We start from the raw sequence: 115343 nt of genomic DNA on the forward strand, positions 1-115343 counted from the left end.
CCCCGCCGGGTCATTTTGGTTCTCACAAGCTTCTTAGAACTTACGGTCAAACCGCAGGAAGCCGTGCCACTGGTCGAGGTCACCCGCCGGAGTGTCGAACGTGCTGTAATTCACGGCCAGCTTGGCGTTGAAGTTCTGCACGATCTCGTAGTCAACCGTCACGCCAGAGCGAAGCGCATCAACGTCACCAAGAACGTCATGCCCGACCTGGCTGAAGTATTGGGTTCCGATCGACGCCTTCAGGCGCGGATTGAACTGGTAGCCTTCCCCTTTCGCGGGGTGCGGGGAGGCACCTTTCCTTTGATCTCCAACACTCGTTCGGCCGCAATCTGCCGCTTCACGGGTGCAACGAACCACTCATGTATCGCGCCTTCCAAGATATCCATTAATGCACCGAGATCTTGGAATGTGGACTTCCAGCCGCGATGCGCAGACGCGCTGCCAGCATCAATCAGCAGCGCAAGGTGACCGCGCTCAGCGTCTCGGATATGGCCATTTTCCACTAGCGTGGTGAGCTTTTCTTCAAAAGTCTTCTCACTGGAGACGCCGATCAATTCGGCTGCAATGTCAAACGACGTCCGCACACCTATAGCGGCCAGTGTATTTAGGCCCGCATCGAGCGCCCCATAGACTTCCTTAATAGCCTCTTCCAGACGGTGACCTTCCTCGGTCGGGAGGGAAAGGCCACCAAGTGGATACAACCACTCTGGGCGGTTCCGCTTCGATATTGGCGGCCAGGTCTCGATCGTTTCGAAGTATTCGGCATTGCCTTCGTAATCTTGCGTGTACTCCTCAGAATTCGTGCTGACCGTCTGAACGAATACGTGTTCACACCCCCTGCATACCAAGAGGTACCAGTCAGTCCGCCATTGATAGTACTCTGAGTCGCCTCGGGCAACGTAATGGCCGGTGACATCGCAGTTTCGATCGCCCCCGCAGTTGGCACAATGGGCTTTTCTGATAGAACCGACATCAGAGCTCATTGCTTCTCGATCTCGGCTAAGATTGCACGGAGTTGGTCTACGGTGACGATCATGCTGCAGAGTTTCCGGTCAGCGCCGGTTGAATTGCTGTAGGCGGCCATTACGTCGAATTCTATCGGCGTTCCGAGATCAGCAGCCTCTCGCGCCGGCTTTCCGACTCTTATCCAGCGATCGGAAACAATGCAGCTTAAGCTCAATTTTCCTCGCCGGTTAAGCTCTCGTTGGGCATGCGAGAGTGGAAATTTCTTGACGTTTGGCATGTTGCATCCTTGTCGCGTGGATTTGCCGAGTGTTGACTATATTCACGGGCCACACCGAAACGGAAGTGCCATGGAACAGCACACGGAAGAAGAGCCGCCTCTTGATCTAATCTGGGGCGTAGAGAGGATCGCAGCCTTCATCAACCGCACCCCGCAGCAAACTTACCACATGCTGAGCAAGGGCTATATGCCGGGTCGGAGGGTTGGGGAGCGATGGGTGGTGAATCGGCGCGATCTGATCCGGTTCTTCAGGCAGGATTGATGTAGCGCGAAACGGCGGGGAATTTCGACCACTGCTGTGACGGCTATGTGCCGTCTATTCAATTTCGCAGAGTGTAAGTCGTTGAAATTGCTTGTCACATATTTTCGCCATTTGGCACATGAAGATGGCGGAAAAATTAAGCAATTATCGTCTAAGTTATTGATTTTTAGGTGGTAGCGGAGGAGCGCTACCGCCTTTCCCCACACGCGATGAAACTGAGCTATCTTCTGCTCTGTTCAGCGTAACGATCCAATGGTGGGCCCGGAGGAACTCGCGGCTTCAGTTCACGCTTGCTCGCGCTTTTCCAAGCCACTCATCAACCTTTACCCGATTGGCTTCTATCCATTCGGCGGCCTGACGTTCCAAATCCGACGCGCTGTTGGCACCGTTCTTCATCGCAGCATTCTGCGAGAAAATGAATTCCAGCGGAATGGAGGCTTCCTTGAGGAGGGTCTCCACGGCAGGGTTGGCCTTCAGAAACTCGGTGTTGGCCACCGGGCGAATGTCATTCACTGGCCAGCCAAGGCGGCACGGGTCCTCCACACAGCCTTCGACGCCGCTGACAATTGCGGTCTCCGCAAGTTCCTGCTGTTCTTCAGGCAGGTCGATGCCGGGCGTCTGGATCCATACGACGTCTTCCCCCGGTTTGAGTTCATATACGGTCCAGTTCGGCGTCCAGGTATAGAACAGGATCGGGTTGCCCTGCTCGTGAGCGGCAATAGCGTCTGCCATCGACGCGGAGTAGGTCGCCTTGATCGGATTGATGAACTCGCGGAGGTCGAAGGCATCCAGGTGGTGCTGGATCGTCAATTCGCAGCCCCAGCCCGGAGGGCAGGCAACCAGATCTGCCTTGCCGTCTCCATCCCGGTCGAAGGCTTCGCGCACTTCAGCGCGTTTGAAATCATCAAGCGTCTTGATGCCGTACTTCTCGGCAGCCGCCCTGTCGACCAGATAGCCCTGCAATGCGCCCTGCTTCACCACATAGCCAACGCGTTCCGCGCCGAAATCCGGAGTATCTACATAGGTGTTGTGAAGCGGAAACCAGCCGTCTGGATAAAGATCGGCGCTGCCCTGGGAGACTGCCTGATAGGCAACCGGCACGTCCAGCGTGATCGGCATCCCCACTTCGTATCCGAGCTCCTTCAAAAGCTGGGCATAGACCTCACTCATTATCCAGCCGGTATCGTCATTGGGCTGAGCGATCGTCACGCTTTTACCCTCACCGGGGTTCTTGTCCTGGGCGTAAGATGTACCAAGCGGAACGACGGTTGCAAGAGCGAGAAAGTGAACGAAACTAAGGCTCTTCAGATGATTTCCGAGTATCAAAAATTGTCTCCGTTTCAATGGTTGCGCATTGGTTATTATAAACGGGTGCCCTTGAGTCAAGGGAAACGCAGAATTATTCAGTTAATCTATTGGTCGTCTGACATTGTTGCGTGTTGATCGGAGAAATCATTGAAGAGAAATGGGTGTGTTCGATCATTTTACGTGGTTGACTCTATCGATGATGCCCGCGGGGCGAGGTGGTCCCGCAACTTTGAGGGCGGGCGGGATAGGCACGGATGCGTTGAACGGCGGTGGCACCAGCGGACCGCCGACTTCGGCTCACGGGTCTTTGCGGGTATGATGTGCCCATGACCCGCGCCGCTCGGTGGATACAACGCGCCTTCATCTTGCTGATCGCCTCGGCGACGTTGTGGTTTATCGTCACCCAGATCTTCGACCGGATCGAGCAGCGTGTCCCGGTCTTCGCCGCATTGCTGCTTACCTACGTCATCGCGGCCTATGTGATCTTGCCGCCGATCGTTCGTGCGAGCGTGGCGGTTCTCCGCCGCAAACGTATTCCAAGGGTGACGCGGGCGGCGGACGGTCTACCGGCGGATCCGGTCAATGTCGTCCTGATCGGATCGCAAGAGCAGCTGCGCTCGGCATTCGCCGTGGCAGGCTGGCACGCTGCTGATCCGCTGACGCTTAATTCCGCCGCGAAGATGGCGGTCAGCTTCGTTCTCAATCGGTCCTATCCCACGGCCCCCTTCAGTGCGCTGTATCTGTTCGGCCGCAGGCAGGACATCGGCTTTCAGGAAGATGTTGGCGACAGTCCGAGAAAGCGCCACCACATCCGTTTCTGGGCGGCAAACATCGACCCGGAATCGGATATTGGCAATCTTTCATACTGGACGCGGAGATGGCGCATCGATCCATCGCGATCCGATATCTGGGTCGGCGCTGGCACCACCGATACCGGCTTTGGCCTGCAATCCGTCACGTGGCAGATTTCGCACCGAGTGGATCGCCACGCCGATTCCGAGCGAGATTATATCGTTACCGCGCTTCGCAACGCCGGGTGCATTGCGGAAGAACGTTATATCGAAGCGGGCGAGCCGGTGGGAACGCGTTTCATAACGGACGGCCGGATCTTCCACGCCTGGCTTGTCGCTAGCCAATTCGCCGATCGGCCAGATAGTCCCGCCGGCACCGGCCGATGAGTCTCAAAGCTTATGATTTGATCGTCGTTAGCATGTGAGCGGCCTTCGCGCCCGCTCGGATTTAAAAACTGTCGAACATGCCTTGTATGGCGGCAATGTCGGCGGTTTGCGTCATCGCCAGCTGTAACAATATCCTCGCCTTCCAAGGGGTAAGTTCGTTCGCCGCTATCATGCCGCGTTCGGTCAAGCCTGGATAAGCGATCACCCGGCCATGTCCTCGTGCCGCAAGCGCGACCGGAATGCCATTGCGAGCCGCCTTGTCGAAGGCTTCATTGTAGCCGGGACCCGGCCTGCCCGCGCCAAAGGAGGCGCTGACAAGACCGCGCGCGCCGAGCTGGACCGCGGCGTCCACCAAGCTCCCGTCGCCGCCGTAATAGGAGAGGATGATATCAACGCGAGGCCAATCGCCGGCGCTCATTTCACCCAGCCGGAACGGAGTTTTGTGGGAATGCCGCTTCAAACCACGGCGATAATAGATGACCTTGCCATTGGGCAGCACCTCTCCGAGCGGTCCCGTATGGGGACTTTCGAATGCTTCGAGGGCATGCGTATGGCCTTTTACGACCTCGCGTGCGGCATGGATCTGGGTGTTGATGACGACGGTCACGCCGTGCTCCTGGCTGGCCGGATTGCTTGCGACACGAACCGCATCCACAAGATTCATGAAGCCGTCGCTGCCCATGCCGGACGCGGGGCGCATTGCAGCCGTAAGTACGACAGGCACATCCTGCTTGAGCGCCAAGGAGAGGAAATAGGCATTCTCCTCGACGTAATTCGTCCCTTGGGTGACGACGACACCGTCAGCACCTTCTCGCGCCGCTTCGGTTATCGCGTCGTGCAGCGCGAGCCAGTCGCTGACGGAAAAGGAGGCGACGCCAAAGCGCGGCATCTCCACAACGGTGGTATCAGCAATTTCCGCCAGCTCGGGTATCGAAGCCACCAATCCCTCTGGCGTCAACCAGCGCTGGTGGCGCGCATATTCGAACAGATCAAGCCGGCCTTCCCCCAGCGTATCGATGGTCCCGCCGGTGACAATGATGGCGATCTTCGGCTTTCCCATCTGGCCGTCTTTCTCCTACAGCGAACGCACCGAATTGATGGCCATTCGCACGCGGTCGATCGAGATGTCGGTGGGCAATGTGCAATCGGCTCCGAGGATAAAGCCGGTTCTCCCTGCCTCGGTCACGATCCTATTCACTGCTTGGGCGATATCCTCAACGTCACCCTCCACCAGCGCTCCGCTGCGATCGTCCAAGCCGCCGAGCACCGGCTTTCCGAACAGGGCTCGCCCGGCGGCGAGGCCGTGGTCGCTCTCGTGCACGGCCCAGTTCACGGCGTCGCAGGGATAATCGACGTAGCTCGAAAGGCGCGTGTCGGATTTGCAGATGTGCAATATGACCGGAACCCGTGCCTGATTGATCGCCTTGAGAATGCGGAGCTCGAACGGTTTGACGTGTGTCTCGAAGGTTTCGGCGTCGAAGCGAAATTTTTCCCCGCCTATAGAGCTGTAGTAGATGCCCGTTGCACCGGCTTCGATGGAGGCAAGCGACAGCTCGATCAACGTGTCAGTCACGGCATCGAGCGCTGGTGCGACGGCCTTGGGGTTGACGCGAATATGCTCAGTCAGCAGGTGCGGATCGTCGAAGGTGCACTCCGGACGCCTGCTGCCATGGAATGCGCAGATATAGACCCCATGAATGGTCGCGAACAACGGAACGGTCGTGCCGAGACGGTCGCTCAGCGCCTTGATGAGGTCGAGCTGGCCCTGGTAATAGCCGTTCCGCACGCCGAGCGGTTTCCACTTGGCCCAATCACTGAACGAGGTAACCGGCTCGGGCATCCGATAACGGTACTCGTTCATGATCTTCAGGATATCGACGTCGGTCTGATCGTAAAACTCGACGTGAGCGTCGATCGCCGACTTCCCGAACCATCGATCTTCTTCGAAGTGCAGCCAGAAGCCGGAGGGAATGTGGTCCACTTCCTCTCCGGCCAAGGCCGCTGACAGTCGCTCGAACTTGTTCATTCGCGTCCTTGAATCCCATCGGTGCTTACGATCAGCGGGCGGTATCCGCCTGAGTGATGAACCGTTCCAAGACCCGCTTTGCCGTTGCCAGCTCTTCGGGCGCTATGTGCCGCAGCATCTCGGTTTCGCGGGACAGGCTTCGCTCTCGAATGGTAGCGCGCAACTCTCTCCCCTTGTCGGTGAGGCAGAAGGTCCCGTCAGCATTGCGTTTCACGCCACCTGTCGCAGTGAGGTCGGTAAGGCCATCCTCAATGGTTTGTGAGGGAAAGTTCGACAGGCTTACCAGTTCTTCGAACGGAAGCGATGGATGTTCGGAGAGGACATACAGGATCCTGGCCTGGCCAATCGAGAAACCCAGCGCAGCCCGGTCCGCATCGAAACTGCGCGACGACTTCAGATGTGCCTTGAAAACCAGAGATCCAAGACTGGCCTCGCCCGCGGTCAGGGGCGCACCGGCGCTGCTCGTTTCCGAGCGCAGGACCGGATGGTCGAGGCCAATGCTGTAACGTCCCTGAGAAAAGATGAGCCCTTTGCGCTCCTCACGCTCGAAATGCGTCACCCGACCGATGATAAGAAGATGATCCCCGCCGTCGAGAACGGAATGCCTCGTGCATTCCAGGCGTCCTGCGGAGCCCTTGATGACCGGCGCTCCGTTCTGGCCTGGACACCAGTCTATCGAGGCGAACTTGTCCTCTTCCTTGCTTGCAAAGCGCTGGGACACAGGAATCTGGTCTTCTGCGAGAATGCTGACAGCGAAATGCGTTGCCTCGGAGAAGATGGGGAAAGCGCGGGAGGTGCGGCTTATGGACCAGAGTATCAGCGGGGGATCGAGCGAGAGCGAAGAAAACGAATTTGCCGTCACCCCCGCTCTTCGCCCGTCATGTTCCGTCGCTATGATCGTAACACCGGTGCTGAACTGGCCGAGGCACTGGCGGAAGCCGCGCGAATCCACGGCCGGATCGCCCCTATAAACAGTAACAGAGATACTCATGAAGGCTTTGTCCTGACTGAGTTCAGATGCCCATCCGACCGGCGAAGCTCACCAGGGGACGGGCGGCGATGCCATCGAGTGAAAACCCGACGAGGCGGCCCAACGCGATCACCGAGCCGTGACGCTCGATGGTCTCTTCCAAGTGGCAGTCCAAAGAGCCGATCGCCCCTTTGAGGATCGGCGCACCCGAGGACAGGGTGGTCCATCGCTCTTCATCGAAACGGTCGGCGCCTTTGCGCGGGCTCTTGCCGCCGAAGATATCGGCCAGTTCCGCATCGTGGTCCGCGAGGTAATTGATGGAGAAGTGGCGGCTGTTGAGGATGGTGGCCAGTGCCGAGGTCTGGAGCCCGATGGATACCATCAGGATCGGCGGCGAGGCGCTCAAATGCGTAGCCGACAGGGCCAGGAAACCAGCCGGCCCGGCTTCATCCCGAGCAGCAACGACGGCGGCTCCGACCGCCCGTGCGCCCATGGCTTTCCAGAAGCGGCCGATGTCGATTTGCGGATGGCTGGCTTGATCGGTCACGCGTCATTCCTTCCGGCTGGGAGAATGGACAGCTCAGGCACTGGCCTGTGTGGCTGCTGACTTGAGGAGGGCGTTGTAGCGGCGACCGCCGAGATGCTTTTTCAGAAGCTGGCGCGCCTTTGCCGGCAGGCCGCCACGGATCGCATCTGCTATGCCGAGATGCTCCTTCTGCACCACCGTGCGATAGAAATCGACGTAGGAATCCCTATCGCTGTCATAGCGCAGGAGTGCCCGGGCGGTCGTAGCCGTGCGGATCGTGGCCATCAGGCGGAGGAAATACTCGTTCTGTGTCGCCTGCGCGATCGCCACGTGGAAATCGATATCGGCTGCGATGGCGGAATCGAAAGTGTCCAGGTGGTTGCCGCGCTCCAAAGCCTCATAGATGCGCTGGATGTCTTCGTCCGTACGCTTTTGCGCGGCAAGCCCCGCGGCCTCGGTCTCGATCAGGGAACGAAAATGATAGAGCTGCAATAACCGGTCAGCCGAGTCCAACTCTTCGGATGTGATCTTGAAGCCGGGCGAGGCAGTATAGGCGATCACGATCGAGCCTCGCCCCCGCTGGGTCGAGATGAGCCCGGCCTCCCGCAACGACGAGACGGCTTCCCTCACCACCGTCCGGCTTACGCCGAACGCCTTCGCCAATTCTGCATCCGTAGGAAAGGACGTGCCGAGGGGAAACCGTCGCTGTTCGATTTCTTCGCGCAGTCTCTTGGCAACCATCGATGCGAGACTGGGTGGCGGGTCGAGCAGCTCTCCGATGAACGGCCGATTCATTCTTGTTCTTCCCTCTTCCCCCGCACTCCGGGTGCCGCGTTGAAAACCGCGCCGCTCTGCTGCGGGACCTTTTGCAATATATTACTATTGACATGAATGAATATCGTATGTCTAGTTATCATACAAATATCTTTTCAGATGGGAAGGGCAGGCTGCCATGGCAGAGCGCAAGCGCAAAATGATCCTGGGCCTGATGCTGAACGGGGTCGGGATGCACCAAGCCTCCTGGCGCAAGCCCGATAGCCGTGTGGAGGAGGCTTACTCCCTCAGTCTTTACCGGGACGCGGTACGACTGGCGGAGAAAGCGAAGATCCACCTCATCTTCCTCGCCGACAGTCCCTTGCATAGCCAGAAGCTTTTCCCGGTCCGTCCTCTGCGCTTTCTTGAATCGGTGACGCTTGGCTCGGCGCTGGCCGCGATCAGCGAGAACATCGGTGTTGTCTGCACTCTTTCAACCACCTTCACCGAGCCTTTCAACGTCGCACGTCAGCTCAGTTCGCTGGACCACCTTTCAAAGGGGCGGGCCGGCTGGAACATCGTCACCTCCTACGACGGGGCGCATCATTACTCCGACAAGCCCATGCTTGATCATAGCGCGCGTCACAAACGGGCCGCGGAATATGTCGAAGTCATCAGCAGGCTGTTCAACAGCGTCGACAAGGCGGCTCTCGTCATGGATCGCGAGCGTGGCATTTTCGGCGATCCATCGCATGTCCACATCGAGAAGTACGAAGGAGAGATATTCCGCATTACCGGTCCGTTGAACTTGCCGCGCAGCCCGCAGGGGCGGCCGGTCTACGTCCAGGCCGGTACCTCGGAAAGCGGAAAAAATCTCGCGGCCGCCTATGCCGATATGGTCTACGCGCTTTCGCCAACGCTGAAAGAGGCGCAGGAATACTACGCGGATCTGAAGGCACGGACGGCGAAGGCCGGTCGGGACCCGGATCATATCAAGGTCCTGCCCGGGTGCTCTCCTGTAATCGGTGAGACCGAGGCCGAGGCGCTGTCGATGCACCGGCAGCTCAACGATCTCATCAATTTCGAGGTTGGTGTGGCGCAGCTCCAGGATCTGTTGCCGGGCGTCGATCTGTCGGCCTACGATCTCGATGAAGCAATCCCGGCCGAAGCTTTCCCGGAAACATCCTCCATTCAGGTGATGCAATCGCGCTACGAGCTCTATCGCTATATGAGCGTCGAGCGTCGTTTCACCATCCGCCAGCTCGTGGAGCACAATTGCACTGCGGGCGGACATTGGTCGCCCGTGGGCGCTGCGGAGCAGATCGCGGCGGAGATGGAGGAGCGCTTCGATCTGGGCGGCGCAGACGGCTTCAACATGTCCGCGCTCTATCAGCCAGGTGGCGTTGCACGCATTACCAACCTGCTGGTTCCTGCCTTGCAGGCGCGAGGCTGCTTCCGCACGGAATACGAACCCGGAACCCTGCGCGACAACCTCGGACTACCCTATCCGGAGGAAATCGGCCGCGGGTGATCTGCAGGGAACTCTTCCACCAAAAAACAAGAATGAGGGGAATATCATGCGAAACAAGCTTCTGGTCGCCGCGGTTGCGGGCCTGATAGCAGTGGCTATTCCAGGCGGTGGGGCTCCGGCCCTTGCTGCCGAGGATACCGTAACGGTTGCATCGCTGCCGCTGCTGACCTTCGATCCAGCATTCGCGCGCACAGTCCAGGACCTGTCCATCATGAGCCAGGTCTATTCGTCGCTGACAACGGCATCCTTCGTGGACGGCAATCTGACGGGCAATCTCGCCCGGGAATGGAGTGATGTTGACGGCAAGGAGTTCACGTTCAAGCTGGTACCGGGTGCAAAATTCGCCAACGGGGAGCCGCTCGACGCCCATGCCGTGGTGTGGAATTTCAAGCGGCTCATGGATCCCGCGACCCAGGCGACCGTGATAACGGACTTCAACCTGATAACCAGCGTTGAGGCGCCGGATGCCGAGACGGTCATCATCAAGACATCCACGCCCTGGCTCGAACTGCCGCGCCGCCTGAGCGCGATATCCTTCATCGCTCCGGAATGGGCCAAAACGCACAATCCTAAGGTCGAGGTCAATCCGTCAGGCCCCTACACCGTCGTCGATTATGACTTTGCGTCACATGTCACGCTCAAGCGCAACGAGAACTATTTCGGCGAGAAGCCTGCGTTCGAAAACGCGATCTACCGCGTGATCGGAAACAACCAGACGCGAGTGACCTCCTTGCGCAGCGGCGAACTGAACTTCGCCAACGGTATTTCTCCGCTGGATGTCGAGCAGCTGTCCTCGCTCGAGGACCTTAAAGTAGGCGCCATTCCGGGGCGCCGCGTCCATGTCCTGCGTTTCAATATGCTGCGGGATAATGTGAAGGACGTGCGTGTGAGGCAGGCGCTGAACTACGCCATCAACAAGGAGCTGATCACGAAGACGATCTATCGCGGTCAGACCTCGCCCGCTTCCACGCAGGCGCTCATTCCGGGCCAGGTCGGGTTTGACGAGACCATGACACCATGGCCTTACGATCCGGATAAAGCGCGCCAGCTTCTTGCCGAGGAGCGGATTTCCGTGCTTTGGCGGAGAGCCAGCTTGCGGCTCACCTCACCGACAACGTGAATCGCGTGCGCCTTGAGGGACCGCCTGTCACTCTGAAAGCCGATCTGGCGACGCCGTTTGGACTGGTGCTTCATGAACTGGCCACGAACGCAGCCAAGTACGGTTCTCTTTCCGTATCAGGCGGGCGTGTGAGCGTGAGCTGGAAGGTGGATCATGACAGCAAGCCCACTTTCAGAATGTTGTGGGAGGAACAGAACGGTCCGCAGGTGATACCCCCCGCGAAGACAAGCTTCGGAACCTCTCTTGTCGAACGCGGCATTCCCGACGCGACGATCAAGCGCGAGTTTCGTACGACCGGCTTTGTTTGTTCCATAGAAGTGCCGCTGGACCAGCTATCCGGTGACGGAGGAGGCAGCAATAGGGGACAACCGAACCTTTGAGCTGAAGGGTGCTCGCATCCTTGTCGTCGAGGACGAGCCGTTGCTTTTGATGGAGCTCGAGACGATCCTTCTCGAAGCGGGCGCGGATGTCGTTGGCCTTTGTCGCTCGGTAGGGGAGGCACTGCCGCTGGTGGATCGCGGCGGCTTTGACGTGGCGGTGCTGGACTTCGGTCTTGGCAGCGAGACGGCGGCGCCGATAGCGGAGCGATTGAGGGCCAATGCCACGCCGTTCTGCTTCTATACCGGACAGGTCTCCACGGACCCGCGGCTTGCAACCTGGCGGGACTGCGTCATCCTGCAAAAGCCAGCCCACCCGCATGCAATCGTTGCCGCGTTGGCGGCGTTGATCGCGGGTTGACCTGAGGTCCTCCCGGACCGCACGCGGCATGTTGGAGTCGTTCAAACGCGGGATCCGCTGAGCCCGAAAAGGGATGGCCGAGCATCAATCACTGAAGGTTTCCATTCCCTCCCGGATTGGCTAGAAGGGCGCAACTTCTGATCAGCCGTTCCGCGTGCCACGCGCACCGGGACGATTTCTCGCGAGTCCTGTCCATGTCCCGTATTCACTGTGGCGTCGATTTCGGCACCACCAATTCCACCGTCGGCCTATGTGAGCCGGGCAGCGATCCCTTCCTGATTCCGGTCGAGGGCGGCGAGGTGACGATTCCATCGGCTCTCTTCTTCAGCCTGGAGGATGGCAATGTCCATTTCGGCCGTTCTGCCGTTCACCAGTATATGGAGGGCGTCGAGGGCCGGTTCATGCGCGCTCTCAAATCCATCCTCGGCACCAGCCTGATGAAGGAGACGACGCAGGTCGGTCGCGATCGCATGACCTTTCAGGGGCTGATCGGCCGGTTCCTGCGCCATCTGCGCAGCAGGCTGGAAGCGCAGTATGGCGACGTGCCGGAGCATGTCGTCCTGGGCCGCCCGGTGTTCTTCATCGATGGCGACGAGCAGGCGGACAGGACGGCGCAGGACCAACTTGAGGAAGCGGCGCGCGCGGAAGGCTTCAAGCATGTCGAGTTCCAGTTCGAGCCAGTCGCGGCAGCCCTCCATTTCGAGCGGACGCTAAACGCGGAAGCGCTGGCTCTGGTGGTTGACATCGGTGGCGGCACGTCGGACTTCTCGGTGTTGCGCCTGTCTCCAGCAAGAAGCCGCGCCAGCGATCGGCGAAACGACATTCTCAGTACGTCGGGCGTGCATGTGGGCGGCACGGATTTCGATCGGCAGCTGAACATCGCCAAGGTGATGCCGCAGATGGGACTGGGCAGCAGCACGAAGGATGGCAAGCGCCGGCTTCCCGTCTGGTACTTCAACGACATGGCGACATGGCACAAGATCAACCAACTCTACACGCCCAAGACGATGCGCGACATACAGGCCTTGCAGCGCGAGGCGGCGGAACCGGAGAAGCTGGAGCGCTACAAGCATCTTCTTGAGCATAGGTCCGGCCACAGGCTGGCTGCACAGGTCGAGAAGGCCAAGATCGAATTGACCGACGCCGGCGCCGCTCACATACGGCTGAAGGAACCTGGCCTGTCGCTGGAAATTCCCGTGACGCGCGACGAGTTCGAGACGGCAAGCGCGGACCTGGTAAGGAAAATCGGTGTAGCGATCGACGATGCGCTTCTTGGTGCGGGTGTCGGTGCGGAAGCCATAGAAACCGTCATTCTGACCGGGGGCGGAGCACAGGTCCCGCAACTGCGAAAGGCCGCGACTTCTCGCTTTCCCGATGCACGCATCGCCCAGTCCGACCAGTTCGGTTCAGTCGGCCTCGGCCTTGCCGTGGATGCCGCGCGGCGCTTCGCATAAACTCTCAAGGGTGCCGCAGATCGCATCACGCCGCAATGCGCGCCGAAATTGCCTTGCGGGCGCGGCGCTGACACTCAAATCAGGCGATGGCCGCGACCAGCTGAATTTCCACGGGGGCGCTGCCCGGCAGGGTTGCGACACCCACCGCGACGCGTGCGCCGATCCCCGCCGGGCCGAGCTCCGCGTACAGAAATTGCGAGGCAAAATCCGCAAGGGCCGAATGAGCCGCGAAGCCGCTCTCAGCGGCGAAATAGACGGTCAGGCTGAGGATGGCCGTGATGTTCTCGCCTTTCGCCATGACATCGCGCACCGCGTTCAGTGCATTGCCGCAGGCAAGCACGACCGCATCGCGATAGGCTTCGAGCGGTGTTTCCAGCCGCACGGGACCGGTCATCGTCAGCACCCCGTCTCTTCGCGGGGTCATGCCGGCTGTGAAGACCAGGTCGCCATGCCTTCGCGCGGCGACGTATTGTCCTTGCGGGACCGGCCCCCGATGCCTCGCTTCGTCCGTCATGAGCGATAGCGCTCGACGAGCGTCACGAGGCGCCTTACGGCGTCCACGGCTCCTTCGTGGTCTTGGGAGAAGTTCAGCCGGACGCTGTTGCCGGTATGCGGGCTGAACTCGGTGCCCGGCGTGACCGTAACGCCTGCCTGTAGCCGCAAGATGCGGACGAAATCGGCATGGGAGACGGCGAGTTCGGGAAGGCGAGGGAAGAGATAGCTACCGGCGTCCGGCGTGCGCGCTGCAATGCCGGGCGTGGCGCGCAAAAACGCAAGCAGGTCGTCGCGGATGGCCTGATGCTGCCTGATGCGCTCTTCCATCCAGCCGGCCGGCTCGTCGAACCAGGTGCGCAGCACGGCCTGGCTGTAGCCGCCGGCGCGGAGCGATACGATCGCCTGCAGCTTCTCCATGCGGTTGATGACGGTTTTCGATCCGAACGCAACGCCGACGCGGTAACCGCTGAGCGACTCGGTCTTGGAGGGCCCCAGAATGGTGACCACGTTTTCGGCGTCAATATCCCGTGCGCGCAAATGCGTATAGGTGACACCCGAATAGAGCAGCCGCGAATAAAGCTGGTCGACGATCACCGTGACGCCGTAGCGGCTGGCAAGCTTCGCGATCGCATCAATTTCCTGCTGTGAATAGACCACACCGGCCGGATTGTTCGGGTTGGAGAACAGGAAGACTTTTGCGCCCGCCTTGAACGCAGATTCCAGCTCTTCGAGATCGATGCCCGCACGCCCCTCGACATCGGCATAGCCCAGCCGCACCGGAACCATCTCACCTTCGAAGAACTCGACCAGCTTGCGGTTGGCGAAGTAATCCGGCTGTATGATCGCGACCTTGTCTCCCCGCATCATCGTGCCTGCGACCGCGAGGAAGAGCGCCCCCTGTGTGCCCGGCGTGATGATCATGCCGTCACGCGCGTCGACGGGTGCGCCGGTGAAAGCCGCGAGCCGGGGCGCGAGGAGTTCGCGAATGCCTATGTCGCCGCGATATTCAGTATAAGCCTGCCGGCCGCCGGCTGCGACGCCTGCTGAGAAGATCTCAAACGAACCCGGCGTTGGTTGATGAGCATCAACGTCGCCATGCGAGAAGTCGACAGGCACCCCAGGCAGGACATCACCGCGCATCAGCCCTTCGATTTGCGATGTCTGCTGGCGAACTTCCTGACCCGGAGCGTTGTCGGTCCCAAGTCTATCGAACTTTTCCTGAATCGACATTTGATCTCCATTCGTCTTGAGCCGCCAGCGTCTGCCCGGCTCTGTACGCGTTTTTGGCAAGATGCGGAATGTTATACGATTCCCGGAAAGGTTTCCCGCCGCGGAATAAGGCTGGATTGAAGAGCCGCGACGTTGCGCCCAGCCAGGACCTATTGACCGCGCACCTTCTGTAGGATGCGGAAAACGTAATGCCCGCAACCCAGCAGCTCTCGCACTGCCGCACGGGGACGCGCGCCGGTACAGTCTCAGGCCAGGCAGGCCTCAATGAGATATGGACCTCGCCGGGAAAGACCGGCGTCGAGAAGCTTTGTGAATTCCTCGGCGGTCTCTGCACGGGCGGCTTCCACACCCATGCCCTTGGCGAGAGAGCACCAATCGAGCGTGGGATCCTCGATCTCGAGCATGCGCCGGGCGTTGTGGCCGAAATCGTTGACGCCCACATTGCGCATCTCGCCCTTGAGAATCGAATAGCCGCGGTTGGAAAACACGATCGTGAGGACGTCGAGGTTTTCGCGGGCCTGCGTCCAGAGACCCTGGACGGTGTACATGCCGCTTCCATCGGCCTGCAGCGCCACGACCTTGCGATCGGGACAGGCCACCGCTGCACCGGCAGCCAAGGGTATGCCGATGCCGATCGAGCCGCCGGTGAGCGGGAGATGGTCGTGTGGTGCCATATGGGGCGCAAGTTCCAGGAACCTGCCGGCGGAAGTGATGGATTCATCGGCGATAATAGCGCCTTCAGGAAGGGCGCGGGCCACAGCGACGGAAATCGCCGCCGGCGTCAGCTCGCCTGTCGGCGCTGCGAGCTCGCGTGCCGTGAAGGCGCCCGTCTGCGCGGCCCCGAGGTGCCGAGTTCCCAACTCGTCCGCCAGCATGTCCAAGACGTGTTGAAGATCGTGCTCTATGCCGGCAAGCTCGATCACTTCGCAGCCCTCGGGCAGCAATCGGCCCGGCTTGCCCGGATAGGCGAAGAAGCTTACGGGCGCCCGGCCACCGATCAGGATGGCGGTCTCGAATTCCTTTAGTGCCGCAACCGCAAGTTCGATATTGTAGGGCACCGGCTTCGGGAAAACGCGTCCGGCGCCTCGCTGCCATCTGGGGGCACGCTCGGTGAAAAGGGCAGCTCCCGTCCCGGCGGCAATCTTGCCGGCGATTTCCAGCGTATCGGCGCGGGTGGCACGCCCGCCAAGGAAGATTGCGGTTTTGCGGCCGCTACGCAAGGCGGCCACCGCAGCACGCAATGCCTCAGGCGCGACCTCTGGGCGGCTCGGCAATGTAACCCGCTGCAAGGGCTCTTCCTCGACCTCCCCCCATGCGGCGTCAGCAGGCAAGATCAGGGTTGATATGCCAGGTTTCGTGGCAGCGGCGATATAGGCTTCTTCCGCCTTCGCGCGGATATTGGCAGCGCTCGTCGCGCGACCGACCCAATGCGACATCGGCCGCGCGAGGCTTTCGATATCGCTCGTCAGCGGAGCATCATAACCAAGATGATAGGTCGCATGATCGCCCACCACGTTCACCATGGGCGTGCGGGCACGCCGGGCGTTGTGGAGATTGGCGAGCCCATTGGCCAGTCCCGGCCCGAGGTGAAGCAGGGTGGCAGCGGGCTTGTCCGCCATGCGCGCATAGCCGTCTGCAGCCGCCGTCACGACGCCTTCGAAAAGGCCGAGCACGCAGCGCATTTCGGGTTTTCGATCCAGCGCCGCCACGAAATGCATCTCTGACGTGCCGGGATTGGCGAAGCAAACATTGACATCGTTTGCGAGCAGCACGTCGCACAGGCGGTCAGCCCCGTTCATCTATTTCCCCTGATTTGATGGCTTCGGTCAGGCGCCTCAGGCGGCGGACTGCGAAACGAACTTGGTGACGAGATAGGCTTCGATCGCCTCAGACCCGCCCTCGGTGCCATGGCCCGAATCCTTGATGCCGCCGAAGGGCACTTCGGGAAGGGCGAGCCCATTGTGATTGATCGTCGTCATGCCCGCCTCGATTCTGAGGCCCAGCTGCTGCGCCGTCTCCGCGGAACCGGTAAAAGCGTAGGATGCGAGACCGAAGGGCAGACGGTTCGACTCCTCCACAACTTCATCGAGCGTTGAGAAGGGGTTGAAGACGGCGACCGGGCCGAACGGCTCCTCATTCATGATCCGTGCGTCCTTCGGCACGTTCGAGAGCACCGTCGGCTCGAAGAAGTTGCCCTTGTTGCCGATGCGCCGCCCGCCGGTCTTGAGTTCGGCGCCATGGTCCAGGGCATCCTGAATGAGCGATTCCAGGGCCGGAATGCGCCGCTCATTGGCGAGCGGGCCCATTTGCGTGCCTTCCTCCAGGCCGTTGCCGACCTTGATGGCCTTGGCAGCAGCGGTAAAGTCGCTCACCACCCGTTCATAGACGCCCTCCTGCACTAAAAAGCGGGTGGGGGAAACACAGACCTGGCCGGCATTACGGAACTTCGACGCGGCGAGCACCTTGACGGCCTTGTCGAGATTGGCGTCCTCGAAGATGATCGCCGGCGCATGGCCGCCGAGTTCCATGGTCGCCCGCTTCATATGCGCGCCGGCAAGTGCGGCCAGATGCTTGCCGACCGGCGTCGAGCCCGTAAACGAGATTTTGCGGATGACGGGGTGCGGGATGAGGTATTCGGAAATCTCTGCGGGGACGCCGTAGACGAGATTGACCACGCCGGCAGGCACGCCCGCGTCGGCGAAGACGCGGATGAGTTCAGCCGGCGAGGCGGGCGTTTCCTCGGGCGCCTTGACGATGATCGAGCAGCCGGCGGCAAGAGCCGCCGAGAGCTTGCGCACGATCTGGTTGATCGGAAAATTCCACGGCGTGAAGGCTGCGACCGGCCCGACCGGCAGCTTCACGGTCATCTGCATGACGCCGGGCGCCCGGGCAGGAATGATCTGGCCGTAGGTGCGCCGGGCTTCCTCGGCGAACCAGTCGATCACGTCGGCGGCGGCCATAACCTCCACCTTGGCTTCGGCAAGCGGCTTGCCCTGCTCGCGTGTCATAATCCCGGCAATACCGTCCACTCGCTCGCGCAGGAGGGAGGCGGCCTTTCGCATAAGCTTAGACCGTTCGAAGGCCGAGACTTCGCTCCAAATCCGGAAGCCGCGATCCACTGCGGCAAGCGCGGCGTCGAGATCGGGTTTGGTAGCATGCGCTACGTGGCCGATAACTTCACCGGTGGCCGGATCCGTCACCGGGATGGACTTGCCTTCCGCGCCGCTGCGCCATTCGCCATCGATGAAGAGCTTCGTATCGGGATAGTTGCTCTGCGCCATGATCTACCTCTTCCTTCGGATGCTCAGGCTGGTCGGCGGTGCCGGCAAGGAACCGCGCGACGCGCTGCTGTTTCATGCCTGCCGGGCTCAGACCTCGACGGCGGAGAAAGCCGCCTCGATCGAAGCTTCCAGGATATCGAGTGCCTCACCCAATGTCTGCTCTTCGATGGTGAGCGGCGGCAACAGCCGTACTACATTCGCCCGCGTGCCGCAGGCAAGCAAGATCAGCCCGCGCTCCTCCGCTTCCGCCACGATCCGGTTCGTGAGCTGCGGAGCCGCGTTCTTGGATGCACGATCCGTGACGAGTTCAAAGGCGATCATCGCGCCAAGCCCGCGCACATCGCCCAGACGCTCCATTCCCTGGCGTTGGGCAATCGCACGAAGGCGCGATGTGACGCGCTCGCCGATCATGGCCGCCCGGGCGCAGAGATTCTCCTCCTCGATGACATCCAGAACGGCGTTGGCGGCCGCCGTTGCGAGCGGATTGCCGGCGTAAGTGCCGCCGAGGCCGCCCGTGTGCGCCGCATTCATCACCTCGGCGCGGCCGGTCACGGCCGAAAGCGGGAACCCGCCCGCGATGCCCTTGGCCATCGTGACGAGATCCGGGCGAACGCCGGAGTGCTCGATGCCGAACATCTTTCCCGTACGCGCCATGCCAGACTGGATCTCGTCGCAGATCAGAAGGATGCCGTGCTGGTCCGCAATCTCCCTGAGGCGTATGAGGAACTCGGCCGGCGCGACGTTGAAGCCACCTTCGCCCTGTACCGGCTCGACGATGAAGGCGGCGATCCTCTGCGGGTCGATATCGGATGCAAACAGGCTCTCAAGCCCGGCTATGGCGTCATCGACAGAGATGCCGAGGAAGGGGTTCGGGAAGGGGGCATGGAAGATTTCAGACGGGAACGGTCCGAAATTCTTTTTGTATGGGTTTACTTTGCCTGTCAGGGCCATGCCGAGCATCGTGCGTCCATGGAAGGCGCCGGAAAAGGCAATGATGCCCGGCCTCTGCGTGTAGGCGCGCGCGATCTTCACCGAATTCTCCACCGCCTCCGCGCCGGTCGTCACCAGCATCGTGCGGTTTTCCGCGCCTGTCGGAACGATCGCGTTGAGCCGCTCGGCCAAGCGAACATAGCTTTCATAGGGCGCGACGTGGAAACAGGTATGGGTGAACTGCTCGGCCTGCTGTCGTACGGCTTCCATCACCTTCGGGTGACGATGGCCTGTATTGTTGACGGCGATGCCGGCCGCGAAGTCGATATAGCGCTTGCCGTTCACATCCCAAAGCTCGGCATTCTCGGCACGCTCGGCATAGATTCCCCGCGTGCCTATCCCCGCCGCCACGGCCGCCTTCTGGCGTGCCTGCAATTCTGTTGAAAGCATTTGCTCACCCCTGATCTGAACAGGTCTCGGCTTTATCACTGCTCATTATTTTGAGCAATAGATGGTCGAGATATTGGCCACTACAGATAGGGCGGTGTGCAGGCCGAGATGACGACGGTCCGGGCGGACGAGATGTTGCGGAACCGATGCGGGATCCGGCTGTCGAAAAGATATGCCTCTCCCGCTTTCAGGATCCGCACTTCCTCTCCCACCGTCAGCTCCAGCTCGCCTTCGACCACATAGCCTCCTTCGCTGGAGGAATGCTGCAGGAAGGAGGCGCCGGTGTCGGCACCCGGTTCATACACTTCATGCAGAATCTGCAGGTTATATTCCCGCGCATTGCCGATCTGGCGAAACACCATGCGCCCGCCGCCCTCGCCGATGGCGCTCATGGCGGCCTTCGACGTCAGGTCGACCAGCTCTTCCACGCCGAAGAACGGCCCGGTCGGGAACTGGCGCTCGGGCTCGAAGAAATCCGCCATACTGACGCCAAGCCCGCTCAGGATCTTGCGCAACGTGGCGATGGATGGGCTGATCTTGTTCTTTTCCACATTTGAGATCTGTGCGTGCGGAACGCCGGCACGCATCGCAAGCTGCCGCTGGGACAGCCCGGCTGCCGCGCGCATCGCTCTCATGCGGGCGCCGATGTCGAAATGTGCCTCCAGCTCATCCGGCTCCGCTTGTTGCTCTGCTTTGGACATGCTCGATCACTGGATATTTTTTTGGCCACAGGACTGAGAGATAGCATGTTCCCGCGCATGGTACAGCCTCCCGGCAGCCTCCGAACTCCTTTCGAAGACGGCTATCCACCGTCTTCGCCGGCCAATCTTCCCCCGATATTCCGCCGGATGTGGGACCTCTTGCCAGGGCTGTAGAAGATTTTGAGCACCCGCCATTGACTCGCGCAGAAAATCAGGAATTATATATCTGAAATGGATACGGTATATTCAGATAGAATACAGCCCGAAGGTGGCGTCCGGCCGCTCTCGACGGCGTTGAAGACGTTGGCCGTGCTGGACGTGTTTGCCGGCAGCGCTCGCGGCATGCGGCTTCCGGAGATCGCGCGGGCGATGGGCCTCTCGCGACCCACGGCCTATCAGCGTCTCCTGACGCTCGTGGAAGCGGGCTGGATCGAGCAGGACGAGGAGGGGCGCTATCGCCTCTCCATGCATGTTTGCCGGTTGGCTGCCGCGGCTCTCGAGCAGGCGGATCTCGGCTCGCGCGTACAGCCGATCCTCGAAGCGCTCGTGCATGAAGTAAAGGAAACGGCATCGCTTGCGGTGCTTGACCGGGGCGTTCCCTGCATCGTCTCCCGCGTGGAATCGGACAGCCTGCTGCGCGCCGAGCAGAAGGTCGGCACGACCATGTCTCTCGAAGGGTCGGCATCGGGCCGCATCCTCACCGCCTTTGCCGACGAGGGCACCTTGCGGCGGCTGCAGGAAAGCGGAAGGCCGCTCGCCTCCGAAGAGGTGCTGGCTGCGGCACGCGCCGACGGCTACGCGCTTTCGAGCGGGTACACTCATACAGGCGTGCGCGGCATCGCCGCCCCCGTCTTCGACATACAGGGCAGATGCACCGCGACGCTGTCGCTGGTGATGCCGGAAACCCGCTTCAAACTTGAAGCAATCCGCGAGCCGCTTTTGCGGGCAGCGGAGAAGATCACGAAAATGCAGCAAGGAGCGCGATAACCCGCATGTCCGTAGTGCGCGAGACATTGATGGAAGAAGCCCCGCGTCCGAGATCCGGCCAGGAGCTGATGCGGCCGGAAAAGCTCGCCGCCTTCCAGCCCAGCCGGGTGAGCATCACCCGGGCGCTCATGAACAAGCTCATTCGCGAGCGCTGGGAAATCTCCGTCGAGCGCTTCGACGTGGATGAGACCTCCACCGGCACGGCCGTCTATTCCATCAAGGCGCCACGGCAGGAATTCAGTTTCATCGCCTTCTCCCGGCCTCCGAGCCGCAAGGCCCGCACCGGCCGGATCATCGGCCAGGCCTGGGACATGATGGGCACGCTGAACGAGGGTCCTGCAACCGAGGCCGACATCCGATCGGCTCGCGAAGAATTGCCGAAGCTCTATCGCGGCCGTGCAACGCCAAACGCCCTGGTGTGGTGCCGCTCCAACCGTTCCATGCGGGTCTTCGACCAAACGCTCGCCGCGCTTGCCGAAGGCAGGCAGCCCTCGATCGATGACCTGTCGCAGGTCTGCTATCTGATGCGTAATACCGGGCTCGACGGCAACGGCACGTTCGGCACGCGCCCCTTTCCGTCGCTCGGTCGCGATCACGCGCTTGGGCGCCCGCTCGAAGCGCAGCTCCTCACCGCCTATCTGATGCGGGAATATTCCTGCGACCTGGTGGAGCATCTCGCCCGGCTTGCATCGCCAAAGGCCGTTGGGCTCGATCCGGCGATCCGGCGCTACCTCGGTGTTGGCAACGGCTCTGCCCTCGGCCTCATCTTCTTCATACACAAGCACCCGCAACTGATCAGCAGCTTCATCGCAGCGCGCGAGCAGGCGATCGCGATCGCGCGTGGGCTCAGGCTGGCAAAGGGCGACAAGCGGATCGATGAGCTCCTGGGGCTGGTCCGCCGCGCGATCACATTCCGCCGCGAGGACCGGATGATGTACGAAGCCTTCGCCTCCAGTGCCGAAGTGGCCGAGGATCTGGAGAAGGTGACAGTAGCCCTCAAGGAGCTGCGTGAAACCGGCATGGTCGGCGGTGCGCACCGGACCTATCCGCTGGACGTGCTCGCGCAGCGCTTCGAGGCGGAACTCAAGCCCGAATCCTTCGAGACATATCTGTCTCTGCTTATCGAGCTCGTGCCGGAGGAAGCAGATGCGCTGCTGCCTTCGATCGGCGGTCCGGACGAGGTGAATGTGTCTCCTGCCGAGACGGTAGAAAGCCTCAGCGATCTGATCCGGCAGCAGTATCAGTGGGCGCTGGACATCGATATGTCGACGCCCGATGCCTACAAATATGTCTGGTACAAGTCCGAAACGGCCGAAGAGCCGCGCCGTGGCGCTCGCGAGGAGGTGCCGGAGGCTCTCGATCTCGGCCTCGATATCTGCGGCGGCGTGCAGTCGCTCATGGCCGATCTGAGCCGGGAGGCTCCGGACCTTTCGGTGGCGCGCTTCCTCATGAAGCACCCCGGCCACCGTCATCTCGTGGCGCGCATACAGACGCTGCGGGATCTGCCCTACCACACACCGATGGCGAACATTAACGCGGAGGATTTCATCCCGATCGATCTCGTGCGGCTGATGAATGTCGGCATCCATGGCATCGATAAGACGCGCGACTTCCTGCGCCGCAATTTGCGCGGCGTGCTTTATCACGGCGCACCGACACCGGCCGAAATTCGTGCCGGCCGTGCGGAGTTCTGGGCCTATCCGGCGGAGCCTCACTGATGCAGAATTCGCAGACCACAGAGATGCTGCGCATAATGCCGCGCGAGATGCGGATGATGACCGAGCGCATCTTTTCCCTCACCGGTCTTCCCAAAGGCTTCTTTCTCGCTGCGCAAGACGTGGTGATGTACTCGCAAAAGCTTGGCTTGGGGGGCTTTGCACTCCTGGAGGAGCGTTTCGAGCAGCTGAAAAACGCAGATCCGGCGCGGATTTCGATCCTGTCGCAGGATGGCGCGGCGTTGCGGCTTGATGCCGGCGGCCAGCATGCCTGGTTCGTCATCCCCGGCGTCATCGATCTTCTGGGTGAGCTCGTGCATCATTTCGGCGCAGCGCGCCTGTCGGTCGTGAATGCGATCGACCCCGCCGAGCTTCAGCTTGCTGCGCCCCTGGCTGCCCGCAGCGGTATCGCCGTCATATTCACCGGCGGCGACGAACCTCTCCTGTCCGCTTCAGCAGCACCGCTTGGCGGCGATTTTGGCCATGACGAGCCGCTGCTGTGGGAATTGCTCCAGCAAGGTACGCAGATCGAGGCAGGGCTTTGGTGGCGCATCTACCACCTGGCGCAGAAGGCACTCACGCCTGACAGCGTCGTCTCGCGCCGCCATGCGGGACCCCTGATCGTCAACGACGACGGCACCGTCATTGGCCGCAAGGACAATGACGACGAGACAGACATCAGTTTCCTCACCTCGCCCAAGATCGGCGGCTACGAGACGGAAGGGGCTCAATCATGATCATCGACGGGCTGCAATGCGGCCACTTCGACCGGCAGGCCTTCACCTCGCTCAAGACAGCGGGCGTGGGTGGCGTGGTGGTCACCTGCGGCTTCTGGGAAGGCGCGGTGGAATCGCTGGATTCCCTCGGTAAATGGCGTGATCTCGTTCGGGAGAATGCAGATGTGGCGGAGATTGCCACCACCGCCGCCGCCGTGCAGCGTATAGGTGCCGCAGGCAAGGTAGCCGTCATCCTCGGTTTCCAGAACGCCAATCTTTTCGAAGGCCGCATCCGCTTTGTGGAGCTTTTCGCGGAGCTGGGCGTTCGCGTCGTCCAGCTGACCTACAACAACCAGAACGAGCTCGGGGGAAGCTGCTACGAGGCCGAGGACTCCGGCCTTGCCCGATTCGGCAAGGAAGTGGTGCGCGAGATGAACAGGGCGGGCATCCTGGTGGATTGCAGCCATGTCGGCGATCGCACAACCCTCGATGCGATCGAGGTCTCCGAAAAGCCCATCGCCGTCACACACGCCAATGCGCGCTCCCTGTTTGACCACAAGCGCAACAAGTCCGACGACGTGCTGAGAGCCCTTAAGGAAACCGGCGGTGTCATCGGTTGCGCCGCCTACCGGAACATCACCGGCGATGAATACTGCAAGTCGATCGAGGCCTGGTGCGGCATGGTCGCGCGCACTGTGGAGATCGCCGGCATCGATTCCGTCGCCATCGGCACCGACCGCAGCCACAACTTCACCGCCCCCGATTACGCCTGGATGCGCCAGGGCCGCTGGACGCGCGGCGTGGACTATGGCGCGGGTTCTGCGGCCCGACCCGGCAAGGCGCCCCCGCCGGATTGGTTCCAGACCGTCGAAGATGTGCAGGTGATCCCAAACGGCCTCCGCACCGTGGGCTTCTCGGAAGAAGAGGTCGCAAAAATAACCCACGGGAATTGGCTGCGCCTCTACGAGGCGACCTTCAGGAACACGAGAGAGGAGAATTGATATGACCGCAACCGGCAAAGGGTTCTCGACCCTGCTCGCGCCGAACCGTCGGACGTTTCTCAAGGCTTCCGGCGCCGCGCTGACGACGACGCTCGCAATGCCCTATATCACGCGTGCGCAGGAAAACGTGCTTTACATCAATACCTGGGGCGGCCCCTGGGAGGAAGCGGCGAAGGCTCATCTGTTCGATCCCTTCACCGCAGAGACGGGCATTCAGATCCGCACGGTTTCGCCCGTTTCCTTCGCCAAGCTTGCTCAACAGGTGCAGACCGGCACCTATGAATTCGACATCACCACGCTCGGCGGCGGCGAGCTGATCCGGGCCGACCAGGCCGGTATCATCGAAGACATCGCCGAGGCGCCGTATGAGGGCGGCCTGTTCCACAACGGCGTGGCCTCGCATGCCTTTGCGACCGTCATTGCCTACCGCACCGACAAGTTCCCGAATGGCGGTCCGCAGAACTGGGCCGAGTTTTGGGACGTGGAGCGCTTCCCTGGCTCGCGCTGCCTCCAGCGCTATCCCGCCCGCGTCCTGCCGCTCGCGCTCCTGGCCGACGGCGTTGCCGTGGAAGACCTTTACCCGCTCGATATCGACCGGGCTTTCGCTTCGCTCGACAAGATCAAGGATCACATCCTCGTCTGGTGGACCGCCGGAGCCCAGTCGACGCAGATCCTGCGCGACGGCGAGGTCGACCTGATCGGCATCTGGCACGGCCGCTACTTCGAAGCGCTGGATGCTGGCGCGCCGGTCGGCATGACCTGGAACCAGGGCCAGATCGACCGCGCCTATTGGGTGGTGGCCAAGGACACGCCGAACGCGGAAAACGCGAAGAAGTTCATCGAATTCGCTACCAGCGCCAAGCCGCTGGCAGGCTTCGTGACGCAGGCGGACTATGGCCCGCTGAACCCGGCGGCGAACGAGTTCATCTCCGCCGAAGACGCCAAGCGTATGCCCACCTCGCCGGAGAATTATCCGCTCACCTTCGAGCAGGATATCGAGAATTTCGGCGCGGATATCGAGGAAGTGGCGCAGCGCTTCGAGGAATGGATCGCAAGCTGATGCGATGATTGCGGGACCTCGGGAAGGGTGATGCCGCTCCTGGCCGACCCTTCTTGAGCCCGCTCCGTCACGCCCGAGCGAGCGGGTGTCTTTTCACCCGAGCAACAAAAAGGGGAGCGGCATGGGAGCCACGATTTCCAGACTTTCTGAAAAGCCAAATCTCTGGCCGTGGCTGCTGCTTGCACCGCTTGCCATCTATCTGGCGATCTTCTTCCTGGTGCCGCTCATCGACGTCGCGATCATGAGCTTTACGGAGCCGCGCCTCTCCATCGCGAATTACCAGAAGGTCCTCACCGGCGCGCTGTATCAGAAGGTCTTTCTCAACACCTTCATGACAGCCGCCCTGGTGACGCTCGCCTGTCTCTGCGTCGGCTACCCGCTCGCCTATCTGATGAACGCCTCCAAGCCGCGCACGGCGATGCTCATCCTGCTGCTCGTCACCATGAGCTTCTGGACCAGTTTCCTTGTGCGGACCTACGCGTGGATGGTGCTCCTGGGCAATAACGGGCCGATCGTCGCCTTCCTGAGAGCAGTCGGCTTTGAAACCCCGCCGCAGCTTCTCTTTACGCGTTTCTCCTCCACGCTCGCGATGGTGCACATCCTGGCACCCTACATGATCATGAACATCTATTCCGTGATGCGGAAGATCGACCCGGTGCTTATCCGCTCGGCCGAAAGTCTCGGCGCGCGCGGCTTCTCCCTCTTCCGTCATGTCTATCTTCCGCTGACCGCCCCCGGCATCGCCAATGGCTGCGTGCTAGTCTTCGTCATCTGCCTCGGCTTCTATGTGACGCCGGTGCTGCTCGGCAGCCCGCGCGAGCAGATGATCGCCGGTCTCATCGGGCATCAGATCGAGGAATTTCTGGCCTTCGGCATGGGTTCCGCCATGGCGATGGTTCTGCTCGCAATCACGCTTGCGATCCTCGCGATCTATCACCGCCGTTTCGGCCTCGACAAATTGTGGGGCTGACATGGACCGCTTCATGCGCCTCATCGGCATTCTCGTCATCGTCTTCATCGCCGCGCCGCTTGTCATCGTCGTGCCGATGTCCTTCTCCGATGCCCGTTCACTCCAGTTCCCGCCGCCAGGCTACTGGCTCGGCTATTACCGGGCTTATTTCTCCGACATGAACTGGCTGCTGCCGACCTGGAACAGCATCCTGATCGCCACCGCCACGACTGTGCTCACGATGGCGCTCGTGGTGCCCGCCACCTTTGCCCTGGTGCGCCATCGTTTCGCCGGAAAGAGCTTTGCCGATCTTATGATGCTGATGCCGCTGGCGGTACCGCATATCGTCATGGCCGTGGGGTACTATTCCTTCCTGGGCGACCTGCGGCTGGTGCACACTCATTTCGGCGTCGTGCTCGCGCATACCTGTCTTTCGGTGCCGATCGCCTTCCTGGTGCTCTCGGCCAACCTGAAGGGCTTCGACCGCAATCTGGAGCGTGCGGCCCAGAGCCTCGGCGCCAGCCCGGTGCAGACCTTCATCCATGTGACGCTGCCCATTCTCCGGCCGGGCCTCCTGATCAGCGCACTGTTCGCCTTCATCCAGTCCTTCGACGAGACGGTGGTGGCAATCTTCATCTCCGGCCGCAATGCCGAGACGCTGCCGCGCAAGATGTTCGACAGCATCCGGCAGGAGGCTGATCCGGTGATCGCCGTGATCTCCACCCTTCTCTTCCTTGCCGTGCTCGTGGCCCTGGTCGCGCCCTTCGCCTGGCGCGGCCTTCGCAGCCGCCTTGCGGAGAGTGCCCCGCGCTCCGCGTCACCCGCCGGCCAGTAACGCCAGGATCCAAGATGCATCAATATCTTCAGCTCAACGGAATTACGAAGACCTACGGGGATTTCACCGCCCTCAAGAAAGTGGATCTCACGATCGAGAAGGGCGAGTTCGTCACCTTTCTTGGTCCGAGCGGATCCGGCAAGACCACGACGCTGATGATCATTGCCGGGTTCGAGAAGGCGACGGCCGGCGACGTTCTGGTGGAAGGCAAGTCCCTTTCAGGACTGGCGCCGCACGAGCGCAATATCGGCATCGTCTTCCAGAACTACGCGCTGTTTCCCCATAAGACGGCGGTGGAGAATGTCTATTTCCCGCTGCAGATGCGTGGCGTTCGCCGAGGCGAGGGCCTGAAGAAGGCCGACGAGATGTTGGCGCTGGTCGGCCTTGGAGGTTTCGGCAAGCGATATCCCAAGGAGCTTTCGGGAGGACAGCAGCAACGTGTGGCGTTGGCCCGCGCACTCGTTTTCGAACCCTCGCTGCTCCTCCTCGACGAGCCGCTCGGCGCCCTCGACAAGAACCTGCGCGAGCAGATGCAGATCGAGATCAAGCGTATCCAGCGCGCGCTCGGCGTGACCACAATCTTCGTCACCCATGATCAATCGGAAGCCATGTCCATGTCCGACCGGATCGTGGTTTTCGAGAAGGGCGAGATCCAGCAGGCGGCGACCCCGCTCGAGATTTATCACAAGCCGCAGACCCGCTTCGTGGCGGGCTTCATCGGCGAAAGCAATCTCGTCCCCGCAAGGATTGGCGACGCCGCGGCCAACCAGGCGGAGAGCACGGCGCTCGGCATCTGCGATTACGCGCCGACTGAATCCGCCGTAACCGACGGACAGGACGTGACCCTGCTGATCCGCCCGGAGCATATCCGTCTTTCGCGCAACCCGATCGAGGGGCGCAAGAATGTACGCATGCAGGTCGAGACCATCGTCAATTATGGAGACAACGCGCTCGTCATCGGCAAGGTCGGCGATCTTCAAATGCGTGTCCGAGTGCTCGGCGCCGACGTGGTCATCATCAAGGAAGGCGAGGAATGCTGCATAAGCTGGCAGCCTGAAGCCGTCTTCGTCGTGCCTCGCTAGGCATCTGAAGTCGTGGATCACCCGACAAGCGGCAGGCAGGCGAGAGCTTGCCCGGCCAACATCTGATCAGGAGGAAACCCATGAACGAAAACGCTACCGGGCCTGCGGAACTCATCACACGCTTCGGCGTCGGCCAGCGCATGAGCCTAGCAACGGTTTTGAACGGCACCGGCTATTTTGCCGTCACACCCGAGGCGCCTTATGACGGAAAGTTGAGCACGGCTGAGCAGACTCGACAATTGCTCGCCAAGGCAGAGGCGCGCCTTGCTCAAATCGGCAGCGGCAAGGATCGGCTTGCATTCGTTGCGATCGTCCTCGCCGATATGGCCGATTATCAGGCCATGAACGCGGTATGGGACGAGTGGGTGGCGGATATCGAGCCGCCTTCCCGCGCCTGTTTCGAGGGTCGCCTCGCCAGTCCCGACCTCAAGGTCGAGATGATCATGGTTTCTGCGGTGTCGTAGCGGAAAGAGCGCTCTGGCGGACGCTGCCCGCGTCCGCTCCTGATCGTAAGCCGGTTTTCCGATCCGTCTGGAGGGAGCGTGACTGCCGCTTCCTTATGCTCCGAACTTGACCGAGGGATGCGTCAGCGCAGTCATGATGCCGCGCAGTTCGGCAAGGCCCTTGAGACGGCCGATCGTGGGATAGCCAGGCTGGCCCTTGCGCCCCAGATCGTCGATGATGTCCTGGCCATGATCCGGTCGCATGGGGATCTGGTGGTCGGCGCGTCCTTCGGCTTTGCGGCGGTCCTCCTCTTTCACGATCTCGCCGATCAATGCGACCATGTCTGTATCGCCGCCCAGATGTTCTGCCTCATGAAAGGAGGCAGGGGTGCCGGGGGTCTCTATCGTTACGTTGCGCAGGTGCAGGAAATGCACGCGCGGCGCGAATTCGCGCATGATCGCGGGTAGGTCGTTGTCAGGGCGGGCACCGAGGGAGCCGGAGCAAAGCGTCATGCCACTTGCTGGGCTTTCGACGGCGTCCAGTATGCGGCGATAGTCATCCGCCGTCGACATGATCCGCGGCAGGCCGAGAAGCGGGAAGGGCGGATCGTCCGGATGGCAGCAAAGCCGCATGCCCAGCTTTTCAGCGAGGGGTGTCACTTCCTCCAGAAAGGCGATGAAATTGGCGCGCAGCCGCTCGGCATCGATCGCGTCATATTCGGCCAGGTGACGGCGGACATCGTCTATGGACATGCTCTCGGTCGAGCCGGGCAGGCCTGCCGTCACATTGGCCGCGAGTTGTCTCTTTCGCTCTTCGTCCATGTTGGCGTGGCGCCTCGCGGCAGCCTCCACGACCTCCTCCGTGAAATCGGCAGTAGCCTGCTTGCGCTGCAGGATATGAATGTCGAACGCGGCGAAATCGATCAGATCGAAGCGCATGCAGGTGCCGCCATGGGCTACGCGCCAGGCGAGGTCGGTGCGCGTCCAGTCGAGCACCGGCATGAAATTGTAACAGATCGTTTCGATCCCTCGCGCGGAAAGGTTCCCCAGGCTTTGCTTGTAGTTGGCGATGTGCTCACGCCAGGCGCCCTTCTGCTTCTTGATGTCCTCCGAAACGGGCAGGCTTTCGACCACCTCCCATTTAAGCCCGGACGAGGAGCCGTCCTTCATACGGCCGATTTCCTCCTGGCGCTTCGCGATCTCGGCATCGTTCCAGACGGCGCCGGTGGGGACGTGATGCAGGGCGCTCACCACCCTCTCCACTCCAGCCTGCTTCATATCGTCGACCGATGTGAGATCGTGAGGACCAAACCAGCGCCAAGTCTGCCGCATCATTCCTGCCTTTTCTCAATGGGATCGCGTGTCAGGCGATGATGTCGCCCCGCGTTCCGGAGAATCATACACGGGTGTTGACTAGTATGGAAGTATGGTGGATATCTCAAGAAGGAGGAACGCCGTGGCCGATACTGCAATCAGCTCCAACCGCATCGACGCTCGGGCCGCTATCGCGCCGCAGCTCTATCAGCTGTTGCGCAACCGCATCGTGCGAACGGAGCTATTGCCGGGCGAGACCATCTCGGAGACCGAGATTGCCCGCGCCTATGATGTGTCGCGCCAGCCAGTGCGCGAAGCCTTCATCAAACTTGCCGAGGCGGGGCTTGTGGAGATCCGCCCGCAGCGCGGCACTATGGTCACGCGGATTTCAGCCGATGCGGTGATGGATGCCCGTTTTGTGCGCGAGGCGATCGAAGCCGATGTCGTAAAAATAGTGGCGGAGCGCTCCGACAGGGCCATAGCCGCCGAACTGACAGACCAGATCGCAGGACAGAAGCGCGTTGCGGAGGACGACAGCGAGGGCTTCGTCAAGCTCGATGAGCTCTTCCATCGAACATTGGCGGAGATGGCCGGCAAAGCTTATGCCTGGCGCGTGGTCGAGGAAGTAAAGGCGCAGATGGACCGCGTGCGCTATCTCAGCGTCGAAAAGCTGCATGTGCGCCTCCTCATCAGCCAGCACGAAGCAATCGTGAAGGCCATCGTCGAAGGCGATGTGGCGGCTGCCGAGGCCGCCATGCGCGCCCATTTGCGCGAAATCCTCAAATCGCTCCCGGAAGTCGCCAAGACGCATCCGGAGCTGTTCAATGCCGCTCGATAGCGGCGCAGGCTCAAACAATCATCAAGCCAGGGAGGCATTTATGACTTCGAGATTTAAATCGCTGATGACCGGGATCGTGCTCGCGGCAAGTCTTTCGACGGGCGCGATCGCGCAGGAACTGACGCTGAAGCTCGGTCATCTCGCGAATGAGCAGAACTCCTGGCACAAGGCTTCGCTGAAATTCGGCGAGGAACTGTCGGCGCTCACAAACGGTCGCATTGCCGTCGAGGTCTATCCGAACGATTCCCTCGGCCGCGAGATTGACCTCATCAACGGCATGCAGCTCGGCACGGTCGAAATGACCATCACCGGCGAAAGCCTGCAGAACTGGGCGCCCATGGCCGCCCTTCTGGCGCTGCCATATGCCTATACCTCACTGGAGGATATGGACGCGGTGGCCAGCGGAGAGCTCGGCAAGCAGATCGAGGAGCAGATCATCGAACGCGCGCAGGTGCGCCCAATCGCCTATTTCGCGCGCGGGCCTCGCAACCTGACGGCCAACCGCCCCATCACCACACCCGCCGAGCTCAACCGCATGCGCATGCGCGTGCCCAATGTTCCGCTCTTTGTCGACGTCTGGACCGCGCTCGGCGCGCAGCCGACTCCGATGGCCTTCTCAGAGGTCTTCACCTCGTTGCAGAACGGCACGATCGAGGGGCAGGAAAACCCGCTGGCGCTGATCCAGTCGGCCTCGTTCAACGAAGTCCAGAGCCATGTGAACATGACCGAGCATGTGCGCTCGTGGATTTACCTGACCATTGCCGAGCAGGTCTGGGACCGGCTCTCGGAAGAGGATCAGGGACATGTAATGGAGGCTGCCCGCCGCGCGCAGGAATTCGAGCGCGAGCAGTTCCTGAAGGATGAAGATGCCATCCGCGCCGATCTCGAAGCCAAGGGCATGACCTTCGTTGAGGTCGATCAGGAAGCTTTCGCCGAGGCTGCCCGCGAGCCCGTCATCAATAGCGTGGACGAGGAACTGCGTCCGATCGTCGAGGATCTTTTCAATCGCTGATTCGATAGGGCTGGGTGTTACGGCGCGGCTTAGGCCGCGTCGTCTTCGTAGCGGGAAAGGTTGGAAGATATGCCTTCATTGGCTTTGTTAACCCGGCTGCTGACTGTCATAAGCCGGACGGCGGTGGGCATCGCGTTCTTCGTTCTCATCGTGGTCGTGACCATCCAGATCGTCACACGGAGCTTCGGCCTTTACTCTCCCGTCTGGACCGAGGAGGCGTCCCGCTACCTGCTGCTTTATATGACGGCCTTCGGTGTGGGTTTGTCGCTGCTCACCGGAGAGCTCGTTAACGTCGATCTCCTCCAAGAGGCAGTATCGGAACGTGTCTCTTGGTGGATGCGGCTCTTCGCGGCAGCCTTTACCGCCGTCATCGGCGCGGTGATGATCTTCCCTGCCTGGAGGTTCACCCAGATCGGTGCCTTCCAGCGTGCCCCCAGCCTGCGATGGTCGATGGATTACATCCATGCCAGCGTGCTCGTCCTTTCGGTCCTTCTCTTCCTGTTCGCTCTTTTCCGGGTGATCGGAATGCTTGCCGGCACGGATGACGGACGTCCTCGCCCCTCCGAGGAAAGCTAACCCGATGGAACTTTTCCTGCTTCTCGCCACGTTCTTCGGAACGCTCGCCATCGGCGTGCCGGTCGCGGTCTGTCTTGGCCTCGCTTCGCTGGCCTATATCCTTGCGGCAGGCCTTCCGGTCGTCATTATTCCGCAGCGCATGTATGCCGGCATGGACGTCTTCGTCCTTCTGTGCATTCCCGGTTTCATTCTCGCCGGCAACCTGATGAATTACGGTGGCGTCACCGAACGCATCATCCGCCTTGCCAATGCCCTTGTGGGCTGGATGCGCGGGGGCCTCGCAATGGCGAACGTGGCCGATTCAATGATGTTCGGCGGTATTTCGGGAACCGCTGTCGCCGACGTTGCAGCCACCGGCGGCGTGATGATCCCCGGCATGAAGAAGTCGGGCTATCCGGCCGATTTCTCGGCTGCGATTACCGCGGCCTCCTCGACGGTCGGACCGATGATTCCGCCCAGCGTTCCCATGATCATCGTTGGTGCGCTTTCCGGCATATCGGTAGGCAAGTTGTTTCTTGCCGGTGCGGTCCCGGGCATCCTGATGGGCGTTGCCATGGGGATCACCTGCTACGTCCTCGCAGTTCGCCGCAATTACCCGCGCCAGCCATGGAAAGGCTTTCGCGAGCTCTTTGCCGCATTCTTTTCGGCTTTCTGGGCGCTCGCCATGATCGCCCTCGTCATCGGCGGGCTCATGTCCGGTATCGCGACGCCGACCGAGACGGCAATCGTGGCCAGCATCTACGCGTTTGTCGTCGGCGCATTCATTTATCGCGAACTGCCGATGAGCCGGGTGCCGAAAATCCTCGTCGACAGCGCGATCTCATCGGCAGGCATCTTGGCGCTTGTGGGCTTTGCGAATGTGTTCGGCTCGATCCTCGCCTCCGAACGCATTCCGCAGATGATCGTGAGCAGCGTGCTCTCGATCACCGACAACAAGCTCCTGGTCATCCTGCTCATCAACTGCCTGCTCCTCATCATCGGCATGTTCATGGAGACGATTGCGGCCCTGATCATTCTGTTCGTTCCGCTGCTCGCGCTCGCCACGAGCGTTGGCATCGACCCGTTGCACTTTGCGACGTTCGCGGTTCTGAACCTAATGATCGGCCTGACGACCCCGCCTATCGGCGTCTGCCTTTTCGTCGCCTGCAACATCGCACGCATACCGTTATTGCCGGTGATCAAGGCGATCGTCCCGTTCCTGATCTCCAACATCATCGTTCTGCTGCTGGTGTCTTATTACCCGCCTTTCGCCACATGGCTGCCGAATACGCTGATGGGCAATTAGGAAACCACCATGAAAACGCGCGTCTGCAGGCTCTACGGCAAGGGGGACATCCGCATCGAGGAGATGGAGGTGGCCGAGCCCGGACCGGGCGAGGTGCTGGTGGCGATGGGCGCGGGCGGCATTTGCGGCTCGGATCTCCATTACTACCAGGACGGAGGCTTTGGTCCCATCCGGGTGAGGGAGCCGATCATCCTCGGACACGAGGTGGCGGGTACGGTGAAGGCGGTAGGTGAAGGCGTGGATACCCTTTCGCCCGGCGACCGCGTGGCCGTCAATCCGAGCCGGCCCTGCCATCGCTGCCGCTACTGCTTGGAAGGCTTGCAGCAGCATTGCCTGACGATGCGCTTCTTCGGCTCCGCATTGCGCTTTCCGCACGAGCAAGGAGGCTTTCGCGACCTCATGGTGGTCGACGCCTATCAGTGCGTGCCGGTTACCAATGAGGAGGTGAGCCTGGCCGAGGCAGCCTGCGCGGAGCCGCTGGCCGTCTGCCTTCATGCACTGAACCGCGCCGGCGCAATGGCCGGCAATCTCGCGGGCAAATCGGTGCTGGTCACGGGCGCCGGGCCGATCGGCGCGCTCATTGTAGCTGCGCTCCGGCACGCTGGAGCGGGGCACATCGTTGTCACCGACCTTCAGGACAGACCGCTCGACATTGCCCGGCAGATGGGAGCGGACGAGACTGTCAACGTGCTGTCGGAAGGGGAGAGGCTTGAGGCTTATGCGGCGGACAAGGGCACATTCGACATTGCCTTCGAGTGCTCGGCGGCCGCGCCGGCAATCAAGTCTGCCGTGGCGGCGACGCGCCCGCAGGGCGCGCTGGTTGCCGTGGGCGTGGCTGGCGACGTGCCGGTTCCGCTCAACATGATCGTCGGCAAGGAGATTGCCTTCGTGGGTACCCACCGCTTCACGAGCGAATATACGCAGGCAGTCGGGCTGATCGATGCCCGACGCATCGATGTGCGGCCTATCATCTCGGCCACATCGGATCTGGATGACGTGACCACCGCTTTTGCGCTCGCGGGCGACCGTTCCAAGGCGGTCAAGGTGCAACTTTCCTTCGCTGCCTCAGCGAGGTGATGGCTGCAAGCCTGGAAGACATCCGAGTAGGCCCGCGGTTGCAGCCGCCAGCACGAGATAGCGGCCGAGCGAACTGTCCAGCCGGCGGCGCGAAACGCTATTCAGCGCGATGATGCCCCGTTTTGTAGCCGCTTGAGACTGTACCGTCCGGAAAGCACGCTGCATGAATGGTGGAGATCTTGTTCTCGATCGTTCCGCACCGTTCAGTGCGTTCTATCTTTTCGGTCTGACGTAGGACATCGGCGGTCAGGCGGACGTCTCGTATAGGCTGGGCTTTTATGCCCGGCTCGTGCAGGGCCGGGCGGCGTAGATCTGGATTCATTCCCCAGAGGCGACCTTCGGATCGGGGATGAAGCCGACTCAATGCCAATGCTGTTGCCTCTCCAGATGAAGAAGATCTTTGAGCTAGCTCCTTTGAAGCCGCGTCGAGGTGGGGAGGGACAGCGAATGCCGTCTGGTGTTGAGCCAAACCGGGTTTCTCTGATGCGGCGCCAGGGGACATAATGGCTTTTTTCCAGCTTGTTTTGCTTTGCCCTCGTACACCGGAATTCTACGTCCACTGTTGTTTTTATAAGCTTATATGATAAGCATATGCCTTCTTCGGTGGCGCTCGGCCGCCGTTGTTTTTTCGGCATGTATCCTGAAGGAGTTCTCATGAAGCCTCGCATTGTCCTCACCCGCCCAATGACCGATGCCGTGATGGAGCGTGCGCGCAATGAGTTCGACGCCGTCCTCCCGCCGCCGGGAGGTCTTGACCTTGAATCGACGCTGAATGCCCTAGAAGAACACAAGGCAGAGGGGCTCTTCTTTACCTCCGGCACGAAGCTCGATGCGGCGACGATCGCCCGCATCCCGGCTCACGTGAAAATCGCGGGAACCTGCAGCGTCGGCTACGATCACATCGATGTCGAGGCTGCCAAGGCGCGCGGGCTGATCATCACCAACACGCCGGATGTGCTCAACAATGCAACGGCGGACATGGCATTCCTGCTGATTCTCGGCGCGTGCCGCCGCGCCGCCGAGTATGATCAGATCATGCGCAAAGGCTGGGGCCGCTTCTTCGGCATGCACGAGATGCTGGGTCTCGATGTGAGCGGTAAAACCCTGGGCATCGTCGGCATGGGCCGTATTGGCCGTGCGGTGGCACGGCGGGCCCGCGGATTCGATATGAAGGTTGTCTACCACAACCGCACGCGCCTTGATGCGGATCTGGAGGAGGGCGCGGAATATTATGCCGATCTGAAAGAGATGCTGCCGCGCTGCGATGTCCTTACGCTCCATGCGCCGGGCGGTGTGGGCACCGCAGGCTTGATGAATCGCGAGACCTTTTCCCTGCTCCCGAAGGCGGCCGTCTTCGTGAACACCGCGCGCGGGAGCCTTGTCGATGAGGAGGCACTGCTCGAGGCGCTCGATTCCGGGCAGCTTTTCGCTGCTGGCCTCGACGTTTTCGCCAAGGAGCCGACGGTGGATCCGCGCATCGCCGCTCATCCAAAGGTTTTTCTTGCGCCACATATGGGCAGCGCCACCGTGGAGACGCGGACCGCGATGGGATTCCGTGTGCTCGACAACATCGCCGCGGTGGCTGCGGGTAAACCTCCGATCGATCCGGTCTGAAGCTGAAAGCAGAGTTGAAAAAGGATACGGGGCCGAAAGGCCCCGTTCTCATTTTTGCGGTGTGACGCCGCTCGTTTCGGGCGCGACCAGGAAATCAAAGTCGCACCCTCGATCCGCCTGCTCCACGCGTTCGAGATAGAGCTTCAGGTAGCCTCGTTCGGCTCCTTCATGCGCCGGCGGCGACCAAGCCGCGCGGCGCCGCTCAAGCTCGGCGTCCTCGACATCCAGCGTCAGGGTGCCGTTTTCTACATCGAGCGAGATGATGTCACCATCGCGCACAAGCCCGATCGGGCCGCCGATGGCTGCCTCCGGACTGGCGTGCAGCACGATCGTGCCGTAGGCGGTGCCGCTCATGCGGGCGTCGGAAATGCGCACCATGTCGCTCACGCCCTGGCGGGCAAGCTTCGCCGGGATCGGGATGTATCCAGCTTCTGGCATGCCTGGGCCGCCCTTGGGCCCGGCATTCTGCAGGACCAGTATGTCGTCCGCCTTTACGTCGAGTTCCTCGGAATCGATGCGGCGGTCCATGTCGGCGAGCGAGGTGAAAACCACAGCCCGGCCTGTGTGCTTCATGAGGGCCGGAGAGGCGGCGGACTGTTTGATGATAGCGCCGTCGGGCGCCAGATTGCCGCGCAGCACACGCATGCCGCCGCGAGGATAAATCGGGTTCGAGAAGGGCCGGACGACGTCCTGCTCCCATATATCGGCGGCGTCGATGATCTCTCCGAGCCGCTTTCCGGTGATGGTGATGCAGTCCTCGTCGAGGAGGTGGCGGATCTCGCGCAGGATCGGCATGAGCCCGCCCGCCTTGTGCAGGTCTTCCATATAGTGCTGGCCGGATGGTTTGAGGTCCACCAGCACTGGCGTTTCCTGCCCGATGCGATCGAACGCGTCATAATCGATGCGGATGCCCAGCCGGCCTGCTACGGCAGCGAGGTGGACAAGCCCGTTGGTGGATCCGCCGATCGCGTGCAGCACCCTCAGCGCGTTGCCGAACGCGGCCGGCGTAAGAATATCCGCCAAAACGCGCCCTGATTTGGCAAGAGCCACCGCTTCCACGCCCGTCGCCTCGGCATGGCGGAGGCGGTCGGCATGAACGGCGGGGATTGCGGCGCCGCCGGGAAGCATGACACCCAGCGCCTCAGAAACGAGCGCCATGGTGCTTGCCGTGCCCATCACCATACAGGTGCCCGCAGTAGGAGCGAGCTTGCCGTTGATCTCCTCGATCTCGGCGGCGTCGATCTCGCCGGCCCGGTGCTTGCCCCAGAGGCGCCGGCAATCGGTGCAGGCGCCGAGCCGCTCCCCGCGATGCGAGCCCGTGGACATGGGGCCGGTCACCGTCAGGATAGCTGGAATATTAACGCTTGCTGCCCCCATCAGCAGTGCCGGCACCGTCTTGTCGCAGCCGCCAATCAACACGACCGACTGCATGGGCTGCGCACGAATCATTTCCTCCGTGTCCATGGACATGAGATTGCGCAGGAACATGCTGGTGGGAGCTGAAAACGATTCATGCATCGACAGCACGGGGAAGTCGACCGGCAGGCCGCCGGAAAGCATGACTCCGCGCTTTATGGCGTCGATGAGGTCGGGAACGTTGCGATGGCAGGCATTATAGCCGCTGTAAGTATTGACGATCCCAACGATCGGTCGGTCCAGGGCGCTATCGGAATAGCCCATCGCCTTGATGAATGCCTTGCGCAGGAAGAGCGAGAATCCGGCGTCGCCATACTGGGTCAGGCCGACGCGCATCCCTGTTCTGTCTTTTTCCATTGCCTTCCTCGGCGTTGATTGAAGCCCCGCCCGGGGGCGGCAAAAATGACGCGTCCGGATGAAAGGCTAGTGACAATTGTATGATAACCGCATAATATGCCAATTCAAGATGCCAATCTGCTGAAAACAACGCGAAATTGCGACGCGCCAAATGGGAAGAGGGATGTTGCAGTCGGTGGTGATCGTCGGTGCGGGCCAGGCCGGGGCAGAGGCCGCGATGGCGTTGCGCCAGTTCAAGTTCGCGGGTGAGATCCGACTGATAGGCCGCGAAGCAAGCGTGCCCTACGAACGGCCGCCGCTCTCCAAAGGTTTTCTGACAGGGGATGTGGCTGCCGAGCGCCTCTGCTTCCGCACGGCGGATGCCTATGCCAGGGCCAATATCGAACTGATCCTGGGCCGGGAAGTGCGTGCGCTCGATCCGGCCGAACGTCGTGTGCTTCTCGATAATGGGTACGCGGTCACGTTCGACGCCTGCATTCTTGCGACTGGTTCGGCTGCACGGAGGCTCGATCTTCCTGGCGCTGAACTGGCCAATATCTTCGTTTTGCGCACGATCGAGGATGCGCAACAGCTTCGCCGCGGTCTGGTCCCGGGGTGCCGGCTCGCCGTGATCGGCGGCGGCTACCTCGGTTTGGAGGCTGCTGCGAGCGCGAGGAAGCTTGGTGCGAGCGTTACGGTCATTGAAGCGCTGCCTTCTCTTCTCTCGCGCAGTGCTTCTCCGCTCACCGCCGATGCCTTGTGTCGGCTGCATCGCCGTTCGGGTATCGAGATTTTGCTTGGCGAGGCGGTGAAAGGTTTTTCGGGGGAGCTTTCAGTCGAGTCGGTGATGCTTGCCTCGGGCAGGGCGGTCGCAGCGGATCTGGTGCTTGTCGCCGCCGGCGGCGTAGCCGAGACAGCGCTCGCGCAGGACGCGGGGATCGATTGCGCCAACGGCATTCTTACCGATTCGGACGGGCGGACGAACATTGATGGCATTTATGCAGTTGGTGATTGCGCGAATGCTGCCCAGTATACAGGCGGACCGCATCGGCGCCTTGAGTCGGTGCAGTGTGCTGTGCAGCAGGCGCGCCGGGCTGCGGCAGCGGTTTTGGGATTGCCGCGGCCCGCTCCAAAAGTGCCTTATTTCTGGTCGGAGCAGTTTGGCCTGAAGCTGCAGATCGCCGGCCTCGTGGAGCCGGGTGTTTCGACGCGGGATGAGGTGGTGGGCGATCTCGATGGCGATTTCGCCGTCTATCGTTTTTCCGAAGATGTTCTTCTGGCGGTGGAGGCCTTCAATCGCCCCCGCGATTTCATCCAGGCGCAGCAGCGCATCGGTATGCGTGACGCGGCTTTGCCGGCAGCGTGATTACGGAGCATGATGTGGTAAACGTGCATTTCATTCAGCCTGACAGCACCCGACAGAGCGTTGAGGGAAGTGAGGGCATGACGCTGATGGAAACGGCTCGCGAGGCCGGCATTCCGGGCATCCTGGCCGAGTGCGGGGGAGGGGCGATCTGTTCGACCTGTCACGTCCATATCGCGCCGGAATGGATCGAGAAGGTGGGCACCGCGCCGGAAATGGAGCAGATGCTGCTCGAGCTTGCGCCGGGCAAGGATGAGAGCAGCCGCTTGAGCTGTCAGATCGTCCTCACGCCGGAGCTCGATGGCCTGACCGTCACCGTGCCGGAAGAGCAGTCCGATTACTGATCCTTTCGAATGCTCAGGGGAGGTGTTTGATGGATAGCGAAAACCTCAACCTTCTATCGCTCCAGCCGGGCGACAAGGTCGTGCTCACCGATGGTGCGGTGGTGGAAATAACCGACAATCCGGGCGATGGTGTCTGGGTGTTTGGCCGCTACCTCGCGCATCCCGATGCCGCCAAGGTCGAAGCCGCCGAGGAGCAGCCGATCTTTGCCCAGGATATTCAAGGTGTTCAGCGGTAAAACGGGGACAACCGATGTATCGATGCTTGCCCAACTTGTATGATAAGCCTATTATCCTTCTCCTCTGGTCCTAAAGAGGAGTGTGAGCCCGCTATGAAGGTAATTCAGCCCGCACAAAGCCTGAGCGACAAGGTAGCGCAAGCCTTGCGGGACGAGATCCTAGGTGGACGCTATGTCGTAGGCGAGGCACTGCCTTCCGAATCCGTCATGGCGGGGCTGTTCGGCGTGAGTCGGACCGTTATGCGCGAGGCGGTCTCGCGCCTCAAGGCGGATGGGCTTGTCTCCACGAGGCAGGGGCTCGGTGTTTTCGTCACCTCGGTCAGGCAGGCACAGGCCTTCAAGATCGATCACGATCCGAACGCGGCGGTGGAAGCGATCCTGCCCATCGTCGAACTGCGTCAGGGTTTCGAGGTCGAGGCGGCGGGGCTTGCCGCGAAGCGGCGTACGGACGCGGATCTTGCCGCCATGCGCGCCGCTCTGGACGAGATGGCGGAAGCGATGGCGGAGGGCAACATCCGTGTAGGCGTCGAGGCGGATGTGCGCTTTCATTCCAGCATCTGCGCCGCCAGCCACAACATCTACTATCCAAAGCTTTTTGATACGTTCCGGGACTTCCTGCTGGAGAACATCACCGTTTCGCGAGAGCGCTCCTCCAGGGTCACCGGGCGAGGCAGCGCGGCCCAAGCCGAACACGAGGCGCTCTATCTGGCGATCGAGCAGGGCGATCCGGAAATGGCTCGAATCTGCGCGCGGCGGCACATCGAAAACACCCGGCTGCGTCTGATGGAGAATTCTCAAAAGGCAAATGTCGCGGCGTCTGGCCGTCTGAAGGCGGCAAAGCCTGCTCGTCGCAGCAAGGCGGCACCAAAGGCCGTTGCAACTGCAAAGAAGAAGCAGAAGTAGCGTTGCGTAACTCCAAGGGGCAAGAATGACCAATCTCAGTTCACTGGTCGACCTGAAGAACGGAACAATCAGCCGGGAAATCTTCGTCAACGACGAGATCTTCAAGCAGGAGCTGGGGCAGATCTTCTCACGCGCCTGGCTGTTCATCGGGCATGAGGATCTCGTCCCAAATCCGGACGATTATTTCGTCTCCCGCATGGGCACGGATTCGGTGATTCTGACGCGCGACCGGCAGAACAAGATCAATGTCCTGCTCAACAGCTGCATGCATCGCGGCATGAAGGTGTGCCGCTACGATCAAGGCAACACGCGAGCCTTCACCTGTCCGTACCACGGCTGGAGCTATTCTACGGATGGCCGGCTGGTCGAGGTCCCGGGCGAGCTGGTGGGCGTCCCGGGTTTCGGTCCCTATTATCACGAGAAGCTCGACAAGAAGAATTGGGGCCTCATCTACTGCCCCAAGGTGGTGAATTACAAAGGCACGATCTGGGCCACCTGGGACGCCAACGCGCCCGACTTCCTCGATTATCTCGGTGACATGAAGGTTTATCTGGACGCCGCGCTCGACCATCGCGATGGCAGCCCAGGCGGATCGGAGATGATCGGCGGCGTTCAGAAGTGGCGCGTGAAGTGCAATTGGAAATTCGCGCCGGAAAATTTCATTGGCGATATGTACCACGACATCAGCCACCGCTCGGTGGATCTGGTCGGTATCGGCCCGAGCGGTGGCAAGGGCCGGCGCGACAAGACGATCGGCCGAACCACCGTCTCATTCGACGATCTCGGCCATGGCATCATCGGCACGCTGCCATATCGCGAAGAGTTTCCCTACCAGGAGACGTTCAAGAACCATCCGGAAATCGAGGACTATTTGAAAGAGGTCTACGACCGCCGGCTGAAGAACCTAGGCGACAGGCTGCGTGTGAATACCAGCGTCGGCACGATCTTCCCCAACATGTCCTTCCACGGCCGCCAGCCGCGCACCATCGCCGTCTTCCACCCGATCAGCCCCACCGAGATGGAGATGTGGCGCATTTTCCTCGTCGATCGGGACTCGCCCCAGGCGCTCAAGGATGCGGCGCGCCACTATTACATGCGTTATTCCGGCCCGGGCGGCATGACCGAATCCGACGATCTGGAGAACTGGCAGTATGCCACCGAGGCAAGCGCCGGCCATGTCGCGCGCCGCTATCATTACAATTACCAGATGGGCATGGGCTATGCCGAACCGGTGCCGGAGCTGCGCGGCGCCTGGAACAACGGCGAGTATTCGGAAGGCAACGCCCGCGCCTACTACAAGCGCTATCTCGAATTCATGGAAGGCCGCGATTGGGATGGCCTGATGGCCGCCAGCCGGGCCCATGGGGAGGCGCGCAGCGATGCTTGAGAGCCAGGATGCAAAGCTTCAGGAACTGCTGCTTCAGCGTGAGATCGAGCAGTTCCTGTTCGAGGAAGCTTCTCTCATCGACGAACGCCGCTTCAAGGAGTGGCTTGAACTCCTGACCGAGGACATCCGCGTCTATGTCCCGATCGTGCGCAATGTGCGCTATGACCAGGCGGAGCTTGAGCGGACGAAGGAGTTCAAGGACACCTGCTGGGTGGACGAAGGCAAGGAGACGCTGACCCAGCGGGTACAGCAGATCGCGACTGGCCTCCACTGGGCTGAGGAGCCGCGCTCGCGCACCACGCACCTTCTGACCAATATTCGCCTGGCGGAGATATCGCCGGACCTCTCCGATCCGCGGGAAGTCCAGGTCCGGCTCAATTTCATGCTCTACCGCAATCGCGGACAAGTCGAGACCGACTTCCTTGTCGGGAAGCGCTTCGATCGCGTGCGCAAGGTGGATGGCGCGTGGAAAGTCGCGCGCCGGGAAGTCCATCTCGATCAATCCGTCCTGCTCGCAAAAAACCTGACCACCTTCTTCTGAAGTCCAATAACAAACCCGAGCAGGCCAACTCTGGAGTGGAACGATGAAGCTTTCGAAATTCCTCGCGGGATTGGCCTTGGCCCTCTCGCTTCCCTTTGCCGCCCAGGCGGCAGACGATTATCCGTCAAGACCCATCCGCATCGTCGTGGCCTTCCCGGCGGGCGGGGTCACGGATCTCGCGTCCCGCATTGTCGCCGAAGCGCTGGGTAAGGAGCTGAACCAGTCGGTGATCGTCGAGAACAAGGCAGGCGGCGACGGCACCGTCGGTCTGCTCGAGGTCGTCAAGGCCGAGCCCGATGGGTACACGCTTCTCGCGGGAGGCTTCGGCGGTCAGCTCATTCCGCCGCTCATCAAGTCCAACTTCCCGGTAGACATTCAGGAAAGCCTCACCCTTGTGGCGCGGCCTACCGAGTTTGCCAATGTGCTGGTGGTCAACAAGGACCTGCCGGTCAACTCCGTCAAGGAGTTCATGGATTATGTGAAGGAGCGTCCGGGCGAGCTGAATTTCGGTTCCAGCGGCAGCGCGACGTCGGACCGGCTCACGACGGAGATGTTCATGCAGCACACGGGCCTGAAGCTCACGCATGTGCCCTATAAGGGCGGTGCCGCAGCGCTCAATGATCTGGCGGCGGGCGTGATCCAGGTGATGTTCGGCAACATGCCGCCGGCGCTGGGCCTGATCCAGGGCGGGAGCCTTAAGCCGCTCGCGGTCACCAGTCCTTACCGCGTACCGCAACTCCCGGACGTGCCCACGATGGAAGAGGCGGGCGTCGAGGGGTTCACGATGACGAGCTGGAACGCGATCTTCGCCCCGAAGGGCCTGCCCGAGGACATCCAGAACAAGCTGAGCGACGCTATCGCCAAGGCTGTCCAGCGGCCCGAAACTCAGGAACAGCTGCGCAAGGTCGGATTCGAGCCGGTGGGCGAGGGGTCGAAGGAGTTCCAGGCGTTCTTCGCCAAGGAGCGTGATCGGTGGAAGCAGGTCATCGATACGGCCGGCCTGCAAAACTGATCGGTTGGGGCCGCCTGTAGAAGGCGGGGAGGAGCTGGGCGGAATCCGCCCGAACTGCGGGCGCGGGGCTGTTCGATGGATATGCCCTGCAGCCGCTACATTCGAGGTTTTTTCCATGGCAAGATTTACAGATCTTCTCGTGGCCGCCGCGGTGGCATTGGGGCTCTCCGTGGCCGCCACGTCGGTTCGGGCAGAGGACTATCCGTCCCGCCCTGTTCGCATCGTCGTCGCCTATCCGGCCGGCGGAGTGATCGATCTCCTGTCGCGCATCTACGCGGAAGCGCTCGGCAAGGAGCTTGGCCAGACCATCGTGGTCGAGAACCGCTTCGGCGGCGATGGCACGATCGGTCTTATGGAGGTCGTCCGGTCGGAGCCGGACGGCTACACCATCCTGTCCGACGGGTTCGGCGGTGAGCTCATTCCGCCGCTCATGAAATCCAATTTCCCCGTAGACGTGCAGAAGGATTTGACCTTCATCGCAAGGCCTGCGGAATTTGCCAATGTGGTGGTGATCAACAAGGATCTGCCGGTCAATTCGGTAGAGGAACTGATCGCCTATGCGAAGGAGCGTCCCGGCGAGCTCAACGTCGCTTCCAGCGGTACGGCGACCTCGGATCGCCTGACCGCCGAAATGTTCATGCAGGCGACGGGCACCAAGTTCACGCTCGTTCCGTATAAGGGCGCCGCCGCGGCGCTTCAGGACATGACGGCCGGCGTTGTCCAGGTGATGTTCGCCAACATGCCGCCTGCAATGGGATTGATCCAGGCCGGCAGCATCAAGGCGCTGGCCGTCACCAGCAATTATCGCATGTCGCAATTGCCTGACGTGCCGACCCTCGACGAGGCCGGCGTCGAGGGTTTTTCCATGACGAGCTGGAACGGCATCTTCGGTCCGAAGGACCTGCCGCAGGAGATCATCGACCGCCTCAACGCAGCCTACGTGAAGACCTCGCAATCGCCGGAGGTGCGGGAGAAGCTGAGCAAGATCGGCTACGAGCCCGTGTCGCAGACGGCCACCGAATTCCGAGCCTTCTACGACGAGGAGCGTGAGCGCTGGAAGAAGGTGATCGACACGGCGGGTCTGCGTCAGTAGCGGCCGCAGCGCCACGCAGCCGGACGCACATGCCCGGCCGCAATCAACACAATCCACACCGGGGTCAATGGGAGCGAGCAAATCATGGATGATCGGTTGCCCGCCGCGCAGGAAAGAACTGGGGAGAGCTGGCGCGATCTCCGCGATTGGCTTGCCCTCGTGGAACGGCAGCGAGAACTGCGCAGGATTTCGGCCGAAGTCGACCCAAAGGAGGAGCTTTCGGCGATCACGCTCCTTTCGACCCGCCAGGTTGGCGCACCCGCACTGCTGTTCGAAACGCTCGCGAACAACCGTAGCGATGCACGGGTGCTCATCAACATGCTTGCCGCCAGCAAGGAGCGCTACGCGCTCACCGTGGGGCTCGATCCCAAGCTGCCGGTTCGCGATCTGGTTGCTGCCACCCGCAAGATCATGAAGCGGCGGCTGCCGCCCGCAACGATCGCGCGCGATGAGGCGCCGGTGAACGAAATCGTGCTTTCGGGCGACGAGATCGACATGACCCGCTATCCCTCGCCCACCTTCTGGCCGGGGGATGGCGGTCCCTACACCGGTACGGGAAACGTCACGCTCATCCGCAATCCGGATACGGGCGTCATCAATGTCGGCGTCTATCGCCAGATGCTGCACGGGCCGCGCAAGCTCGGCATCAACATGGTGCCGGGCCGGCATGGCGCCCAGAATTGCGAAGCTTGGTGGGCGCGTGGAAAACCCTGCCCAGTGGTCGTGGCATACGGCATCGATCCGGCGCTCTTCATCGCCGCCACGCAGGTCTTCGGCCATGACGAGTCCGAGCTCGACGTCGCCGGCGGGCTGATGGGCGCGCCTGTGGAGATGACCGCCGCCGATCTCGTGGACATGCCGATCCCCGCGCGCGCGGAATTCGTGATCGAAGGCCATATCCATCAAGGAGAGCTGGAGCAGGAGGGACCGCTTGGCGAGTTCCACGGCTATTACAGCGGCAAGACCGAGCGCCGGCCGGTGATCACCGTCGATCGCATCCACCATCGCCGCTCGCCCATCATGACAGCGGCGCTGATGGCCACCTATCCCTCCTGCGAGATTGGCGAATACCACGCCATCATGCGGTCGGCGCGTGTCTGGGACAATCTGGAAAGCATGGGCGTTCCCGGAGTGACCGGCGTCTACGTCTATCCGGCCTCGGCTTCCGCCGCGGGCCTCATGGTGGTTTCGCTGAAGCAGCTCTATCCGGGGCATGTAGCGCAGGTGCTGGCGCTTGCAGCGCAAAGCCCCGCCGCAGCCTATTGCATCCGCTGGATCATCGCCGTGGATGACGACGTCGATCCGACCGACATCAACCAGGTCATGTGGGCGATGAGTGTCCGGAGCAATCCGAGCGACGACATCGATATACTGCGCAAGACCTGGTCCTATCGCACGGATCCCAGCCTTGCGCCCGATGTTCGCCCCTACGGCTCGAAGGCCTTGATCGATGCCTGCGAGCCGCACCGCTTCCGCGCCACCATGGCCAAGCGCGCCTATTTGCGCAAGTCGGTCTATGAGCGCGTGGTGAGCCGCTGGAGCGAGCTCGGCCTTCCCGGCACCCCGCCGGCCGAAACCCATTTTCACAAAGAGTAACGACGGAGGCCGAAATGCCCTTTGCCAATCTGATTGCCGGCGCATGGGTCGAAGGCGATGGCAGCGAGAACATCAATCCATCCGACACAGGCGATGTGATCGGCCTCTATTCCCGTGCCTCGGCCGGCCAGGTGGGCGATGCCATAGATGCGGCGGAGACTGCTCTGCACGCCTGGGCGCGTACGACGCCGCAGTTCCGGGCCGAGATTCTGGAGAAGGTGGGGCTGGAGATCGCCGCGCGCAAGGAAGAGCTTGCAGACCTTCTTGCCCGCGAGGAAGGAAAGACGCTGGCCGAAGCTACCGGCGAGGTGATGCGTGCAAGCCAGATCTTCCGTTTCTTCGCGGGCGAAGCGGTGCGCATTCCCGGCGAGAAGCTGGACTCCGCACGGCCGGGCGTCCAAATCGAGATCACGCGAGAGCCCGTCGGCGTGGTGGGTCTCATCACCCCGTGGAATTTCCCGATCGCGATACCCGCCTGGAAGATCGCGCCGGCACTTGCTTACGGGAACACAGTCGTTTTCAAGCCTGCCGACCTCGTGCCGGGCTCGGCCTGGGCGCTGGCAGAGATCATCAAACGTGCAGGCATTCCCGAAGGGGTCTTCAACCTCGTCATGGGCCGGGGCTCCGTGGTGGGCGAGGAGATCATCAAGAGCCCCAAGGTCGATGCTGTGAGCTTCACCGGCTCTGTCTCGACTGGCCAGCATATCCTGCAGACGGTGGCCGCACGCGGCGGCAAGGTGCAGATGGAAATGGGCGGCAAGAACCCACTCGTCGTCCTCAACGATGCGGATCTGGACGTGGCCGCGCGCGTCGCCCTCGACGGCGCCTTCTTCAGCACCGGTCAGCGCTGCACCGCATCTTCCCGCCTCATCGTTGAAGAGGGCATCCACGATCGATTTGTCAGCCGGCTTGCCGAAATGCTGCGCGATCAGGTGGTGGATGATGCACGCAAGCCCGGTACCACGATCGGTCCCGTGGTGGACCAGCGCCAGCTCGACCAGGATCTGCGATATATCGAGATTGGCCGCAAGGAAGGTGCGAAGCTGCTTCACGGCGGCGAGCGCCTCAATCGGGAGAAGCAGGGCTTTTATCTTGCGCCAGCGCTTTTCACCGAAGCGGACAACCAGATGCAGATTTGCCGCGAGGAGATTTTCGGGCCCGTGGCCACGGTGATCCGCGCGCGTGACTATGAGGAAGCGCTGCATATCGCCAATGACACGCCCTTCGGCCTGAGCAGCGGTATCTGCACCACGTCGCTTTCGAAAGCCGCCGATTTCCGGCGCAACAGCGAAGCAGGAATGGTGATGGTCAACCTGCCGACCGCGGGTGTCGACTATTTCGTGCCGTTCGGCGGCCGTAAGGCGTCGAGCTACGGCTCGCGCGAGCAGGGACGCTATGCGGTCGAATTCTACACCTCGGTGAAGACGTCCTACGTCGCGCCATGACGCATCGCCGCTTGATACGGCCGCTCCTACGCTCCCGCTATAAGCGGATGACGGAAGAGCGGCCCTCCGGCAGCGAGGGAGAGCTTTGAGGAGGAAACCATGGACGGGATCGTGACGGCAGCGTTGAGGGACGACCATGATATCCGATAAGAAAAGCCTCTATTCCGGGCTGATATTCTGCCTGTTCGGCGCGTTTCTGTTTATCGATGCCTGGGAGACGCTTGAGATCGGCACCGCATTGCGGATGGGCCCCGGCTATTTCCCGATCATGATCGGCGGCGGCCTTGTTCTGCTGGGCGTGGCGGTGATGTTCAGCGGCCGCGAGCGCACCACCTTCGATTTCCGCGCCCTGCCATGGCGCGCGATCGTGCTCCTTTCCGTCGCTATCCTGATCTTTACCTACGGCCTTCGCCCGTTGGGCTTCGTTCCGGCCACGGCGCTCCTCGTCTTTATCGCCGCCAAGGCACGCCGCGAGACATCTCTGCAGGGTGCGCTCCTGATCTCGCTTGCGCTTACTGCGTTCTGCACGCTCGTCTTCATCTACGGCCTGAGCTTGCCGATTCCGCTCTTTGGTTCTCTTCTCGGCGTCTGAGGGGCATTTCATGGATATCTTTTCGCATCTCCTGCTCGGCGTCGAGGTCGCGTTCACGCCCGTCAATATCTTTTACTGCTTCCTGGGCGCCCTGCTTGGCACCCTGGTCGGGGTTCTGCCGGGCTTGGGTCCGACGGCGACGATCGCGATGCTCTTGCCGCTGACCTTTTCCATCGAGCCGTCTTCCGCGCTCATCATGCTTGCCGGCATTTATTACGGCGCACAGTATGGCGGCTCGACCACAGCCATTCTCGTCAATTTGCCAGGCGAGGCATCGGCGGCAGTGACGGCCATCGACGGCTACCGCATGGCGCAGCAGGGCAGGGCGGGCCCGGCCCTCGCCATCGCGGCAATCGGCTCCTTCTTCGCCGGCAGTGTTGCTACGCTGCTCGTTGCGCTCTTCGGGCCGCTCCTCATCCTGATCGCGCAGCAATTCAGCCCGGCCGAATATTTTTCGCTGATCGTGCTCGGCCTGATTTCCTCTATCGCGCTCGCACACGGACAGTGCTGAAGGCGCTTGCGATGATCTTCATGGGTCTGGGCCTCGGCCTGGTCGGCACCGATCTTTACACAGGCGAGCCCCGCTTCAACTGGGGCATTATCGAGCTCGCCGACGGCATCAATATCGTGGCAATCGCCGTCGGAATCTTCGGCATTGCGGAGGTCTTCCGCAATCTCGAGCGAAAAGGCAACGAGGGTGAGGCCAAAGTCGCAAAAGTCGGCAAGCTGCTGCCGACGCGGGCGGAGCTGCGGGCCTCGGCTGCCCCGATATTGCGCGGCACCGCGATCGGCTCCCTCCTCGGCGTTCTTCCCGGTGGAGGCGCGCTGCTCTCCTCTTTCGCATCCTACACGATGGAAAAGAAGCTCTCGAAGGACCCGAGCCGTTTCGGCAACGGCGCGATCGAGGGCGTGGCAGCTCCCGAATCGGCCAACAATGCCGGTGCTCAGACCTCCTTCATTCCCATGCTTACCCTCGGCATTCCATCCAACGCCGTGATGGCGCTTATGATCGGCGCGATGGTCATCCAGGGCATCGTGCCGGGACCGAAGGTGATGACGGACTATCCCGAACTCTTCTGGGGCATCATCGTCTCCATGTGGGTCGGAAACGCGATGCTCGTGATCCTGAACCTTCCGCTCGTCGGCCTGTGGGTGCGGCTGCTCAGCATTCCCTATGCCATTCTGTTCCCGGCCATCATCGCGTTTTCAGTCATCGGCACCTATACGGTGAACAACAGCACATTCGACCTCCTGCTCGTCATCGGCTTCGCCGTACTCGGCTATATCCTCGTGAAGCTTGAATGCGAGCCGGCGCCGCTTCTCCTCGGCTTCGTCCTCGGGCCGCTGCTCGAAGAGCATCTCAGGCGTTCGATGATCCTCTCGCGGGGCGATCCGATGATCTTTTTTGAGCGCCCGATCAGCGCCGCGCTCCTGGTGCTCGCCTTCATCGTTCTCCTCGTGCTCGTGCTGCCGACCGTGCGCAGAAAGCGCGAGGAAGTCTTCGTGGCGGACGATTGACCCGCCACGCTCCCACCTTCCACCAAAAGGGTTCATCATGTCCCATCTGCTTTTGCCCTTTTCCCTCGACGGGGTCACGCCGCGCGAGGATGTGCCGGGCGAACGCACTCTCGCCGGCGATCCGCGCTTCACCATCTGGAACCTGGAGCGCGCCGTGGACGGCAAGCTCGTCTCCGGCGTCTGGGAAGCCACCCCGGGGAAGTGGCGGGTGGACTATGAAGGCAAGTGGGAGTTCTGCACCATCGTTTCCGGCGCCCTCACAATCACTGAGGAGGGCGGCAAGCCCGTCACATACAGGCCGGGTGATAGTTTCATCGTCCGCCCGGGCTTCAAGGGTGTCTGGGAAACGAACGAGGTCACACGCAAGCACTATGTTGTCTATCGGTGATGTGCGGCAGAGCCTCAGCGCAAAGCGGGTTTGGCAGCTGTCGATTATGAAGGAGCGTGAGAGAGCAAATCCCCGCAATTTTTGATGCGCTCCGGATGCCAGCATGAAAGGCTGCTTCAACGCGGAAGCGCTTGCGTATTCCAAGGTCGTCATTTCGATCGCTTGACGGCCTGTGTTCGACACACCCCGACTTCAAACGAATGCATACAGTTATGCATTTTGCATAATAAACTAGCCTCCATTGCAATCAGGTTCTCGCAGCGTTAGGCAAAGCTTCTCAATGTCGAGGAGCCATCGGGTGAACGAAACAGCGATCGCGAGGCACCGTAGGCCAGGGCGCCCCAAAGAGGATACCTCGCTGAAGGAGACGATCCTCAATCATGCAGAGATTGCCTTTGCGGAGAACGGATACGAAGGCACGACGGTGCGCGATGTTGCAGCGCGCGCGGGCGTGAACCAAGCGTTGATCCGGTACTATTTTGGCTCGAAGTCGGATCTTTTCGACGAAGTCTTCCGTCGGCGCGGCGGGATCCTTTCGGGGCATCGCCATGTGAACCTCGATCGGCTCCTGGATAGGCCCGAGCCGCCCACGGTGGAAGAGATTGTCCACGCATATCTCAAACCCCAGTGGGACATGAAATATTCCGGTGAAAGCGGGGCTGCCTTCGTGCGAATGCAGGCGCGGCTGCATGCCGAGCCCGAAGAACACGCCTTGCGTCTCCGGCGCGAGGTATATGATGCCTCCGTTAAGCGATATATCGCTGCGCTTGGCTCCATCCTCCCGGAAATTCCAAAGGAAGTCATAAGCACGCGATGGGCGTTTCTCGTCGGCGCCTATCTTTTCATGCTGAACGACCTTGCGCGGCTCAGCGATTTGACAGAGGGGCGTCTCGCGGAGATCGGCAAGGAAGAATTGCTCGACCATCTTGTCCGGTTTTTGTCAGCGGGCCTGCGTACTCCGGTAAGCTAACGCGTAATCACTGAAGAAGCCGCGCGCAATTTTTTGCGCCTTGACATTTTCCGATATAATTATACGCATGAATAATTAATGCGGTGGCCTGGCGTCAGGAGGAGAGTATGAAACAATTCCGGATCGGGCAGATCGTGCCCAGTTCCAACGTGACGATGGAAACGGAAATCCCCGCTTTGCTGCGATCGCGTGAAGCCGTGGCGCCTGAACGGTTCACCTTCCACTCTTCGCGCATGCGCATGAAGCATGTCACCAAGGAGGAGCTGTCGGCCATGGATGGCGATAGCGACCGGTGCGCACTCGAGCTCAGCGACGCTAAGGTGGACGTTATGGGCTATGCCTGCCTAGTCGCGATTATGTCTATGGGACACGGCTATCACCGGGCTTCGCAGGAACGGCTGCACAAAGTAACTGTCGATAACGGCGCCGCCGCCCCGGTGGTGACATCCGCCGGCGCGCTGGTCGAGGGCATCAAGGCGATCGGCGCGAAGAAAATTGCCGTGGTCGCGCCATACATGAAGCCGCTGACTGAGATGGTGGTGGATTATATCCGCAATGAGGGCATCGAGGTCAGCGCCTGGCGTGCGCTGGAGATCCAGGACAACCTTGCCGTCGCGGCGCACGACCCGATGAACCTGCCCGGCATCCTCAAGGGAATGCCCACAGAAGATGTCGATGCGGTGGTCCTTTCGGCCTGCGTGCAGATGCCTTCGCTTGCCGCTGTTCCCATGGCCGAGGCGATGACCGGAAAGCCGGTGTTAAGCGCGGCGATTGCCACCACTTGGTCGATGCTGAAGGCCCTTGACCTGCCCACGCGCGTGCCAGGGGGCGGCACGCTGCTTTCTGGCGCATACTGAGGGAGGCAGTCTTGGGCAGGGGATATAATGTTCACGCCAATGGCATTCGCCAGCATCTAATCCATCATGCCGGACCGGGGCCGCAGATGCTGCTCGTTCCGGGGATTACCTCGCCCGCGATCACCTGGGGCTTCGTCGCCGAACGGCTGGCGGAACGCTTCGACGTGCACGTTCTGGACGTGCGGGGCAGAGGGCTCAGCCAAGCAGGTGATCTGGACTATTCCCTGGATGCCATGGCTGACGACGCGATCGCTGTGGCTGGAGCTGCGGAGCTCGAAAAACCAATACTGCTCGGCCACTCCATGGGCGCACGCGCCGCGATCCGCGCGGCGCGAAAAAATCCACAGTCCTTCGCCGGCTTGATTCTTGTCGACCCGCCGGTCAGCGGGCCTGGACGGCGACCCTATCCCTCGGCTTGGGACTGGTATGAGGACTCGATCCGAATGGCCCTGATGGGCTGCTCTGCCGAGGATATGCGCGGATTCTGCCCTACCTGGACCGACGAGCAACTGCAATTGCGCGCGGAGTGGCTGCACACTTGCCAACTCGACGCGATCGAGACCGCTTATAGTGGGTTCCACACCGACGATATTCACGCCGATTTGCCGCATCTGGCATTGCCAATGCGTCTCGTTGTGGCCGGCGGCGCGCCGGTTATCCAGGCTGAGGACATAGCGGAAATCCGGGCGCTCGCGCCTGGCATCGAGGTGAGAACGGTCAGGGGTGCGGGGCATATGATCCCCTGGGACGACTTAGACGGCTTCCTAAAGGCGGTCGTGGATTTCAATCCCGCCATTGCCTGAAACGGAGCACAAACCACAAAAGCGAGGGTGAACGGAAATGGATCAAGCGTCATTTACGGAAATCTGTCTTCACCAACTCAAGATGTCGGGTGTACATGAGGGCGAGCGGCTCGTTGTCCTGACTCAGGGCAATGAGCGGCTCAACTATGCCGACGCCTTTATGGCTGCGGGCCAGCGGCTCGGCGCGAGAATGTATCACATGCGCCTCCCAGCTCCACTGCCGACCGGCGGCTGGAATGTCGGCGTGACCGGGCTGGCAGCACTACCGGACGCGGTCGAGGCCCTGAAGAATTGTGACATGCTGATCGATTGCGTGTTCCTGCTGTTCTCGCCCGAGCAATTCGCCATTCAGAATGCGGGCACCCGCATTCTGACCGCGGTGGAGCCGCCGGAACTCTTGGCACGCATGCTCCCTTCGAAGGAGCTGCGCGAGAAAGTTGAGATTGGTGGCAAATACTTAGCCGAAGCCAATGTCATGCGGATCACCTCCCCGCATGGTACGGACGTGACCTACAAGCTCAACAAGTATCCTACCGTCACCGAATACGCCTGCACGGATGAGCCTGGTCGCTGGGATCACTGGCCGTCTGGCTTCGTCTTCACGGGCGGGGACGATGATGGCGTTGACGGGCAGATCGTCGTCGCACCCGGTGACATTCTCCTGCCGCAGAATATGTATGTGCGTGAGCCGATCATCTATACCGTTGAGAAGGGTTGGATCCAGGACATCCGTGGCGGGCTCGATGCCGAACTCGTCAAATCCTACATGGCCGGATTCAATGACGAGCGCGGCAAGGGCATGAGCCATGTCGGCTGGGGCATGAACCCGAATGCAAAATGGCACGGCATGGTACCTGGGGAGTTTCCTGGCGGAATGGGCATGGAGCCGCGGAGCTTTTACGGGAACGTCATGTTCTCGACCGGCCCCAATAACGAGTTGGGAGGCCCGAACGACACACCCTGCCATCTCGACATCCCCATGCGGAATTGTTCGCTCTTCCTCGATGACGAACCCATCGTGATCGATGGAGACATCGTCGTGAAGGAAATGCAGATGGCGCGCGCGTAACGCGTTGACCCAATCTTTCCTGCGCGCCGGATCTCCGGCGTGAGGGAACTTCTGGAGTGAGGAAGCTAGATGTCCCAGGAAGCGGTCTACGCTAAGGCGGGATTTGGTCAGTCGGTACCGCGCGGAAGGCGCCCAGCGGTCGTGGTGGTCGACTTTTCCTACGGGTTTACCGATCCGCAATATCCCACCGCCGCTGATATGTCGGCGCAAATCGCGGCCACCCGCCAGCTGACCGATGCGGCGCGAGCCAGGCGTTTTCCCGTGATCTACACGACGATTTCCTATCAGCCGGGCGAGGTTGAGATGCTGTCGTGGCTAAAAAAGGCAGCCGGCATGCGGGCGCTGCTGAAGGGCAGCCGCCTGGTGGAGATTGACGCCGCCACAGGCATTCAAGCCAGCGATCCGATCATCGTAAAGAAGGGCGCGTCGGCATTTTTTGGCACCACGCTTAACGCGTTGCTGACGGGCGCCGGCGTGGATACGTTGGTCGTGACCGGGGCGACGACGTCTGGTTGCGTACGCGCGACGGTCGTGGATGCGGTGCAGTCAGGCTTCAATGTGCTTGTGCCTGCGGATTGCTGTGCCGACCGGGCAGAGGCGCCCCACCTAGCCAACCTCTATGATATGCAGCAGAAATATGCGGATGTTGTTGACGCGCGCGATGTTTATCGATGGCTGGTGGAGCTGTAAACCGTCCTTTTGGTAGTCAGAGTTGCCTGCCGCTGCCAGGGAGAACATGGTGGTGCGATTCGGGTGGACTGGTTGGGCGCCGCACAAATCGTAAGGCCTGCCGCCGGTGGCTCGATTTTACGAGTGACCTAGCTCAGTCTTCCCGATCCTGCCATGCGGGATGAGCCAAGCCAAGAGCATTCCGCAAAGGGCAAAGCACGCATCGAGTAGAAAAAGCCATGAGAAGCCGGCGTCTATTGCCGCAGAGGACCCGATCACCAATCCGCTGGCAGCAGCTCCGATGGAAGCTCCGAGCGAGCGGGCCAGAAGGACACTTGCGGAAGCAATGCCGAGCATACCATCGCCGGTCTCGATCTGTACGATGAGCTGCACCACGCCCATTACCGTGCCAAGCGCCAGCGCTACGAGAGAAAAAAGGCCCGCAAGAGCCGCGACAGAAAATTGGGCGGTAAAAAGGCCGATGACGATCAGGATCATCGATGCGATCGCAAGACCCGCGGCGGGAAACAGATTCATTTGGCCGGTACGGCTGACCAGATAGCCTGTCAAAAGCGACCCCATTCCGACGCCGAGGGTTACCGGCAGAAGCAGAAGCCCGGATTCAGCCGCGGAGAATTCGCGGGCCGCACCGAAATAGACAGGAATGAAGGTAAAGAGAGAAACGTAGAGCGCCCCGTGAAACAGAGCGAGCGCGCAGCTCATCCGGATCGACTTGTTCCGGAGGAACACGATTGGAAACAACGGGTACTTGGTCCGGCCTTCATGCCGAAAAAACAGAAGAGTTGCGATGCCGGCGCCGACAAGAAGGGTGCCGGCGGTCCAGCGTGTCTGGAGCGCTCCGATCCCCGGGGCGGTCAACGCAAGAAGGAGGAGCATCGAAGCGGCAAGAAGCGCCACGCTCAGGCCGTTGATACGTAGCTCGTCGCGGGGACGCTTCCTGGGTGGAAGCCGCAATACGAGAATCAGCCCCAGTAGCCCGAGCGGCAGATTGAGCGCGAAGATCGCGCGCCAGCCGAATGCTTCCGTAAGAATGCCGCCGAGCACCGGCCCCATCGTGCTGGCGCTCATGCCGACCGTCGCCAGATATCCTTGGAAGCGCGCGCGCAGTCGCGGCTCAAAAGCCTGACTGACGAGCGCCTGAGCAAGCGCGATCAACCCGCCGCCGCCGAGTCCCTGGACTGCCCGCGCGATAACAAGCCACGCGAAGCTTGGCGCAAGCACGCAGCCGGCGCTCCCTGCCATGGAGATCGCTAACGAGATGCACATCATCCTGCGGCGGCCGATTGCATCGCCTAGCCTGCCATAGAGCGGTGCCGAAATCGCGTTTGCCGCCAGATAGGCGATCACCACCCAACTGACCAGTTCGAACGAAGCGAACGAGCGCGATATGTCGTATAGCGCGGTCGAGACGATCGTCTGGTCCATCATCCCAAGGAGCAGCGGAACAGCGACTCCGAGAAACAGGACAACAACGGACGGTTCCTGAGCGGGTTCTTCCGGTTCGCCGTTCTTCAACGATAATATCCGAGTGGCGTGCAACTAGGCTGGCTGGCCAACCGCTTCCGTACGCAGCTGCTTCTCGGCGTCGTATTCGTAGACCCAGTTGGCACCGAGACCGCTCGACTGCGGATTGACCAGGTTGCGCCACCGATAGCCGAGATCCCGTTTAAGGCGAGCAAAACGGGAGGTCAGGTGATAGGTCCGCCCGCGCTCACGGGACTCAAGCTGTACCCGGGTGGTGCGCGGCCGGCGCAGCGCTTCGTAGCGACGTAGTGCTTCGGCAGGAGATGCCGTGTCTGCAAGTGATCCGGCAAGCACAAAGCCGTCTTCAATGGCCATGGCTGCTCCCTGCGAAAGGAACGGCAGCATCGGATGAGCCGCATCGCCCAGAAGCGTCACGTGCCCGACGGTCCAAGCTGGCATTGGGTCGCGGTCGAACAGACCCCATTTGAAGACCTCATCCGTGCGCGAGAAAAGTTTCTGGAGATTTTCATGCCAGCCGCGGAACGCCGTGAGAAGCTCTTCGCGAGTGGATGGAACGTTCCAGGATTCGGCAACCCAGTCCTTGCTCTCCATAACAGCGACAATGTTCACCGCTTTGCCGGCGGAGACATAGTAGGTAACCACATGCCCCTTGGGGCCAAGCCAGAAGGAGCTGTCCGGACTGACGAAGTCGAAGGGCGGGGTGTCGAACGGAACGACCGCACGCCAGCACATATTGCCGGTGAAACGGGGCGGCTCATCGCCGAAAAGCGATTTCCGGATGGTGGAGTGAATGCCGTCCGCCCCGACAATCACATCTGCCTCGAACTCGTTTCCATCGGCGAAGGAAGCGATGGCTGTGTTGCGCTCCTGCCTGGCGCCGGTACACTGGATGCCAAGCTGCGTTTTCGAAAGATCGACCTTTTCTAGAAGGATCCGGTGCAGATCGGCCCGGTGAACATGGAAGAACGGCGCGCCATAAAGGCGCGGACAGTCACGAGCCAGCGGCGTGCGCCACATCTCGCGAGCCGTTCTCCAGTCGCGGCCGATGATGTTCTGCGGCAGGAAGCTCACCCTTTCGAGAGCATCGAATATCCCGAGTGCCCTCAGAATCTTCACCGCATTCGGCGTCATCTGAATGCCTGCACCCACCTCGCCGAAGGCGGGCGCACGTTCGAAAACATGCGCCTCTAAGCCATGAGCGCGCAGTGCGGCGGCCAAGGCAACCCCACCGATGCCGCCGCCGATAATTCCTACTTTCAATTTCCGCATTCTACACATCCAAAGTTCGCTCGCAGCGGAGCATCTCCGCATAACGAATCTTTAATATTGTATACTATCTCTCCACGGGGCGGATTAGCTGCACGCCGGTTCTAGCCCCCAGCTCCTCGCAGTCGCGGATTGAGAACATCCGTCAAATGGTCGCCAAAGACATTCAATGCGGCGACGGTGACCAGGATGCCGAGGCCTGGAAAAACGGCCATCCACCACGCTGTTGTCAGAAACTGCTGTGCTTCATTCAGCATCAGTCCCCAACTCGGGTTTGAGGCATCCCCCAGGCCGAGGAAGCTCAGGCCCGCCTCCAGCAGGATTGCTGAGGATACCTGCATCGTCATGGCCACGATCAGGGGTGGCATGGCGTTCGGCAGGATCTCGGAAAAGATGATCGCCCGTGTCGATTGCCCGCCAGCCCGTGCCGCCAAGACATATTCGCGCTCTCGCAGGCTGAGGAACTCCCCGCGCGTGATGCGTGCCACTTCTGGCCAGCCGAGGAGGCCGATGGTGAGGATGATGAACACCACATTGGCGCCGAACAACGCGATCACGAGGAGCGCGAGGAAGAAGCGCGGAATGACTTGGAACAGCTCGGCGATGCGCATAAGCACCACGTCGACCGCTCCTTTCATATAGCCGGCGATCGCTCCCAGCACGATACCAATGATGCAGGCGGTCAGAGCCGCCAGCACGCCAACCGAAAGCGACATGCGCGCGCCGTGGGCAAAGCGGCTGAAGACATCCCGTCCCAAATCGTCCGTCCCCATCAGATGGCTAAGGCTCGGCGGGGCGAAGGAATCCGCGCCCATCGAGTTCACGTCCCCAAGAAAGGGAGGTACGACCAGGGCAAAAACGGCGATCGCCACGAGCGTGAGAAGCGCCATTAACGAAGGGCCATCGAGCCGTAGGGAAGCCAAGCCTGATGAGAGGGCGGAAAAGGGAGTTTTCCCAAGGCCAGTAACGGTGTCGGTATTCTTGACGCTCATCCTACTTAAGCCCCACACGCGGATCGAAGATGCTATAGACGATGTCGATGACTAGATTGGTGATGATGATGCCGATCGATACGAAGACGAACATGCCCATCAGCAGCGGGTAATCACGCGAATACATGGCGTCGTACATGAGGCGGCCGAGACCTGGCCATCCGAAGACGATCTCGGTCAGGACGGCGCCGGCCAGGATATCCGTGACGTTAAGGCCGAACACGGTGATGATCGGAAGGACGCCGTTGCGGAATGCGTGGAGAAGAATCCGGCCCTCGCTCAACCCTTTCGCACGCGCGGTCGTGATGTAATCCTGTGAAAGCGCATCGCGCATGGAGGCGCGTGCATAACGAAAGTTGATCGCCAAATAGCGCATTCCGAGAACGCAGGCGGGTAGGAAAAGGTGAAGCAGCACATCACCTACATAGGCCAATCCTTCATAAGCATGGCGACTGCTGGTCATGCCGCTCGTCGGAAACCAGCGAAGGTTCAGCGCGAAAACGACGAGCGCGATCTGGGCCAGCCAGAATGCTGGGACCGAATAGCCGATTACGGCGAGGAAAGAGCCAATACTGTCGAAGATCGAGCGAGGCCTGCGCGCTACCAGAACCGCAAGCCCCACGCCGACCACCGTGAAAATAATCAGCGAGGTCAGCATGAGCATGGCGGTGGCCGGGATGCGGGCTGCGATCAGGTCTACCACATCCGCCTGCATGACATAGGAGTAGCCGAGATCACCCCTGAAGACGGAAAACAGATACTCCCAGTATTGAACGTAGAGCGGCTTATCGAGGCCAAGCTTGGCATAAAGAGCTTGGACCTGCTCTTCTGTTGGTGCCGTTTCGCCCACTAGAATGGTGATAGGATCCCCGGGTGCGATATGCACGAGAATAAAATTGACGGTGATGACGCCGATAAGCATCGGAATGGCGCTCAGGATTTTTAGCCCGATGAACCGAATTGTACGCAGTCTGTCCGCCAGCTTCCCCTTTTCCTCGGCTGGTGGAGCCGAGTTCACGATGTCTGTGGACACGGATATTCCCCTCACGTTTCCTTGTTCCCGTCCGGCTTCAGGCCGGCTCGTCTCCAAGATTGTATAACGTATTTTATCCGAGCACAACCTGCATCCATTCACAAGTTCCAATTCGGCCGGCAGATATCTGAAGCTTGTGAACGTGCTGATTAATATGCCTTTTGCCGTTTGAAATTTGGCGTTGTGGAGGCTGCCATCATGAGCCGCTTGACATCCGGCGAAAATCCTTTTTAGTTCACCTCGTGCACAATATACATTATGCACTGGGCGCTGAGGCGAGATCGGCGTCGCCGCCGAGAGTGCGTCGCGGGACCGGCGCTGGCGATTCCAAGAGAGGGTTTTAAGCAGATGAGCAATCGGCAATTGAAGTTAGGGCTCAGCCTGGTGTCGAACGGAACACATCCGGCAGGCTGGAGACTGCCGGAGGCCCGCGCCGATGCAGCGCTTGATTTTGCATTGTGGAAGGAAATGGCTCAGGCAGCCGAGGCGGCAAAGATCCATTTCATCTTTCTTGCCGATGGTATCGCGGTGCGCACTGCGGCGAGCGATGACGACGCGTTGAGCTATAGCGGTCGCATCGATCAGTTTGAGCCGCTGACCCTCATTGCCGGCCTTTCAGCCGTGACCGAACGCATCGGCTATATCGCAACTGCCTCCACGACCTATAACGAGCCGTATCACGTCGCGCGCAAGTTTGCCTCGCTCGATCATATCAGCGGCGGTCGTGTGGGCTGGAACGTCGTCACATCCTGGAGCGAGGCGGAGGCGAAGAATTTCAGCCGTGAGAAGCACCTTGAACACTCCATCCGCTACGGACGTGCGGAGGAATTTGTGGATGTGGTGCGCGGGCTCTGGGATAGCTGGGAGGATGATGCCTTCTGCCGCGATAAGGCGAGCGGTCGCTATTTCGATCCTGCGAAGATGCATGTCCTCAACCACGTGGGGGAGGATTTCTCGGTTCGCGGACCTTTGAACATCGCCCGTCCAATCCAGGGATACCCGGTGATCGCGCAGGCCGGATCTTCGGAGCCCGGGCAGGAGCTTGCCGCCCGCACGGCGGACCTGATCTACACCGCTAAGCAGAGGCGGGAAGATGCGGCGGCGTTCTACCAAAGCGTCAAGGGCCGCTTCCCGAAATATGGCCGCTCGCCTGACGCTGCCCTGCTAATGCCCGGCATCATGCCCGTCATTGGGCGCACGATGGAGGAGGCCCGGGAAAAATACGAACGCATCCAGAACCTGATCCATGCGAAAGTCGGCCTTGCCATGCTGGCCCGCACATTCGGGGACCTTTCCGGATACCCGCTCGACGGTCCCCTCCCAGACAATCTTCCGGTGCTCGATGGCGTTAAAAGCCATCGTGATCCGCTTCTGCGCATGGCACGGGAGGAAGATCTTTCCATTCGCCAGCTCTACATGCGGGTCACCGGAGCGGCTGGTCATCTGCAGCTCTGTGGTACTCCGGAAAGCATCGCTGACACGATGGAGGACTGGTTCAACGCCGGCGCCTGCGACGGCTTCAACATCATGGCTCCTTTTTTCCCGGACGGCCTCTACGAGTTCCTGGATCAGGTTGTGCCGGTATTGCAACGCCGTGGCCTCTTCCGCTCAGATTACGAAGGCAAGACGCTGCGCGAGAATCTGGGGCTCGCTCGTCCGGAGCATCCTGCGAACAGAATCAGAAACTCTGCGTGATAAGACGCTGAAAGGCTCCCGGCGATCTTCGGATCGCCGAAACGCCTCGATCTCGTGAACAATTAAAACTGGGGAACACTGAGGAGTAATCATGAGAAAGCGCGACGAATTCGATGCCGCTGCAGCCTGCCTATCCCGCCGGGCTGTTCTGCAAGGCCTTGCAGCCCTGTCCGCTACGCCTTTCTTGTCGATACCGGGCTTGGCCTTGGCCGCTGACGGGCCGCGATACGGCGGGACATTCCTCGTCGGGTCAGGCAGCGAGCCGCGGCACCTCAATCTGAATATCACGACCGATGCCGCTACGAAGCTCATCTCGAACCCGGTGCTCAGCAAGCTCATTGGCCTGAAAACCGACTTCACGCCAGCACCCGACCTGGCGAAATCTTGGGCAGTCTCAGAAGACGGCCTGCTCTATACCTTTACGCTTGAGGAAGGCGTGAAATGGCACGACGGAAAACCCTTCAGTGCCGAAGACGTCAAGTTCACCTTCGAAAAAGTGCTTTTTGAATTCCACAATATCGGCAAGGCGCTCGGCCAATATGTGGAAACCATCGAGACGCCGGATCCGGCAACTGTCATCTTCAAGCTGAAGTCACCCAACGACGTTTTTCTGACCTTCATCGCGAGCCAAAGCTACATTCAGCCGAAACATCTTTATGACGGCACCGACGTCATGACGAATCCGGCCAACACCGCGCCGGTCGGTACGGGGCCGTTCAGGTTCTCCGAATGGTCACGCGGTCGCGAAGTGGTGCTCGTCCGCAACGAGGACTATTTCCGCAAGGATCGCCCCTATGTCGACCGCATCGTGTCGCGCTTCATTCCGGAAGCGTCATCGCGTGTGCGGGCTCTGGAAGCGGGCGAAGTCGATTATCTGGCTTACTTCGATCTGCCGCCCTCCATGGTAGCGACGCTGCGGGAAAATCCGAATATCACGGTGGTTGGCGAAGGGCACAACGCCTGGGGCTCGATCGTCGAGCTCATGATGAATCTCGACAGGGCGCCATATAACGACGTGCGGGTCCGTCAGGCGATCACTCATGCCATCGACCGCCAGTTCATCATCGACAAGGCAAATTTCGGCCTCAGCAAGGTGGCGACGGGTCCGATCTCCAGTCAGATCGGGTGGGCCTACAATCCCGAGACCCGCCAATATCCCTATGATCCCGAGACGGCCAACAAGCTTCTCGACGAGGCGGGCATTGCCAGGGACAGCAATGGCATACGCTTCAAGGCCGGAATCGTTGTCACTCGCACCATCGAGGCAAATGTAAAGACGGCGCAGATCATTGCCGAGCAGCTCAAGGCAGTCGGCATCGACGCGCAGGTTCGGGCGATCGATGACGCTTCGTCTAGTGAGGCCGTCTATATCAAGCGCGATTTCGATATGTATGTGCAGAGCCTTACCACCGGGCCCGATCCGGCAATGGGCATGCAGCGCCAGTATATCTCGAGCAATATCCGTCCGGTCCCTTTCACCAACGGAATTGGTTATCGCAACCCCAAGGTCGACGATCTCCTGACGAGGGCAGCTTCCAACCCGGACCGTGCAAAACGCGCGGAGCTTTACAAGGAGGTGTCAGAGGTGCTCTGCGATGATGCCGCGCTCGTGTGGCTCTACGAGAATGCTGCCTTCTCGGCCTACAATCCCGCTTTCGGCAATCTGCATAGCTGGGCGGCGGAATCGAACTACAATTACGGCGATGTCTACTGGAAGGAAGGCGAGGAAAGCCGGGCCTAAACTTGCAGGACCTTTCCCCGTGGCGCCGGTAGTGCCACGGGGATTAACCCCCGGTCGACCCAGATTGACGCAAATTCCTATACAATATACGAAATTTGTCAGCGAAGCCGGCGAAGCAGACCATATTTTAGAACGGCAATTTCGAGTAGGAGAGCGCATTGGCGGGCAAGGAAAGAGCTGGCAGACAACCGGCGATATCACGCAGGACCGGCAGCAGGACACGCATTGTTTCCAAGGAACCTATACACGAACAGATACTGCCTCATATCCGGCGAGATATCGTCCTCAATCGCTGGGCTCCCGACGAGCGTCTGCCGGAGATGGAACTGTGCGAGGAATTCGGCGTATCGCGTACGCCGCTGCGTGACGTGCTGAAGATCCTTGAGGTCGAAGGCCTCGTCACGCTCGTCCCGCATATCGGTGCAGTCGTGACCCCTCTCAACACGCCTGATCTGGCCGAAAAGCTGGAAGCGATGAGCGGTCTGGAGCAGATTTCTGCGATGAAAGTGGCCGAACTGCAACCGCCGGCGGCGCTGAAGCAGATAAAGCGCCTGCACAAGGCCATGGAAGAGGCGGCGAAAAACGGCCAGACGACCAAATATTACGCGCTCAATGACGAGTTTCATCGCGCTGTCGTCCTTGGCAGCGGCAATGCGACAGTCGCCAAGATGCATGAAACGGTGATGTGGCATGTCAGCCGCGCCCGCAATTACGCGAACGAACGCGAGCCGCTGAATCAGAGTGCGGCGGAACATCACGACGCAATTGTTGACGCCCTCGAAAGGGGTGATCCGGAAGGGGCCGCGCGCGCCATGCGGGAACACCTAGCCGAAGTCATTGTCAATGTCCTTGAGCGCGTGGCGCGCCCCGCCGCTCGCGGGGGCGATCGCGAGATCAAAGATTCCGCGGCATAAAATGCCGCGACAACCAGGGGATGACCACCGGATCGTCGCGCTCTTCTAACAAAGATAATAACCCGGCGCGGCCAGAAGCCTCCAAGAGGGAGTAAATGAAAGATTCGAAAATTCCGGAACTCCTCGAACAGGGTAATCCGGCCGAAGATCCGAAAAAATTCCGTAGGACACTAGGGCAGTTCGCGACCGGGGTCACAGCCATCACCACGGCAACGCCGGAGGGTCCCGTTGGCGTAACCGCCAATTCCTTCTCCTCCCTCTCGCTCGACCCCCCGCTCGTGCTCTGGTCGATCGCGCGTACTTCGCGCAGCTTCGAGGCCTTCAGGAACTCAAGCCATTTCGCTGTCAGCATTCTTGCCGAAAACCAGATCGACGTTTCGCAAAAACTCTCAAGTTCGAGCGAAGACAAATTCAGCGATCTCGAATGGAACGCCGGCATTGGCGGCTCACCAATTATCGCTGGAGCGCTGGCGACAATCGAATGCGTGACGGAAACGATCCATGATGGCGGCGATCACATCATCCTTGTTGGCCGCGTGCTGCATCACCGGCGCTTTGCGGGCAAGCCGCTGCTCTATGCGCAAGGTCAGTACGGCGTCGTTGACGAGCATCCGGCATTCCGAGCGGCCGACAGCATTGTAACGCCGACCGAACATGGCCAATCGCTGGAAGAGCAACCGCTGACCACGTTGCTCTATCTAGCGCACCATTATTCCTCAGCGGCGTTCGACCGCCATCGACGCGAGGAAAATATTTCGCTTGCCCAGAGCCGCATCCTGTCCGAGTTGAAACGTCACCCGCGCCTTTCCAAACAGGCGCTGACGGACCGCGTTTATCTGACCGAGGAAAAGGTAGCGGACGCTCTCGCTCAGCTTTCCGAACGCTCGCACGTGGAAACCGACAGTGCGGGATTGTTATCGCTTACGGAGTCGGGGCATGCACTTGCCCGATCCATCCGGCGGCGCGTAGCCGCTTATGAAGCCGAGCAGTTCGCTGGCATTCCGGTGGAAAGGCTTGCCATCACGCGGGACGTCCTGATCCGTTTCATCGACGGGCTGGCCAACCCCAATGAGACGGATCACGCGGCATGAGAATAGGAAGCTGCGCGAAAACGAACGTGATTGCGTAACCGAAGGTGACGACGATGACGAGCAAAAGCCAGGCCGCTGTTCAGCCGCTCCTCTCGGTGCGCGACGTGACGATCAACCTGCCCGTCGGCATGGAACGCAACTATGCGGTGAAGAATATCAACTTCGATCTCAAGGCTGGGGAGATCCTCTGCATTATCGGAGAGTCCGGTTCGGGAAAGTCGGTCACCGCGCAAGCTGTCATGGGCATTCTGTCACCCGTGATGCGTATCGCCGGCGGCGCTATTCATTTCAAGGGCATGAATCTGCTCGAGGCGGACAAGCAGACCTTGCGGGATTTGCGTGGGCGCGCAATCTCGATGATCTTTCAGGATCCGCTCTCTTCGCTCAATCCCGTGATGACCATTGGCGAGCAGATCACCGAGGTTATGGCGGCGCATAATGTTGGTACGCCTGCAAGCAGGAAGACAAAGGCGATAGCCCTCCTGCAAGAGGTAGGCCTTCCCGATCCAAATGTCCTCGTCCACCAATATCCGTTCCGCCTTTCCGGCGGCCAACGTCAGCGCGTGATGATTGCCATGGCGCTGGCGCTCGATCCCGATATCCTGATCGCCGACGAGCCGACCACTGCCCTTGATGTGACGACGCAGGCACAGATCCTGGAACTGATCCGCACCATTCAGCGCCGCAAGAACACTGGCGTCCTGTTTATCACTCATGATTTCGGCGTCGTGGCGGAGATCGCCGACCGAGTGATCGTGATGGAGAAGGGCCATCTGGTAGAGCAGGGCCCCGCCTCAAAGGTTCTGAACGCACCGGAGCATCCTTATACCCGCCGGCTCATCGCGGCGGTGCCGAAAATGGCGGAAGGGGATCGCGAACAGGAAAAAGAACCTGAGATCGTCCTGGAGACGCGCAATCTGTGCAAAGTCTACCACAGCGGTGGTTTTCTCAGCCGCACACGCACGGTGAGGGCAGTCAACGACGTCAATCTTGCGGTGCGGAAGGGGCAGACGCTCGGCATCGTCGGCGAAAGCGGTTCGGGCAAATCCTCTTTGGGTCGGCTTCTCGTGAAGCTCATGGATAGCGACAGCGGCCAAATCCTGTTCAACAACAGGGACATCGCAGCTCTGTCAGAAGACCAGTTCCGGCCCATGCGCCCTTATATCCAGATGATCTTCCAGGATCCCTTCGCCTCGCTTAACCCGCGTCACACGATTGGGAGGATTCTTACGGTCGGGCCGATGGCGCACGGTATCAGCCAAGTCGAATGTAAGGCGAAGGCCCTGCGTTTGCTTGAACTCGTTGGGCTCGATGCTGGCGCGTATGATCGTTACCCTCACGAGTTCTCCGGCGGGCAACGCCAGCGCATCGGCCTTGCACGGGCCCTTATGTTCGATCCGCTCGTGCTTGTGGCGGACGAGGCGGTATCTGCCCTCGACGTCTCGATTCAGGCGCAGATTCTTGAGCTTCTCGCCAAAATCCAGGATAAAATGAAAATCGCGATGATCTTCATTACACATGATCTTCGCATTGCTAGCCAGTTCTGCGACGAGATCGCGGTGATGTATAAGGGCGACGTGGTCGAATATGGTCGCCCGTCTCAAATATTCCATGCGCCACAAAACAACTATACGCGCCGGCTCATCGCTGCCATTCCGGCCAAGGAGTGGAAGCCGGCGGCCGCCTGATTGTCAGCGCTGATCAAACGGGCCGACTTCCACAGTACACAGGCGGCGAAGTTGAGGAGGCAAGCATGACCCAGTCGGACAGGTCTGCGAATATCGACATCGGCACCTTCTGGAAAGCGCTTGGTGCTCGCGCCATCGGCTCGGCCGTCGTCGCGGCAAGGGATCAATCCGGCCCGGCCGGCTTTCTCGCACTCTCCGCCACGCATCTCTGCGCCTCACCGCCAATCTTGATGGTGTCGATCAGCTGCCGGACCAGCGCCCTGTCGACCATTCTCAACAGCGGTCACTTCTCCATCAACTATCTTGCTGAGGATGATTTCGCTGTTGCAGAGACATTCGGCGGCAAGGGGCCGCTCACAGGTGCCCACCGCTTTGTCGAAGGGCGTTGGACTACGCTTTCCACCGGCGCGCCTATCCTGAAGGGCGCCGTTGGAGCGCTGGATTGCCGGCTCGAAGAAACGATCGAAAGGTATGAAACCATCGTCGCGCTCGGCCGGCTTGTTGACTTTACCCTCGATGGACTCGACCGCCGGCCACTCGTAAGTTTCGCCGGCCGCATGGGCCTTTGAGCACGTCCGGGGCGGCGAGACTTCATGGAGGTCCTATGAAAATGACGTTCACGCAAGAAAGGCTCGGCGAACTCAGGCGGCAGTTCGGCGAAAACGACGGTGGGACGATGCTCACGCCAGAGTATCAAAGGATCGCCGAAAAGATCTTCAGCGCGGGAGGCCGAAGGCCTGCTCCCTATTCTGGGATGCCGACGCTGCTCGACGCACCGTACGGCAGCGTCGAAGCGCTCCCCGAACTGCAGGTCGCGCTCTACGGCGTCCCTATGGATCTAGCCGTGACCAATCGGAACGGCTCACGCTTCGGCCCGCGCGCTCTGCGGGCAATAGAGCGCATAGGCCCCTACAACGATGCGCTGGGCTGCGCGCCCGTTCACGAGATGGCGGTTGCCGATATCGGTGACGTCCCATTCCGCAGCCGCTTCGACCTTAAGCAAAGCCACGAAGATATCGAGCACTTCGTTTCGCGGATCGTGGCTGACGGCGTCATTCCGCTCGGTGTTGGCGGCGACCACTCGATAACCCATCCCATCCTGCGGGCGGTTGCACGAGAGGCGCCCGTCGGCCTGATCCATATAGACGCCCATTGCGATACAGGTGGCCCTTACGAAGGCGAACGCTTCCACCATGGTGGTCCTTTCCGAAACGCGGTTCTCGACGGTGTGCTCGACCCGACCCGCACGATACAGATCGGCATCCGCGGCTCGGCAGAATACATTTGGGAGTTCTCGAAGATTTCGGGAATGACTGTCATTCACGCGCGCGACGTTTCCCGCCTGGGCCTCGATGCCATTATCGCCCGCGCCCGAGAAGTGGTCGGCGATGGCCCGACTTACTTTTCCTTTGACATCGATAGCCTGGATCCGGCTTTTGCACCGGGAACCGGAACGCCTGAGGTTGGCGGGTTGACCACACGAGAGGCGCTGGAACTCATCCGAGGCATGCGCGGCCTTAATCTCGTTGGTGGGGACGTGGTCGAGGTCGCCCCAGCCTACGACTCGACGACCAACACCGCGCAGAATAGTGCACAAATGCTCTTTGAGATACTTAGCCTGATGATGTTTAGCCCATCGCTCAAGATCCGGTGAGCGCTGGGATAAAAGGGTGGCGCCAGAGAAGGCGGCCACCATTGTGTAGGCAACGTACTGAGGATGCCTAGTGTCGGTCCGATACCTCGACTTTGACCTCTAGGACGGCCTGCCTGCGTTCCCTGCGGACCACCTCCACCGCCCGCGCCAGGGCGGCGGGCAGATTCTCGCCGTGCTCTACGCGCTCGGTATAGGCGCGGCTCGCGGCGGCCACTTGGGTGTAGTCGGGCGACGGCTCCAGCGAAACGAGCGGCATGCGGTTTGACTTTGCTGCGGCGCCCTGCGGATAAGCGTTGACCACGGAGCGGCGGACCGCGTTCCAGATGCCGTTGTTCTTGATGATGGTCAGCAGCGGAAGTTCGAGGGCTTCGGCGATCTGGTGGCAGGCGACGGGATTGGCGAACATGTAGGATCCGTCACCGACACAGGCGATGGTCAGCCGCTCGCGATCCGCAAGCTGCGCGCCAAGGGCGGCTGGCAACGCCCAGCCGAGCCCGCCCGAATGCGGATTGTTCATCATCTGGTTGGGCCGCTTCAGACGCATGGCATCGGCGACAACACCCAACTCGCTGAAGACAACCGCATTCTCGTCCATGATGTCGGAGATGCAATGGCTCAGCCATTCCGCCGTCATTGGGCTCGTGCAGCCTTGGGCGGCGCGCTCGGCGGAACTGCGCCGCCGCTCTTCGGCGCGGTGGGCATAATGCGTGCGGCGCTCCCCCACGCCGTCATTGGGCTGCATTTCGTCCAGAAGAGCAGCAAGCGCTGCCGCCGGGTCGCTGGTGATCGCCAGATCAGCCTGGTAGCCGCGAATGGGCATACGCTGAAAATAGGGATCTGGGGCGACATGGATGATCCGTGTCTCGGACTCCGGGCGGTGGATTGATTCCATCCAGGGCACGCCGCTGTCGAGGACGAGAACGACATCTGCTTCGGCGAGCGGGGTCTTGACGTCATATCCGAGGAACATCGGGTGGTCTGAGGCCATGACGTTGCGAATCGAGAAGGGCTCCACCACCCCCACGCCGAAACGGTCCGCCAGAGCCGTCACGAGGGCGCCGACGCGCCCGTGCACGTCGCCGCGCTGGCAAAGGATCAGCGGCCGTTTCGCATGTTCCAGCCATCGCGCCGCCTCGGCAATGGCGGCGGGATCGGGATATGGCGGGGTCGCTGGCACCTGACGGGAAGCGCCCCGCTTCACCGTCGCAGGCACCGCATCCATCAGCGGCTCACGCGGCAGGCTGAAATAGACAGGGCCCTTGGGCTCGCTCATTGCAAGGCTCACCGCGCGGGTGGCGAGCACGTCACCCTGTTCGGGATAACGCATCTCGTAGTGGAATTTGCATACATCGCTCACCAGCGATGATTGGTCGTACATCTCCTGCCCATACTGGATCGGCGTCACGCGGGCGCCTCTTCGCCCGTGCTCCGTAATGGGCGTGCGGCCGGACATCATGACCAGCGGAATGTTGTCGCTTGCAGCGTTGATGACTCCCATCGCCGAGTTGGCGAGGCCGACATTGACGTGCACCATCACTGCCTGCGGCCGGCCTGTCATGAGATAGTAGCCGTGCGCCATTGCGACGCCCGCGGTCTCATGCGGCACCGTTATGGGCGCTGGCACCGATTCCTCGTCCAAGGTGGCGAAAGCCTCGATGATGGGCGGAAAGTCCGTGCCGGAGTTGGCGAATATATAGTCGATACCGCTGAATTTCAGGCCCAGGAGGAGCGTCTCTGCCCCCGTCGGACGCCTTTCTGAAGACTCCGCTGCCGTCGCCGACTGATCCATCGCCATTCATTCCTCCTCAAGCTTTGCAGGCAAATCGCGCCTTTTGCCCGGTTTTCCGAGCCTTGCTACCGCGTTCGACGGATTTGACCGCCTTCACCAGAATGAGCTTGAAAAAAGCGCAATGGCAAGTGCATGATGGAGCAATAATCTCATTTGTAGGGATTTGTGTCGCGCAGCGACGGGAGCAGAGGAGGAGAGAATGATACGTTATCTTGCATCGGCCATCGGCCTAGCGGCCCTAGCTTTCAGCCAGGCCGCTTCGGCGCAGACGGTCGGCATCGCCACGTCCAACCCCGGTTCAATCTTCCACAATATCGGCACGGCCGTTGCCAATGCGGCAAACAAGACCGGCCTCAACGCCACGATCCAGCCGGCAACAAGCCCCAACCAGTATATTCCGTTCGTTGGCTCGGGCGGCATCGAGTTCGGTGTGGCCAATCTGCAGGAGGTGAACTACGCGCTCGAGGGCAAGGAGTGGTTTGAAGGTTCCGTCAATCCGGACCTGCGGATCGTCGGCCTGGTCATGCCGCTTGTCGAGGCGATCTTCGTGCGTGCCGACTCGGACATCCACACGATTGCCGACCTGAAGGGCAAACCGATGGTCGACGGCTATACCGCGCAAAACACGATCCTTCCGCAGCTCGATGCCATGTACGCGACCGCCGGGCTGACCCGGGCGGACATGCAGCCGGTACAGGTACCGAGCGTGGTTGCTGGCGCGGATGCCTTCATCGCCGGGGATTCCGTCGGCTTCATCTTTGCGCATGGTGCCGGCAAGGTGCGGGAGGCCGACGCGGCGGTCGGCGGGCTGCGCGCGCTTCCGATCGAAGCGACGGAGGAAAATCTGGCGCTTGCCCGCAAGTACTGGCCCGTTGCCTTCTTCACCGAGTTGTCTCCTGGGCCGAACACGCCCGGCGTGGAGAAAACGGCCACCTATTTCGCGTATCCGCAGGTGGTTTTCACGCATGCGAACGTGCCGGACGATGTCGTCTATCAGATGGCGAAGACGCTCTATGAGAGCAAGGACACGATGGCGGCGACTTTCGCCTCCTTCAACGCGTTCAACCCTGACGACATGGTGGGGGAGATCGCGCCGTCCCAATATCACCCCGGTGCCATCCGCTTCTTCCAGGAAGCGGGCCTCTGGAAAGAGTAGGCCGGAATGACGACCATGGGTAACGACGGGAAGGCCGCTCCTGGCCTTCCGCCAGCGCTCTGGCGTCCGATCGCCAGTGTGCTTGGGATAATCCTGACGCTCCTCGCGGTCGCGTGGTCTCTGAACCTGCCGCGGATGGTGGGGCTTGCGCTTTATCCGCAGCAGTTCCTGGCGGCGGTGCTGGCAGTGGCACTCCCTCTTGCCTTTCTGATGCTGCCGGCGCGAAGGGGCACGGAACGGGAGAACGTGCCGTGGTACGACTGCCTGCTGGCGCTGATTTCCTTCATCGCCGTCGGCTATATCGTGGTTCGTTACCCTCAGGTCGTCAATCTGATTTTCTCCAAGCCCGCGAGCGCCTATGTTCCGGGACTGGTCTCGATCATCCTCCTGCTGGAGGCATTGCGGCGCACGACGGGCCTCTCGCTTGTCATCATCATCGGCGTTTTCCTGCTCTATGCGCTGTTCGGGAATCTCGTGCCCGGCCGGCTTGCGGGCCGCGCCCAAGACTGGCAGATGCTTTCCGGCTATATGGCCTTCGACGTCAACGGCATATTCGGCATTCCGATGGCTGTGGCCGCCACGGTGGTCGTCGCATTCATCCTATTCGGCAATGTGCTCGGCGTTACCGGCGGATCGCGCTTCTTTACCGACGCATCGCTCCTAGCGATGGGGCGCTTCCGCGGCGGATCGATGAAGATCGCCGTGCTCGCATCGATGCTTTTCGGCTCGATATCTGGCTCGGCTGTGGCAAATGTCACCGCAACCGGTATCGTGACCATTCCCCTCATCAAGCGTGACGGCTATCCCGGCTACAAGGCCGGCGCGATCGAGGCAGTGGCTTCGACAGGCGGTCAGCTCATGCCGCCAGTCATGGGCGCCGCCGCGTTCCTGATGGCAGAATTCCTGCAGATTTCCTATGCCGAGGTGGCGCTTGCGGCTCTCATTCCGTCCGTGCTCTACTATGCGGCGCTTTTCATCCAGGCCGATCTCGAAGCCGCCCGGCTCGGCATTTCGAATGTCCGCGGCGCCGAGCTTCCGGAACGGAAAGCCGTGCTTGGCGGGCTGCACTTCATCCTCGCCTTCGTGGTGCTGATCGGAACGCTTTTCTGGCTGCTCTGGCAACCCGAGCGCGCCGCACTTGCAGCTTCGCTGACGGCGGCAGTCACGGCGCTCGCCTTTGGCTATCGGTCGGTGCGCCCAACGCTTTCGGCGCTGTTGTCGATCTTCGCTGATACCGGCAAGTCGGTCGTCGAAATCATTGTCATTTCCGCTGCTTCGGGGCTGGTCATCGGCGTCCTGAATGTGACGGGACTGAGCTTCAACCTGACCTACGCACTTGTGCAGATCGGCGGCGGCAGTGCCCTCGTCCTCCTCGTGCTTTCGGCAATCGTCTGCATTATCCTGGGCATGGGGCTACCTACGCTCGGCGTCTATGTGCTGCTTGCGGCGCTGGTCGCTCCGGCCATGGTTTCGGTCGGTATCGAGCCGATGGCGGCGCATCTCTTCGTTCTCTATTTCGGCATGATGTCGATGATCACGCCGCCGATCGCCATCGCCGCGTTCGCGGCCGCGAGCATTGCGAAAGCACCTGCCATGCAGACGGGATGGGCGTCGGTGAAGTTCGGCTGGGCGGCTTTCATCGTCCCCTTCCTGTTCGTCTATTCGCCGTCCCTGCTGCTCATCGGAGACACCGCGGAAATCGCGATGGCAATCGTTACCGCTGTCCTGGGCGTGTGGCTCATCTCCGCCGCTCTTGCGGGGTATTTCATGTCCAGCCTGTCGACGACCATGCGCATCCTGTTCGGCTTCTTCGGGCTGATGGCCCTGATCCCTGCCGGGGCTTTCCCGGGAGCCATCTATACCGATATCATCGGCGTGTGCGGCGGAGCGCTGCTTATAGCGGCGGAGATCTACCGCACGCGAGATGAAAGAAAGAAGGCGGTAACTTGAGCGAGGATCAGGCAGGCAACAGCCTCAAGCGCGGCTTGGCCATTCTGGAGGTGTTTTCGGAAGACCGGCTTGAATGGACACCGGAGGAACTGATGGAGAAGCTGGGCTATAGCCGGCCCACTCTCTATCGTTATCTGAAAACCTTGAGGGAAGCCGGCCTGCTCAGTTCGAACCCGAATGCCGGTTTCACGCTCGGCCCGAAGGTGGTCGAGATGGATTTCCTTCTGCGCAAGTCGGATGCGCTTATCCTGACAGGGCAAGCGCATCTGAAAAATCTCACGGACCGATATACGTGCACCGCCCTTCTTGTGCGTCGCTATGGCGACCGCATTCTGTGCGTGGCGTCGGAAAGGTCCGCCGTCAACCCGCGCAGCAGCTATCCGCGGGGACGACCGATGCCGCTCGCGCGCGGCGCAATCGCGCGCTCGCTCATGGCCTTCCTGCCACGACGTCACCTGATACCCTTGATTGAACGGACGTTCGAGGATCTCCAGGCCGTGGGGCTCGGCAGCACGGTCGAGGAGATCCTTGAGAGCCTGAAACGGGTGAAGAAGGCGGGTTATGCCGTTGCCTTCGGCGAAGTCACGCCCGGCGTCGTGGGCATATCAGCGCCGGTGTTCGATGCGGGCCGCAGCCCGATAGCGGCGGTCTGCGTCACGATCGCGGGCCATTTGGTCGATGGCAACATGATAGACGAGATCAGCAGCCACGTGCGTCGCGCGGCTGAAGAGATCACGCAAACCCTTTCCGACCAGCGGCTGAATGTTGCTGCTCAATAGTCTCATTAAATGAGATAAGCGTTGACTTTCGGATAGAGGCTGCGCATCCTTCTCGCCGCGAACAGGTGAGTGAGGACCATGAAGAAAATCGATATTTTCAACCACATCTGGCCAAAGCCGTTTTTCGATGCATTGATCGCGCATATAGGCGAGATGACCGACATCACGATGCGTTCGGGCGCGGTACCGATGATGACCGAGCTCGATCGGCGCCTCGAAGTGATGGACATGTTCGGAGAGGACTATATGCAGGTTCTCTCGCTCGCCTCTCCGCCGCTCGAAAAGCTCGCCGGTCCTGAAAAGGCGCTGGAGCTTTCCCGGATCGGTTCCGATTCCATGGCCGAGCTCTGCCAGAAATATCCCGAGCGCTTCCCAGGTTTCATCGGCACGGCGCCGATGAGCAATCCCGACGCGCTGGTGACCGAATGCAAGCGCGCGGTGGAGGAACTCGGCGCAGTCGGCATGCAGATCTTCACCAACGTATCCGGCAAGCCCCTCGACCTGCCTGAGTTCGAGCCGTTCTTCGAATATATGGCTTCGGTCGGCAAGCCGGTGTGGCTGCACCCTGCGCGCGGCGCAAATTTCCCGGACTATCTGTCGGAGAAACGTTCCGAATACGAGATCTGGTGGACCTTCGGATGGCCGTATGAAACCTCGGCGGCCATGGCGCGGCTCGTCTTCTCGCGCATCTTCGATAAATACCCGGGTCTTAAGGTGATCACACACCACGCCGGCGGCATGGTTCCGTTCTTCGAAGGCCGGGTCGGCCCCGGTTGGGACCAGATGGGCAAACGCACGACGGATCGTGACCTCGATGCCGTCCGGAAGGCGCTGAAGCGCCCGCATCTCGAGTATTTCAAGGACTTCTATGCCGATACGGCTTCCTTCGGCTCACGCAAAGCGATCGAGCACGCCATCGAGTTTTTCGGCGAAGATCATGTGCTGTTCGCGTCGGATGCTCCCTTCGATCCCGAAGGCGGCCCGATGTATATCCGCGAGACGATCCGCATCCTGGACTCGCTTGATGTGTCGGAGGCGACACGCAAGAAGCTCTACCAGGACAATGCGGTGAACCTGCTCGGCCTTAAGCTTTAGGAGGAAGGGCGATGGGAGGCAGTCCAACAGCGCTCAATTACCTCAATGGCGAGTGGATAGGCTCGGGCCCGACCGCCGAGAGCGTCAATCCTGCAGATGGAAGCGTGCTTGGCCGTTATGTCCCCGGCTCGAAAGCGCTGGCGGACCAGGCTGCGGCCATTGCCCGCGAGACTTTCGAGCGTACAGCCTGGGCAGCCTCTCCCCGCCTCCGTGCGGCGGTTCTCTATGAACTCGCCGACCGGCTCGAAGCCGCGAAGGAGGAGCTGGCGGACCTGATCGTGGCCGAGAACGGGAAACTCCGGCGGGAGGCTCTCGGCGAGATGATGGGCTCCATCTCAGAGACCCGCTACTATGCCGGCCTGGCGCGGACGGTGCTGGGCCGGACGCTGGAGACCGCGCCCGGCAATTTCTCCATGATGAACCGCGAGCCTGCGGGTGTGGCGGCGATCATCGTGCCGTGGAACGCGCCGGTGACGCTGCTCATCCGTTCTCTCGGCCCGGCACTTGCCGCCGGCTGCACCGTCGTCATCAAGCCGGCACCGCAAACCCCGCTCATCCACCACCGCGTCATGCAGTGTCTGCACGCGTGCCCGTCGCTTCCCAAGGGGGTCGTCAACTCGGTCAACGAGAACGGTATCGAGGTGGGTGCGGCGCTGGTCGCCTCCGACGACATCGATGTCATCAGCTTCACCGGCTCCAGCCGCACGGGCAAGCGCATCATGGCGGGAGCCGCACCCAACCTGAAGCGGCTCTCGCTTGAATTGGGGGGCAAGGCCCCGGCGGTCGTCTTCGATGACGCCGATCTCGACCAAGCCTGCAGGGAACTGACCAATGGCGCACTGATGATGGCAGGACAGATCTGCATCGCGGCGGCGCGGTTCCTGGTGCAGAAATCGATCGAAAAGGAGTTCACGGATCGCATCCGTGCGGCCTTCTCCGCGGTGCGGGTCGGGCCTGGCCGCGATCCGGAAAGCGGCATGGGTTCGCTGATCGACCATGACAACCGTACACGCATCTGCCGGCTCATCGAGCAGGCCGGCGATGAGGGAGAGCTTGTCTTGAAAGGCGGCGTTCCCGATGGCCCGCTTTCGCGCGGGGCCTTCGTCACGCCATCGCTTTTCCGCATCGACGATCTGCATTCGGAACTCGTGCAGGAAGAATTGTTCGGCCCCATCGTTTCGATCGAAACCTTCGAAGATGAGTTAGAAGCCGTCACCAAGGCGAATGCCACCAAATACGGGCTTGCCGCCAGCGTCTTCTCCCTCGACATCAACCGGGTGATGCGCGTTTCCCGCGCCATCCGCGCGGGAACCGTCTGGCTCAATTGCCATAGCCGTCTGTTTGCCGAAGGCGAGACGGGCGGCTATCGCCATTCCGGCCTCGGTCGGCTGCATGGGGTCGAAGGGCTCAACGATTTTCTGGAAACGAAGCACGTCTATCTCGAGGCGGGTGCCGTCTGACGGCTCGGGTGGGCGCGGGAATGTGGCAGGCGCCTAAGGCTTACAGGCGCCTCTTCGGCATAGAGTGGCAGGAAGATGCGGGAAAAAGAAGCACAGGTGCTGATCGTCGGCGGCGGGCCGGTTGGAATGGGCCTTGCCATCGAGCTCGGCCAACGGGGCATCCGCACCATCGTCGTCGAGCGATACGATGAGCCACAACGCGTGCCCAAGGGGCAGAACCTCACGCAGCGCACCATGGAGCATTTCCATTTCTGGGGCGCGGAAAAGGAGCTGCGCGCCGCCCGCACCATGCCGAAGGAATATGGCATTGGCGGCTTGACGGCCTATGGCACGTTGCTCGGCGGCTACCACTATGATTGGCTGCAGCGTGAGCTCGTGCGCCCCTACTACTACACCGACAACGAGCGCCTCCCGCAATATGCGACCGAAGCCGTCCTGCGCGAGCGGGTGAGGGCTCTTCCGTTCGTGGAGGTCCTATACGGGTGGGCCGCGGAAGAGGTGCGTCAAGACCAGCACGCTGTGCGTGTTATTGCGAGGACGCGATCAGGCGAGGAGGCGACCAGTCTGCGAGGGGAATATCTGGCTGGCTGCGATGGAAGCCGTTCGCTCGTGCGCGTGCAGTCAGGAATCACCCAGACCTATTCGGATCATGAGCGGCGTATGGTGCTGCTGGTCTTCCGCTCAAAGGGCCTGCACAAGCTCCTGTTGGACCGGTTTCCCGGCAAGTCCTTCTTCAATGTGCTCCATCCGGACCTGAAAGGCTACTGGCAGTTTTTCGGCCGCGTGGATCAGGATGAGACCTGGTTTTTTCACGCGCCGGTCCCGCCCGGAACGACGAAGGAGAATTTCGACGCGAAACCCTATCTCGAACGCGCCGCGGGAGCCTCCTTCGATGTCGACCTCGAATATATCGGCTTCTGGGATTTGCGCGTCGCAATCGCCGACAGCTACCGGGCTGACCGGGTCTTCATCGCGGGTGATGCTGCACACAGTCACCCGCCCTATGGAGGCTATGGCATCAATACGGGTTTTGAGGACGCGCGCAATTTGGGTTGGAAGCTGGCGGCCAAGCTTCAGGGTTGGGGTAGCGAAAGGCTGCTCGACACCTATGACGAGGAACGCAGACCCGTCTTCGCCTCCACCGCACGCGATTTCATCGAAAAGGCAATCGAGAGTGACCGGGCTTTTCTTGAGGCTTTCGATCCGGGGCGGGATAAAGCGGCTTTCGAAGCGGAATGGACGGCCCGCGGCGGCGGCGCCCGCAAGGAAGTGGGTTCTTTCGAACCGAACTACGCCGGGTCATCCATCATATGGGGCGCCCCGGGCGCGGCCACCAGCGCCGTCGGACAGCACAGTTTCAAGGCGCGGCCCGGTCATCACCTATCGCCTCAGCTTCTATCAGGAGGGAGCAATATCTACGAGCGGCTTGGAGCCGGTTTCAGCCTGCTCGCGTTCGATGGAGATCCGGCAGCTATCGCTTCCTTCGAAACTGCCGCGGGCAAGCTCCGCATCCCATTGAAGGTAATCGCCGATGACCGGGAGAACGGCCGTGGGGCCTTCGAGGCGACATATGTCCTCGTGCGGCCCGACCAGTTCGTCGCCTGGGCCGGAGACGAAGGCCCGGTCGACCCAATGTGCGTGCTTGGACGCGCCGCCGGTCTTCCGATACCTAGATAGCTGGCCTTGGGCATTACAATTCGGAGAAGGCAGTAGTCGCGCTTGCTTACGAGGGCCGATTCCGGCGATGACAGGCGCGAATTGCGAGCCTGGAAGATCTTCGCATGTCGTTTAGGCTCATTCTCTCGCGAAGGGCTGGGGTTCTAGAATTCGTGGGTCGAATCGGAGAGTGGCTTCATAGAGGCTTCACCATAGGCGTGGCATGAGAACTCGATGGAGACGACTGCATATATGGGGAAGCGGCAAGGAAGCCCGGGCGAAGTCTTTGCCGCTTTCCTTAAGCTGGGGCTGACCTCTTTTGGCGGCCCGATCGCACATCTAGGCTATTTCCGCGACGAACTGGTTCTGCGCCGATGCTGGATCGACGAGAAGGGATATTCGGACCTGGTTGCTCTCTGCCAGTTCCTGCCCGGCCCTGCATCGAGCCAGGTCGGCTTTGCACTGGGGCTTATGCGTGGTGGTCCGCTTGGCGCGGCGGCAGCCTGGGCCGCTTTCACTCTGCCATCGGCAATCCTTCTCGTGCTGTTCGCGCTCGGCGCGCATGCCTTTGGCGGACCGATCGGTTCCGGCATCATCCATGGCCTGAAGGTGGTCGCAGTCGCCATTGTCGCCCAGGCCGTTTGGGGAATGGCGAGGACCCTTTGCCCTGACCGGGAACGGGCCGGCATTGCGCTCGCCGCCGTATTGATCGTTGTCATCGTCTCGGGCTCAGTCGGCCAGATTCTCGCGATTGCGGCGGGCGCTCTAGCGGGGCTGTGGTTGTGCCGGACAAAGAGCGAGGCGGTTTCCGGGCATATGACCTTTCCGGTATCGCCCGCCACGGGGATAGCGGCGCTCGTCCTGTTCTTTGGCCTTTTGTTCGGCCTCCCCGCTGTTGCTGCAGCGACAAACGCGCAGGGACTGGCGGTGTTCGATTCATTCTATAGGGCCGGATCACTCGTGTTCGGCGGCGGGCATGTCGTATTGCCACTGCTCGAAACAGAGGTCGTGCGATCCGGCTGGGTGCCGGCGGATCAGTTTTTGGCCGGTTACGGTGCGGGTCAGGCGGTGCCGGGTCCGCTCTTCATCTTCGCCGCTTATCTCGGGACGATCCTCGATCCGGCACCCAATGGGTTCGTCGGGGCATTGATCGCCCTGGTTGCGATCTTCCTCCCAGGTTTCCTGTTGCTCATCGGCGTCATTCCCTTCTGGGACGCATTCCGCGGCCGACCGACTGCGCAGGCAATCATGCGGGGCGCAAACGCGTCCGTGGTCGGCATCCTGGGTGCGGCGCTCTATCAGCCGGTGTGGACAAGTGCGATCCTGGAGCCTTACGATTTCGCGCTGGCGCTGACCTGCTTCGTCCTCCTCATGGCATGGAAAATGCCGCCTTGGATTGTGGTCATCGTCTCTGCGGTTGGCGGGGTTCTTATAGCGCTTGCCTGAGAAAGGCATCTGATCGAAAAGGGGAGAGCCTGTTTCGAAGCCGCCCGACGCGGGTGTTCGGAAGAGTGTATTAATTCCTGCGCGGTACAGACTTGTTTGAAGCCGAACCTGTCGCGGCATATGTCGACACATTTCCCCCCAAAATGGGCAGGAGTTGGGTGATTCGCCCGACGGCCCAGCATCAAGACATGTATCTGCCATGAGAAATTTTTGCATTTCGAAGCTTGGACTGTCGATCGCCTCATTGTTGCTGTTCAGCGCGGGCGCCCTTGCTGTCGAACACGAAGACCGGCTCCAGCGCGTCGTGGACGAGGTTGTCAGGCCCGTGATGGAAGAGAACGGGATCCCGGGCATGGCTGTGGCCGTCACGATCAAGGGCCAGCGGCAGTTCTTCAATTATGGCGTTGCATCCAAGGAGAGCGGGAAGAAGGTCACCGAAGACACGCTTTTTGAAATCGGGTCGATCAGCAAGACCTTTACGGCAGTGCTGGCGTCCTATGCGGAGGAGACGGGCGCTCTTTCCCTCTCCGACAATGCGAGCGAATATTGGCCCGCGCTCGCCGGCAGCAGCCTCGACACGATCAGCCTTCTGGATCTCGGCACATACACAGCAGGCGGTCTGCCGCTGCAAGTTCCCGACGACGTCACACAGGACAAGCTGATCGCCTATTACAAAAACTGGCGCCCGGAATATACTCCTGGAACCCATCGCCGCTATTCCAATCCGAGCATAGGTCTGTTGGGCCATCTGGCTGCCCGAAGCATGGGCGAGCCCTTCGACGCTCTTATGGAAGAGAAACTCTTCCCCGCGCTCGGGCTGAACAACACCTATATCACCGTTCCCAAGAACCGGATGGGCGACTATGCCTATGGCTATTCGAAGGACGGCAAGCCCATTCGAGTTAACCCTGGCATTTGGGATGCCGAAGCCTATGGCGTGAAGACGTCGGCGGCTGATCTGATCCGGTTCGTGGAGCAAAACATGAATGGCTCAGGTTTGGACGAGACACTTCAGCGCGCGATTCATCGCACACAGACGGGGTATTACAAGGTCGCAGACATGGTCCAGGGACTGGGCTGGGAGATCTATGCCTTTCCGACGGAACTTGATCGGCTTTTGAACGGAAATTCTCCCGAGGTCATGTACAAGGCTAACAAGGTGGAGCGGGTTGTTCCGCCAATGCGGCCGCGAGAAGACGTTTTGATCAACAAGACCGGCTCGACCAACGGCTTTGGCGCTTATGCGGTCTTCGTTCCCGCCGAGGATATCGGTGTCGTAATCCTCGCCAACAAAAACTACCCGATACCGGAACGCGTGACCGCCGCGTATCGGATTTTGACGGCGATTGGCGGGTCAGGCGCTCCCTGAGGTTGCTCTTCTCACCTAGCTAAAAAACGCCGCCAAGCCAGGCGAACGCTCCGGCTGTCATTCGTCTCGTGCTTCCTCCGCTGATCAACACGGGCCACCCAAACGGCTGAAGCTACCGGGCGGCCCAGAACAATGGTTACTTGCTACCGTCAGCGGATCGTCCTTTGGCAAGCGACAGAACCGCCTCTTTGATCACGGGAAAGGCGGGCCCTTCCGGGTCTACGACATCAAAATGGTTTGCTCCGTCGAGGATGGTGAGCTCAACGGAGTCGCCGGCGTCTCTGGCGGCGTCGGCATATTCGCGGGTCATGGCAACCCGCCACTCGTTGTCGCTTGTCCCGACGATCAGCGCCTGCGGCACTCCCAGCGGCAGGAGGCGAGCAGGATCCGTTTCGGCAAACCGCGGGTCAGCTTCCTCCCTCGTCGCAACCCCGACAAGCTTCAGCACGTCATCGCGGCCACCGAGCTCCAGTGAGCGTTTCAGGTCGTTGACGCCGGCCAGCGATACGACGCCAGACAGAGGCAATGGGTTCGGAACGTAGAGCTCGCTCGTCTCCGGCAGGTTTTTGCGGGCGGCCAGCCAAAGCGCCAGATGCCCGCCCGAGGAATGGCCTACTGCGACCACTCTTTCGAGATCCAGCGGGTATTTCTCGGCAAGCTCGCGCAGATGGTCGGCGCCGATAGCGACGTCCAGGAATGTACCGGGATACCCACCGCCTTGATTGCCCATGCGTCGAAACTCGATGTCCCACGTCGCGATACCTGTGGCGGTCAAGCCTTCGACAAAGCTGTTCGAATAATCCTTCGTCCAATCGGCGGTCCATTGACCGCCATGGATGAAGATTGCCACCGGAAAGCCACTCTCTGGTGCCTCCCCATCGGGAAGCCTTAGATCACCGAATTGAACCGCATTGTCACTGGCGTACCGTATTCTTGCGTCCGGCTGTTTCTCGGGCAGCCAAAGCACAGTCTCTTGCGACGACGGATTGCGGTATTTCTTCTGAGCAACAGCCGGGGTCAGCATCAAGGCTGAGATGAGCGATGCAGCCAAGGTCAATATGCGAATGGACTGGTTTGATGTCACAACGGCCTCCTCCTGCCTGCTGACGTACCCTCGAATAGTGTCTTTGATCGCCCCGGCACGCCACAGGACGCCGCCGGAAACGTCGTTTAAGGTTAAAATAAACGGGATATCGGCTCAGGCTGCGGGGGAACGCATGTGCAATAACCGGATCAGAGACTGCTTTCCAAGCCCGGCGCGGGCGGCCCGCATTTTGGCAAGCGGTGATATCGCCGCTTACGCGGCATGCGCTAACCGCCCGTAACGAACGACGCCATGCGGGTGAGGGCGGTATAATCGGCCTCTACGGCCATGATAGCCACGAATATCAGCACCGCGATCGGTGGGAGCAGGATGGCATAGACCAGGGCCAGCCGCTCCCAGACCATGTGCATGAACACGGCCACGATCAATCCCGCCTTCAGGATCATGAAGAGCAGGATCAGGCCCCACCGCAGATAGCCTTCGAACTGGAGATAATCGACGAGGTAGGAGCAGGCACTGAGCACGAAAAGCCAGAACCAGACGATCAGGTAGAGCCTTATGGGGTGGTGCTGGCCTTCTTCACTGGGTGCTACTGGCGCCGGAGAAGCCCCGTGCGGATGGGTTGCAGGTGCCGACATGACCGTCCCTCACCATAGGTAGAAGAATGCGAAGATGAACACCCAGACCAGATCGACAAAGTGCCAGTAAAGGCCCATGATCTCCACATGCTCGTAGTCCCCGCGACGGCTTGTGAAGAAACCTGGCGTTCCCCGGTCATAGTCGCCGCGCCAGACTTTCCGCGCGACGATCAGAAGGAAGATCACGCCGAAGGTGACGTGGGTGCCATGAAACCCCGTGATCATGAAGAACGAGGAGCCAAACTGCGCGGCGCCCCAAGGATTGCCCCAGGGCCTCACGCCCTCGGTGATCAGCTTCGTCCATTCGAAAGCCTGCATACCCACGAAGGTCGCACCCAGCGCTGCGGTCACGAGCAGCAGGGCGACCGTTACGTTCCTGTTGCGCCGATAGGCATAGTTGACCGCCATCGCCATGGTGCCGCTGGATGAAATCAGGACGAAGGTCATGATGGCGATCAAGATCAGCGGGATGTTGGCCCCGCCGATATGAAGCGCGAAAACCTCGTTGGCGTCCGGCCAAGGCTCCGTCGTCGACATGCGCGCTGTCATATAGGCGAGGAGGAAGCAGCCGAAGACGAAGGTATCGGAGAGCAGGAAGATCCACATCATGGCCTTCCCCCACGATGCGCTCTTGAAGGCGCGCTGGTCCGACGACCAGTCCTCGACAACGCCGCGCAGGCCACTCTTACGTGCTGCCTTTGCGCCGAAGCCGTTGAGCGTGGTTTCCCCCATCTCTTCCTCCTTCCTCACGTCAGAAGCTGTCGGCAGAGCGTCACCAGGTCGCCCGCCCAGCCTTCCAGGAGCACGAACACCCCAAGCCATACGAGCAGCAGGAAGTGCCAGTACATGGCGCAAAGCTCGATGCCCAGGGTGAGCCGTTTCGGCTCTGCGCCCGGATCCCATGCCCGGATGGTGGTCCTGCCAAGCGCGACGAGCCCGCCCAGAATGTGAAGCGCATGCACGCCCGTCATGAGATAGAAGAAGCCGTTGGCCGGATTGGTGTCCATGAAGTAGCCGCCGGCCGCAAGCTCCCGCCAGGCGGTCACCTGTCCTGCAAGGAAGACCAGGGTGCCGAGTCCTGCTGCCGAAAGCGCAAGCCGCGTCAGTGCGATGTGGCGCTCGCGCGTCGCGCGCACCGCGCAGGAAAACGCGGCGCTGGCGAGCATGAGAACGAAGGTGTTGAGCCACAGGATGCGTGGAAGCGGCGGAGCCTGCCAGTCGCTATATTCCATCCGCATGAAATAGGCGCTGGCGAACAGTGCGAAGAGCGCACCCACCACGGCCAGGAACACGCCGAGCGCCACTTTCTCCGTCGCCATGCCGGAGGCGTCCGTCTCCGGCACTGCGGTGTGCACACCGCTCTCCAGCCAAGGCTTCGACATGATCCGCTGGTGGGAGAGCCACCAGAAGGAGAAGCCGATCACCACCAGCAGGAAAACGAGGACGACGCTCATGCCGGCCTCGTCAACGGCTTGTCCGGCCACGGGTCATTTTGTGGGATAAAGTCCTGTGGCGCGCCGGGCACAGAGTAGTCGTAGGCCCAGCGATAGACCACCGGCCGCTCGTCGCCCCAATTGCCATGTGGGGGTGGCGTGGTTGGCGTCTGCCATTCGAGCGTTGTTGCGCGCCACGGATTGGGACCGGCTTCCTTGCCGTAGCGCAGGCTCCAGATCAGGTTGAACAGGAAGACCAGCTGCGCGAAGCCGACGACAAATGCCGTGATGGAGATGAAGGCATTGAGATCGGCCACGGATTCGGGAATGAAAGCCGTGCCCCCCAGCTCCGGATAGCGTCGGGGTGCGCCCACCAGTCCGAGATAATGCATCGGGAAGAAGATTGCGTAGGCGCCGACGAAGGTGACCCAGAAATGGAACAGGCCCAGCTGCTGGTTGAGCATGCGGCCGGTAATCTTCGGATACCAGTGATATATAGCACCGAAGATGACGAGGATCGGCGCCACGCCCATCACCATATGGAAATGCGCCACCACGAACATGGTGTCGGAGAGTGGCACGTCCACGACCACATTGCCGAGGAAGAGCCCTGTGAGGCCGCCATTCAGGAAGGTGACGATGAAGGCAAGCGCGAAGAGCATCGGCAGCGTTAGGTGGATGTCGCCGCGCCAGAGAGTCAGGATCCAGTTATAGACCTTGATCGCCGTTGGGACGGCGATGATCAGCGTTGTCGTGGCGAAGAAGAAGCCGAACAACGGATGCATGCCGGAGACATACATGTGGTGCGCCCAGACGACGAAGGAGAGCGCGCCGATAATGACGATTGCCCACACCATCATGCGGTAGCCGAAGATGTTCTTGCGCGCGTGGGTGGAGATCAGGTCCGAGACGATGCCGAAGGCCGGCAACGCCACGATGTAGACCTCGGGGTGGCCGAAGAACCAGAAAAGATGCTGAAAGAGGATGGGGCTGCCGCCGCCATGGCTCGTAAGCTCCCCCATCTCCACCAGCGCCGGCATGAAGAAGGAGGTGCCGAGCACCCGGTCGAACAGCATCATCACGCAGGCCACGAACAGCGCCGGGAAAGCCAGCAAAGCCATGACGGTAGCGGTGAAGATGCCCCAGACCGTGAGCGGCATACGCATCAGCGTCATACCGCGCGTGCGGCCCTGCAGCACCGTCACCACATAATTCAGCCCGCCCATGGTGAAGCCGATGATGAAGAGGATGAGGGATACCAGCATCAGGATGATGCCCAGCTCCTGACCGCCCGGCGTGCCATTAAGGAGCGCCTGCGGCGGATAGAGAGTCCAGCCCGCGCCGGTGGGGCCGCCCGGTACGAAGAAGCTCGCCACGAGCACGAGCACGGCGAGCAGGTAAATCCAGTAACTCAGCATGTTCGCGTATGGAAACACCATATCTCGCGCGCCGACCATGAGCGGGATGAGGTAATTGCCGAAGCCGCCGAGGAAGAGCGCAGTGAGCAGGTAGATGACCATGATCATGCCGTGCATGGTCACGAACTGATAATAGGCGTCGGGCGTGATGAAGTCGAAAGTACCGGGGAAGCCGAGTTGCAGTCGGATCAGCCAGGAGAGCATCAGCGCCACGAGGCCGATTGCCATGGCCGTGCCGGCATACTGGATGGCGATCACTTTGGCATCCTGCGAGAAGACGTATGTGGTCCACCAGCTCTTCGGATGATAGAGCTCTAGTTCAGGAACCTCCGCCGGCGGTATGACGCCGCCCGCCCGATGTGTGGCATCAACCATGCTTTTCCCTCCCGCGCCTTCTTCCAGGTAAGGCCGGTTTGGCAGCCGGTCTTACCGGACGTCTCGGCGCTCTGCCGTGTCCTCCGGCTTCACTGTCCGGCCTCCTCGACCATGCCGGTCTGCCGCGACCCTGACAGCTGGGCAAAGGTCGACTGCCCCTGCAGCCAAGCCCGGTAATCCTGCTCGGTGTCCACCATCAAGGTGCCGCGCATAAAGCCGTGGCTCACGCCGCACAGCTCCGCGCAGAGTATCTCGAAGGTTCCGGTCCTGGTCGGAGTGAGCCAGAAGTAGGTCACCATGCCCGGCACCATGTCCATTTTGGCGCGGAACTCGGGCACGTAGAAGTCGTGCAGCACGTCTATCGACCGCAGGACCATCTTCACCGGTTTGTCGACCGGCAAATGCAGGTCCGCGGCCTCGATAACGAGATCGTCCTGGCCGGCCGGGTCGTCCGGATCTATCCCGAGCGGGTTTTCGAAGCTGACGAGGCGGGCGTCGGATCGGCCGAGCTTGCCGTCTTCGCCCGGCAAGCGGAAATTCCACTGCCATTGCTGGCCCACGACCTCGACCTCCGCCGCACCATCGGGAACAGTGATGAAATGCGCCCAGACATAGAGACCGGGAGCCAGCATCGCGGCGACGCCGACCGCGGTCCCGATGGTGAGCCAGGTCTCAAGCTTCTTGTTCTCCGGCTGGTAGGCCGCTCTCACGCCTTCGCGATGGCGGTAGCGCAACACGCACCAGGCCATGAACAGGACGACGGCGGTGAAGACCGCGCCGGTGATCCAAAACGTGATGATGATGGTGTCGTCAATATAGCCCCAGTTGGACGCCAGGGGCGTCCACCACCACGGGCTCAGGATATGGAACAATATCGAGCCCACGACCACAAGGACGAGCACAAGCGCGACCGTCATCGGTCCCTCCCGGCTCCCTGGGAAATCCTCCACTCCCTCAGAAAGCCACCCGCATCATACCGGAAAAGCAGGGAATATCCAGAGGCGCCCCCGGTAGCGAATTCGAGGCAGCGTTCTACCGAACGGTATTAGCTGGAATGGCGCTCAAGCTCGCGCTTCATATCGTCGAGCAGACCGGCGATCTTGTCTTTCAATTCCGCACTTCCGAGCCCAGTCGGATAGGAGATGGCAACCCCGATCACCTCGAGGCTGTCGGGATCGCGGAAAGCGATACCCTGCGAAGACACCCCTTCATAGGTCTCGTCGGACGAACAGGATCGGCCCGTCTCGCGTATGCGTTGGATCCGCTCAATGAGCTCTTCATGCGTCTGCGGCGAATTCCTGGATACGGCAGGCAATTTCTGCGGCACGCGCTGTTGCCACTCTTCATCCGTGAGGACGGCAAGCATGGCTCTGCCGTTGGAAGTCGCGTGGGGCCATGCCCGATATCCCGGCGCAGACGCGATGGCGATGGGGCTTGAACCGCGCACCATGCGCAGGACTGCGAGCTGCGGCCCGTCGAAGACGGTGATGTAGCCCGTGTGCCCGCCGACGGCACAGACGTGTTGAAGATGTTTTTGCACCAGATCGAGGAAACTCTGGTGGGCGCGCGATATCTGGCCGAGCTCGAACAGGCGAATGCCCGGCCGGTAGAGCCGCGTCGCAGCGTCGAATTCGAGCATGCCCGTATCCCGCAGCGTCTTCATCACTCGCGAAATGGTGGCTTTCGGCCGGCCGACCCGGCGCGTGAGTTCTGCCTGGGTAAGTGCCGGCTCTTCGAAGGAGAAGCACCCAAGAATGGCAATTCCGTCCTCAAGCGCGCTCATTGTTCGATCCCCCGAAAACATCCTGATTGTTCCAATATTGGAACTCTAGGTCAAATATGAAACTTTTACTAGACTCGAAATGTCAGCCGCCTATAATCAGGGCAATATTCTTCATGCACAAAAAATAGGCGTGAGGGGTGACAGGCGCGCGGCTCTATGCGCGAACACTTCCGTCGTCTTGCAGAAGAACAGAGCGAAAATCGATCTGTCCGCCGGAAACGGCGGAAGGGCCGGGGCTTGCCTTCGCTTGCCCCGAAAAAAGGGGAATGTGTGAATGCAAGCGAATTCCAGGGGGTTCCGTGCCGGCATCGATATCGGAGGCACCTTTACCGATTTTATTCTGTTCGATGAAAATGCCGCCGCGATCCGCCTGCATAAATGCCTGACGACGCCGAGTGATCCCTCCAGGGGCGCGCTGGGCGGCCTTGCGGATCTCGTTGCCGCCGCCGGCATCAAGGTGCATGACCTGGACGAGATCGTGCACGGCACGACGTTGGTCACCAATGCGGTGATCGAGCGGAAGGGCGCGCCGGTCGGCCTGATAACGACGGAAGGCTTTCGCGATGTGCTCGAAATCGGCTTCGAGCAGCGCTACGACATCTATGATCTCTTCCTGACCTTCCCCGAGCCGCTTGTGCGCCGTTCGCGGCGGCTTGAGATCGCCGAGCGCATCGGTGCCGATGGCGGTGTCATCAAGCCGCTCGATGAGGTCTCCGTCCTGCGCGCCGTCAAGAAGCTGGTGGCCGACAAGGTCGAGGCGATCGCCGTCTGCCTCATGCACTCCTATCGCAATCCCGAGCATGAAAAGCGGGTGCGCGAGATCATCAAACAGCATTACCCCGACATCTCGGTGTCGATTTCCTCCGAGGTCGTGGCCGAGATTTCCGAATATCAACGTTTCGTCACGACCTGCGCCAACGCCTATGTCCAGCCGTTGATGGATCGCTATCTGCGCCGCTTCGAGCAGGAACTCGTTGCACGCGGCTTTAGGGGCGCCGTGCGCCTGATGCATTCGGCAGGCGGGCTTGTTTCCCTGCAGGAGGCGCGGGAGTTCCCGATACGCCTGCTGGAATCTGGCCCAGCCGGGGGCGCGCTCGCAACCGCCTGGTTCGGCCGCAGGGCCGGCAAGGAAAACGTCATCGCCTTCGATATGGGCGGCACGACGGCCAAGGCCTGCATGATCGAGAACGGCATGGCGCATATCGCCTCTTATCTGGAGGCAGGGCGCGTGCGCCGCTTCAAGAACGGGTCTGGCCTGCCCATCAAGTCGCCCGTCGTCGACATGATAGAGATCGGCGCGGGAGGCGGCTCCATCGCCTCCATCGACGAAGTCGGCCTGCTCCAGGTCGGTCCGCACTCGGCAGGCGCCTCACCGGGACCGGCCTGTTATGGCGGCGGTGGAGACAAGCCGACGGTGACGGATGCGAGCGTGGCGCTTGGCTATTATGATCCGTCCTTCTTCCTCGGCGGCCGCATGACACTCGACCTGGAGGCTGCCGACAAGGCACTGCGGACCGTGGCCGAGCCGCTGGGCATCTCGACCGTCGAAGCGGCCTGGGGCATTCACCAGGTCGTCGGCGAGAACATGGCAAGTGCTGCGCGCATCCATCTGGTGGAGAAGGGCAAGGACCCGCGCGGCTACTCCATGATAGGTTTCGGCGGCGCAGGCCCCGCTTTTGCGGCCCGAGTCGCGCGCATCCTTGGCGTGTCGGAGGTGATCATCCCGCAGGCGAGCGGCGCGGCCTCCGCCTTCGGCTTCCTCACCGCACCGCTTTCGTTCGATCTCGTGCGCTCGCAGCCGATCCAGCTGGCGCCGGATCTCGACGCCGCGGCGCTCAACCTAGCCTTCGATGAGCTGGCTGAAGAGGGCAGGGGGAAACTGGTTTCCGCAGGCGCCGATCCGAAGGAAATCACGATCGAGCGAACCGCCGATATGCGTCTCGTCGGCCAGCTTCACGAGATCAACGTGCCGATCCCGGCGGGCACGCTCGACGCATCGGCCTATGGCGAGATCCGCAGGGCTTTCGAGGAAGTCTACACCGCCCGCTACACGCGCGTTCCGGCGGAAGCCGAGCTGGAAATCCTGTCTTTCCGCGTCCGCGCAAGTGGGCCGGCGCCGGAAATCACCATCAGGCAGGCCGATGTTCCGCAGGGCGGGGCCGGCGCGCTCAAGGGCCATCGCAAGGCCTATTTCGGCGAGGGCTTTGTCGAGACGGCAATCTACGACCGCTATCTTCTCACGCCCGGCGTGACGGTCCAAGGGCCGGCCATCATCGAGGAGCGCGAATCCACGACGGTCGTGCCTCCGGGCGACACGCTGACGGTGGATGAGGCCGGCAACCTCCGCATTGCCATTGCGGTAGCGAGCAAGGGCATGGACCTGGTAACGCCCGGAATGACCAAGACCGAGGCGATCGAAAAGATCGAGTCCGACCCGATTTCGCTGGAGATCATGTGGAGCCGCCTCGTCACGGTCTCCGAAGAGATGTGGCACACGGTCTGCCGCACGGCCTATTCGCTCATCATCTCCGAATCGCAGGATTTCGGCTGCTCGATCCTCGACGCGACCGGCGAGACGCTGGCCCATTCGAGCCGCGTGATGCCGGTCTTTAACCTCACGCTTCCGATGGTGGTGAAGGCGGCGCTCGCCCGCTACCCCGTCGACACGCTGGAGCCTGGCGACGTTCTCGTCTGCAACGATCCCTGGCTATGTGCCGGCCATCTCTTCGACATCGCCGTGATCACGCCCGTGTTCCGAAACGGCAAGGTGGTTGCCGTCATGGGCACGGTCGGCCATGTCGGCGATATTGGCGGCACGCGCAACGGCATGAAGGCGACGGAGGTCTATGAGGAAGGCCTGCAGATTCCGCCGATGAAGCTGGTCAAGGCGGGTGTGGAGAACGAAGATCTTTTCCGCCTGATGGCGGAGAACATCCGCGACTCGCAGCAGGTTTTGGGCGACGTCCGCTCTCTCATCGCGGCAAACGAGACCGGTGCCCGCCGTCTTTCCTCCTTCATGGAGGAGTATGGATTGGCGGATCTCTCTGCACTCGCCGAAGTCGTCCAGTCACGTTCGGAAAAGGCCATGCGCGAGGCGATTCGCGCGTTGCCGGACGGGGTTTACTCTTCCGAAATCACCTATAATCCGCTGGGCACACCGATGACGGTGCCGGTCAAGGTGACGATCGCAGGTGACGAGATCGAGCTGGATTTTGAAGGCGCGCCCCCTGAGGTGCCCTTGGGCGGCATCAATTGCACGCTGAGCTACACGACCGCGCATTCGACCTATCCGCTGAAATGCATGCTCACGCCGAATGTGCGCGGCAATGCGGGCTGTTATAGGCCGTTCACAGTCAAAGCACCAAGGGGCTCGATTCTCAATTGTAACAAGCCGGCGCCGGTCAGCCTGCGCACCCGCACCGGATGGTACACCTCGCCGAACATCTTCAGGGCCCTTTCGAAGGCGGCTCCGGACAAGGTGGTCGCCCATACTGGCCTGCCGAGCCTGCTTACCGTCTATGGCAGGACGGCTGAGGGCAAGGTTTTCTACGACCATCTTCTTTCCGGTGGCGGCCAGGGTGCGAGCTCGGCCAAGGACGGCAAGTCGTCCGTGCTGTGGCCGACTTCGGCTGCGACTTCCTCGATCGAGCTTCTGGAGAGCCGCTCTCCGGTTGTCGTCCTCGAAAAGGGCTTCGTGACGGACTCCGGTGGCGCGGGCGAGCATCGCGGCGGTCTGGGCGCTCGCATCCGGCTCGCCAAGCGCCACGACGACGGTCAGCCGCTGACGGTTTTCGTCTCGCCCGAGGGCGTCAATGCGCCGATCGAGGGCCTGTTCGGCGGCGGCCCGGGCTTGCTCGCCCATGGCTGTGTCCGCGACGCCGCCGGCAAGGTCGTGGAGGATGTCGGCACGGGTGGCCTGGTGGTCGTGGATCGCCCGGACCGCATCGTGGAACTGCAGCTTTCCGGCGGCGCCGGCTATGGCGACCCGCTCAAGCGCTCCGTCGAAAGCATCGAAGATGACGTTCGCGAGGACCGCGTCAGCGAGGACGCCGCGGAAAGCGTCTATCGCCTCAGCTCCCGAAAGAAAGAGCTGGCGGCCTGATTGCCACCCAACGCAGCAGGCCGGCAGCTTTTAGCCGGCCTGCCTCCAACCTCCGGCCAAGCCGGCAACATCAAGGGGAACGGACATGCTGAGACTCAACAAACGCCAGTTTCTGATCGGTTCTGCAGGGGCAGGCATTGCCGCGGTGCTGCCCTGGCACGCAAATGCCCAGGGCAGGAAGATCATGGTGCTGGCCAGCACCGTCGACATACCGAATTTCGATCCGCACGTCGCCACCGGCTATGCTCCGCAATGGCTGTTTCGCAATACTTATGATGCGCTGGTGCGCGTGGTTGGTAACCCGCCCCAACCGGCTCCGGGACTTGCCAAGAGCTGGACCCAGTCCGAAGACGGCATGACCTACACGTTCGAACTGAACGAAAACGCCCGGTTCCACGATGGCACCCCGGTTACGGCAAAGGATGTGGAATACTCCTTCGCTCGCCTCCTGCGGCTGCAGCAGGGAGCTGCCTGGATGGTGGCTGGCATCCTCGATGCCGACAGCGTCAAGGCGACGGGCGAGATGACCGTCACCATGTCACTCAAGCAGCCCTTTGCACCTCTGCTTTCCGTTCTGCCTTGGATGTTCGTCGTCAACTCCAAGCTCGTCGAAGCCAATCTCGGAGATGACGACGGGCAGTCCTACCTGCTGGCCAACATCGCCGGATCGGGCGCCTTCCAGATGGGAAGGGCGCGGCCGGGCGATCTCTACGAGCTCATCCGCGTCGAAAATGACTGGCACGAAGGTGGTAATCTTGAAGGCGCGATCTGGAAGATCGTTCGCGAGGCCGCGACCACACGGTTGATGCTCCAGCGCGGGCAGGTACATTTCGCGCTGGACATGTTCGCGGAGGACATGGAAGCCATCAAGGACATGCCGCATGTGGTGCGGGTCATGGAGCCGGATTACCGCAGCTTCTCGATCAAGATGAACACGGCAAAGGGGCCCCTTGCCGACAAGAACCTGCGCAAGGCGATCTCCTACGCCTACAATTATCAGGCCATGCTCGATGCTGCCGGGCCTGCGCAGCTTATGCACGGCCCACTGCCAACCGGCATGTTCGGCCACGCTCCCGAGCTGCAGGTTTACCGCCAGGACATGGACAAGGCCAAGGAATACCTCGCCCAGTCCGAGCACAAGAACGGCGGCTTCACGCTTACCATGATGCATGCCGCCGGATACGAGAACCAGAGGCGGTGGTGCCTGATCATGTTGGAATCGCTCAAGGCGCTGAATATCGGGCTCGATATCCGTCCGATGGTTTGGCCAGAGATCGTTTCCATGGCCAAGTCGCCCGACACGATGACGGATTTTTATTCCATCTTCCAGTCGGCGAACTATGCCGATCCCGACAACACGGCCTTTGCCGGTTACCACTCGTCGCGCAACGGCCAGTGGCAGAACCCGGTCTACAACAATCCGGAAGTCGACAAGCTGATCGAGGACGCCCGCGCCGAGGTGGATACGGCCAAGCGCGCCGAACTTTACAGGAAGTTCCAGGAAGTGATCATCGAAGACGCCCCGGATGTCTTCGGCGTGCTGGAGTCGCGCAAATTTGCCGTGCTCGACACCGTCCAGAACTATGAGTTCTGCCCCGTCGCGGCGAACACGATGGAAGTCTGGCCGCTGTCGCTTGTTTGATATCCCGCCGGCGGGCGAGCAGAACCGTTCGCCCGCCGAAACGTGGAGCCCTGCATGCTGTATTTCATTCTGCGCCGGCTGGTGCTCGTCGTTCCGATCCTGATCGGTCTCACGCTGCTTCTCTTCGTCGTCGCGCGTCTGCTGCCGGGGGACCCCGTCGGCCTCGCCGCCGGCCCCAATGCTTCGGCAGAGACGATCGCGCAGCTGAGGCAGGAATTCGGCTTCGACCAGCCGCTGCCCATCCAATACTGGACCTACGTCACCGGCCTTCTTCAGGGTGATTGGGGCACGTCGGTCTTCACCCGCCGCCCGGTCTTCGAGGATATTCTCACCTACCTGCCGGCGACCTTGGAGCTGGTCTTTGCGGCGCTGCTGCTCGCCGTCGTGATCGGCATTCCGCTCGGGCTGCTCACTGCCGTCTATCGCAATGGTGCGCTCGATTATGCCACCCGCACGCTGGCGCTCGGCGGCATCGCAATGCCGCGCTTCTTCCTCGGGCTGCTCTTGCAGCTCGCCTTCGCCGCATGGCTGGGATGGCTGCCGCTTTCCGGCCGTTATCCCTTCATCGAGATGCCACCGGAGACGATAACGGGCTTCTACACGATAGACTCGCTTCTGGCCGGCGACTTCTATGCCCTTCGCGTCGCGATCGCTCATCTGGTGCTGCCCGCCTTTGCGATGGCGCTTTCTCCGCTCGCCACGATCATGCGCATGATGCGCGCCTCAACGATCGAAGTGTTGCAGCAGGACTACGTGATGACCGAGCGCGCGCTCGGTCTGTCGAACCGCCTCATCCTGTTCAAATACGTGCTGAAGAACGCCATGACCTCGACGCTGACGGTCATCGGCCTTTATGTATCCTGGCTGCTCGGCGGAACGGTGCTTGTCGAGACGGTCTTCGACTGGCCGGGCCTGGGTCTCTACGCTTCGCAGGCAATCCTTACCCAGGACTTCATGCCGGTGATTGGCGTCACATTGGTGATCGCCATCATTTATCTGATCACGATGCTCGTCGTCGATCTCCTCTACGGCGTCTTCAATCCGAAGGTACGCTACGCATGACAGTGCAGCATCCCCTCACCATACCGGCCCGCAGCCAGTCCGCGCGGATGGAGAATTGGAGCCGGGCCTTCTATCGGTTCCGCCAGAGCTGGCTCTCGATGATAGGGCTCGCCATCGTCATCCTGCTGATCGTGGCCGCCCTTCTTGCGCCCTACATCGTGCCGTACCCCGAGCATGTCGGCGGAGTGACGAACACCGCCGCGCGCTTCCAGCCTCCGTCCGCCGACGCGTGGTTCGGCACCAATGAACTCGGCCAGGACATATTTTCGCTGGTGCTTGTCGGCTCGCAGGTATCTCTGTTTTCAGGGCTTGCCGTCGTTTTCATCGCCGTGGTGGTGGGAACCGCCATTGGCGCAATCGCCGGATATGTCGGGGGCTGGGCCGACGAGACACTGATGCGCGTAACCGATCTGTTCCTCACCATACCAAGCCTCATCCTCGCCATGGCGGTGGCTGCCGCTCTTGGCACCGGTGTGTTCAACATGATCGTTGCCATCTCCGTCACCTGGTGGCCGGCCTATGCGCGGCTGGTGCGCGGTGAGGTCATCGGCAAGAAGGAGGAGCAGTTCGTCGTCGCCGCGCGGGCGCTGGGCGCCGGACCGCTGCGCATTCTCTGCCGGCATATCCTGCCCAACATCGTCTCACCGGTGGTCGTGAAGGCTTCGCTCGACATGGGCTTCGCCATCCTGACCGTGGCCTCGCTCGGCTTTGTGGGGATCGGCGTGAAACCGCCGACGCCAGAATGGGGAACTCTGCTTTCCACAGCCCGCAGCTATATGCCGGACTATTGGTGGACGGCAGTTGCGCCGGGCATGGCGATCTTCCTCGCCGTCTTTGCCTTCAATCTCCTCGGCGACGGTTTGCGTGACATACTTGATCCGAAAGCACGTCGGTAGGGCCGCGCGATGACGCTTCTCAAAATCAGCAATCTGCAGCTCTCGATGAAAAGCTATGAGGGGGAGACGCCGATCCTGCACGGCATCGACCTGACGATCAAGCGTGGGGAGGTCTGGGGTATGGTGGGCGAGACCGGTAGCGGCAAGTCGCTGACCGGCCTTTCGATCTCGCGCCTGATCCCCACTCCGCCGGGACGCTATCTGGCCGGTTCGATCGAATTCCAGGGCATTGATGTGCTCAAGGCAACCGATCGCGAAATGCGCGCGCTGCGCGGCCGGCATCTCGGCATGATCTTCCAGGATCCGACGACGAACCTCAATCCTGCGTTCAGGATCGGCACGCAGCTCGTCGATGTCGCGCTTCATGCCGGTCATGCCGATCCATCGGTGCTCGGGCTTTCGCCCGGCGCTAGCCGCCGCCAATTCAAGGATGCGGCGAGGCAGACCGCGATCGACATGCTCGGCAAGGTTGGTATTCCCAATGCCTCGGAACGGATCAACGACTATCCGCATCAGTTTTCCGGGGGCATGCGCCAGCGCGTGCTGATCGCCATGGCCATGATCGGCAAGCCGGATCTCCTGATCGCCGATGAGCCGACGACCGCGCTCGACGTTTCGGTGCAGGCGCAGGTTCTTCGCCTGATCCACGAGCTGGTGGCCGAACGCAATATCGGAGTCCTGCTGATTACCCACAATCTCGGGGTGGTCGCCCAGATCTGCACCCATGTCGCCGTGATGTATTGCGGCAGGATCCTCGAGGCCGGCGCGGTGCACGACGTGTTGAAGCGGCCGAGCCACAGCTATACGCGGGCTCTGCTGGACTCCGTACCGACCGTGCACACCAAGCGTGGCGAGTTGCGCGGCTTGGGCGACTTGCAGCCGGAGGCCTTGGCATGAGCCTCGATATTCGCAACGTCACCAAAGTGTTTCCGGGACCGCGCCGTGGTTTTTTCGCAAAGAGTGAAGGCTTCACGGCACTCGACGATGTCAGCCTGACCGTCAAGAAGGGCGCCAGTTTCGGCCTGGTTGGGGAGTCCGGTTCCGGCAAGACCACGCTCACCCGCTGCATCCTGCGACTGGAGAACCTTACTTCCGGCAGCATCCTCTTCGATGGTGCCGACATTCACCGGTTGCCGCCGCAGGAGATGCGTCGGCTTCGCTCGCGGTTGCAGATCGTGTTCCAGGACCCCTACGCCTCGCTCGATCCGCGCATGACCATCCACGATATCGTCGCCGAGCCGCTGGTCATCCATAGCGATAGCGTGAACATGACGGCGCGCCAACGCACGGAGCGCGTGGTGGAACTGTTGCTACAGGTGGGACTGCGCAGCGAGCACCTGTTTCGATATCCGCACGAATTCTCGGGCGGCCAGAGGCAGCGTATCGGAATTGCGCGGGCGCTCGCCGTCGGGCCGGAACTGCTGATACTAGACGAACCGACATCCGCGCTCGACGTATCGGTTCAAGCCGAGGTGCTGAACCTTCTCCACCGCCTGCAGACCGAACTCGGCCTCACCTATTTCTTCATTAGCCACGATCTCGGCGTGATCCGTTATATCTGCGACGAGGTGGCTGTCATCTATCGCGGCAAGCTGGTGGAGCAGGGACAGGTCGCGGAAATTTTCGATTTCCCGAAGAGCGAGTATACCCGGATGCTGCTGGATGCCATGCCCGATCCCGATCCGGACCGCTCGCCGTTCCGTCGGGCCGGGTGAGATCCCAGCTGGCAGCCGAAACGGAGAACAAGATGACGCCCCACGAAACCTTGGAGCAGATCGCCGAAGACGCCATGGCATGGCGCCGGCAGATCCACGAGCATCCGGAACTGCTGTTCGACCTTCCGAAAACCTCGGCGCTGGTCGCCGAGAAGCTCAGGCAGTTCGAATGCGACGAGGTTGTCACCAGGATCGCCCAGTCCGGGGTCGTCGGCGTCATAAGAGGCCGGCTGGGAAGCGGGCGCACCATCGCCCTCCGGGCCGATATGGACGCCCTGCCGATGTCGGAACAGACGAACCTTCCGTACGCTTCGAAAGTCCCCAACATGATGCATGCCTGCGGCCATGACGGTCACACGGCAATGCTGCTCGCAGCCGCCAGACACCTCGCGGCGCACCGGGATTTCGCTGGCACGGTCGTGCTGGTGTTCCAGCCGGCGGAAGAGGGTGGGGCGGGCGGACGCAAGATGATCGAGGAAGGGTTGCTCGAGCGCTTCGGCATTGATGAGGTCTTCGGCATGCACAATGAGCCGGGCCTGCCCGTCGGTTCGTTCGCAACCAGGCCGGGCGCGATCCTTGCTGCCGGAGACCGCTTCATGGTCGCGCTCAGCGGGCGCGGAGGCCACGCCGCGGAACCGCACCGTACACCCGACCCGGTGCTCGCGAGTGCGCATCTGGTCACGGCGCTCCAATCTATCGCATCCCGCTATACGGATCCGTTCGATCCGGTCGTGGTGTCGGTCACCTATATGGAATGCGGAAGCCGGACCGCACTCAATGTCATTCCGGCGTCGATCAATATCGGCGGAACGATTCGCACCGTCGATCCGCAGACGAGGAAGTCCGTCGAAGCGCGCTTCCGCGAGATCGTCTCGATGACAGGCAAGCTGTTCGGGCTGGAAGCGGAGATCGATTGGCGTCCAGGCTATCCCGTCACCGTCAATGATCCAGAAATGACCGCTGCCGCGATCGCCGCCGCATCCAGCGTGGCTGGTGCAGAACGGGTAGACGGGAACTGCCCCCGCACGATGGGCTCAGAGGATTTCTCATATATGCTGGAGAAGCGCCCCGGCGCGTTCATCTGGATCGGCAACGGGGATTCGGCGGGATTGCATCACCCTGCCTATGACTTCAATGATGATGCGATCATTCACGGCCTCCGCTACTGGGTGTCCCTGGTTGACCAGCGGCTGAAATAGCCGGCCCGTGAAGGGAGGGTGGATTTGCGGACGTCCAAGATCATCCATGTCGTGAGCTGCCATGCCGAGGGTGAAGTAGGCGACGTGATCGTCGGCGGCGTTCAGCCGCCGCCAGGAGATACGGTCTGGGAGCAATCCCGGTTCATCGCCCGCGACGAGACCCTGCGCAATTTCGTCCTGAACGAGCCGCGCGGCGGAGTTTTCCGGCACGTCAATCTTCTCGTCCCGCCGAAGAACCCATCCGCCGACATGGGCTGGATCATCATGGAGCCGGCCGACACGCCGCCCATGTCGGGTTCGAATTCCATCTGCGTCGCAACGGTATTGCTCGACACCGGCATCCTCCCCATGCAGGAGCCGGTGACGAAAATCGTGCTCGAAGCGCCGGGCGGCTTGGTCGAGGTGACGGCCGAGTGCCGGAATGGCAAGGCTGAGCGCATTGAGGTGCGCAACGTGCCCTCCTTCGCGGACCGGCTCGGCGTTCCGCTGGAAGTGCCCGGCCTCGGCACGATCAAGGTCGATACGGCCTATGGTGGCGACAGTTTCGTCATTGTCGACGCTCGCGACCTTGGCTTCTCGATACAGCCCGACGAAGCGCGGGATATGGCGAAGATCGGGGTGAAGATCACCGCCGCGGCCAATGAACAGATCGGCTTCGCTCACCCGGAGAATCCGGAGTGGAGCCATTTTTCCTTCTGCCAGATTGCGGCTCCCGTCACGCGGGAGGCTGGCCTGCTGACAGGTGCAAACGCAGTCGTCATTCGCCCCGGCAAGATCGACCGCTCGCCCACGGGTACGGGATGCTCGGCCCGCATGGCCGTTCTGCATGCCCGAGGAGAACTTTCCGTCGGCGAAACCTTCGTCGGCCGCTCCATCATCGGTTCGGAGTTCCGGTGTAGCATTCAGTCGGAGACGAGCATCGATGGCAGGCCGGCAATATATCCACTGATCGTCGGCCGCGGTTGGATCACCGGCACGCACCAGCACATGCTGGACCCGTCCGATCCCTGGCCGGAAGGTTATCGCCTATCGGACACCTGGCCGGAGATCCTGTAGAGCGGATCGCCGCGGCGCTCCATCACTCTTCACAGCATCCATCCTGCACCGTCTGGCCATTGGCGCCGGTTGCGGTTAACTTGGGCCGATGCTGAGGTTGCCCGCTGATGAGCAAGCCCGGACAGTTTTCCAGACGCGGCATGCTGGGACTTGCGCTTGGCGCAGGCGCGTCCTGCTTTCTGCCGTCGCGAAGCTTAGGGCAGGGTAGTCAGCGGCTTCCGCCCTTTGACGTCACCTTTCTCTTTGCCGCCGACATACATGCCTGCCGGATGGCAAGCGGGCTTAGCCCCAATTGCCAGCAGGAGGGAAAGACCGACGAAAACCTGCTGAGCCACATCGCAGCCTTGAACGGGATAACGGAACACCGCTGGCCGACGGAAACCGGCGGAACCCCGAGCGGGCTTGCCAGCGCCGGCGCACCAATCGCGATGCCCGCGGGACTGATCATTGGCGGCGACATGACGGATGACGGAGGCGGCCAGATCACCCTGCCCAGCGAAGGCACTCAACTCCTGCAGTTCAGTCACCGTTATCAGCAGGGTGTGGGAGACGGCCGCGTGCATTTCCCGGTCTATGCCGGACTGGGCAATCACGATCTTGATCAGGACGGCCCGAAGCCGCATGTCGACTGGTATCGTCGCGAGTTGCGCGATTATGTCGAGATTAACCATCGGCCTGGGGTCTTTTTCAAGCCACCTGTTCCGGCGGGCAATTATGACGCTGAATCGGATTGTTATTCCTGGGATTGGGGCGGTTTGCATCTCGTCCAGCTTCACCGCTTCGGCGGTGACAAGACCAAGGATGCGGTCGACAGCTTGCCTTGGCTGAAGCAGGACCTTGCGGCGTCGGCGGGAGATGGCCGACCGGTCGTGCTGTTTCAGCATTATGGCTGGGACCCGTTCTCCTCCGAAGATTGGGACCCGGGACGGCGGACCTTCGATGACGAAGGACTGGGTCCGCCGCATTGGTGGAGCGAAGCCGATAGACGCGCGCTGCTTGGAGCCGTCGCCGGCTACAATGTGATCGGCCTTTTTCACGGACACCAGCATGAAACGCCGATGATCTACCGAGGCGATGGGCTTGACCTGTTCAAGCCAAAGGCGGCGTTCATGGGGGGCTTTGCGCTGGCACGCATCACCAACGATTTTTTAGACGTCGTGCTCGCGGAAGCTGCCGACGACAATGGAGGCGTGCTGTTCACCCACGCCTTCAGCAAGAGGATCGGTGCTGGCGGCGGATAGAGGACCGGAACTGGTCATTCGACCTTGCAGGCGCCTGCGCGCCCAAGCCGGCAGACACCTACCTCCTTTCGGCAGCGGGTTAGGCATTTTTGCCCACTGTCCGTGTCGCGATATCCTGCCATAAAACGAATGTGCCGGAATAGGCTCGCTTCACGCGTGCGGCAGCTTGGCTGGGCTATGGCCTGGAAATTACTTTGGCAATCGTCCACGGAGGGGGCGCTCGATGTCATTGCCTATGCTGAGCTGGACGCGGGAAGATGATGCGGCGATTGCCGCATTGGGTAGCGCGATGATCGCCGCCTTGAACGGTGGCATCAAGCCAGTCAAGCTTCTGGCGAGCGGCCAGTGCCGGCCACGCAGAGACATCGAACAGGCGTTGACCGCGCAAGCCGTCGAAATGATGATGCGTCTTAGTATGATCCAAGGCGAGGGGGATCAGCTGATCCCCCTTTTCCAGGCGCAGATGATCGGACCCCATCTCGTCTATTCCGATTTGCGACGGTCCATGCGTGCCGTGCGTCGGACGAAGGACCGCGATCTCTATGTCGACCCGATGTGGGAGGGGCCGGCGATCGCCAATCTTCTGGTGAGGGAGGAAGCCGAGAACGGCCTCGATATGGGTTGCGGTTGCGGGATTATCGCGCTCGCGATGTCGTCCTATTGCAGGCAGGTGACCGCGCTGGACGTCAATCCGCGCGCCCTCATGCTTACGCGCTTCAACGTGGCGCTCAACGGTATCCGGAATGTGGATGCCGTGGAATCCAACCTGTTCTCCGCCGTGCCTGGAGCAAGCTATGACCGGATCGTTTTCAATGCACCGGTCGGTATGGAGCTGATGCCGAGGAACGCTTTGGAATCGGGGGAGCAGATTCTGTTCCGCTTCTTCCGCGAACTGAACACGCATCTGCGGCCCGACGGGATCGTGCAGATGAATCTGTGTGTCAAGGATTGGAGCAAGGCCACGTTCTTTGACAATCTCGAAGAGTGGCTAAGTCCGATGGCGAACGAATACCAGGCGCTGTTCCTCGAGCTTTGGTGCGTCGATCGTGGCGTCAAGTTCGAGGTGAGGAAATGGCTTGCCCCCTTCGTCGTGCCCCACGCACACGGCAGACTGCGGAGGATAAGGCGAGGCCTTCTCTTTCTCCGGCGCGATGGAACTCAGCGGCGCGTCCAATTTGCCACGAAATATGATCAATGGGCGCGCGTTCTCGGTGCCGAATTCGGCGACGGCCTCGTGCGATGGGCAATGAGCGCGAGCAGTGAAATTCGGCCCCCTGGTCCTGATGCCGATTTCGTCGCACATCTGGAGGCGGCAAACCGCCCGCTTGGGCTTTCGGTCGCACGAGGTTTTTACGAACAACTGTTAGGCAACGTGCCATCAGCGGAGGCGAGAGGATCCGAGATTTCAGGCCGAGTTGAGCCTGGAGGTAGGTCAATTCCTTCGTTCTCAAACGCCAGAAGTCGTCTGAATGAAGATTGACCTTCGGCCGACTCGCTTCTGTCGCAATGGCCTCTCTCTCACAACCGCTGTTTCGGCAGGAGAAATCTTGCCTGCCCGATACCCAGGCATGAAGAAGCACACGGCAAAGCGATGCTCGCACCGCTGAGCACGTCTTCACTTAGACCATTCGTCAGTTTGTCGCAAAATATGGCGTTGCAACAAGCCATATGCCCGCAGCGATCAGCGCAGCACCCGCGACTCGAGTGAGAATTCGCCCGGACGGCAAAATCTTTTCGGCCAGAACGAAGATCGCAATGGCGGCGATCCAGAGGATGTTCATGACCCCGCCCACGAACAGGAGCGCCATGAGCGCCCAGCAACATCCGATGCAATAGAGGCCGTGCTTGAAGCCGAGCCGCAGAGAACCGAAAGCATCCCGGCGAAAGCCTCCGTTCCGCTGGATGAAAATCAGCGGTGCCTGACAGTTCGCCAGGCAGGCATCCTTCTGCGGTGTCCATTGATAAAGACCCGCCACGACCAGGATCATCCCGCTGAGGACATGGCTGGCACTTGCCATTGCCGGCGTAAGCAGGAGCGCTTTTTCAAGCCCCCACTGGCCCATCGTTGCAAACAGCGAGAATGCCGCCCAGGCGAGCAGATACCCGCCGGCAAAGAACCCGGTCGCGGCCAGCGGCCTTCCTTTCAAGGCCGCCTGCCGTCCCACGCCGGCATAGATAAGGATCATCGGGCCGGCCGAAGGCGTCATCATGCCGACCATCATCACCGCCCACATCGCAAACACGAACGCAAACTCGGCCCCGCTCCACGAATGGATTTCCGGCATCATCACGGAACCCGGACCCATCATGGTATCGGGCATTGTCATTCCGGACATGTCGGCATCCGCGCTTCCGCCCTCCATCCGCATGGATCCTGAAAGCCAGAAGATGTAGGACCAGGCCAAAGCGGTAACGGCTGCAAGCGCGCCGGCGACGACGATCCGGTCCCGCCGCAAAACCGTTTCAAGGACAGTCCCGGTCATTGCGCTAGTGGACGACGCCAGTCCCTGTCATGTGCAGCCTGGCAAAATGCGCATGCGAGTCTTCGAGGCTGAGCGCTATCGGTCCCTTTGTCTCGCCCCACCCGCGGCCCACTTCGCACAGATCGTATTCGAAGCCGTGCGGCAGGTTGATCCGCGCGCGGTGCTCCTGATTTGTCACCGGATTGAGAATGGGTTCGCCCCGCGCCACTACCAGTCCCGGCACGTTCACGCGCGCCGAGCGGGTCTCGGGATCGATTTCGACTTCCATGCGCGTGAACATGGGCTCGTGCACCTTCTCGAATGTGGTCGAGAAAACCTGGAAGAAGGTCGCGCCTGGTTCCGTATCCTCGCCGCTCATGATCCGCAGCAGTGCATCCCGCTGGTCATCCGATGCGCGCTCGTCAACAATGGGAACGATTTCTCCGCCGCCTTCGTGGATGGCGCCCGGCCATCTCACGATCATGCCAAGCTTCAGCCCGTCAAGCTGCGTTTCACCGTGATGGCCTTCGTCGATTTCGATGAAGCCGATGGCGTAGCAGTTGCCCTTAGTGGGGCGGGCATTGAACTGGCAGGGACAACCATATGCACAATTGCAGTGGATGAATTCCCGGCCTTTGATAGACCATTCTGTATCGGGCATCATCTCCTCCTCTTCTTCTCCGCCGTGGCTGGCGGAAGCGAACGGATGGCCCCTCAGGTCAACCTCGTATTATCCGCCGTGCCGGTCATTCAGTCGAGTTCCCCAAACGGCTTAAGCAGTTTGTCGTCAGGCCGTGCGGTATCCGGCAGCATCCTAGGCCGGAGCACCGGCTGCGCTAAGACAGTTCGGCGTCGAGGATTACCGGCGCAAGAACACGCGTATCAGCATCCGCCTGCCGGATCAGAAGGAGGCCGATTTGCTCGGCATTGCGCGTACCCGTCTCATCATCGAAACCACAAAGATCAACACGGACATGTCCGGCCTGCCGATCGCGTGGGGCATTTCGAGTTTTCCCGCCGACCGAGTGCATCTCGTCGTCGAGTGAGGTCATGCTGCGGCCCTGGCCCCCATTCACAGATTCGAAGCAATCTCCAGCGCACCGAGGATCACCACATCGTCCGCGCCCTGGGCGGCCGAAAGGCCGAAGAGGGGAGCCACACGGGCATAGCGTTCGTTAAGGCCATCATTGCCGACGATGCCGATATGGTCGCCCGAAACGAACCAACCCCGCTCACGCGCCTGGGCGAATTCATGCGCGATGATCAAGCCCGACACATAGTCGCGAATGTCTTGCGCCCGGAGCTCGCCGGCGAGCATTCCTGTGCGGGCCGAGAAGAGCTGGGAAAGAAGTACGGGCGTCCGGCTCTCCGCCACCAGCCGGGCGCCACGGTTGAAGACGTCCCAGTTCGCAGCGCCGTCCACAGCCCCGCCTGCGCTTCTGGCAATGAAGGAATGCTTGGTGAGCAGCGCGTATAGTTCGCCGGTGACGAAGGTCTGGAAAGAGGCGATGGCTCCGTCCGCTACCCGCGCCCATTTGCTGTGGGTGCCGGGTAATACGAGGGTGATGTCGTCGGCAAGCCCGAAGCCCACGATTTGCGTCTCCTCGCCACGCATCACGTCGGGAAAGGGTGATGCCGCGGGGTCGGTTAGGCCAGGCAGCAAGATCAGGTCCGAACCATTGGGGAGCGTCCGGCGCATCGTGCCCTTGGCAAGCGTCTGGGCATCCGCAGGGCAGGACGCATAGGGCACTTCCACCCACCCATTGCGGCTCGTTACCATCCCGAGAGCGATCACCGGAATCTTTCCGATGCGGTCCAGCCAGCCGCCGACGGCTTCCATCAGGCTCTCTTCGAACCTGCCATTCGTGATGAACTGGATGCCGCCGCTCTCGGTCTCCTTCTCCGCCAGCACGAAGCCCTTCCGCGTCACCAGATAGGCGCGCAGCGAAGTAGTTCCCCAGTCGACGACGATCGCGTGAGCATTTTCCTCGATATCGAGCATCAGCATTCCCCTGCTTGATTGGACTTGTCATAGGCGCATCGCGCTGATAGTGTCAATTAATGAAACATAGTCTCACTATTTGGACATAGCGATGCATCAAGACTTGAGCGGGATCCTGCCGGTCCTTCCCACGCCCTTCACGAAGGAGGGCGGAATCGACGTTCCCGCGATGCGGCGCATCGTTGCTTTCGCATTGGAGGCCGGCGTGGACGGCGTGGTGTTTCCCGGCTTTGCAAGCGAGGTCGAGACGCTTTCCGCGAGCGAGCGCGAGACCCTGCTGCAGGTCTGCGTCGAGGAAGTCGGGCGGGCCGTTCCAATCGTGGCGGGGGCCAGCGCCTCGACCGTGGAGGAGGTGGTCGGCTACGGCCGTCAGGCGCTTGCAAGGGGCGTGCGGCATTTGATGATCCAGCCCCCGAAAGCGGTGGGGAGTTCACCGGAAGCGGTCGCGGCCTTCATGGGTGAGGTGAGCCGGGGCTTGCCGGAGGCGCTGATCATTCTCCAGAATGCGCCGGCGCCGCGCGGCAGCGATCTGTCGCCGGAGACGATCCTCGATGTCGTCGGGCAGGTCCCCGCGATCGCTTATGTAAAGGAGGAGACCCTGCCCGCCGGACCCGCCATCTCTCGCCTGGTAGAGGGCGCGCCCGCGCATCTTGCCGGCGTCATCGGCGGCGGTGGATCGCGCTATGTCCTTGACGAATATGCGCGTGGCGCCTGCGCGGCCATGCCTGCGCTGGAGATTGCCGCGCAGCATGTGGCGCTCGACCGCGCCTTCCGCTCGGGCGACAAAGCGCTGGCGCGGGAAATCTATGTGCGCACGCTCCCGCTGCTCACGCTTCAGGCGGTCTACCGGATGCGGCTCACCAAACATGTACTGATGCGGCGCGGCGTTTGCGAGAACACCATCGTTCGCGCGCCTACGCCAGAGCTTGACGCGCAAGCGGTCGCTGATATCGACGCGTGCCTTGCCGAAATCGATGCGTTGGCGCTTCCCGCAGCGGTGCAGGTGCCCACCAAGATCGCGGGTGCGCTCGGATGACGGACCGCGTCGCCAGCGTCGAGGTTTTCACTCTCACGATACCGCGTGAGACGCCCTATCTCGGCGCATCGCGTCCGGGAGAAGAGCCGAATGCGCGTGGCTATCTCGTCCGCAAGGGCAACAAGACTGTCTATCCGACCTTCGACCGCAGCGTGCTGGTGCGCATCCGGACGCGGGACGGAGTGACCGGCTGGGGCGAGACTTATGGGCTGGTCGCCCCGGGTGCGGTCATCGCCATCATTGATGACCTGTTTGCCGATTTCACCATTGGCCGCGATCCCACGGATCCGGCTGCCATCCATGACGATCTCTATGACCTGATGCGCGTGCGCGGCTATACGGGCGGCTTTTATGTCGATGCACTTGCTGCCATCGATATCGCGCTTTGGGACATCGCGGGAAAGATCGCCGGAAAGCCCATCGCGGAATTGCTCGGAGGGAAGGCGAGGGCGCGCATCCCCGCCTATGTCTCCGGCCTGCCGGAGAAGACGCGAGAGGCGCGGGCCGATCTCGCGCAGCACTGGCGCGAGCGCGGCTTCACCTCATTCAAATTTGCCCTGCCGGTGGCGGATGACGGGCCTGGAGCCGAGTTCGCCACGCTGCGCGAGCGTCTCGGGCCTGATGTGCGGATTGCCTGCGACATGCATTGGGCGCATACGCCAGGAGAGGCGATCGCTCTTATCGAAGAGATGGTGCCTCACGCCCCCTGGTTTGCCGAGGCGCCCGTGCGGACGGAGAATATCGCGGGACTCGCACAGGTCTGCGCGGCCGTGGATGTGCCCATCGCGGTGGGCGAGGAATGGCGCACGGTCTACGACATGCATCACCGCGTACCGCAATGCCAAATCTCCATCGTACAGCCGGAGATGGGCCACAAGGGCATCACCGATTTCATGCGTATCGGCGCTTATGCAAGCGAGCACGGCATCGAGGTGATCCCGCATGCAACGATTGGCGCGGGCATCTTCCTTGCCGCCAGCCTGCAGGCGAGTGCCGCCCTCTCCAACATCACCGCGCATGAGTTCCAGCATTCGATCTTCGAGCCCAACCGGCACCTGATCGTAGGTGACATGGACTGCCGGGAAGGGGAGTACATCACGCCCAGCGGACCTGGTCTCGGCGTGGGGCCATCTGAAGAAGCATTGAGACTACTAAAAAGCAACTGAACCGATCGTGGAGGAGACACATATGAAAGCTCGCTTTCTCAAAGCTGCAGCCGCCTTGGCGGTGGGTGCGATGCTCGCGACGACATCGCTGACACCGGCGCTGGCCGACACGCTGAAATTCGTTTCCTGGCAGAAGGACGAGAAGGGCGTGGGTGACTGGTGGGCCTCGGTCATCGCCGAGTTCGAAAAGCGCCATCCCGAGCACAAGATCGAGTGGACGAAGGTCGAGCGCGCAGCTTACGCCGACACGATGACGACGCTCTTTGCCGGCGGCAATCCGCCCGACATCGTGCATCTCGCCTCCTTCGAGTTCCATAGCTTCGCGGACAATGGCTGGCTTGAGGACCTGACGCCTTGGATCGAGAAATCCGGCCTGAACCTCGACGGCTGGTCCGGCCAGAAGGCCTGCAACTGGCAGGGCGAGATCGTCTGCATCATGATGCTCTATTATGGGGCGATCTTCGCCTATAACGAGGAGATGCTTGCAAGCGAGGGCGTCGCGGTTCCCACGAATTGGGACGAGTTCCTTGCCGCCGCGCGCAAGCTCACCAAGGATACCAATGGCGACGGCATTCCGGACCAGTATGGCACCGGCCATGAGACAAAGGGCGGAGCCGGCCAGTATCTGGCAGAGATGGCAAGCTACCTCCTGGATGCCGGTGCCAGCTACACCAATGCGGAAGGCGAGGTGACCATCGACACGCCTGAGATGGTGGAAGGCCTGCAGCGCTGGAAGACCGTCATCAGCGAAAATCTGAGCCCGCGCGATCTTACCGCCGGCGACATCCGCAAGCTCTTCGCCGATGGCCGCATTGCCATGAGGGTGGATGGCCCCTGGCTCTACGCGATCATGGAACAAGGTGCTGCCAAGGATAAGCTGAAGCTGGCAAAAGTGCCCTTCGATCCGCCGCTCGGCGGCTCCTCGAACGTCCTCGCCATGCCGAGCGAGATCGACGAGGAGAGAAAAGAGCTCGTCTGGGATTTCATCAGCATCGCTACTTCTGACGAATTCCAGTCCTCCTTTGCCAAGCTCGCGGCATCGACCCCGCCGAGCCCGCGCGCCGATGTAAGCGCGGCCAAGGCCGAAATCCCGCACTTCGACCTGCTGGTCGAGGCGCAGCAGGCGGCAAACGCGGCCGGCGTCGACCGCATCCCCGTCGGCCTGGAGATCCCGTTCAACGAGTTCTCCAAGATGGTGCAGGAGGAATCCCAGCGGATGATCATCGAAGATCTCGATCCCGCCGAGGTCGCCAAGCGGATGCAGGAGAAGGCCGTCGCGCTTCAATAGAGCGCGATCTGCCGGGAATTGAATGCGACCGGCCGGGCACAACCCGGCCGGCATGCCCTTCGAAGGAGCGGAAGCCTCGATGAATGAAACTGCGAACCCGAGTGGCGCTGGTGATGCCCTGTTGCAGGAAGCGGAGGGCGTTACCGCACGCCTGCAAGAAGAGCGTCGCCATGCAGGCATCGCCAAGCGCGATCTCGAACCGTATCGGCGCGGCAATATCGGCATCCCCTACGCCTTCACTTTCGATAGCGGCCAAGCCGGCCCGCATATCCTCGTCACCTGCCTTGCCCACGGGAACGAACCCGGCGGCCTGGAGGCGGTCGTCGCTCTTCTGGAACGGGGGTTTCAGCCCCTGAGGGGGCGCCTTTCCCTGGCAATCTGCAATGTCGCGGCCTATGAGGCTTCCAATGGGATCGACCCTTACGGGACCCGTTTCGTGGAGGAGGATTTCAACCGCGTCTGGTCGGACGAAAAGCTTGATGGAGAGGGGCGGACCGTCGAGCTGGAGAGGGCGCGTGAACTGCGCCCGCTATTAGCCGATGCGGATTTCCTGCTCGATCTTCATGCGACGCCCTATGAGGCCTCTCCGTATTTCGTGCTGCGACCGGGCACACGCGCCATCGGCCTGGCGGAGCGGATCGGGGTGCCGCACACCCGCTTCTTCTTCAACCAGGGCAGCGCGCACGCGCCCACCCTGTCGAACTACCGGCAGTTTTCCGACCCCGACTCCCCTGCCGTCGGCATCACCCTGGAATGCGGCCTGTTCTTTGCCGCAGAAAGCAAGCAGGTGGCGCTTTCGGCAATCGCGCGGCTTTTGCAGCTTAACGGCATGATCTCGGAAGCCGATTTCCTGGCCATTGCGACAGGGCGCGATACGCGTCCACGGCGCGATATCGTCGTGGAAATTCCTGAATTCACCCGCACGGCGCAGATGCGGTTCCTGGCCCCTCCCGGCGACTTCCGGCCCTTTGCCAAGGGCGAGGTGGCCGCCTTTGATGGGGACCGGCCGGTCCTTGCGCCATTCGAGGGAGCCCTTGTGCTATGGATCAAGCAGAACTTCGAGAAGGACGTGCAGGCCTTTATGTGGGGGCGGATGGACAGCGCGGCCGATGGACCGCCCGCATGAGGAGAGGCAAGCTCATCGATCTTGCCCGGCCCAGCCGGCAGCACTGGCTCGGCTATATCCTGCTCGCGCCGGCGGTGATCCTCGTCGCCGCCATCATCGTCTATCCGCTCATCATCTCCATCGACCTCTCCTTCCAGGACGTGAAGCTGCCGCGCATGGGCGCGCCGCGCAAACCGTTCACGCTGGAGAATTACCAAAAACTGTTCTCCTCACCTGAGTTCTGGCAGACCTGCTGGGTGACGCTGAAGTTGGTCGTGGTCGTCACGATCGCCTGTCTCGCGGTGGGGCTAGGCACGGCGTTGCTCGTCAACAACCGGTTCCGCGGGCGCAGGCTGGCGCGGCTCGCCGTGGCGCTGCCCTGGGCGGTGCCGGAGGTGATCGCGACGGTGATCTTCGCCTGGATCTTCGATTCGTCCTTCGGCCTGATGGGCTGGATCTTCATCAAACTCGGCCTCGCGAACCAGATGGTGGCCTGGTTCTCCGACACCACCGCCGCATTCTGGGTGGTTGCCACCACCATGGTGTGGAAAGGCTACCCCTTCGTCTCGATCATGACCCTCGCGGGCCTTCAATCCATCCCGGAGGATTTCTACAACGCGGCCAAGGTGGACGGCGCGAATGCTTTCCAGCGCCTGCGCTGGATTACCATACCCTCTCTGATGCCGGTGCTCGGCGTCACCATGGTGCTCGTCACGCTGTGGGTCTTCCGGGACTTCTCCATCATCAAGGTGCTCACGGATGGCGGCCCGCTCAAGGCGACCCAGACGCTGTCGATCATGACCTATAACGAGGCCTTCGGCTTCTTCAAGTTCGGCTATGCCTCGGCCGTGGGCGTCATCACGCTGCTTCTATGCGTCGTGGCCAGCATGGCCATGCTCGGCCGCGGCAGCAAGGCCATGTACTGAGGATATCCGATGAAACGAACAACCTCTCAGAACATCGCGCTCTATGCCGGCGTCGTCGCCGTCTGCGCGTTCCTGCTGTTTCCGATCTATTGGCTCGTCGTCACCGCGCTGGCGACCAGCGCGGAGCTGTCGCAGCTGCCGCCGACCTTTTGGCCGGAAAGCCCGCAATGGGAGACTTTCACCAAGGTCTGGGCCGAGCGGCCGATCCCGCTCTGGCTCCTCAATTCCACACTCGCGGCGCTGGGTTCGGTCGCGCTTTCCATGTTCGTCTCCGTGCTGGCGGGCTATAGCCTGTCGCGCTTCTCGGTGCGTGGCGGGCACAGCCTCGGCCTTTTCATCCTGACGGCGAAGATGCTGCCGGCCACCCTGCTCGTCATTCCGCTCTTCAGCATCTTCCGCAGTGTCGGGTTGATCGGCAGCCTTTGGTCCCTGGTGATCGCCCATTCGACACTCATCATCCCGTTCACGACCTGGATGATGAAGGGCTATTTCGATACGATCCCGCGCGAGCTGGAGCAGGCTGCGATGGTGGACGGCTGCTCGCCGCTTTCCGCCATGGTCCGCGTCATCCTGCCGATCGCCACGCCTGGCCTTGCGGCTACAGCACTTTACGCCTTCGTGCTCTCGTGGGCCGACTACGCCTATGCGCGCACCTTCCTTACCAATGAGCAGGGAAGCTGGACGGCCAATCTCGGCATCACCACCATGAAGGGCGAATACGTCACCGACTGGAACGAGATCGCCGCCGCAGCCGTGTTCATCGCGGTCCCCATCATCGTCATCTATCTTTTCCTCGAGCGTTACCTGGTCGGCGGACTTACAGCCGGCGCGGAGAAATGACATGGCCAGCATCAGCATCCAGAACGTCCACAAAAGCTACGGGGCTCTCAACGTTCTCAAGGAATTTTCCTTGGAGATTGAGGATGGCGAGTTTGTCGTGCTCGTCGGTCCATCGGGTTGCGGTAAGTCGACGATGCTCAAGATCCTCGCAGGATTGGAGCCGGCCTCCGGCGGCCGCATCCTGATCGGCGGGCGTGACGTCACGGATCTGGCGCCCGGCGACCGTGACATCGCCATGGTGTTCCAGAACTACGCGCTTTATCCGCATCTGACCGTGCGCGACAATATCGGCTTCGGCTTGAAGATGCGCGGCGTTCCTGCTGCCGAGATCAGGCGACGCGTGGACGAGGCTGCGCGCATCCTCGCCGTCGAGCATCTCCTGGACCGCCGGCCCAAACAGCTTTCGGGCGGGCAGCGCCAGCGCGTGGCGCTTGGACGCGCCATCGTGCGTGAGCCGCAGGCATTCCTGATGGACGAGCCGCTGTCGAACCTCGATGCGAAGCTGCGCGTCCATATGCGTGCGGAGATCAGCGCGCTTCACAAGCGCATCGGCGTGACCACAATCTATGTCACCCATGATCAGATCGAAGCCATGACGATGGCCGACCGCGTCGTCATCATGAAGGACGGAGTGATCCAGCAGATCGCCGATCCCGACACGCTGTTCCAGAAACCGAAGAACCTGTTCGTGGCAAGCTTCATCGGCTCGCCAGGGATGAATTTCCTCGCCGCCGCACCGGCGAATGGCGCGGCGATCAGGCTCTTCGGCAAGGAGGTGCCGGTCAATGTCAATGCCGACCGCTTGATGCAAGCGCATTCGAATGGCGGCATCGTCGCGGGCATCCGCCCCGAATACATCTCCACCGATGGCGGTGGCACGGAATTCATCGTCCGCCCAAGCCTAATCGAGAGCCTTGGCTCGGAAAAATACGTCTATTTCGATGCCGGAGAGCACACCTTCAGCGGACTCAACGACGAGGAGGCTCGCAAGGGACTGATCGCCCGGCTCGCCCATTCGAGCCCGCTTGCAGAGGGACAGGAGCTGAAGCTCTCCTTTGATCCGGCTCGGCTTCATCTGTTCGAAGGAAAAAGCGGCGAGGCGCTGAACTGACATGACTTTCCTGGTTACCGGCTCGGCCGGCCGCGTGGGACGCGCCACGGTCGAACAGCTCCTTGCGCGCGGGGACACTGTCCGCGGTTTCGACCTGAACGCCTCCGGCAATCCGTCGCCCGGCTATTCCGAGATAACGGGCTCTTTCGACGATGCCGAGGCCTGCTCGCGTGCCGTTGAGGGAGTGGATACGGTCCTCCATCTCGGCGCCTTCATGTCCTGGAAGCCGCAGGACCGCGACAGGCTCTTCCGCGCCAATGTCGAGGGAACGCGTGTTCTTCTTGACGCGGCGGCGGACGCGGGGGTGCGCCGTTTCGTCTTCGCCAGCTCCGGCGAGGTGTATCCGGAGAACAAGCCGCAATTCCTGCCCATCACGGAAGAGCATCCGCTCAACGCCAATTCCCCCTATGGCCTGAGCAAGCTTTTGGGAGAGGAGCTCGTGCGCTTTCATCAGCGCTTGGGGCACATGGAAACGGTGATCCTGCGCTTCTCCCACACGCAGGATGCGAAAGAATTGCTGGATCCGGACAGTTTCTTCTCAGGGCCACGCTTCTTTCTGCGTCCCCGTATCCGGCAGCAGGAGGCCTTCGGCAATCATGCCGCCGCCGAATTGCTGCGCGCCGCCGATCCCGGCCGGGAAGCGCATATCCTCGCCTGGAACGAGAACGGCCGCCCGTTCCAAATGCATATTACGGAAACACGCGACATGGTGCGCGGCGTCCTGCTTGCCGCGGACAGGCCGGAGGCTGTAGGGGAGACCTTCAATCTTGGCGCCACGGATCCGGTCGACTTTCCGAGGCTCCTCGACGCGATGTCGGCGGTGACGGGATTGCCGGTAATGCGGATCGATCTCCCCGGGCCTGGCGTCTACTATCACACCTCGAATGCGAAGATTCGCAGCCTGCTTGGATATGAGCCCGAATGGTCGATCGAACGGATGTTGAGCGAGGCGGCAGACGCATGGCGGTCGAGGAAGCACTGACCGTTCGCGAGGAGCCGGATGTGCCGGTCGGCGCCGCCGCGCTCGCCAAGGGTCTCACCTTGCTCGACATGGTGGCGGATGCCAGCCGCCCCGTGCGCTTTGCCGAACTTTTGAAGCGCTCGGGCCTGCCCAAGCCGACCTTTGCCCGCATCCTGCGCACATTGATCGCGTTCCGCCTCGTCCGCCACGACGAGAAGACCGGCACCTATACGCTGGGCCAGCGCTTCCTCGAATTGTCGCACCGGGTTTGGGACACGTTCGACCTGAACTCCGCCGCTCTCCCGGAACTGGAGCGCCTTTCCGCCGAACTCGGCGAAACGGTCGCGCTCTGCCGGCTCGAGGGCGAGCAGGTCGTCTATGTCGAGCAGCGCTCGGGCGACGGTCTCGGCGTGCGGGTCGATGCGGGGCGGCGCGTGCCGATCCACTGTACCGCCGCGGGCAAGGTGCTGCTTGCCTTCCAGGAGCCCGCACTTGCACGCGCGCTCAGCGCCCGCCTCAAGCTGGAGCGCTATACGGATAAGACCATCACCGACCAGCAGCAGCTCCAGGCCGACATGACGCTGACCAGGGCTCGGGGCTACGCGGTCTCCTATGAGGAGCATCTGCCGGGGGTAAATTCGGTAGCGGCTCCCATTACCGGGCAGGATGGCACGCCCGTCGGCGCTCTCGTCGCGCTCGGGCCCTCTTCACGGCTTAATGCCGAGAACATTCATCCGACGGGGCGCGAGCTGATGGCCGCCGCGCGTCGCATCACCGGCTATGCGGGGACCGTGGCCATCAGTTCCGGCCCGCGCCCACGCTCTTCCTCCGCTTCTTCCATTCCCGTCACCTGCGTGCTCCCCTGGGGGGCGCAGCTTGGAGAAGCGCCGGTCTGGATCGACAGCGAAGAACGGCTTTACTGGGTCGACATCCTGCATCCCGCGGTTCACCGCTTTGATCCGAAGACAGGCCGCAACGAGAGCAGCGACGTGGACAAGCTCGTCAGCGCTGTTTTCCCGTCGGCGGACGGCTCCCTGCTCGTTGCCTCTCAGGACGGGATAGAGCGGTTCGATTTCGCCCAGGGCGTTTTCACGACGTTCGCCGAGCCCGAGGCGGGCCTGACGGACAATCGGCTCAACGACGGCAAGGTGGACGCGGCGGGCGCGATCTGGGTTGGTTCCATGCGGCTGGACGCCAGCCGTCCAACAGGCGGGCTCTACCGGATCGCCGCCGACGGCGCCGTCGAGCGGAAGGAGACCGGCATCACGGTGGCCAACGGTCTCGACTGGAGCCCGGACGGCCGGACTTTCTATTTCGTCGATA

Annotated in this window: 105 protein-coding genes and 2 pseudogenes (1 of these 107 running past the window's edge); 75 read left to right on the forward strand and 32 right to left on the reverse strand. The window is 61.3% G+C overall.

What is annotated here, in order from left to right; translation table 11 throughout:
* Positions 1 to 33: 33 nt before the first annotated feature.
* The 3 genes from CHEJ32_RS27225 to CHEJ32_RS0117980 are packed head-to-tail and all read right to left on the reverse strand — an operon-like array spanning position 34 to position 1243.
* Positions 34 to 357, reverse strand: a complete 324-nt coding sequence (locus tag CHEJ32_RS27225) for a porin (RefSeq protein ID WP_156936739.1) — start codon at positions 355 to 357, stop codon at positions 34 to 36.
* On the reverse strand, positions 240 to 983 hold the full coding sequence (locus CHEJ32_RS0117975) for a DUF4145 domain-containing protein (protein ID WP_028035027.1): 744 nt from the start codon (positions 981 to 983) through the stop codon (positions 240 to 242). The genes CHEJ32_RS27225 and CHEJ32_RS0117975 overlap by 118 nt, the downstream gene beginning before the upstream one ends.
* Positions 980 to 1243: a hypothetical protein gene (locus CHEJ32_RS0117980; protein WP_156936740.1), complete on the reverse strand. Its 264-nt coding sequence runs from the start codon at positions 1241 to 1243 to the stop codon at positions 980 to 982. The genes CHEJ32_RS0117975 and CHEJ32_RS0117980 overlap by 4 nt, the downstream gene beginning before the upstream one ends.
* A gap of 70 nt (positions 1244 to 1313) precedes the next feature.
* Here CHEJ32_RS0117980 and CHEJ32_RS0117985 point away from each other — a divergent pair, with 70 nt between their 5' ends.
* Positions 1314 to 1505, forward strand: coding sequence for a hypothetical protein (locus CHEJ32_RS0117985; protein WP_028035029.1), 192 nt, complete (start codon positions 1314 to 1316; stop codon positions 1503 to 1505).
* A gap of 279 nt (positions 1506 to 1784) precedes the next feature.
* On the opposite strand, the gene proX is transcribed toward CHEJ32_RS0117985, so the two are convergent.
* On the reverse strand, positions 1785 to 2831 hold the full coding sequence (proX, locus tag CHEJ32_RS0117990) for a glycine betaine/L-proline ABC transporter substrate-binding protein ProX (protein WP_028035030.1): 1047 nt from the start codon (positions 2829 to 2831) through the stop codon (positions 1785 to 1787).
* 308 nt (positions 2832 to 3139) lie between these two features.
* Between proX and CHEJ32_RS25230 the strand changes: the two genes are divergently transcribed.
* Positions 3140 to 3991, forward strand: a complete 852-nt coding sequence (locus CHEJ32_RS25230) for an LssY C-terminal domain-containing protein (RefSeq protein WP_051469738.1) — start codon at positions 3140 to 3142, stop codon at positions 3989 to 3991.
* Positions 3992 to 4052: 61 nt separating this feature from the next.
* On the opposite strand, the gene CHEJ32_RS0118000 is transcribed toward CHEJ32_RS25230, so the two are convergent.
* The 5 genes from CHEJ32_RS0118000 to CHEJ32_RS25235 are packed head-to-tail and all read right to left on the reverse strand — an operon-like array spanning position 4053 to position 8308.
* A complete protein-coding gene (locus CHEJ32_RS0118000; RefSeq protein ID WP_028035031.1) occupies positions 4053 to 5051 on the reverse strand; it encodes an asparaginase in 999 nt (332 codons plus the stop codon).
* 15 nt (positions 5052 to 5066) lie between these two features.
* Complete coding sequence (locus tag CHEJ32_RS0118005) at positions 5067 to 6017, reverse strand: uroporphyrinogen decarboxylase family protein (protein ID WP_028035032.1); 951 nt, start codon at positions 6015 to 6017, stop codon at positions 5067 to 5069.
* 31 nt (positions 6018 to 6048) lie between these two features.
* Complete coding sequence (locus tag CHEJ32_RS0118010; protein WP_034658731.1) at positions 6049 to 7008, reverse strand: flavin reductase; 960 nt, start codon at positions 7006 to 7008, stop codon at positions 6049 to 6051.
* 22 nt (positions 7009 to 7030) lie between these two features.
* Positions 7031 to 7534, reverse strand: coding sequence for a flavin reductase family protein (locus tag CHEJ32_RS0118015; RefSeq protein WP_245261180.1), 504 nt, complete (start codon positions 7532 to 7534; stop codon positions 7031 to 7033).
* Between the two features lie 33 nt (positions 7535 to 7567).
* Positions 7568 to 8308, reverse strand: a complete 741-nt coding sequence (locus CHEJ32_RS25235; RefSeq protein WP_051469739.1) for a FadR/GntR family transcriptional regulator — start codon at positions 8306 to 8308, stop codon at positions 7568 to 7570.
* 157 nt (positions 8309 to 8465) lie between these two features.
* Here CHEJ32_RS25235 and CHEJ32_RS0118025 point away from each other — a divergent pair, with 157 nt between their 5' ends.
* The 5 genes from CHEJ32_RS0118025 to CHEJ32_RS0118045 all read left to right on the forward strand — a co-directional run bounded on the left by CHEJ32_RS0118025 (position 8466) and on the right by CHEJ32_RS0118045 (position 13109).
* Complete coding sequence (locus CHEJ32_RS0118025; RefSeq protein ID WP_028035035.1) at positions 8466 to 9797, forward strand: NtaA/DmoA family FMN-dependent monooxygenase; 1332 nt, start codon at positions 8466 to 8468, stop codon at positions 9795 to 9797.
* A gap of 46 nt (positions 9798 to 9843) precedes the next feature.
* Complete coding sequence (locus CHEJ32_RS0118030) at positions 9844 to 10917, forward strand: ABC transporter substrate-binding protein (protein WP_028035036.1); 1074 nt, start codon at positions 9844 to 9846, stop codon at positions 10915 to 10917.
* Positions 10875 to 11297 (forward strand): sensor histidine kinase, encoded by a 423-nt coding sequence (locus CHEJ32_RS27970; RefSeq protein WP_028035037.1) that lies wholly within the window; start codon positions 10875 to 10877, stop codon positions 11295 to 11297. The genes CHEJ32_RS0118030 and CHEJ32_RS27970 overlap by 43 nt, the downstream gene beginning before the upstream one ends.
* Positions 11257 to 11655 (forward strand): response regulator, encoded by a 399-nt coding sequence (locus tag CHEJ32_RS25240; protein ID WP_156936741.1) that lies wholly within the window; start codon positions 11257 to 11259, stop codon positions 11653 to 11655. Before CHEJ32_RS27970 ends, CHEJ32_RS25240 begins: the two co-directional genes overlap by 41 nt.
* 194 nt (positions 11656 to 11849) lie before the next feature.
* Positions 11850 to 13109, forward strand: a complete 1260-nt coding sequence (locus CHEJ32_RS0118045) for an Hsp70 family protein (protein WP_028035039.1) — start codon at positions 11850 to 11852, stop codon at positions 13107 to 13109.
* Between the two features lie 79 nt (positions 13110 to 13188).
* On the opposite strand, the gene CHEJ32_RS0118050 is transcribed toward CHEJ32_RS0118045, so the two are convergent.
* From CHEJ32_RS0118050 to CHEJ32_RS0118075, 6 genes are all read right to left on the reverse strand, one after another.
* Positions 13189 to 13623, reverse strand: a complete 435-nt coding sequence (locus tag CHEJ32_RS0118050; protein ID WP_028035040.1) for a RidA family protein — start codon at positions 13621 to 13623, stop codon at positions 13189 to 13191.
* On the reverse strand, positions 13620 to 14834 hold the full coding sequence (locus tag CHEJ32_RS0118055; RefSeq protein ID WP_028035041.1) for a pyridoxal phosphate-dependent aminotransferase: 1215 nt from the start codon (positions 14832 to 14834) through the stop codon (positions 13620 to 13622). The genes CHEJ32_RS0118050 and CHEJ32_RS0118055 overlap by 4 nt, the downstream gene beginning before the upstream one ends.
* Positions 14835 to 15079: 245 nt before the next feature.
* Complete coding sequence (locus tag CHEJ32_RS0118060; RefSeq protein WP_028035042.1) at positions 15080 to 16633, reverse strand: acetolactate synthase large subunit; 1554 nt, start codon at positions 16631 to 16633, stop codon at positions 15080 to 15082.
* Between the two features lie 36 nt (positions 16634 to 16669).
* Positions 16670 to 18115, reverse strand: coding sequence for an NAD-dependent succinate-semialdehyde dehydrogenase (locus CHEJ32_RS0118065; RefSeq protein ID WP_024849788.1), 1446 nt, complete (start codon positions 18113 to 18115; stop codon positions 16670 to 16672).
* An 87-nt stretch (positions 18116 to 18202) separates the two neighbouring features.
* Positions 18203 to 19495: a 4-aminobutyrate--2-oxoglutarate transaminase gene (gene gabT / locus CHEJ32_RS0118070; RefSeq protein ID WP_028035044.1), complete on the reverse strand. Its 1293-nt coding sequence runs from the start codon at positions 19493 to 19495 to the stop codon at positions 18203 to 18205.
* Between the two features lie 80 nt (positions 19496 to 19575).
* On the reverse strand, positions 19576 to 20196 hold the full coding sequence (locus tag CHEJ32_RS0118075) for a cupin domain-containing protein (protein WP_051469741.1): 621 nt from the start codon (positions 20194 to 20196) through the stop codon (positions 19576 to 19578).
* Positions 20197 to 20427: 231 nt separating this feature from the next.
* Between CHEJ32_RS0118075 and CHEJ32_RS25245 the strand changes: the two genes are divergently transcribed.
* The 9 genes from CHEJ32_RS25245 to CHEJ32_RS0118120 all read left to right on the forward strand — a co-directional run bounded on the left by CHEJ32_RS25245 (position 20428) and on the right by CHEJ32_RS0118120 (position 29005).
* Complete coding sequence (locus CHEJ32_RS25245) at positions 20428 to 21183, forward strand: IclR family transcriptional regulator (protein ID WP_051469742.1); 756 nt, start codon at positions 20428 to 20430, stop codon at positions 21181 to 21183.
* A gap of 5 nt (positions 21184 to 21188) precedes the next feature.
* Complete coding sequence (locus tag CHEJ32_RS0118085; RefSeq protein WP_028035046.1) at positions 21189 to 22901, forward strand: hypothetical protein; 1713 nt, start codon at positions 21189 to 21191, stop codon at positions 22899 to 22901.
* The gene (locus CHEJ32_RS0118090; RefSeq protein ID WP_028035047.1) at positions 22901 to 23635 is read left to right on the forward strand and encodes a hypothetical protein; all 735 of its coding nucleotides are present in this window, start codon (positions 22901 to 22903) and stop codon (positions 23633 to 23635) included. Before CHEJ32_RS0118085 ends, CHEJ32_RS0118090 begins: the two co-directional genes overlap by 1 nt.
* Entirely contained in the window at positions 23632 to 24615 is a 984-nt protein-coding gene (locus CHEJ32_RS0118095; protein ID WP_028035048.1) for a dipeptidase, read from the forward strand. The genes CHEJ32_RS0118090 and CHEJ32_RS0118095 overlap by 4 nt, the downstream gene beginning before the upstream one ends.
* A 1-nt stretch (position 24616) precedes the next feature.
* Positions 24617 to 25675, forward strand: coding sequence for an ABC transporter substrate-binding protein (locus CHEJ32_RS0118100; RefSeq protein ID WP_028035049.1), 1059 nt, complete (start codon positions 24617 to 24619; stop codon positions 25673 to 25675).
* A 121-nt stretch (positions 25676 to 25796) separates the two neighbouring features.
* Positions 25797 to 26645: an ABC transporter permease gene (locus tag CHEJ32_RS0118105; protein WP_028035050.1), complete on the forward strand. Its 849-nt coding sequence runs from the start codon at positions 25797 to 25799 to the stop codon at positions 26643 to 26645.
* Between the two features lies 1 nt (position 26646).
* Positions 26647 to 27459, forward strand: a complete 813-nt coding sequence (locus CHEJ32_RS0118110; RefSeq protein ID WP_024849797.1) for an ABC transporter permease — start codon at positions 26647 to 26649, stop codon at positions 27457 to 27459.
* Between the two features lie 14 nt (positions 27460 to 27473).
* Positions 27474 to 28541, forward strand: coding sequence for an ABC transporter ATP-binding protein (locus CHEJ32_RS0118115; RefSeq protein ID WP_028035051.1), 1068 nt, complete (start codon positions 27474 to 27476; stop codon positions 28539 to 28541).
* A gap of 80 nt (positions 28542 to 28621) precedes the next feature.
* Positions 28622 to 29005, forward strand: a complete 384-nt coding sequence (locus tag CHEJ32_RS0118120; protein ID WP_028035052.1) for a RidA family protein — start codon at positions 28622 to 28624, stop codon at positions 29003 to 29005.
* Positions 29006 to 29098: 93 nt separating this feature from the next.
* Here the strand turns inward: CHEJ32_RS0118120 and uxuA are convergent, their stop codons facing one another.
* A complete protein-coding gene (gene uxuA, locus CHEJ32_RS0118125) occupies positions 29099 to 30316 on the reverse strand; it encodes a mannonate dehydratase (protein WP_028035053.1) in 1218 nt (405 codons plus the stop codon).
* Positions 30317 to 30440: 124 nt separating this feature from the next.
* Here uxuA and CHEJ32_RS0118130 point away from each other — a divergent pair, with 124 nt between their 5' ends.
* From CHEJ32_RS0118130 to CHEJ32_RS0118155, 6 genes are all read left to right on the forward strand, one after another.
* Complete coding sequence (locus CHEJ32_RS0118130; protein WP_245261182.1) at positions 30441 to 31136, forward strand: GntR family transcriptional regulator; 696 nt, start codon at positions 30441 to 30443, stop codon at positions 31134 to 31136.
* A gap of 40 nt (positions 31137 to 31176) precedes the next feature.
* Entirely contained in the window at positions 31177 to 32148 is a 972-nt protein-coding gene (locus CHEJ32_RS0118135) for a TRAP transporter substrate-binding protein (RefSeq protein WP_051469756.1), read from the forward strand.
* A 78-nt stretch (positions 32149 to 32226) separates the two neighbouring features.
* A complete protein-coding gene (locus CHEJ32_RS0118140) occupies positions 32227 to 32724 on the forward strand; it encodes a TRAP transporter small permease (protein WP_156936742.1) in 498 nt (165 codons plus the stop codon).
* Between the two features lie 4 nt (positions 32725 to 32728).
* Positions 32729 to 34009: a TRAP transporter large permease gene (locus CHEJ32_RS0118145; protein WP_028035057.1), complete on the forward strand. Its 1281-nt coding sequence runs from the start codon at positions 32729 to 32731 to the stop codon at positions 34007 to 34009.
* 9 nt (positions 34010 to 34018) lie between these two features.
* Positions 34019 to 35086, forward strand: a complete 1068-nt coding sequence (locus tag CHEJ32_RS0118150; protein ID WP_028035058.1) for an L-idonate 5-dehydrogenase — start codon at positions 34019 to 34021, stop codon at positions 35084 to 35086.
* A 654-nt stretch (positions 35087 to 35740) separates the two neighbouring features.
* The gene (locus CHEJ32_RS0118155) at positions 35741 to 36700 is read left to right on the forward strand and encodes a D-glycerate dehydrogenase (protein WP_028035059.1); all 960 of its coding nucleotides are present in this window, start codon (positions 35741 to 35743) and stop codon (positions 36698 to 36700) included.
* Positions 36701 to 36748: 48 nt separating this feature from the next.
* Here CHEJ32_RS0118155 and CHEJ32_RS0118160 read toward each other — a convergent pair whose 3' ends face one another.
* Complete coding sequence (locus CHEJ32_RS0118160; RefSeq protein WP_028035060.1) at positions 36749 to 38473, reverse strand: IlvD/Edd family dehydratase; 1725 nt, start codon at positions 38471 to 38473, stop codon at positions 36749 to 36751.
* A 163-nt stretch (positions 38474 to 38636) separates the two neighbouring features.
* Between CHEJ32_RS0118160 and CHEJ32_RS25250 the strand changes: the two genes are divergently transcribed.
* From CHEJ32_RS25250 to CHEJ32_RS0118250, 18 genes and pseudogenes are all read left to right on the forward strand, one after another.
* Positions 38637 to 39818 carry an NAD(P)/FAD-dependent oxidoreductase gene (locus CHEJ32_RS25250; RefSeq protein WP_051469744.1) on the forward strand — a complete coding sequence of 394 codons (1182 nt, stop codon included), beginning with the start codon at positions 38637 to 38639 and terminating at the stop codon, positions 39816 to 39818.
* 23 nt (positions 39819 to 39841) lie between these two features.
* A complete protein-coding gene (locus CHEJ32_RS0118170) occupies positions 39842 to 40159 on the forward strand; it encodes a 2Fe-2S iron-sulfur cluster-binding protein (RefSeq protein WP_371179811.1) in 318 nt (105 codons plus the stop codon).
* A 29-nt stretch (positions 40160 to 40188) separates the two neighbouring features.
* The gene (locus tag CHEJ32_RS0118175) at positions 40189 to 40395 is read left to right on the forward strand and encodes a hypothetical protein (RefSeq protein ID WP_051469745.1); all 207 of its coding nucleotides are present in this window, start codon (positions 40189 to 40191) and stop codon (positions 40393 to 40395) included.
* A gap of 93 nt (positions 40396 to 40488) precedes the next feature.
* Complete coding sequence (locus CHEJ32_RS25255; RefSeq protein WP_051469746.1) at positions 40489 to 41298, forward strand: FadR/GntR family transcriptional regulator; 810 nt, start codon at positions 40489 to 40491, stop codon at positions 41296 to 41298.
* A gap of 25 nt (positions 41299 to 41323) precedes the next feature.
* Entirely contained in the window at positions 41324 to 42685 is a 1362-nt protein-coding gene (locus CHEJ32_RS0118185) for an aromatic ring-hydroxylating dioxygenase subunit alpha (protein ID WP_028035063.1), read from the forward strand.
* Positions 42678 to 43226 (forward strand): 3-phenylpropionate/cinnamic acid dioxygenase subunit beta, encoded by a 549-nt coding sequence (locus CHEJ32_RS0118190; RefSeq protein ID WP_084032852.1) that lies wholly within the window; start codon positions 42678 to 42680, stop codon positions 43224 to 43226. Before CHEJ32_RS0118185 ends, CHEJ32_RS0118190 begins: the two co-directional genes overlap by 8 nt.
* 43 nt (positions 43227 to 43269) lie before the next feature.
* A complete protein-coding gene (locus tag CHEJ32_RS0118195; protein ID WP_028035065.1) occupies positions 43270 to 44238 on the forward strand; it encodes a tripartite tricarboxylate transporter substrate binding protein in 969 nt (322 codons plus the stop codon).
* 115 nt (positions 44239 to 44353) lie between these two features.
* Entirely contained in the window at positions 44354 to 45331 is a 978-nt protein-coding gene (locus CHEJ32_RS0118200; RefSeq protein WP_028035066.1) for a tripartite tricarboxylate transporter substrate binding protein, read from the forward strand.
* Positions 45332 to 45415: 84 nt separating this feature from the next.
* On the forward strand, positions 45416 to 46927 hold the full coding sequence (locus CHEJ32_RS25260) for a UbiD family decarboxylase (RefSeq protein ID WP_051469747.1): 1512 nt from the start codon (positions 45416 to 45418) through the stop codon (positions 46925 to 46927).
* Positions 46928 to 46941: 14 nt separating this feature from the next.
* The gene (locus tag CHEJ32_RS0118210) at positions 46942 to 48372 is read left to right on the forward strand and encodes an aldehyde dehydrogenase family protein (protein WP_028035067.1); all 1431 of its coding nucleotides are present in this window, start codon (positions 46942 to 46944) and stop codon (positions 48370 to 48372) included.
* 136 nt (positions 48373 to 48508) lie between these two features.
* Complete coding sequence (locus tag CHEJ32_RS0118215; protein ID WP_028035068.1) at positions 48509 to 48964, forward strand: tripartite tricarboxylate transporter TctB family protein; 456 nt, start codon at positions 48509 to 48511, stop codon at positions 48962 to 48964.
* Positions 48965 to 48974: 10 nt separating this feature from the next.
* Positions 48975 to 50482: pseudogene (locus tag CHEJ32_RS25265) on the forward strand (tripartite tricarboxylate transporter permease).
* 37 nt (positions 50483 to 50519) lie between these two features.
* Positions 50520 to 50870, forward strand: a complete 351-nt coding sequence (locus tag CHEJ32_RS0118225) for a cupin domain-containing protein (RefSeq protein WP_028035069.1) — start codon at positions 50520 to 50522, stop codon at positions 50868 to 50870.
* Positions 50871 to 51168: 298 nt separating this feature from the next.
* Positions 51169 to 51840 (forward strand): TetR/AcrR family transcriptional regulator, encoded by a 672-nt coding sequence (locus CHEJ32_RS0118230; RefSeq protein ID WP_028035070.1) that lies wholly within the window; start codon positions 51169 to 51171, stop codon positions 51838 to 51840.
* Between the two features lie 155 nt (positions 51841 to 51995).
* Entirely contained in the window at positions 51996 to 52697 is a 702-nt protein-coding gene (locus tag CHEJ32_RS0118235) for an Asp/Glu racemase (protein ID WP_156936746.1), read from the forward strand.
* 11 nt (positions 52698 to 52708) lie between these two features.
* Positions 52709 to 53500 (forward strand): alpha/beta fold hydrolase, encoded by a 792-nt coding sequence (locus CHEJ32_RS0118240; protein WP_028035072.1) that lies wholly within the window; start codon positions 52709 to 52711, stop codon positions 53498 to 53500.
* Positions 53501 to 53537: 37 nt separating this feature from the next.
* Entirely contained in the window at positions 53538 to 54569 is a 1032-nt protein-coding gene (locus CHEJ32_RS0118245; RefSeq protein WP_028035073.1) for a leucyl aminopeptidase, read from the forward strand.
* 69 nt (positions 54570 to 54638) lie between these two features.
* Positions 54639 to 55259: an isochorismatase family protein gene (locus CHEJ32_RS0118250; protein WP_028035074.1), complete on the forward strand. Its 621-nt coding sequence runs from the start codon at positions 54639 to 54641 to the stop codon at positions 55257 to 55259.
* 117 nt (positions 55260 to 55376) lie between these two features.
* Here the strand turns inward: CHEJ32_RS0118250 and CHEJ32_RS25270 are convergent, their stop codons facing one another.
* The 4 genes from CHEJ32_RS25270 to CHEJ32_RS0118270 form a co-directional block, all read right to left on the reverse strand.
* The gene (locus CHEJ32_RS25270; RefSeq protein ID WP_051469748.1) at positions 55377 to 56774 is read right to left on the reverse strand and encodes an MFS transporter; all 1398 of its coding nucleotides are present in this window, start codon (positions 56772 to 56774) and stop codon (positions 55377 to 55379) included.
* A gap of 24 nt (positions 56775 to 56798) precedes the next feature.
* Entirely contained in the window at positions 56799 to 58013 is a 1215-nt protein-coding gene (locus tag CHEJ32_RS0118260) for an FAD-dependent monooxygenase (RefSeq protein ID WP_028035075.1), read from the reverse strand.
* Positions 58014 to 58114: 101 nt separating this feature from the next.
* Positions 58115 to 59002 (reverse strand): ABC transporter permease, encoded by an 888-nt coding sequence (locus CHEJ32_RS0118265; RefSeq protein WP_051469749.1) that lies wholly within the window; start codon positions 59000 to 59002, stop codon positions 58115 to 58117.
* Between the two features lies 1 nt (position 59003).
* Positions 59004 to 60035: an ABC transporter permease gene (locus tag CHEJ32_RS0118270; RefSeq protein WP_245261186.1), complete on the reverse strand. Its 1032-nt coding sequence runs from the start codon at positions 60033 to 60035 to the stop codon at positions 59004 to 59006.
* A 348-nt stretch (positions 60036 to 60383) separates the two neighbouring features.
* Here CHEJ32_RS0118270 and CHEJ32_RS0118275 point away from each other — a divergent pair, with 348 nt between their 5' ends.
* The 7 genes from CHEJ32_RS0118275 (at position 60384) to speB (ending at position 68818) form a co-directional block, all read left to right on the forward strand.
* Positions 60384 to 61730 (forward strand): LLM class flavin-dependent oxidoreductase, encoded by a 1347-nt coding sequence (locus tag CHEJ32_RS0118275; protein WP_028035078.1) that lies wholly within the window; start codon positions 60384 to 60386, stop codon positions 61728 to 61730.
* A gap of 91 nt (positions 61731 to 61821) precedes the next feature.
* Positions 61822 to 63471 (forward strand): ABC transporter substrate-binding protein, encoded by a 1650-nt coding sequence (locus tag CHEJ32_RS0118280; protein ID WP_028035079.1) that lies wholly within the window; start codon positions 61822 to 61824, stop codon positions 63469 to 63471.
* 158 nt (positions 63472 to 63629) lie between these two features.
* Entirely contained in the window at positions 63630 to 64385 is a 756-nt protein-coding gene (locus tag CHEJ32_RS0118285) for a GntR family transcriptional regulator (RefSeq protein WP_028035080.1), read from the forward strand.
* Between the two features lie 95 nt (positions 64386 to 64480).
* On the forward strand, positions 64481 to 65476 hold the full coding sequence (locus CHEJ32_RS0118290) for a flavin reductase (protein ID WP_028035081.1): 996 nt from the start codon (positions 64481 to 64483) through the stop codon (positions 65474 to 65476).
* Between the two features lie 53 nt (positions 65477 to 65529).
* Positions 65530 to 67164 carry an ABC transporter ATP-binding protein gene (locus CHEJ32_RS0118295; RefSeq protein WP_028035082.1) on the forward strand — a complete coding sequence of 545 codons (1635 nt, stop codon included), beginning with the start codon at positions 65530 to 65532 and terminating at the stop codon, positions 67162 to 67164.
* Between the two features lie 65 nt (positions 67165 to 67229).
* Positions 67230 to 67733: a flavin reductase family protein gene (locus CHEJ32_RS0118300; RefSeq protein ID WP_028035083.1), complete on the forward strand. Its 504-nt coding sequence runs from the start codon at positions 67230 to 67232 to the stop codon at positions 67731 to 67733.
* A 41-nt stretch (positions 67734 to 67774) separates the two neighbouring features.
* Positions 67775 to 68818, forward strand: a complete 1044-nt coding sequence (speB, locus tag CHEJ32_RS0118305; RefSeq protein ID WP_028035084.1) for an agmatinase — start codon at positions 67775 to 67777, stop codon at positions 68816 to 68818.
* A gap of 67 nt (positions 68819 to 68885) precedes the next feature.
* Here the strand turns inward: speB and CHEJ32_RS0118310 are convergent, their stop codons facing one another.
* Entirely contained in the window at positions 68886 to 70613 is a 1728-nt protein-coding gene (locus CHEJ32_RS0118310) for a thiamine pyrophosphate-requiring protein (RefSeq protein WP_028035085.1), read from the reverse strand.
* Positions 70614 to 70806: 193 nt separating this feature from the next.
* Here CHEJ32_RS0118310 and CHEJ32_RS0118315 point away from each other — a divergent pair, with 193 nt between their 5' ends.
* The 8 genes from CHEJ32_RS0118315 (at position 70807) to ampC (ending at position 81518) form a co-directional block, all read left to right on the forward strand.
* The gene (locus CHEJ32_RS0118315; protein ID WP_028035086.1) at positions 70807 to 71763 is read left to right on the forward strand and encodes a TAXI family TRAP transporter solute-binding subunit; all 957 of its coding nucleotides are present in this window, start codon (positions 70807 to 70809) and stop codon (positions 71761 to 71763) included.
* Positions 71764 to 71769: 6 nt separating this feature from the next.
* Positions 71770 to 73713, forward strand: coding sequence for a TRAP transporter fused permease subunit (locus CHEJ32_RS0118320; protein WP_028035087.1), 1944 nt, complete (start codon positions 71770 to 71772; stop codon positions 73711 to 73713).
* On the forward strand, positions 73710 to 74492 hold the full coding sequence (locus CHEJ32_RS25275; RefSeq protein WP_034658734.1) for an IclR family transcriptional regulator: 783 nt from the start codon (positions 73710 to 73712) through the stop codon (positions 74490 to 74492). Before CHEJ32_RS0118320 ends, CHEJ32_RS25275 begins: the two co-directional genes overlap by 4 nt.
* A gap of 78 nt (positions 74493 to 74570) precedes the next feature.
* The gene (locus CHEJ32_RS0118330; protein ID WP_028035088.1) at positions 74571 to 75587 is read left to right on the forward strand and encodes an amidohydrolase family protein; all 1017 of its coding nucleotides are present in this window, start codon (positions 74571 to 74573) and stop codon (positions 75585 to 75587) included.
* Positions 75588 to 75598: 11 nt separating this feature from the next.
* Positions 75599 to 77047, forward strand: coding sequence for an aldehyde dehydrogenase family protein (locus tag CHEJ32_RS0118335; protein ID WP_028035089.1), 1449 nt, complete (start codon positions 75599 to 75601; stop codon positions 77045 to 77047).
* Positions 77048 to 77122: 75 nt separating this feature from the next.
* Positions 77123 to 78724, forward strand: coding sequence for an FAD-dependent monooxygenase (locus CHEJ32_RS25280; protein WP_034658735.1), 1602 nt, complete (start codon positions 77123 to 77125; stop codon positions 78722 to 78724).
* A 213-nt stretch (positions 78725 to 78937) separates the two neighbouring features.
* Entirely contained in the window at positions 78938 to 80149 is a 1212-nt protein-coding gene (gene chrA, locus CHEJ32_RS0118345; protein ID WP_028035090.1) for a chromate efflux transporter, read from the forward strand.
* A 199-nt stretch (positions 80150 to 80348) separates the two neighbouring features.
* On the forward strand, positions 80349 to 81518 hold the full coding sequence (ampC, locus tag CHEJ32_RS0118350; protein WP_028035091.1) for a class C beta-lactamase: 1170 nt from the start codon (positions 80349 to 80351) through the stop codon (positions 81516 to 81518).
* A gap of 136 nt (positions 81519 to 81654) precedes the next feature.
* Here ampC and CHEJ32_RS0118355 read toward each other — a convergent pair whose 3' ends face one another.
* The 7 genes from CHEJ32_RS0118355 to CHEJ32_RS0118385 all read right to left on the reverse strand — a co-directional run bounded on the left by CHEJ32_RS0118355 (position 81655) and on the right by CHEJ32_RS0118385 (position 88210).
* On the reverse strand, positions 81655 to 82602 hold the full coding sequence (locus CHEJ32_RS0118355) for a S9 family peptidase (protein ID WP_156936743.1): 948 nt from the start codon (positions 82600 to 82602) through the stop codon (positions 81655 to 81657).
* A gap of 227 nt (positions 82603 to 82829) precedes the next feature.
* The gene (locus CHEJ32_RS0118360) at positions 82830 to 83201 is read right to left on the reverse strand and encodes a cytochrome C oxidase subunit IV family protein (protein WP_028035093.1); all 372 of its coding nucleotides are present in this window, start codon (positions 83199 to 83201) and stop codon (positions 82830 to 82832) included.
* 9 nt (positions 83202 to 83210) lie between these two features.
* Positions 83211 to 83933 (reverse strand): heme-copper oxidase subunit III family protein, encoded by a 723-nt coding sequence (locus CHEJ32_RS0118365; RefSeq protein ID WP_028035094.1) that lies wholly within the window; start codon positions 83931 to 83933, stop codon positions 83211 to 83213.
* Between the two features lie 14 nt (positions 83934 to 83947).
* Positions 83948 to 84655 (reverse strand): cytochrome c oxidase subunit 3, encoded by a 708-nt coding sequence (locus CHEJ32_RS0118370; RefSeq protein WP_028035095.1) that lies wholly within the window; start codon positions 84653 to 84655, stop codon positions 83948 to 83950.
* Positions 84652 to 86427 (reverse strand): cytochrome c oxidase subunit I, encoded by a 1776-nt coding sequence (gene ctaD / locus CHEJ32_RS0118375; protein WP_028035096.1) that lies wholly within the window; start codon positions 86425 to 86427, stop codon positions 84652 to 84654. The genes CHEJ32_RS0118370 and ctaD overlap by 4 nt, the downstream gene beginning before the upstream one ends.
* Before the next feature lie 89 nt (positions 86428 to 86516).
* Positions 86517 to 87344 carry a cytochrome c oxidase subunit II gene (locus CHEJ32_RS0118380; protein ID WP_028035097.1) on the reverse strand — a complete coding sequence of 276 codons (828 nt, stop codon included), beginning with the start codon at positions 87342 to 87344 and terminating at the stop codon, positions 86517 to 86519.
* Positions 87345 to 87472: 128 nt separating this feature from the next.
* Positions 87473 to 88210 carry an IclR family transcriptional regulator gene (locus tag CHEJ32_RS0118385; protein ID WP_028035098.1) on the reverse strand — a complete coding sequence of 246 codons (738 nt, stop codon included), beginning with the start codon at positions 88208 to 88210 and terminating at the stop codon, positions 87473 to 87475.
* A 274-nt stretch (positions 88211 to 88484) separates the two neighbouring features.
* Between CHEJ32_RS0118385 and CHEJ32_RS0118390 the strand changes: the two genes are divergently transcribed.
* The 10 genes from CHEJ32_RS0118390 (at position 88485) to CHEJ32_RS26365 (ending at position 102603) form a co-directional block, all read left to right on the forward strand.
* Positions 88485 to 92312: a hydantoinase B/oxoprolinase family protein gene (locus CHEJ32_RS0118390; RefSeq protein ID WP_028035099.1), complete on the forward strand. Its 3828-nt coding sequence runs from the start codon at positions 88485 to 88487 to the stop codon at positions 92310 to 92312.
* Positions 92313 to 92397: 85 nt separating this feature from the next.
* Positions 92398 to 93954, forward strand: a complete 1557-nt coding sequence (locus CHEJ32_RS0118395; protein WP_034658736.1) for an ABC transporter substrate-binding protein — start codon at positions 92398 to 92400, stop codon at positions 93952 to 93954.
* 54 nt (positions 93955 to 94008) lie between these two features.
* Complete coding sequence (locus CHEJ32_RS0118400; RefSeq protein WP_028035101.1) at positions 94009 to 95016, forward strand: ABC transporter permease; 1008 nt, start codon at positions 94009 to 94011, stop codon at positions 95014 to 95016.
* The gene (locus CHEJ32_RS0118405) at positions 95013 to 95912 is read left to right on the forward strand and encodes an ABC transporter permease (protein WP_028035102.1); all 900 of its coding nucleotides are present in this window, start codon (positions 95013 to 95015) and stop codon (positions 95910 to 95912) included. The genes CHEJ32_RS0118400 and CHEJ32_RS0118405 overlap by 4 nt, the downstream gene beginning before the upstream one ends.
* Before the next feature lie 9 nt (positions 95913 to 95921).
* Entirely contained in the window at positions 95922 to 96809 is an 888-nt protein-coding gene (locus CHEJ32_RS0118410) for an ABC transporter ATP-binding protein (protein ID WP_028035103.1), read from the forward strand.
* A complete protein-coding gene (locus tag CHEJ32_RS25285; RefSeq protein ID WP_051469751.1) occupies positions 96806 to 97627 on the forward strand; it encodes an ATP-binding cassette domain-containing protein in 822 nt (273 codons plus the stop codon). The genes CHEJ32_RS0118410 and CHEJ32_RS25285 overlap by 4 nt, the downstream gene beginning before the upstream one ends.
* 32 nt (positions 97628 to 97659) lie before the next feature.
* Complete coding sequence (locus CHEJ32_RS0118420; protein WP_028035104.1) at positions 97660 to 98826, forward strand: M20 aminoacylase family protein; 1167 nt, start codon at positions 97660 to 97662, stop codon at positions 98824 to 98826.
* A 24-nt stretch (positions 98827 to 98850) separates the two neighbouring features.
* Complete coding sequence (locus tag CHEJ32_RS0118425; RefSeq protein ID WP_028035105.1) at positions 98851 to 99882, forward strand: proline racemase family protein; 1032 nt, start codon at positions 98851 to 98853, stop codon at positions 99880 to 99882.
* A gap of 107 nt (positions 99883 to 99989) precedes the next feature.
* Positions 99990 to 101123, forward strand: a complete 1134-nt coding sequence (locus CHEJ32_RS25290; protein ID WP_034658737.1) for a metallophosphoesterase — start codon at positions 99990 to 99992, stop codon at positions 101121 to 101123.
* Positions 101124 to 101346: 223 nt separating this feature from the next.
* Positions 101347 to 102603, forward strand: a complete 1257-nt coding sequence (locus tag CHEJ32_RS26365) for a methyltransferase (protein ID WP_084032853.1) — start codon at positions 101347 to 101349, stop codon at positions 102601 to 102603.
* Positions 102604 to 102754: 151 nt separating this feature from the next.
* Here CHEJ32_RS26365 and CHEJ32_RS0118440 read toward each other — a convergent pair whose 3' ends face one another.
* Positions 102755 to 103606, reverse strand: a complete 852-nt coding sequence (locus tag CHEJ32_RS0118440; protein WP_028035106.1) for a DUF2182 domain-containing protein — start codon at positions 103604 to 103606, stop codon at positions 102755 to 102757.
* Between the two features lie 4 nt (positions 103607 to 103610).
* Entirely contained in the window at positions 103611 to 104246 is a 636-nt protein-coding gene (locus CHEJ32_RS0118445; protein WP_028035107.1) for a DUF1326 domain-containing protein, read from the reverse strand.
* A gap of 184 nt (positions 104247 to 104430) precedes the next feature.
* Here CHEJ32_RS0118445 and CHEJ32_RS27465 point away from each other — a divergent pair.
* Positions 104431 to 104631, forward strand: a pseudogene (locus tag CHEJ32_RS27465) (UTRA domain-containing protein); the annotation flags it as partial.
* A 26-nt stretch (positions 104632 to 104657) separates the two neighbouring features.
* Here CHEJ32_RS27465 and CHEJ32_RS0118455 read toward each other — a convergent pair.
* The gene (locus tag CHEJ32_RS0118455; protein ID WP_034658759.1) at positions 104658 to 105587 is read right to left on the reverse strand and encodes a 2-dehydro-3-deoxygalactonokinase; all 930 of its coding nucleotides are present in this window, start codon (positions 105585 to 105587) and stop codon (positions 104658 to 104660) included.
* A 91-nt stretch (positions 105588 to 105678) separates the two neighbouring features.
* On the opposite strand from CHEJ32_RS0118455, the gene CHEJ32_RS25300 reads away from it, so the two are divergent.
* From CHEJ32_RS25300 to CHEJ32_RS0118500, 9 genes are all read left to right on the forward strand, one after another.
* Positions 105679 to 106623: a dihydrodipicolinate synthase family protein gene (locus CHEJ32_RS25300; RefSeq protein WP_051469753.1), complete on the forward strand. Its 945-nt coding sequence runs from the start codon at positions 105679 to 105681 to the stop codon at positions 106621 to 106623.
* Entirely contained in the window at positions 106620 to 107789 is a 1170-nt protein-coding gene (locus CHEJ32_RS0118465) for a mandelate racemase/muconate lactonizing enzyme family protein (RefSeq protein ID WP_028035110.1), read from the forward strand. Before CHEJ32_RS25300 ends, CHEJ32_RS0118465 begins: the two co-directional genes overlap by 4 nt.
* Positions 107790 to 107811: 22 nt before the next feature.
* Positions 107812 to 109077 (forward strand): sugar ABC transporter substrate-binding protein, encoded by a 1266-nt coding sequence (locus tag CHEJ32_RS0118470; RefSeq protein WP_028035111.1) that lies wholly within the window; start codon positions 107812 to 107814, stop codon positions 109075 to 109077.
* A gap of 79 nt (positions 109078 to 109156) precedes the next feature.
* Positions 109157 to 110203: a succinylglutamate desuccinylase/aspartoacylase family protein gene (locus tag CHEJ32_RS26370; RefSeq protein ID WP_198023883.1), complete on the forward strand. Its 1047-nt coding sequence runs from the start codon at positions 109157 to 109159 to the stop codon at positions 110201 to 110203.
* Positions 110200 to 111108 carry a carbohydrate ABC transporter permease gene (locus CHEJ32_RS0118480; protein ID WP_028035112.1) on the forward strand — a complete coding sequence of 303 codons (909 nt, stop codon included), beginning with the start codon at positions 110200 to 110202 and terminating at the stop codon, positions 111106 to 111108. The genes CHEJ32_RS26370 and CHEJ32_RS0118480 overlap by 4 nt, the downstream gene beginning before the upstream one ends.
* A 9-nt stretch (positions 111109 to 111117) precedes the next feature.
* Entirely contained in the window at positions 111118 to 111948 is an 831-nt protein-coding gene (locus tag CHEJ32_RS0118485; RefSeq protein ID WP_028035113.1) for a carbohydrate ABC transporter permease, read from the forward strand.
* 1 nt (position 111949) lies between these two features.
* On the forward strand, positions 111950 to 113059 hold the full coding sequence (locus CHEJ32_RS0118490) for an ABC transporter ATP-binding protein (protein ID WP_028035114.1): 1110 nt from the start codon (positions 111950 to 111952) through the stop codon (positions 113057 to 113059).
* A 1-nt stretch (position 113060) separates the two neighbouring features.
* Entirely contained in the window at positions 113061 to 114041 is a 981-nt protein-coding gene (locus tag CHEJ32_RS0118495; RefSeq protein ID WP_028035115.1) for an NAD(P)-dependent oxidoreductase, read from the forward strand.
* Positions 114020 to 115343, forward strand: the 5' portion of a protein-coding gene (locus CHEJ32_RS0118500; protein ID WP_028035116.1) for an SMP-30/gluconolactonase/LRE family protein. Its footprint extends 395 nt past the window's final position; 1324 of the gene's 1719 nt are visible here — the first part of the coding sequence; its start codon is at positions 114020 to 114022; the stop codon falls past the right edge of the window. The genes CHEJ32_RS0118495 and CHEJ32_RS0118500 overlap by 22 nt, the downstream gene beginning before the upstream one ends.

Origin of the sequence: Chelativorans sp. J32 (assembly GCF_000518985.1) — a bacterium.
Lineage (GTDB): Bacteria > Pseudomonadota > Alphaproteobacteria > Rhizobiales > Rhizobiaceae > Chelativorans.

Excerpts from the sequence above, each read along its gene's own strand:
- CHEJ32_RS0118175 (WP_051469745.1), top strand. The coding sequence starts at position 40,189 with ATGGATAGCGAAAACCTCAACCTTCTATCGCTCCAGCCGGGCGACAAG.
- CHEJ32_RS0118360 (WP_028035093.1), bottom strand. The coding sequence starts at position 83,201 with ATGTCGGCACCTGCAACCCATCCGCACGGGGCTTCTCCGGCGCCAGTA.
- CHEJ32_RS0118045 (WP_028035039.1), top strand. The coding sequence starts at position 11,850 with ATGTCCCGTATTCACTGTGGCGTCGATTTCGGCACCACCAATTCCACC.
- CHEJ32_RS0118370 (WP_028035095.1), bottom strand. The coding sequence starts at position 84,655 with ATGAGCGTCGTCCTCGTTTTCCTGCTGGTGGTGATCGGCTTCTCCTTC.
- CHEJ32_RS0118290 (WP_028035081.1), top strand. The coding sequence starts at position 64,481 with ATGAAAGATTCGAAAATTCCGGAACTCCTCGAACAGGGTAATCCGGCC.
- CHEJ32_RS0118310 (WP_028035085.1), bottom strand. The coding sequence starts at position 70,613 with ATGGCGATGGATCAGTCGGCGACGGCAGCGGAGTCTTCAGAAAGGCGT.
- CHEJ32_RS0118410 (WP_028035103.1), top strand. The coding sequence starts at position 95,922 with ATGACGCTTCTCAAAATCAGCAATCTGCAGCTCTCGATGAAAAGCTAT.
- CHEJ32_RS0118280 (WP_028035079.1), top strand. The coding sequence starts at position 61,822 with ATGAGAAAGCGCGACGAATTCGATGCCGCTGCAGCCTGCCTATCCCGC.
- CHEJ32_RS0118210 (WP_028035067.1), top strand. The coding sequence starts at position 46,942 with ATGCCCTTTGCCAATCTGATTGCCGGCGCATGGGTCGAAGGCGATGGC.
- CHEJ32_RS25255 (WP_051469746.1), top strand. The coding sequence starts at position 40,489 with ATGAAGGTAATTCAGCCCGCACAAAGCCTGAGCGACAAGGTAGCGCAA.
- CHEJ32_RS0118275 (WP_028035078.1), top strand. The coding sequence starts at position 60,384 with ATGAGCAATCGGCAATTGAAGTTAGGGCTCAGCCTGGTGTCGAACGGA.
- CHEJ32_RS0118195 (WP_028035065.1), top strand. The coding sequence starts at position 43,270 with ATGAAGCTTTCGAAATTCCTCGCGGGATTGGCCTTGGCCCTCTCGCTT.
- CHEJ32_RS0118145 (WP_028035057.1), top strand. The coding sequence starts at position 32,729 with ATGGAACTTTTCCTGCTTCTCGCCACGTTCTTCGGAACGCTCGCCATC.
- CHEJ32_RS0118025 (WP_028035035.1), top strand. The coding sequence starts at position 8,466 with ATGGCAGAGCGCAAGCGCAAAATGATCCTGGGCCTGATGCTGAACGGG.
- CHEJ32_RS0118185 (WP_028035063.1), top strand. The coding sequence starts at position 41,324 with ATGACCAATCTCAGTTCACTGGTCGACCTGAAGAACGGAACAATCAGC.
- CHEJ32_RS0118190 (WP_084032852.1), top strand. The coding sequence starts at position 42,678 with ATGCTTGAGAGCCAGGATGCAAAGCTTCAGGAACTGCTGCTTCAGCGT.
- CHEJ32_RS0118065 (WP_024849788.1), bottom strand. The coding sequence starts at position 18,115 with ATGGCGCAGAGCAACTATCCCGATACGAAGCTCTTCATCGATGGCGAA.
- gabT (WP_028035044.1), bottom strand. The coding sequence starts at position 19,495 with ATGCTTTCAACAGAATTGCAGGCACGCCAGAAGGCGGCCGTGGCGGCG.
- ctaD (WP_028035096.1), bottom strand. The coding sequence starts at position 86,427 with ATGGTTGATGCCACACATCGGGCGGGCGGCGTCATACCGCCGGCGGAG.
- CHEJ32_RS0118030 (WP_028035036.1), top strand. The coding sequence starts at position 9,844 with ATGCGAAACAAGCTTCTGGTCGCCGCGGTTGCGGGCCTGATAGCAGTG.
- CHEJ32_RS25250 (WP_051469744.1), top strand. The coding sequence starts at position 38,637 with ATGTTGCAGTCGGTGGTGATCGTCGGTGCGGGCCAGGCCGGGGCAGAG.
- CHEJ32_RS0118385 (WP_028035098.1), bottom strand. The coding sequence starts at position 88,210 with ATGAGCGCGCTTGAGGACGGAATTGCCATTCTTGGGTGCTTCTCCTTC.
- CHEJ32_RS0118405 (WP_028035102.1), top strand. The coding sequence starts at position 95,013 with ATGACAGTGCAGCATCCCCTCACCATACCGGCCCGCAGCCAGTCCGCG.
- CHEJ32_RS0118055 (WP_028035041.1), bottom strand. The coding sequence starts at position 14,834 with ATGTCGATTCAGGAAAAGTTCGATAGACTTGGGACCGACAACGCTCCG.
- CHEJ32_RS0118050 (WP_028035040.1), bottom strand. The coding sequence starts at position 13,623 with ATGACGGACGAAGCGAGGCATCGGGGGCCGGTCCCGCAAGGACAATAC.
- CHEJ32_RS25245 (WP_051469742.1), top strand. The coding sequence starts at position 20,428 with ATGGATACGGTATATTCAGATAGAATACAGCCCGAAGGTGGCGTCCGG.
- ampC (WP_028035091.1), top strand. The coding sequence starts at position 80,349 with ATGAGAAATTTTTGCATTTCGAAGCTTGGACTGTCGATCGCCTCATTG.
- CHEJ32_RS0118155 (WP_028035059.1), top strand. The coding sequence starts at position 35,741 with ATGAAGCCTCGCATTGTCCTCACCCGCCCAATGACCGATGCCGTGATG.
- CHEJ32_RS0118160 (WP_028035060.1), bottom strand. The coding sequence starts at position 38,473 with ATGGAAAAAGACAGAACAGGGATGCGCGTCGGCCTGACCCAGTATGGC.
- CHEJ32_RS0118365 (WP_028035094.1), bottom strand. The coding sequence starts at position 83,933 with ATGGGGGAAACCACGCTCAACGGCTTCGGCGCAAAGGCAGCACGTAAG.
- CHEJ32_RS0118495 (WP_028035115.1), top strand. The coding sequence starts at position 113,061 with ATGACTTTCCTGGTTACCGGCTCGGCCGGCCGCGTGGGACGCGCCACG.
- uxuA (WP_028035053.1), bottom strand. The coding sequence starts at position 30,316 with ATGCGGCAGACTTGGCGCTGGTTTGGTCCTCACGATCTCACATCGGTC.
- speB (WP_028035084.1), top strand. The coding sequence starts at position 67,775 with ATGACGTTCACGCAAGAAAGGCTCGGCGAACTCAGGCGGCAGTTCGGC.
- CHEJ32_RS0118445 (WP_028035107.1), bottom strand. The coding sequence starts at position 104,246 with ATGCCCGATACAGAATGGTCTATCAAAGGCCGGGAATTCATCCACTGC.
- CHEJ32_RS0118380 (WP_028035097.1), bottom strand. The coding sequence starts at position 87,344 with ATGACGGTCGCGCTTGTGCTCGTCCTTGTGGTCGTGGGCTCGATATTG.
- CHEJ32_RS0118480 (WP_028035112.1), top strand. The coding sequence starts at position 110,200 with ATGAGGAGAGGCAAGCTCATCGATCTTGCCCGGCCCAGCCGGCAGCAC.
- CHEJ32_RS0118295 (WP_028035082.1), top strand. The coding sequence starts at position 65,530 with ATGACGAGCAAAAGCCAGGCCGCTGTTCAGCCGCTCCTCTCGGTGCGC.
- CHEJ32_RS0117985 (WP_028035029.1), top strand. The coding sequence starts at position 1,314 with ATGGAACAGCACACGGAAGAAGAGCCGCCTCTTGATCTAATCTGGGGC.
- CHEJ32_RS0118110 (WP_024849797.1), top strand. The coding sequence starts at position 26,647 with ATGGACCGCTTCATGCGCCTCATCGGCATTCTCGTCATCGTCTTCATC.
- CHEJ32_RS0118330 (WP_028035088.1), top strand. The coding sequence starts at position 74,571 with ATGAAGAAAATCGATATTTTCAACCACATCTGGCCAAAGCCGTTTTTC.
- CHEJ32_RS0118090 (WP_028035047.1), top strand. The coding sequence starts at position 22,901 with ATGCAGAATTCGCAGACCACAGAGATGCTGCGCATAATGCCGCGCGAG.
- CHEJ32_RS0118260 (WP_028035075.1), bottom strand. The coding sequence starts at position 58,013 with ATGCGGAAATTGAAAGTAGGAATTATCGGCGGCGGCATCGGTGGGGTT.
- CHEJ32_RS0118005 (WP_028035032.1), bottom strand. The coding sequence starts at position 6,017 with ATGAACAAGTTCGAGCGACTGTCAGCGGCCTTGGCCGGAGAGGAAGTG.
- CHEJ32_RS0118400 (WP_028035101.1), top strand. The coding sequence starts at position 94,009 with ATGCTGTATTTCATTCTGCGCCGGCTGGTGCTCGTCGTTCCGATCCTG.
- CHEJ32_RS0118215 (WP_028035068.1), top strand. The coding sequence starts at position 48,509 with ATGATATCCGATAAGAAAAGCCTCTATTCCGGGCTGATATTCTGCCTG.
- CHEJ32_RS26370 (WP_198023883.1), top strand. The coding sequence starts at position 109,157 with ATGAATGAAACTGCGAACCCGAGTGGCGCTGGTGATGCCCTGTTGCAG.
- CHEJ32_RS0118095 (WP_028035048.1), top strand. The coding sequence starts at position 23,632 with ATGATCATCGACGGGCTGCAATGCGGCCACTTCGACCGGCAGGCCTTC.
- CHEJ32_RS0118120 (WP_028035052.1), top strand. The coding sequence starts at position 28,622 with ATGAACGAAAACGCTACCGGGCCTGCGGAACTCATCACACGCTTCGGC.
- CHEJ32_RS0118265 (WP_051469749.1), bottom strand. The coding sequence starts at position 59,002 with ATGAGCGTCAAGAATACCGACACCGTTACTGGCCTTGGGAAAACTCCC.
- CHEJ32_RS25290 (WP_034658737.1), top strand. The coding sequence starts at position 99,990 with ATGAGCAAGCCCGGACAGTTTTCCAGACGCGGCATGCTGGGACTTGCG.
- CHEJ32_RS0118490 (WP_028035114.1), top strand. The coding sequence starts at position 111,950 with ATGGCCAGCATCAGCATCCAGAACGTCCACAAAAGCTACGGGGCTCTC.
- CHEJ32_RS0118115 (WP_028035051.1), top strand. The coding sequence starts at position 27,474 with ATGCATCAATATCTTCAGCTCAACGGAATTACGAAGACCTACGGGGAT.
- CHEJ32_RS0118060 (WP_028035042.1), bottom strand. The coding sequence starts at position 16,633 with ATGAACGGGGCTGACCGCCTGTGCGACGTGCTGCTCGCAAACGATGTC.
- CHEJ32_RS0118420 (WP_028035104.1), top strand. The coding sequence starts at position 97,660 with ATGACGCCCCACGAAACCTTGGAGCAGATCGCCGAAGACGCCATGGCA.
- CHEJ32_RS0118300 (WP_028035083.1), top strand. The coding sequence starts at position 67,230 with ATGACCCAGTCGGACAGGTCTGCGAATATCGACATCGGCACCTTCTGG.
- CHEJ32_RS26365 (WP_084032853.1), top strand. The coding sequence starts at position 101,347 with ATGTCATTGCCTATGCTGAGCTGGACGCGGGAAGATGATGCGGCGATT.
- CHEJ32_RS0118075 (WP_051469741.1), bottom strand. The coding sequence starts at position 20,196 with ATGTCCAAAGCAGAGCAACAAGCGGAGCCGGATGAGCTGGAGGCACAT.
- CHEJ32_RS0118150 (WP_028035058.1), top strand. The coding sequence starts at position 34,019 with ATGAAAACGCGCGTCTGCAGGCTCTACGGCAAGGGGGACATCCGCATC.
- CHEJ32_RS25285 (WP_051469751.1), top strand. The coding sequence starts at position 96,806 with ATGAGCCTCGATATTCGCAACGTCACCAAAGTGTTTCCGGGACCGCGC.
- CHEJ32_RS0118135 (WP_051469756.1), top strand. The coding sequence starts at position 31,177 with ATGACTTCGAGATTTAAATCGCTGATGACCGGGATCGTGCTCGCGGCA.
- CHEJ32_RS0118320 (WP_028035087.1), top strand. The coding sequence starts at position 71,770 with ATGACGACCATGGGTAACGACGGGAAGGCCGCTCCTGGCCTTCCGCCA.
- CHEJ32_RS25235 (WP_051469739.1), bottom strand. The coding sequence starts at position 8,308 with ATGAATCGGCCGTTCATCGGAGAGCTGCTCGACCCGCCACCCAGTCTC.
- CHEJ32_RS0118105 (WP_028035050.1), top strand. The coding sequence starts at position 25,797 with ATGGGAGCCACGATTTCCAGACTTTCTGAAAAGCCAAATCTCTGGCCG.
- CHEJ32_RS0118085 (WP_028035046.1), top strand. The coding sequence starts at position 21,189 with ATGTCCGTAGTGCGCGAGACATTGATGGAAGAAGCCCCGCGTCCGAGA.
- CHEJ32_RS0118470 (WP_028035111.1), top strand. The coding sequence starts at position 107,812 with ATGAAAGCTCGCTTTCTCAAAGCTGCAGCCGCCTTGGCGGTGGGTGCG.
- CHEJ32_RS0118200 (WP_028035066.1), top strand. The coding sequence starts at position 44,354 with ATGGCAAGATTTACAGATCTTCTCGTGGCCGCCGCGGTGGCATTGGGG.
- CHEJ32_RS0118245 (WP_028035073.1), top strand. The coding sequence starts at position 53,538 with ATGGATCAAGCGTCATTTACGGAAATCTGTCTTCACCAACTCAAGATG.
- CHEJ32_RS0118225 (WP_028035069.1), top strand. The coding sequence starts at position 50,520 with ATGTCCCATCTGCTTTTGCCCTTTTCCCTCGACGGGGTCACGCCGCGC.
- CHEJ32_RS0117980 (WP_156936740.1), bottom strand. The coding sequence starts at position 1,243 with ATGCCAAACGTCAAGAAATTTCCACTCTCGCATGCCCAACGAGAGCTT.
- CHEJ32_RS0118390 (WP_028035099.1), top strand. The coding sequence starts at position 88,485 with ATGCAAGCGAATTCCAGGGGGTTCCGTGCCGGCATCGATATCGGAGGC.
- CHEJ32_RS0118235 (WP_156936746.1), top strand. The coding sequence starts at position 51,996 with ATGGAAACGGAAATCCCCGCTTTGCTGCGATCGCGTGAAGCCGTGGCG.
- CHEJ32_RS0118335 (WP_028035089.1), top strand. The coding sequence starts at position 75,599 with ATGGGAGGCAGTCCAACAGCGCTCAATTACCTCAATGGCGAGTGGATA.
- CHEJ32_RS0118100 (WP_028035049.1), top strand. The coding sequence starts at position 24,617 with ATGACCGCAACCGGCAAAGGGTTCTCGACCCTGCTCGCGCCGAACCGT.
- CHEJ32_RS25260 (WP_051469747.1), top strand. The coding sequence starts at position 45,416 with ATGGATGATCGGTTGCCCGCCGCGCAGGAAAGAACTGGGGAGAGCTGG.
- CHEJ32_RS25230 (WP_051469738.1), top strand. The coding sequence starts at position 3,140 with ATGACCCGCGCCGCTCGGTGGATACAACGCGCCTTCATCTTGCTGATC.
- chrA (WP_028035090.1), top strand. The coding sequence starts at position 78,938 with ATGGAGACGACTGCATATATGGGGAAGCGGCAAGGAAGCCCGGGCGAA.
- CHEJ32_RS25280 (WP_034658735.1), top strand. The coding sequence starts at position 77,123 with ATGCGGGAAAAAGAAGCACAGGTGCTGATCGTCGGCGGCGGGCCGGTT.
- CHEJ32_RS0118485 (WP_028035113.1), top strand. The coding sequence starts at position 111,118 with ATGAAACGAACAACCTCTCAGAACATCGCGCTCTATGCCGGCGTCGTC.
- CHEJ32_RS0118250 (WP_028035074.1), top strand. The coding sequence starts at position 54,639 with ATGTCCCAGGAAGCGGTCTACGCTAAGGCGGGATTTGGTCAGTCGGTA.
- CHEJ32_RS0118315 (WP_028035086.1), top strand. The coding sequence starts at position 70,807 with ATGATACGTTATCTTGCATCGGCCATCGGCCTAGCGGCCCTAGCTTTC.
- CHEJ32_RS0118465 (WP_028035110.1), top strand. The coding sequence starts at position 106,620 with ATGACGGACCGCGTCGCCAGCGTCGAGGTTTTCACTCTCACGATACCG.
- CHEJ32_RS0118010 (WP_034658731.1), bottom strand. The coding sequence starts at position 7,008 with ATGAGTATCTCTGTTACTGTTTATAGGGGCGATCCGGCCGTGGATTCG.
- CHEJ32_RS0118455 (WP_034658759.1), bottom strand. The coding sequence starts at position 105,587 with ATGCTCGATATCGAGGAAAATGCTCACGCGATCGTCGTCGACTGGGGA.
- CHEJ32_RS0118000 (WP_028035031.1), bottom strand. The coding sequence starts at position 5,051 with ATGGGAAAGCCGAAGATCGCCATCATTGTCACCGGCGGGACCATCGAT.
- CHEJ32_RS25300 (WP_051469753.1), top strand. The coding sequence starts at position 105,679 with ATGCATCAAGACTTGAGCGGGATCCTGCCGGTCCTTCCCACGCCCTTC.
- CHEJ32_RS0118395 (WP_034658736.1), top strand. The coding sequence starts at position 92,398 with ATGCTGAGACTCAACAAACGCCAGTTTCTGATCGGTTCTGCAGGGGCA.
- CHEJ32_RS0117975 (WP_028035027.1), bottom strand. The coding sequence starts at position 983 with ATGAGCTCTGATGTCGGTTCTATCAGAAAAGCCCATTGTGCCAACTGC.
- CHEJ32_RS0118440 (WP_028035106.1), bottom strand. The coding sequence starts at position 103,606 with ATGACCGGGACTGTCCTTGAAACGGTTTTGCGGCGGGACCGGATCGTC.